The following is a 110012-nucleotide window of genomic DNA, read 5'->3' on the forward strand; positions in this document are numbered from 1 at the left end:
GCAAGCTTATGGCCCGTCAAAACATGCGGCGTTACAAGGACGAAACAATTCTTCAGAGGGATAACCCTCTCAGGAGGTTTCCCAACTGGCGTAACCGTTTTGATGCTAGCAACGTATCGTAAAAGAACCATTACGCATCGATACAACGACACGCCAGGGCCGGTTGATCAACAGGGCTACGCGGGGGCAAACACCGCTTCGGGGAGAGAGGGTCATGGAACAGGCAAACAAGGATCGATCGCTGGTCAGCAAGGTCATGGACGGACTTGTGACCGGTATTGTCGAAGAGAAGTACGGCGCCATCCTGCCACCGCAGGATGTGCTGTCAAAGGAGTTCGACGTCAGCCGCACCGTCATGCGCGAGGCGCTGTCGATGCTGCTCGCGCGCGACATGCTGGACGTGCGGCCCAAGATCGGCACGCGCATCCGGCCGATGAGCGACTGGCGCATGATCGACGAGGACGTCGTGAACTGGCGTTTTCGCGCGAAGCCCGATCCGCTGTTTCTACGCGACGTGATCGAGTTTCGCATCCTGATCGAACCGCGCGCTTCGGCGCAGGCGGCCGCGCGCGGCAGTGCCGCCGACATCGCAGCAATTCGCGAGGCGTTCGAGGCGTTCCGCGCGATCCAGCCAGGCGAGTCCAGCTATCAGGCCGCCGATGAACTGTTCCACGCGCGCATCATGGTAGCGAGCGGCAATCAGTTCTTCAAACAGATGGCGGCGATCATTCGCGGCGCGCTCTCGACCGTCAATCCGATCGTCAGTCAGAAGGACGGTTTGTGGGAGACGGCGGTGAGCACGCATCAACGCGTGCTCGAAGCGATCGAGCGGCGCGATCCGAAGGAAGCGGAAATCGCCTCGCTGGCAATGATCGATTACGCCACGGAAGAACTCGGCAACAAGGTCGCCTCGGAACCGCCGGAGCGTGGCTGAGTGTAGCCAGGCATGGCTGGGCACGGCTGTTGCGGCAGCGGCTTCAGATCGTCGTTCGGGAACGCCGGCTTGATGAGCAGTGCGGCCGCATACCCGCGCATGCACGCGCGGCTTGCGTCACAATAGCGCCTGCTCTGAACCGCGCGGACTCGAAGGAACGATGACACTCGCCATGCAGGAAACCTCCCAGGGCGCCATGATTCGCTGGGGAATCGTTGGGACGGGCCGCATTGCCCGTCGCTTCGCTGTTGGACTCACCCACGTGCCGCAGGCGCAACTGACCGCGCTGTGGTCACGTCGCGCAGAACCCGCGCGGGCCTTCGCCGAAGAATTCGGCGGCGAAGTGTGCGCGAGTTTCGACGCACTGCTCGCAAGCGGTATCGACGCGCTCTATATCGCCACCGTCCAGGACAGTCACGCCGACTACGCGATTGCCGCGCTGCAAGCCGGCCTTCACGTGCTGTGCGAAAAACCCGCCACCATCAACAAGCCGCAACTCGAGCGCGTGCTCGAGGTCGCGCGTGCCGAAAAGCGGCTTTTCATGGAAGCCATGAAGCCGCCGTTTTATCCTCTCTACAGAACGCTGCGCGCGCATCTGGAGGCCGATCCCATCGGCGAGGTCGGCCTCGTGCGCGCCGGTTGTTCGGTATCGGGCGTGCCGGACGATCATCCGTCGATGTCGTTCGAGCATGCCGGCGGCGCGCTGCTCGATATCGGCGTGTACGAGATGTTTCTCGCGGTCGACTGGCTCGGTGCGCCGCGCGAGGTGCAAACGCTCGGGCGGCTCGGCTCGACCGGCGTCGATACGTTCGCGAGCCTGAACAGCCGGCACGAGCGTGGCATTGCCCAATTGTTTTGCGGACTCGATCTGCACGGCAAGGGCGACGCGTTGCTGATGGCCAAAGGCGGCCATGTCACGATTCACGAGCCCTGGTGGAATCCGGTGCGCGCCACGATCCGCTACGCCGATGGCCGCGTGATCGAACTCGATGAACCGTTCGAGGGCGGCGGTCTGAACTACGAGACCGCGCATTTCTGCGAGCTGATTCGAGCGGGACAGTTGGAGAGCCCGTTGATGCCGCACGCAAAGTCGCTGCAGATGATCGAAATGGCTGATGCGGCGCGCGCCGCGCTCGGGCTCAAGTTCGCGGGAGAGTGACGGCTGTCGCCGCGTTGCTTTTGGCGGCGATGGTACGATTTGCACGGACGCGGACTCGAATAAAAAGGGTCCGCACATCTACCGCTTTCGATCACCTTCCACTGGAGCCGCCGGCGATGCGCATGCTTGGAAAACTGTGGCGCGACAATAAAAGCCTTGTCGCCTTTCTGTTCCTGATGGTGCTATTCCGCAGCGCCGTGGCCGACTGGAACGTCGTGCCGAGTGGTTCGATGCTGCCGACCATCCGCGAAGGCGACCGGATCTTTGTCGACAAGATGGCCTACGATCTGCGCGTGCCGCTCACCCACATCACGATCGCGCATCTGCACGATCCGCAGCGCGGCGATATCGTCACGATCGATTCGTCTGCCGCGCATGAGTTGATCGTCAAGCGTCTGATCGGTTTGCCCGGCGACAGCGTCGCGATGCGCGACAACGTGCTGTACGTGAACGGCGTGCGCGCGGATTATCAGCCGTTGAAACTCAAACCCCTGCCGGGCGATGCGGCTTCGCGAGGCGACTATCTGACCGAGCGCTTCGACGGCGTTGTGCATACGGTACGGCTTGCGCCTGACGCGCCGAGTCCGCGTAGTTCGTTCGGGCCGGTGATCGTGCCGCAGGGCGAATATCTGATGCTCGGCGACAATCGCGACGACAGCGCCGACTCGCGCTACTTTGGCTTCTTTCCGCGCAAGGAACTGATGGGCCGCACGCGTCACGTCGCGTTTTCGCTCGACCCGGATCACTACTACAAACCGCGCTTCGAGCGTTTCGGCGCCCCGCTGGACGCGGCATCGCTCACGGCCAGCCGATAGGGTGGCAGGGGGGCGATTCAGTGGCTCAGTGATTCAGCGGCTCAGTGCCGCGACGGCAGCGCCAGGCGCTTTTCGTACCAGTGCTGCACCCATTCGAGCACCTGGCACAGCACCCAGTAGACCGCGGCTGCCGCGAGGTACAGCGGCAGCGGCTGATAGGTCGACGCGATGACCTCCTGCGCGCTGCGCAGCAATTCGGTCACGGTAATCACCGATACCAGCGAGGTGTCCTTGATCAGACTGATCAGGCTGTTCGACAAGCTCGGCACGGCGATGCGCAAGGCCTGCGGGGCGATCACGTAGCGCAGCGTCTGGCGTCGCGAGAGTCCGAGGCTATAGGCGGCTAGCCATTGGCCGCTGGGAATGCCGAGAATCGCACCGCGCATGCTCTCCGACAGATACGCCGCCACGTTCGCCGACAATGCGATCACGCCCGCAGGGGTGGGGTCGAGCGATATGCCGAGACTCGGCAAGCCGTAATAGATCACGAATATCTGCACCAGCAGCGGCGTGCCGCGGAACAGGCTGACATACACGCGCGCGATCCAGTTCAGCACGCGGTTGTGACTGATGCCCATCACCGCGAGCAAGGCGCCGGCCAAGAGGCCGAAGATCATCGACAGAACCGCGAACTTGACCGTCAGGATGGCGCCCTGTGCAAGCACGGGAAGCGATTGGACGAGCAGGGAAGTGGTGGACATGAGCGATTGCCTGGGTTGGCGCGCAAAGAAACAAAGGGCGGCATCGCCGACGATGCCGCCCTTCGCATTATCTGGCGTGCGTTACTTGATCGGCTTGCTGACGTCGACGCCGAACCATTTGTCCGAGATCTTCGAGAACGTGCCGTCTGCTTCGAGCTGGGCCATCGCGTCGTCGATCGCCTTGGCGAACTTCGGATTGCCCTTCCTGAACGGAATGCCCGACGGGTTGCCCGCACCGAGTGTGGCGCCGGTGCGCAGCGGCAACTGCGAGTTCTTCATCAGATACGCGAGCATCAGGCGGTCGTTCAGCGCCGCGTCCAGACGGCCGGCGGCCAGATCGCGCAGATATTCAGGCGCGCCCGGATACGTCTTCACGTCGATACCCGGCACCGATTTCGCCATGTCCATGTAGTTCGTGCCCAGACCGACGCCGAGCTTCTTGCCCTTCAGATCGTCGAGCGATTTGAACTGGCGCGTGTCGTCCTTACGCTGGATCAGTTGCGCGGCCGAGTACGTGTAAGCCGGCGAGAAATCGAGCACCTGCTTGCGGGCGTCGGTGATGCCGACCTGGTTGACGATCACGTCGAACTTGTTGGCCTGCAGACCGGCGATGATGCCGCTCCACTCGGTCGTGACGAATTCAGGCTTCACGCCGAGCCTGGCGGCGACCGCTTTGGCGATGTCGACGTCGTAGCCGACCAGTTCGCCCGACGGCGCTTTCGAATTGAACGGCGGGAAGGTGCCCTCCAGACCGATGCGCAGCGTGCCGCGCTGCTTGACCTGGTCGAGCAGGTCGTCCGCATGGGCGGTCACAGCCGTGAACGACGCGCCGATCAGGCCGGCAACGAGCATCTTCTTCAGCAAGCCAAATTTCATCGTGTTCCTTTCTGTACGTCTGATGTTTTAACAGACAAAAGCATAACAAAACAGACTATCGAAACCTAAATATCGTTTGTTTATGTCTATATGTTTTTAGCGCAGTGCCTGCGCGCACTCGGCTACCAGCGCCGGGCCGCGATAGATGAAGCCGGTATAGAGCTGGACCAGCGAAGCGCCCGCAGCCAGCTTGGCGCGCGCATCGTCGCCCGAGAAAATCCCGCCCACGCCGATGATCGGCACCGTGTCGCCGACTTCGGCGCGCAACTTGCGGATCACTTCGTTGGACGCGTCGAATACCGGCTTGCCCGACAGGCCGCCGGCTTCGTCGCCGTATTGCATGCCGGTGACGGCGGTGCGCGACAACGTGGTGTTGGTGGCGATCACGCCTTCGAACTTGTGGCGCAACAGCGTGTCGCCGATCGATTTGATCTGCTCGTCGTCGAGGTCCGGCGCGATCTTCAGCGCGAGCGGCACCAGCTTGCCGTGCATGTCGGCCAGACGCTGCTGCTTGTCCTTGAGCGCCGCGAGCAGTGCGTCGAGTTCGCCCGCGCCTTGCAACTGGCGCAGATTCTTCGTATTCGGCGACGAAATGTTGACCGTCACGTAGCTCGCGAACGGGTACACGCGTTCGAGGCAGTACAGATAGTCTTCGGCGGCGCGCTCGATCGGCGTGTCCGCGTTCTTGCCGATGTTCAGCCCCAGGATGCCGCGATAGCGCGCGGCCTGCACGTTCTTGACGAACTGGTCGACGCCGGCATTGTTGAAGCCCATCCGGTTGATCACGGCATTCGCCTGCGGCAGGCGGAACATGCGCGGGCGCGGATTGCCCGGCTGTGCGCGCGGCGTGACCGTGCCGACCTCGATGAAGCCGAAGCCGAGCGCCGCCAGACCGTCGATGCACGCGCCGTCCTTGTCGAGTCCCGCGGCGAGTCCGACCGGGTTCCTGAACGTCAGCCCCATCACGGTGCGCGGCGCATCCGGCACGCGTGGCGCGAGCGCCCCGGCAAGACCGGTGCGGCCGGCGGCGCCGAGAATGCGCAAAGTCAGGTGATGAGCGTCTTCCGCGTCCATGCGAAAGAGTTGGGCGCGTACGAGCGGGTAGAGGGAACTGAACACGGGACGAAGCCGGGAGGCCGGAAAATGGGAACCCGCCATTTTACCGGCTTTAAGGCATTAATGAGACCAATGGGTCGAGACGCTCGGGCGCGAACCTTTGGGACCGCTCGGCGGCCGTGACTACGGACGCAGCGGCCCGCGCCGGCCGTGAATCGCCAGATCGACCGGCGGCAGATCGATGCTGGCGGGATCGAGCACTTTCCACGCGCCGTCGATCAGGCCTTCGAGCGGCCGGAAATTCGCCTTGTACGCCATCTTCGGACTCTCGCGAATCCAGTAGCCGAGGTACACGTAGGGCAGCTTGAGGCTCTTCGCCTGTTCGATCTGCCAGTAGATGTTGTAGGTGCCGAAACTGGTGTGGGGCAGACCCGGTTCGAAAAACGTATAGACCGACGAGAGCCCGTCGCCCAGGATGTCGATCATGCTGATCATGCGCAGAATGCCCGGCGCGTCCGGATGATCCGGCAGAGGCTCGCGAAACTCGACCAGCCGCGAGTTGATCCGGCTCTGCAGCAGGAACTGTTCGTACTGGTCGCGACTGTCGCGGTCCATGCCGCCGCCGGCATGCCGTGCCGACTGATAGCGCATGTAAAGCGCATAGTGCTCTTCGTCGTAATGCAGCGGGGCCACCGTCGCGATCAGCTCGCCGTGTTTTTTCCAGACCCGGCGCTGGGTCCGGTTCGCCACATAACTGTCGACCGGCACGCGCACCGGCACGCAGGCGCGGCAGCCGTCGCAATATGGGCGGTAGGTGAACACGCCCGAGCGGCGAAAGCCCGCTTTGACGAGGTCGGTATAGACGTCGGAATTGATCAGATGGCTGGGGGTGGCGACTTGCGAGCGCGCGATGCGTCCATCCAGATAGCTGCAGGGATAGGGCGCCGTTGCATAAAATTGCAGCGCGGAAAGCGGCGAAAGAGGCAGCTCGTTGGGATGAGTCACGTTGGCAGCTCTCGAAGCGTCTCTGGTAGTGCAAACCCGGCGCCTTGCGGATGTCAACCCGCGGCTCGCGACCCGCGGCTCGGTAGGCGACGGATCCGGATTCGGCCTGATTCTTTCTACGCCGGCGGCGCGACGACATCGCGCAAGACGGTCTTGTCGAAGCGCCAGGGAATCGGCGGTGCATCGACAGACGCGCGAACATGCGCGATGAACGCTTTGCGCGCTATCTCGCGACCGCCAAGCGACGCCAGATGCGACGTGTTCTGCTGGCAGTCTATCATTTCTATTTCGTGACGGCGCAAGTGTCCGACGAGCGCGGCGAGCGCCATTTTCGATGCATCGGTAACCTCCGCGAACATCGATTCGCCAAAGAACATCCGGCCGAACGAGACCCCATACAAACCGCCCACGCGCCGGCCTTCGAACCAGGTTTCGATGCTGTGCGCATCGCCCACCCGATGCAGCGACGAATACGCCTCGATCACGTCGGCGGTGATCCAGGTGCCGCGCTGGCCGCGCCGCGGCGCCTGCGCGCAGGCGCGCATCACGGCGGCGAAATCATGGTCGACGCGGATTTCCCAGCTGTCCTCGCGCAGCACGCGTTTGAGCGTCTTGCGCAGCGACGGCGACACCTTGAATTCGGCGGGGCGCAGGATCATGCGCGGATCAGGACTCCACCACAAGACCGGCTGGCCGTCCGAGTACCACGGGAAGATGCCGCGCCGATAGGCGTCGATCAGCCGCGACGGCAGCAGGTCGCCGCTCGCGGCGAGCAGGCCGGGTGCGCCGCTTGCCGCGCCGAGCGCGCGCTCGACGGAAGGAAACGGATCGTCAGGTCCGAGCCAGGGAACCATGCGCGCCGCTCAACCTTCGCGCAGCGAGCGGAAAATGTCGCCCGTATGCAGGCCGAAGCTGCCGGTGGCACGGTCAGCGAAAAAAAAGCGCAAGGTCTGGCCGACGGTCGGGAAGGCGATCTCGTCCCACGGAATCTCGTGTTCCTCGAAGAGTTTCACTTCGAGGCTCTCCTCTCCGGCCTCGATGTCGAGGTCGAGCAGGCGCGCCATATAGAACAGGTGCACCTGATGCACGTGCGGCACGTTCAGCAGCGAAAACAGGTTCTGCACCTCGACGCGCGCGCCAGCTTCTTCCAGCGTTTCGCGCGAAGCGGCTTCGGCGGTGGTTTCGCCCATTTCCATGAAGCCTGCCGGCAGCGTCCAGTAGCCATAGCGCGGTTCGATCGCGCGACGGCACAGCAGCACTTTGTCGTCCCAGACCGGAACGGTGCCGACCACGTTGCGCGGATTCTGATAGTGCACCGTGCCGCAACTGCCGCATACGAAGCGCTCGCGGTTGTCGCCCGGCGGAATGCTCAGGCTGACGCCGTGGCCGCAGACAGAACAGAATTTCATAGGAAGGGGACGAGAAAGGGTGATGGGAGTTTATCACTGGGGCGCGCTTTGCCGGGAGCGGGGTATGGCGCGGCGCGCCGATGGGTTCGGGGCGGCACTATTTCGCCGTTCGGAGGCGTCCCGCCGGCGCGCGGGCCGGGCGCCACCGTTGCAAAAGCAAGTGGATCTGTTTGGAGTCCGGATCAATGAGGCGAAGTGCTCGCCCGGACGCTGGGAAGGAGAGGCTGAAAACAAAAAAGGCCTGCCGGTTGGGCAAGCCTTTGATGTTGTTTCGACGTTTCGAACCAGCTAAATACTGCTTGGTTGCGGGGGTAGGATTTGAACCTACGACCTTCGGGTTATGAGCCCGACGAGCTGCCAGACTGCTCCACCCCGCGTCCGTCGAAGAAAAGATTATAGAACAAAGCAGCAGCCCACGCAATAGCTATTTAAGAATCGGCTTCAATACGCGCCACGTCAGTTGTCAAGTGCGGCGTGGCGCTCGCTGGCGCGGCACGCTCTCACGTCGCCGCACGCATTGCCGGTGTCGCATACCAGAAGGCTCTCGAAAGGTGCTGCGCTAGAATCCAGGTTCTCCGCGCGGCGCCGCGATGTGGAGTGCAGGTGCAACGGCCCGCGTCTCACCTCTTATCTTGCTCTGAATGCCATGGATATCGCTCACGATCTACAGGTGATTGCCGCTCAGGAACACGCGCTGGTGTTCCCGCAATTCGACGCCGACCGCGCATGGCAGATCGGCGCGTTTCTGCACGAGCTTGCCAAGGCCCGCGGCATTGCCGCTGCCATCGACGTGCGCACGTTCGGCCAGCCGCTGTTCTTCAGCTTGCTCGACGGCGCAACGCCGGACAATGTCGACTGGGCGCGCCGCAAGGGCAACACCGTCGCGCATTTTCGGCGCAGTTCATACGCGATTGGTTTGAAGATGCAGCAGTCGGGCAGCACGCTCGCCGACAAGCACGCGTTGCCGGTCACGGACTATGCGTCCCATGGCGGCGCGTTTCCATTGACGGTAACCGGCGCCGGCGTGATCGGCTCGATCACGGTATCCGGTTTGCCGCAGCGTGCGGATCACGAACTGGTGGTGGAAGCGCTGTGCGCCCATCTCGGCCACGACTACAGCAAGCTCGCGCTTGCAAAGGCCTGAGGCGATGCGGATGCCCCCGTATGCATTGCTCGCCATTGCAATCGTCGCCGAAGTGGTTGCGACCTCTGCCATGCGGGCGTCGGAAGGTTTCTCGCGGCTGGTGCCCTCGGCGGTCGTGGTGATCGGTTACGGCATCGCGTTCTATTTCCTGTCGCTCACGCTGAAGAGTATCCCGGTGGGTATCGTCTACGCGGTGTGGGCCGGCGCCGGCATCGTGCTGATTACACTGGTTGCGCTCGTGCTGTACCGGCAAGTGCCGGACGTGCCGGCCATCATCGGACTTGGGCTGATCATCGCCGGGGTCGCCGTGTTGAACATCTTCTCGAAGATGCAGGCGCACTGAGCACCGCGCCGAGCACGCTCTGTGCGTTATTTGCAGCGCACGATCATCGAGCGGTTTTTCACGTTAGCCGAGACGACGTTCGTGATGCTGCCGCCCGCAGCGCCGCCTTCGTCGTTGTCTTTCGACACGATGTCGTAGCCGGTCGCGCCACATGCCTTGCCGGCCTGCACGTAGCAGGAGGCCCAACTGGATGCGGCGTCGGCGCCGCTGCAGTTCACCGCAAAACCGGTCTGACCGTTCGGCAGATTGATCAGCGAGGTGGTGTTTGACGATGCGCAGCCGCTCAGACCCGCGCCGAACAGCACAGCGGCGGGCAGGGCGGCAAACAGGGACGCGCTGCCGATCAGGGCAAGCGCGTTGCGGCCCGATCGGAGGCGGCCGGAGCGGCGCAGTTGCGTCATGAAATGCATCGTGATGTCTTCCTTTCAAATAGGTATCGAGGCTCGCCACACCCTGGACGTGCGCCCTTGTGCAGGGCTAAGGCGTTTCGATTGTGATGCCCGCCGCGCCAACCAGTTGGCGGCTTTCCGTGCCGCTTTCAGTTGCCGCGTCTTCCCAGATGCTAATGGCTTTCGGAATGTCAATGCCGTGGCTTTCGGCGTAAGCAAACCATCGGGTTGCCGCGTCCGGCTCAGGCAATTCGTGGTTCTGCAGAAAATATTTTCCCATATTGCGCTCGTTGACCTCGAAATGGCGTCACTGTGTGAGCACGGATCGTGCCGGTCAGCAAGTTCGACCGAGGCAGGCGGCACAAGTGCAATCAGCATAGCGATTCGCCTGCGGCACCGATCGGTTCCGCAGACGTAGCATCGGACAAAAAGCGGGAAGGGCGCTGGACCGTGGTCCAGCCGCGCGAGTACCATAACGGGCATGTCCGGGGAGGCGGACGGTATTCACTGTCGCAGCTTTTCCGCCGGATATTTCTGATGAGGCGACCATGGAAATTCAGTTTCCCGCGGATGCGCCTGCTTACCGCGACTCCAATCTGACCGTCGTGTTTCCCGCGCTCGTGGACGGCGAACCGGTGCCGTGCGCGATCTCGGTCGAGGCGCTCGAGGATCACTTCGGCGCGTACCCGGAGGATCTCGAAGGCTGGATGCGCGCGTTCGATGCCGGGCGTCCGCGCATCGAGGCAGTTGCGCGCGAGCATTTGCAGATCAGCAACGGCACGCCCGTGCTGCTCAGGAGCGGCCATTTTCCGCCTGGCAACGTGGCGGGCTGATCCGGTTTATTCGCTGCTGCGTGAACAACGGGCATCAATTTCCCGCGCTTGCGAAATCCGTTCACGGTCAGGCCGTTGTTGCGGAGTCGCGCTGCGTTTCCGCGCTCGCCGATGCCGCTATCCGCGCGGCATCGAAACAACGCCGGATACCTTCTTCGTACGAGGTTTTTTTGATCGGGCCGATCAGCTCCACCAAGGCGGTGTCGTCCAGCACAACCGACTCGGTCATCAGGTAATTCATCTCCACCAGTTCGCGCATCAGCGGATTGAAAAGACCGAGCAGGCGCAGCATGGTCTTGCCGGCGACCATCAGCTTCGGCTCGCGGCCGGCCAGCGCATAGGCCTGTCTCGCCACTTCACGCTGCGTGATCGTGCCCGTGCCGGCCAGATGCCACCAGCGGCCGTAGGCGTCGGCCGTGCGCGTGAGTGTTTCGACCACCGGTCCGATATCCGGCAGGTAAATGAATTCGTGCGGCACATCCACTGGTCCGATCATCTGTGCGCGCTTGCCCTGTGCCGCCGCTTCGAATACGCCATTGATCAGACTGCGTTCGATGCCCGGACCGTAGAAATCCGGCAGCCGCAGCACCAGTGTCGACAGGCGGCCCGACCCGCTGGCGCGGCCATGCGCCGCCAGCACCAGCTTCTCCTGCTCGAGCCGCATCTTGCCCTTGAACGTGTGGGGCTCACGCGGATGATCTTCGCTGATCGGATTGCCGCGCGCACGGCCGTACGGGTACACGGTACCGATCAGAATGAGGCGCTCGACACCCGCTGCCGTCACGCCGGCGAGCGTTTTTTCCATGAGCGGCGGATGCTCGGCGAACCGGTCGTAGGGCACGCCCACCAGGTAGATCACAGTCTGCAAACCGGCAGCAGCGGCGCTGATCGAAGCCGGCTCATCCGGATTCCACGTGACGATTTCCGCATGCGGGTCGTGACCGAAGGCCGCTTCGAGCGGGGCGCGCGAGCGGCCGACCACCCGGTAATCCCGGCCCGCCGCGCTAAGCGCGGCAGCGATGATTTGACCTGCCGCGCCGGCGGCACCGAATAAACCGACTTTTCCTATGGCTTGCATGGCGGCTCCTGAAAGTGGCGCCTTATCGCGCCAGGATGGTGCTGACTGATTGATGAGAATTTAATGAACACTGTTCAGTAAACGGTGTTCAGTTTAATTTGACTTTTCAGTTTGTCAACCTGAAAATGTTCGTCATGGGAATCGCCGAACGAAAAAACCGTCAGAAACAGGCGCTGCGCGAGCGCATCCTCGACGCAGCACGGCGCATCGTGATGCGCGAAGGCTTTGCCGCGCTGTCCATGCGCAAGATTGCCGACGCCATCGAGTATTCGCCTGCCACGCTGTACCTTCACTTCGCAAGCCGCGATGAGATCGCACGGGCGTTGTGCGCGGAAGGCTATGCGCAATTGCTGGAGACCTTCGTGCCGCTGGCGCGGATTGCCGATCCGACCGCGCGGTTGAAGGCGATCGGGCGGGCTTATGTGGCCTTCGGTGTTGCGCATCCGGAAACCTATCGTCTGATCTTCATGGAAGACCCAAGCTACACGGGCGCGGCGCTGGGCGGCGCGGCCGCTGTGCTGGCCGGTGCTCCGGTGGCTGGGGCCGCGCAGGCGGGTGTGTCAGGCGAGACCGTGGAGGGCGCGGCGGCAGAAACACCGGCCGTGGCTTCTGCTCTGCCCGGCAACGCGGCCGGGGCGAGTGTCGAGCCTGCAAAAGCAGACGAGCCAGACGACCCGGATGCTGCGGCCTTGTACGTGATGATCTCCGCGATCGAAGAACTGAAAGCGGCGGGGCGCTTGCCCGCATCGATGGAGGTGGGGGTGTGGGCGGAGGCGTTCTGGGCGACCCTGCACGGCATCGTCGCGCTCAACCTGACATGTCCCGTGTTTCCGACTGCGCCGCTGGATACCGTGGTGGGTATCGCGCTCGATGCCTGGCTCGGAACGCAGCAGGCCGGGCAGCCGCAAGGCGCTACGAGCGCTGCCCGCCCGCGTAAAAAGAAGTCTGCTGAAGCGCCGTCTGAATCGGCCGTGGAGGCCGCCGGCAACGCCGGGACCCAGCCCGCCGCCAGGCCTAAAGCCGCGAGGGCGTGATAACGTTCAGTTCCGGTTCATTTCGCGCCATCGCGCCTAGCTCTCCATGTCCATTTCCACCTCGCCCGCCGTCAGCGACGAAGTCGCGACTTACGTAGCCAACCGCATCGGTTTCATCGAACTGGAAAGGCCGAAGGCGCTCAATGCGCTGTCCACCGGCATGATCCGCGCGATGCACGCGGCGCTCGATCAGTGGCGCGAAGATCCCGACGTGCTGGCCGTGGTGGTGCGCAGCGCGCATCCACGCGCGTTCTGCGCGGGCGGCGATATCCGCTTCCTGTACGAGTCGGCGCAGCGCGGCGAGCAGGACGCGCGCGACACCTTTTTCATCGAGGAATACCGGCTCAATCACGCGATCTTCACCTACCCGAAGCCGTACATTGCGTTGATGAACGGCGTCGTGATGGGCGGTGGCATGGGGATTTCGCAGGGTGCGCATCGTACCGGCGGCCTGCGTGTCGTGACGGACTCGACGAAGATGGCGATGCCCGAGACCCGCATCGGACTCTTTCCCGATGTCGGCGCCAGCTGGTTTCTGGCGCGCACGCCGGGTGCGCTTGGCCGTTATCTGGCGGTCACCGGCGAGACGATCGGCGCGGCCGATGCACTCTACGCAGGCCTCGCCGACGCCTATATCAAAGACGCGGCCTTGCCCGCGCTAGTCGATACGCTGCGTACTGAACTGTTCGAACGCGGCGCGGACGTGGTGGCGTGCATCGAACGCGAGACCGCCGCGCATCAGGTCGTGCCAAAGCCCGATGCCGCGCCGCTCGCGAGCACACGCGGCTTGATCGACCGGCATTTCGCGTTGCCCGATGTAGCGCAGATTCTCGCTTCGCTGGAGCGGGCGCGCGAGCAGGGCGGCGAGGCCGCCGATTGGGCCGAGCAGACGATCGCGGTGTTGCGCGAACGTTCGCCGTTGTCGATGGCGGTGTCGCTGGAAGTGGTGACGCGTGCCGAGGGTTCGATGGCGGACGTGTTGCGCGGCGATCTCGATCTGACGCGCACGAGCTTCGCGCAGGGCGACACGATCGAGGGGATTCGCGCGCGCATTATCGACAAGGACAACGCGCCGCGCTGGCGTTTCGCGCGCATTGAAGACGTGAACGCCGCCGAGGTGGCGAAGATGTTCGAAAGCCCGTGGCCGGCCAACGAGCACCCGTTGCGCGATCTACGGTCCTGAGCAGAAACCGGCAGGCTCAGTCCTCGTCTTCGCTCGCCATGAAGGCGCGCATGAACACCAGCGCGCCCCAGCCCCACATCGCGTTTGCCGCGAACCCCACCGCGAGACGCGGGAGCATGTTGCCGCTCGGCCAGATGCCGCGCAGCGGATCGACCACGAACACGCTCGCCGCGGTTAGGGCAATGCCGCCAAATACGAAGGCCGGCACCCATGGCGCGCGCCGCTCAGGCGCCACGCGCAACAGCCAGGCCATCAGCACCGCCCAGAAAGCGCTCCAGATCGCGTTCGCGATGAACTCGGGCAGCCCCAGCGGCAGGAACGGCGCGGTCGAAAAACCGGTCGGATCGATCAGTCCGGCCGCGTGCAACAGCGCCAGGGTCGACTCATGAAAAAACAGGGACGCCAGAAAGCCGGCGACGAACGGCAAGATGAGTTTTTGCATGCATTGCACCGCGAGAGCTCAGGCGGCGTGGTTCGCACGGCCTGCAGCGGATTATTGGAAATGTGGCGCCATTATATAGAGGGGCAAGCCGCTTCCAGCGTGGGTAAGGTGCAACATCCGTATGCTTTAGCGTCGGGCTAATCACGAAAGTGGAAAACCTAAGCTCAAAAAAATCGTTCAAAAGCCGGGTTCCGATCCATAGACTGTTTCTCCATACAGACGGCGTTTGCCGCCGTCGCCTGTTTAATCGAGCGCATCACGCGCACGTTTGGTCGAGGGAAGCCGTCGCGATGTCCTGCCTGATGCCGATCTTCAATTGCCCCATGGCGCACGCGCGTTCGTGGCTGTGCTGTCGGAACTAATCCGCGCCTCACTGCAGTATTTCCGTCCTTTCTAGCGTTCGCCTTTCCGGGTCTCGTGCCGGAGGGATGCGCGCGGCTAGCGGCGCGCGGCCAGCGGCGCGCTTTCGCCCGACGCAGCGTCGCTCGTCGTTGCACACGTCTTCATTCAATCCAGTTTCGAACTAGCAGGAGCAGCAAATGAATGTGTTCTGGTTCATTCCGACTCACGGCGACAGCCGCTATCTCGGTACGTCCCAAGGCGCACGCGCAGCCGATTACGACTACTTCCAGCAGATCGCCGTCGCCGCCGATACGCTCGGCTACGAGGGCGTGCTGCTGCCGACCGGCCGCTCGTGCGAAGACGCGTGGGTCGTCGCGTCGAGCCTGATTGCCGCGACCAAACGGCTGAAGTTTCTGGTGGCAATCCGGCCGGGTATTTCGTCGCCGGGTCTGGCGGCGCGCATGGCCGCGACTTTCGACCGGCTGTCGAACGGGCGTCTGCTGATCAACGTCGTGACCGGTGGAGATTCGGCTGAACTTGAAGGCGACGGCGTATTCGTCGATCACGACACGCGCTATGAAATCACCGACGAATTCCTGCATATCTGGCGCAAGCTGCTGAGCGCCTCGCACACCAACGACGCGATCGACTTCGAGGGCAAGCATCTGACCTCGAAGGGCGGCAAGGCGCTGTATCCGCCGGTGCAGAACCCGCATCCGCCGCTGTGGTTCGGCGGGTCGTCGGCGGCGGCGCACGATATCGCGGGCGATCACATCGACACGTATCTGACGTGGGGCGAGCCCCCTGCGGCTGTTGCGAAGAAGATCGCGGACATTCGCGCCCGTGCCGAAGCACGTGGCCGCACGATCAAGTTCGGCATTCGCCTGCATGTCATCGTGCGCGAGACCGAGGAAGAAGCGTGGGCGGCCGCCGACAAGCTGATCAGCAAGCTCGACGACGAAACCATTTCGCGTGCCCAGGCTTCCTTCTCGAAGATGGATTCCGAAGGACAGCGCCGCATGGCCGCCTTGCACGGCGGCAAGCGCGGCGGCCGCGCCGAACTCGAGGTGTATCCGCATCTGTGGGCGGGCGTCGGGCTGGTGCGCGGCGGCGCGGGAACGGCGCTGGTCGGCAATCCCGAGCAGGTGGCGGCACTCATGAACGAATACGCGGCGCTCGGCATCGACACGTTCATCCTGTCCGGCTATCCGCATCTCGAAGAATCGTACCGCTTTGCCGAACTGGTGTTCCCGTTGCTGCCGGGCCGGCAGATCAAGACCGCGGGCGGTCCGTTGTCCGGGCCGTTCGGCGAGATCGTCGGCAACAACTATCTGCCGAAAGCGGCGAGTTCGAGCTGAGCGCATCGTCCGGTTCGGCACGAACAACCTAATGGTCAGGCAGTGAGGAAATCATCATGGCTCAATCCACTTTGAGCGCGGGACAAGGCGCTGACTCCGGCGCGCGTGCGGGCGCGAGTCTCGCCGTCTTGCGCCGCATCGGTGCGCATCTTGCGCCGTGGCTCGCGCCGCTCGCGATTCTGCTGGCATGGGAATTCGCCGCCCGCAGCGGCATTCTCTCGACCCGCGTGCTGCCCGAACCGCTCGCGGTCGTGAAGGCCGCGTGGTCGCTGATCCAGTCCGGCGAAATGTGGGCGGATGTGAAGGTCAGCACGTGGCGCGCGGTGTCGGGCTTTGCGATCGGCGGCGGCATCGGACTCGTGCTCGGCCTTGCAACGGGTCTGTTCAAACCCGCTGAAATCGCGCTCGATTCGACCGTGCAGATGGTCCGCAACATTCCCGCGCTCGCGATGATCCCGCTCGTGATTTTGTGGTTCGGTATCGAGGAAGAGGCGAAGGTGTTTCTCGTCGCGTTGGGCGTGTTTTTTCCGATCTACGTGAACACCTTCCACGGCATCCGCTCGGTCGATGCCAATCTGATCGAAATGGCACGCAGTTACGGCGTGAAGGGTTTCGCACTTTACCGGCACGTCGTGCTGCCCGGTGCGTTGCCGTCGATTCTGGTCGGCGTGCGGTTCGCGTTCGGGCTGATGTGGGTCACGCTGATCGTTGCCGAAACCATTTCCGCGCAGTCGGGCATCGGCTACATGACGATGAATGCCCGCGAATTCCTGCAAACCGATGTGGTGGTGGTCGGCATCCTGCTGTACGCGGGGCTCGGCAAACTCGCCGACGTGCTGGCCAAGAGTCTCGAGCGCGTGTCGCTGCGTTGGCACCCGGCTTATCAACGAGGAGCGAAATCATGAGCGCAACGACATTGTCGGCGTCGTTCGGCGGCATCGCGGGCAGCGATCTCGAAGCCGAACTGGCGCAACCGCGCACCGCCGATCACGATGCGGATGAGGCCGCGGGTTTCGATCGGGCGGAACCCTCGCACGATCGTCAACGCGACCAGCGCGTGAGTGTTCTGCCTGCAGCGACGGGAGCCACGGTGCGCAATGACGCACGCCGCGCCGCCGACTATTCGGTCGAGTTGCGCGGTGTCGGCAAGCAGTACGGCGAGCGCAAGGTGTTGGCCGATTTTGATCTGTCGATCGAGCGCGGCAGCTTTGTTGCCATCGTCGGCCGTAGCGGCTGCGGGAAGTCGACCTTGCTGCGCCTCGTCGCGGGTCTGGAAAAGGCCACTTCGGGTGTGCTCGAGAAACGCACCGAAGATGGCCGGCCGCTCGACACGCGCATTATGTTTCAGGACGCGCGCCTCCTGCCCTGGAAGAGCGTGCTACAGAACGTGATGCTTGGCCTCGGCCGCAGTGCGCGTGAGGACGCGCGGGCCGTGCTCGCCGAAGTCGGTTTGCTGGAACGCGCCAACGACTGGCCCGCGCAGCTCTCCGGCGGTCAGCGTCAGCGGGTGGCGCTGGCGCGTGCGCTGGTGCATCGGCCGCAATTGCTGCTGCTCGACGAACCGCTCGGCGCGCTCGACGCGTTGACGCGCATCGAAATGCACGCGCTGATCGAACGGCTGTGGCGTGAGCATCGATTTACCGCGCTGCTGGTGACGCACGACGTGCATGAAGCCGTCGCGCTAGGCGACCGGATTCTGCTGATCGAAGAAGGGCGCATCGCGCTCGATCAGCCGGTGCCGCTGGCGCGCCCGCGGGCACGTGCATCGGCCGGGTTCGCCGCGCTGGAAGAACATGTGTTGCAACGCGTACTGAAGACGGCGCCGAATGACGACGCGCTGTCCCAGCGTACTTATGACGCACGTGACGAGGGCCGCCTCACGCGGCCGACAGACGTCCGCTGGGCCGTCTGATATCCCCTGACTGACTGTTTTCAATCGCTTTTCTGGAGTCGCTCGATATGACCATTTCCGCAATCAACGTACGCAATCAGTTCAAAGGCAAGGTCAAGGAAATCATCCGCGGGCCGGTCGTGTCCGAGGTCGATGTGGACACGCCGTTCGGTATCGTCACTTCGGTGATCACCACGCGTTCGGTCGACGAACTCGACCTGAAGGTCGGCTCGGAAGTGGTCGCGCTGGTGAAGTCCACGGAGGTGTCGATCGCGCGTCTTTAAGCACGCCTGGCTTAGTCAGACGGTCCGCACCGTCAGCCGTGCCGGCGCTATTTCGCGTTGGCGGCGCTGGCGGGCGGCTCGTGCATCATCTTGTCGTTGGTCGGTTTGCGCGGACGCTTGATCGGCATATTGTCCGGATTGCTCGCACCGCCTGAGCCTGAGCCCGCTTCCGGCGGCTTGACCATCGATGCCGGGCCGTTTTGCGGCATGGCCTGCGTCTTTTGTGCCGGGCCTGGCGTTTGGGCAAATGCTGCCGGGCCGCCCATGCTGAACGCCGCAAGCGCGACGCACGCCGTGAGCGCTGTCATTCTGCTTCGCTCCATCTCGTCCTCCTTTCCGTTACCGCTTGCCGGGTTTGCTATCGCCACGTTTCGTGGGATAGACCCACTTGCGCGCGCAAAATTCGCGAGCTGCACAAGCTTTGGATGTCGGTGGCCTGAGACGCACCTGCGTCCGGCCGCGAAACTTGCTACGATAAATTCAGCATCACGACGGAGACGGCCATGTCGAAGTCATTAAGTCCGGAAGCGGTCGAAGCTTTGCGGCGCCTGAACGAGGTCGGTGTCGGACAGCCCGTGCCGAAGTTCGCGCAGTCCATCGCGGCGGAATTGCTGTCGAACGGCCTTGCCGCCGAGGCGGGCAGCGGCGACGTCGAGATCACCGTTAGCGGCCGGCAGTATCTTTCTGGCGATTGCGACTAATCGTCAGATGAAGATTTGTCGGTCCCTGGTTCGAGCCGTAGCGACGGCCCGGCGGGCGCGCATGGCCGTGCGCATTTCACCCTGACCCGGAACACCTCAAGGAGGCGATCATGGAGCCGAAAGGCCTCGACATGGGCGACTACCAGGAGCGCTATCAGGACTACGAGATCGAAGTCGCGGTCGAGCAGGTGCTGACCGGCGTCAAGGCGCATTTTCGGGTGTTGCGCAATGACGCGGTGGTGGTCGACTGGCGGCTCGTCCACATCGACACCCTGTGGCCCACGGAGCATGCCGCGGCAGAGGCCGGCTTCAGGGCGGCGCGCGAAACGATCGATGCCGGTCTTAGCGGATAACCGTAGGCGCCGGAACCGGCAAGCCCATTCGATTAAGCTGACGGTTCCGTATCGACCTGTTGGGGACCGCAATGCATTTCGCGCGCGCTATTCCGATCATCCGTATTTTCTCTGAAGAGAAAGCCAGAGAGTTTTACGTAGACTTTCTTGGCTTTACCATCGACTGGGAACACCGCTTCGAGGCGAATACTCCGCTCTATGCGCAAGTGCGCCGTTCCGATCTGATTTTGCACCTGAGCGAGCATTACGGCGATGCGACGCCGGGCTCGACGATTTACGTGCCGATGCAGGGCATCGACGCGTTGCATGCCGAACTTCAGCGCAAAGACTATAAGTACGGAAAACCGGGCGTTGAAGAGGAGCCGTGGGGGAAAGTGCTCGAGACGATCGATCCGTTCGGTAACCGGATCCGGTTTTGCGAATCGCCGGAAGAGGAAAAGCGCGAGGTGTGATGACGGTGGCGCTGGGGCTCGGTGGATGGGCTCGGTGACGTGAGTGCGGCCGCCGTGTAAACGGGACTGGGCGCCGGCATGCATTGCTGCATGCGCGGCGCCCAGTTCGGCTGCCGTCTTGTGAACGGCAACCTTCAACAGCGACAGATTAGTGGCCGAAGAAAACCGATTGCGGGCCCGACGAAGCCGGTGCACGCGTACCCGATTGCGACGACACGGTGTTCACGCCACCGTATGCGCTCGATTCGGCGCTAGCGCGTTCAGCTGCGACGGTTTGCGCGTTCTGGCCTTGTTGCGAAGCCGGTGCGCCGACAGCCGGACGATAGAACGGTGCCGGGCCGTAGCCGCTAGCGAATGCGGGAGCAGCGATCGAGGCAGAAACAGCAACCAGCAGGGCGGCGATGAGCTTGGTCTTCATGGTGTGACTCCGATAAGTTTCGATTTCATTTCAGGAAGGCGTCGCAGGAGCCGGTAGGGGTGTGTCTGCAACGTCGATGGAAGGCAGTGTATACCCCTACTATTGAAAATTTGTACCGATAATCTGAAATTACTATTCTTGGTACTGAAATAATCTGTCAGGCCTATATCTGACGGGCGTCAGCGGTGGTCCGACCCCGGTAGTCAAGCGGTTTTTGCGGTCAAAGACCGGATTGGCTGGGTGGGTTATTGGCCGTTTCTCTGGTGCACGCTGACGATCAGCCTCGCCCCACGCATGTGGGCAGACCGCATTGCGCGGTAAACCGCGACGCAAAAACAAAAACGGCGTTGTGATTTCTCACAACGCCGCTTGATCAAACTTTTTGCTGCTTGAATTCTTTGGGGTGGCTGATGGGGCTCGAACCCACGACAACAGGAATCACAATCCTGGACTCTACCAACTGAGCTACAGCCACCACTGACATCTGCTTGACTTGCTAAGCAACTCACTTAACTGCTGAGAAACTTGGCTCGTCGATGAAGAAACGAGATTATACGAACAAGAATTCCGTTTGCCTAGTCCTTTATTCAAAAATTTCGACCGGCTCACGCAGATGCTGTCTTGCCTCGTCGAAGATGCTCAGATCGCGCTCGGCCAGGCGTTTGCTATCCGACAACACGCGACGCCATCCACGTGCACCGGCTTCCCCGCGGTAGAGACCGAGCGCATGACGCGTGATTGCACCGAGGTACGTGCCGCGCGCCATTTCAGCCGCGCAATATTCGATCAGCTTCGCCTCGACCTGCTCGCGCGTGAGCGGCGCATCCGTTGCGCCATAGAAGCGCGCATCGACGTCGGCCAGCACATAAGGGTTGTGATAGGCCTCGCGCCCAAGCATCACACCGTCGACGTGCTGAAGATGCGTCTCCACTTCATCGAGCGTCTTGATGCCGCCATTGATGATGATCTCCAGATGCGGAAAATCGCGCTTCAACTGATACGCGTAGTCGTATTTGAGCGGCGGAATTTCGCGGTTCTCTTTCGGGCTCAGGCCCTTGAGGATCGCATTACGCGCGTGCACGACGAACACGTTGCAACCGGCGTCCGCGACCGTGCCGACGAAGTCGCGCACAAAGTCATATTCTTCGACCGCATCCACGCCGATCCGGTGCTTGACCGTCACCGGTATTGAGACGGCGTCGCGCATGGCTTTCACGCAATCGGCAACGAGTTGCGGCTCGTTCATCAGGCAAGCGCCGAACGCACCGCGCTGCACGCGCTCGGACGGGCAGCCGCAATTCAGATTGATCTCGTCATAGCCCCATTGCTCGCCCAGCCTCGCTGAACGCGCGAGATCGTCCGGTTCGCTGCCGCCGAGCTGCAACGCAACCGGCGCTTCTTCGGGCGTAAACGCCAGATGGCGCGGCACGTCGCCGTGCAGCAACGCGCCGGTGGTGACCATCTCGGTGTAGAGCCACGTATGGCGCGATATCACGCGATGCAGCGAGCGGCAGTGGCGATCGGTCCAGTCCATCATCGGCGCGACGGAAACCCGTCGGGACGGTGTTTCGGGGCTCCTGCCTTGTGTGGCGCGGGTTAGCGGGCCATCTGAGTTTGTTGGTGAGTGTTGCTGAATGCTCATAAATGCTACTGAATTCGGGGTCAGTGCTACACTGTAGCCCTCATTTTCCACCGTGTAGCACTGAGGAAACCATGGGCACAATAACAGCCAGAAAACGCAAGGATAGCACCGTCGGCTATACCGCTCAGATACGCCTAAAGAAAGACGGCGTCGTGGTCTACACAGAGGCGAAGACATTTGACCGGAGACCCGCCGCAGCCGCCTGGCTGACGAGGCGCGAAAAGGAGTTGGCCGAGCCGGGCACCCTTGAAAGCGCAATGAAAGAAGACCCGGCGCTCAAGGATGCAATCGATCGTTACAAACGCGAGTCCAAGCGCGACATTGGTCGGACGAAAAAGCAGGTGCTGCGCGCAATCGAAGATTCGGCCCTCGGCTCGCTGAAGTGCAGCGAGGTCACAAGTCAGGCAATTGTTAGCTTCGCGCAGGGGCTCGGCGTGCAGCCGCAGACCGTCGGCAACTACGTGAGCCACCTTGCAGCCGTCTTCGCCGTCGCACGGCCAGCGTGGGGCTATCCGTTGGACGATAGGCAGATAGAGGACGCTCGGGCCGTCCTGAAGAAGCTAGGGCAGAGTGGAAGATCGAACAAGCGCAGCCGCCGTCCGACCATAGATGAGGTCGATCGGATTCTCGCCTACTACACGGACATGGAAGCGCGCGAGCGTGCGGCAATACCGATGCGCGAGATTATCGTCTTCGCGCTGTTCTCCACGCGCCGGCAAGAGGAAATCTGCCGTATCACATGGGAAGATTACGAAGGCGACCGCGTTCTGGTGCGGGATATGAAGCACCCCGGGCAGAAGATCGGGAACGATACCTGGGTGGATTTGCCGCCAGAGGCGCGGCGAGTGGTGGACGCGATGAAGCGCGGGTCGGGCGCGATCTTCCCGTACAACCATCGGAGCGTGAGCGGGAGTTTCACGAAGGCGTGCAAGTTCCTCACGATTCCGGACCTTCACTTTCACGATCTTCGCCATGAGGGGACTAGCCGACTATTTGAGCTTGGCTTGAACATCCCGCACGTTGCCGCAGTGACAGGGCATCGCTCCTGGAGCAGTCTTCAGAGGTACGCACATATTCGGCAGTCGGGAGACAAGTGGGCAAATTGGAAGTGGCTTGAAGTACTGGCACCCGTAACGGAGACCAACGATGAAAAGACCGAAGTGGAGCCGTCCGTACTGGCTCATTGATCATTCACCGCTTCGCCGGGGCTGGCGTCTGCGTGCGCTGATTGCTTACATCGACGCGTCGTACGCCAGGGATATCCGGCGCGCTGAGCACGCGAGGGCAAATAAGGATGCGCTGGAGCGGATTCACGACGACTGGTCGGTCGAGAGCGCGATCCTTAATGAGGAGCAGGACGTTCGATACACCCGCGCGTTGGTCAGACAGGCAAACAGGCTTCGCGTCTTGCTGCCGGACTCGCAGGGGGCTTGGGAGGAGACACCCTTCGAGAATCGACGCGTGCTGACAATTCTGGGGTCAAGAGCCTCCGCGAGGCGATTCGCGAGGAGTTGCGCTGGAGGCATGAGCGGCGCGCTCACTGGTTCACGATTGTCACGCCGTTGGCGAGCCTGATAGTTGGCGGCATCGGTGCTGCCACAGGATTAATTGCCGTGCTTCAGAAGGCGCACGGCGGCTGATCACTCGGCGAGCTGCGAGCATTCCTTCACGGCGGCTGTGCGCCGCCTTGGTCTCTCTTAGCTGCAGAGTTGGTCCCGCTCTTTGATCGCAGCAGTCCTGCGTTCATCAATATAAAGCGCCAAGTCTTGAATGTGGACGCCCTGCGCCGCCTTCTTTGAACCGGCTTCCATGCGCACAAGCGGCAAGGGGATGTCGCCCGCCGCGATCTTGCGGCGCAGGTTCGGCAGCGTGAGCGGCGCGAAATAGTCCTCGCAGGCAATCTCAATCGGTACGATGGCGCGACCCCCGTACTGAGTCAAAAGCATGAACGCCGTGTTCAACGTGGCCGCGCCAACAACCACGCCATCCGTTGGCGACGTGCTGATCGTGAAGCGCGGCCCTTCACCTTCCGAGTCGCCGTCGTCGCCGGTCGCGGGCTTGCGAGTAGCCGAGCGCGTGCGAAGTGGTGCGCGGGCGGGTGCTGCCGATCCGCCGCCCGGCTGCACAAAAGAGTCCTGCTTGGCTTCCAACGCGCGGAACAGAGTAAGTGCTGCGCGCTCGCGCTGGCGGGCTGGCTTGAAGCCTTCAAAAAAGGCGGAAAAAAGAGGGTTCTCGTTCATGTGTTCGGTCCAGTTAACGAAAAAAGGGCGACGCCGCCCCTGCGGTTTCGCCCTTCTGGAGCGCGACTTTATTCGACATTCTGCGCGTTGTACAGACCGCACAATTTCGCCCACCGTTTTCGCACACCGGGATCGTCCCTAAGCGCAGAAAAATATCTTGTTGCTCGAAATTTATTTCCCGCTTCTGCCCAAAAAACAGAATGCAGGTTCCATAAGGATTTTCGGCTCTAATTTCTCCTCGGCACGCAGAAAACCCTTGCTGGACGGGGGTTCCAGTGATTCAACCCATCTTGTACTCGTTTTGAATCTTCCGTAGAGTGCCGGTCATGGACGAAGCGCGGCGGGTGCTGCGTGGAGTTCGGACGGGATATCGGATGTGCGTGCAGTTCGACGCGTAGACGTGAAAAAGGCCACCTTCGCGGGGCGGCCTCTCTCGGTGATACCCAATCGTGGCCCGATTGGTGATGCAAGGATTTGATGTCTAGGGAGTCATTCAAATCAGGTTTGAGAGTATCGCAATTCTGCCCCTTGTGCAAGTGGGTTGCGTGTCTTTGCATCGCCATTAGGTCACCTAACGTTACGGTGGTCTCATGTCTCTAAATACCTCGCTGGCAGTGTCCAGCAACAAAGCAAAGGGCGGCCGCCCGTGCAAGTCCGGTTTCCTCGGCGTCTCATTCGACAACAATGCGCGCAAGTGGACCGCAAAGGTGAAGCTCACCAACGGCAAGCGTAAGCACGTCGGCCTGTATCCGACCGCTCAGGAAGCCGCCGCCGCCCGCGCCGCATTCATCGCCACGCACGGCACTGCCAATCCGCGCGCCAAGGCCGCGACCGTGACGAGTAGCGAGGCTGCGTAATGGCCGCCAAAAAGAACGCGTCTGCAAAGATGCCGTCTATGCAGTTCTACCCTGCGGACTGGCGCAAAGACCCGGGCGTCCAGGCGCTGGGCTTCCATGATCGCGGCGTGTGGTTCGAGATTCTCTGTCTGATGCATGAGTCATCCGAGCGCGGCGTGCTGATGCTCAACGGCGTCCCGATGCCGCTGCAGGCGCTTGCGAACATCCTTGGTTTGGATAGCCAAACTCTCAACCAAACGGTAACCAATCTCACAACCTATGGTGTAGCAAAGGTTAGGAATGGGGATGGCGCGCTGTATTCGAAGCGGATGGTCGCCGACGAGAGTCTGTGCAAAGTCCGCCGCGAAGCAGGGAAAAAGGGTGGAAATCCTAATTTGCTTAACCAAAAAGCCAACCAAACGGCAACCCCTTCATCTTCATCTTCATCTTCAACTACGGTTAGTAAACCTCTTTCCTCTGTCGAGCAAGCTGGAGAGAACGATGCAGCGGCTTCGACTGACGATGCAGCGCTGCAAGCAGTGGGTGAGGGCGAGAGTTCGAATGGTGCTCAGGGAAGTCTGCTGCCTGCGGAGCCGACCGCTGCCGGGAAGGTGACTGCGACCAAGCCGAAGCAGACCGATGCTGACTTCGAAACCGCGTGGGGCTTCTACCCGAAGCGCGACGGCGGGAGCAACAAGCAGGCCGCCATGAAGGCGTGGCGCGCTCGCATCGTGCAGGGAAAGGGCGCCGACGCAATGATTGCGGGCGTGGTGCGTTATGCGAAGTACTGCGACGCCAAGGGGAATACCGGGTCGCAATACGTGAAGCGTGCCGAGACATTCTTGGGCCCCGATCTGCATTTTGAGTTGGAGTGGGCGATTACGGCGCAAACGAGCGCACCTGCCCGCGCCGAGAAGTTCGACCCGCTCGCATACGTGAGCCAAACCAACGCCAACAGCCCTACGGAGCGCGGCAATGAAAAACACAGCGATTGCATCGACGTGCAATTCAATGAAGTGGACCGCTAAGCGCCCGGCGAGGCCCGGCGACGCTTCTGACGCTCTGCGTCCGTCATTGATGGATGTGCTGTTTCAGCGTCTGTCTGGCGTGTACCTTGGCTCATGGAAGACATACTTCCCGAGCCAGAGCGCGGTGGACAACTGGGCGACTACGTGGGCCGAGGCGTTTGAGGAGGACCGTATTACGCCCGACGAGATCGCCATCGGGATTCGCAACATGCGCCAAATGTACGTGGACTGGGCTCCGAACCTGCCGCAGTTCCTGAAGGCGTGCCGCCCGAAGCTGGACCCGATGGCCGCGTTGGATGAGGCCATGCGTCAGATGCGCGCGCGCCAGGAGTGTAAAGACATATGGAGTCATCCGGCGATCTTTTGGGCCGCCGTCGAAGTGACTGAGCACGACATGCTGAACCGCACGCCCGCCGACTTGCAACCGCGCTTTACGCGTGCCCTGCAAGCGCTGTTGAATAATCCGGAAACCATCAAGCCGGTGCCCGAGGCCGCGAAGCGCTTGCCGCCGCCGCCAGTGCAGACGAGCCAGGAGGGAACTGCGGCGCTCAACGCACTGAAGGCTGGCTTGGCGAAGTACAGGGCGAAGCAGCCTAACGATGGCGAAGGGGTCGCGGCATGAGCGGGCGCGTGGGGCTTTACTGGGCGTGGCTGATGTTGGATCGCTTCAGGGCGAGGCAGAACATCAACGCGCGCCAAATCGAAATCGCGCTTGCCGCAATCGAGACGGCCCACGGTCGCCGCCCGATCCACGGTTCGCCGACGTACGAGTTTGATGACGAGGAGCGCTTGCGCGTGAAGGTGGGGCCGCGCTAACCGTTCCAACTGCGCGCCCGGGTCGAAATGCGGCCCGTGGCGCGGTTTCTGAGCCATCGCCGGTACGCTGGCGTGAGTGATGGCCTCGCGAACCCTTTAAATTACCTCTTACGAGGTCTGCTTTTTCGGAAGAAAACATGAACACGAACGAACTGGCGGTGTCGCTGACAGAGGTTTTGAACGCGAACTCGATTGCGTTGACCGCCGTCGCGGCGAACAAAGTACTTCACTCGGCCGGTATGACTGAGATTCGGTGGCGTGCCAGTTCGAAGCCCGGCCGCCCGCCTAAGAGCTACCGCGCCGCCACGTCGCTCGGCGAGCAGCACGGGGCCGTCAACGAGGTCAACACGGTCGGTTCCGGTGACCCGATATTGCTCAAGTATCTGCCTAGCATGTTCCCCGCGCTATGGGCACACAAGGCCGTGCAGGACACGCTCGCCGCGATGTTGCGCGAGGGCGAAGTGAAGTATCGCGACGGCGGGACGCAGGACGCGGGGGAAGTGTTTTAACTGATCGACCGTATGCAGACCGACGAAGCTCATTCGTGATTGACGAACACCACCTGGTCGCTCGTTCCGCCCCGTGTGGTGGGCTCCCGAGTGTCTCAGGTGGCTTCTGGGTGATTTAGCCGTGTCGCAGCGGGGCACAATGTCATTACTCACTCAACAGGAGAGAATCGAAGTGCAGCAAGAACGTTTGAATCTGAAAGTGCCAACGCCGCTCTATGACTCGCTGAAGGCATTGAGCCAGCGCGACGGCCGCAGCGTGCCGGAACTGGCAAGGGCCGCGCTTGTCGAGTTCTGTTCGAAAGGAAAAGCCGTATAAATAGGCCCGAGCCGGGTAGATCAGGTGCATTGCAAAAAATTAGTATTACTAAATATTTGGGTGATTTATGGCGGAAAACCATCGCAGCAAAAGCAACGAAGAAAAACCGCAGAAAAGAAGGCTCCCGCGAAGAAGGCCACGCCGAAGGCGTTCGATCCGACGCTGCCGGTATTCGATCCGGCAACCATTCCCGTGATGGCCTACGAGCTTCATTCGTTCAAGATTCACGGCAACACGCTGCAGCGCAAGCGCATCGTTGACCTTGACGGCGTCGGCGCTGCTGCTATGCGCGTAAGCGAGGCGGACGCCACGCGCTTGCTCGCCGAAGGTAAGACGCTCGCTTATGTCGGCGAAGACCTGTGCATGGTGACGGCGGACATGGCATTCATTGAGCGCTCCGCCGAGGAAAACACTTCCGCTGAGTACGTTCCGAAGTTCGTGGCGTTCTACCGTGAGCATATCGGCAAGCCGATTGACGTGGGTGCGCCCGAGTTTAAAAACGTGAGTGGCGATCCGTACGGCATCTATGTTGACTGCGAGGACTCGGCCGATTTCGACGAGGTGGATGCGGCCATGAGCGCGAAGTATGAGCGCATCCTGAAGTCGAATGCAGAGCAGGCGAAGAACCCAATGGGTGAGCCCGCGCAGTTGTTCGTTGAGCATGTTGCCGGCCGCACGCTCAAAGCCGCGATTTTGAACTTCGTAGTTGCCGCTCACGAACACGACAAATGCGCGAAGGATTGGCACGACCTTGCGATTGATTATTCGAATTGCTGGAAGACTAAACACGGGCTCGCCAAGGTGGATCATGCCTGCCCGCGCTATCGTGCATTTACCCGCGCGCCTTGGATGCAGCACAAGTATCATCGCGGCCTGGCTGCACTGGCCCGCTCGTATCTGAGTAGCGTCTCTGAGCGGTATGCGCAGGCATCCGAAGTGACGTTTTGCACGTCCGCACGTGCACTCTCTAAGAAGGTCGCGCCGCATCCCCAGAAGCTCGTTCCCGCCAAGCTTCCGCGCCTCGAAGAAATGGACGATTCGATTCCGTTCTGACCGCTGCGCCGCAGATCGGACTTCCCCGGGCCGCGATCAACTAATGAGAATCGGTGTTATGACAGACCAAAAAATGCCGATGGCAACGACCGACGAGCAGGTGGAGTGCATCCGCCAGCTATCGCAGAAGTGCTTCGCCGATCTTGCCGACGCACTCGCCAATGAGGACCGCTGCCGTGATGCGGGCAATGCCGAGGCGGAACTGATCGCGACTGTGCGCCGCATCGAGTTGGTCGAGTTTCTGTTCGCGTGGGTGGCTATTTTCGATAACCTGTCGAATGAGGTGAGCCCGATCATGACGCTTGAAACCCGACTGGCAATCCTAGGGGCGGACCCGGCCCGCGCGAAAGACTTCATGCCGACGGCCACGCTTGTTCAGTTGGTCGAGGCTGGTGTCGAGTCCGCGCCCGCAGCCGAGAGGGTCGGCCCGCTGCTGCAGTTGCGGGTGTTCTGCGGCAATCCGGACGTCCACTACTCGCTGCAGGTGGCGAGGGCTTCCCGCGACGAACTGCAGGCTCTGCTGGCTGCCGAGTCGCGCGGTAGTGTGTTTGTGGCCGCGCCGAAGACCTTGCAATAGGGGCCGGCTGAGGGGGCATTCAGGCAGAGCGCACGACAAAATTGAAAGCGAGGGAATATTGGGATTTCTGAAAATGCCATGAGACTGTTCTGTCCGAGTCGCATAGGATCATTAAATAAAAAAGCTGTGTTTTCTTCGATGCAAGCGGGGTAGGCCATGCGACCATCCAGCGCAGCAGCCGCTAATCGAATCTGCGCTAGACGAAGACTGTTATTCAGAAATTCTGCGCGTGAGAAAGATTATTAAAATCAATTGGATGGGTTGATAAAGCAGTTGCGCAAGAGGCCCCGCGCACGGTATTGTTCAGTCGTCGCTGAAACAAAGGCGATTCGGGTTTGGCGACCTGACATGCAATAGGCAGACGGCCGCCGCGCGGCAATTTTGATGTCTGTTGCCTTTGCACGCCTATGGGTGGGCAGGGGCGGGGAGACTTTCGAGTCTGCCGGGTCCTATTGCCCTGGTTCGCCAACCCCGCTTACTGCCCGCCCACCCCGTTTGGCGACGGGGTGCGGGTCTAACCCGCAATAGGAGCCGTACCATGAACGTCACATCAGTTCGCAGTCAAACATCAATCGTCGCACTTGTCTTGCTTGGGGTAGGCAGCACGTTGCAATCGGCCATGGTTGGCTTAGACGTGCTATCAATTTTGTTTTCTCGAATCGAGCTAATGGCTACTGCGAACGATGACGTTGCCGACCTTGCGCGGATTGGTGGCCGTGCTGCCCGCGACGGGCTCGCTGATTGCCGTGATCACGCCAGCGCGAACGACGTAATTGGTGCAGCCGATTGCCTTACGCGCGCGGTTTCGGCACACAGGGCCGCAAAAAATTTGCTTCTTGGGATTGCTGCTCTAGGCGATATCAACGTCGCCGAACTTGCTCAACTCGGGGTCAACCTCGCGGTGTCAGTCCTGAATGATATCGGGTGTGATAACGCTGGTTGAGTGCGGGTGCCGAGTGGCGCTCATGAAGCACGGCTCGGCTCGGAAGTGATTCATGGGCCGAAGACGGACGGAAATTTCACCAATGAATACGGTTTTTTCATTGATGGCGCGATCCGGCGCTCAAGTCATTGTCCCGTTTGACATCGTATGCCGTCACTTTTTTGCGACCCTCACGTCGCCGAACTTGCGTCGCAAGGTCGCGTCGGCCGACATTCCGCTTCCGCTCGTACGCATGGAAGTAGACTGCAAAAAGGCGGCGCAGGGCGTCCACCTTCAGGACCTCGCAAACTACATTGACGAGCGGCGCGCGGCAGCCGTCAAAGAGCGGAATCAGCTTTGTTGACTAACCGAAAGCATCTACGAATCGTGTGAAACACTACGAATTAAAGGACCTTTGAAGTGACTCAGTTTTTCTTGGATATCGATGCCGTCGCGGTAGCCGTTTCACTGTCTACCGGGGGCGTGCAGAAACTCGTGCGTGAAGGAAACTTCCCGAAGCCGAGGGCACTTTCCGCTAGGCGCGTTGGCTGGCTGGTAACCGAAGTGGAAGCATGGGCGAACGCGCGCCCGATAGCTGATATGCTGCCGCCGCCAAGCGCGGGCGAGCGGCGAGCGTCTTGATAAGCGAGGCGCGTAGGGGGAAGAATGAGACCGATGTTTCTTGACCTGCAGGATGTTGCTGAGACCGTCGCCCTGTCTACTAGGGGCGTTCAGCGGCTCGTTCAGGAGGGGAACTTCCCAAGCCCCCGCATACTATCCGGCCGTAGGGTTGGCTGGCTCGTGAGCGAGGTCGAGGCGTGGGCGAACGCGCGCCCGATCGCTGATGTGCTGCCGCCGCCCAGCGCGGGGCGGCAAGACTCCTGAGATGACGGGCGGTGAGGCTCGCCCGGCGTGATGAGTTCTCGCAAGCATTCGCCACGCGTGAAGCGGTGAGCGTCGCACCGACGGTCTTCGCTCATTGCCGGTTGGACGGTCGCAGTTCGACCCGTTGCTGCCGTTGGGCCGCCACAACGGCAACGGCGGCTTCTACGGTCCAATGGTCATTCCATCAGGCTGGCTACCGACCGTTTGTCGGAACGAGCGGTTGGCTGACCCACGTGAATCTACGGCAGCAGACCACGCAAGTCTTAAATCAAATACGTATGCTCGTTTCAGAACCGCGGCAGAAACTTGCCAAGTCGGCGCAGATCACAATCATTCAACTCGATGACGCAGTTCGATGATCCGTTTCACTATAGCGTCATGTAACTCATCATAAGTTTTCATGCCGGGGCGAATGAGGGGTGCGAGGGTGTCGCGCATAAATGCGTCCGGCGAGTTGCCCACTCTGATCAGTCGCAATAGTTGCTTTAACTTCGTGTAAATTTCCCCCGATGCGGACTTAAGGTCGTCGCCAGGTTTACCACGTTGCAGGCAGTTATCTAAAGCGATCTGTTTTATTTCGAGTGCTTTTTCCAATAGATCGGCATTCCCTGCCTTACCCACGAGGACTTCAATAACGTCATCGGCAAACAAATACGACTCGATATTTCTTTTCGGAAGAACAATGTTTCCCGACTCTTCAAATTCTGCGACTTCCTGTGCCGACTTGTCATCAAGGTCGCACAGCGCGATTACTGCGGCGGACGGGATGATCTGCCGAAGCGCGTCTTGGACCGATACACCAGTTGCTGCCACCTGCGACGAGGCGCCGCCAGAAACGAAAAGCGTGTCTGGCGAATGACCACCGAGAATCCGATTATAGATTTCAGCGTCAAAGTTCTGTCGGCGCGAGCCAATGGAGGATCCTTCACATACAACGACAAATTTTGGCGCAACTCGAGTCGACAAATCGTCGAGCGCTAAAGAAAGCATCTTCTCCCAACTAATCCGACCCAGATTGCTTGGTAAAATCTGCCGCGGGACGTCGGGGTCAACGCCGTCAAAATCGATAACGCATACAGACCCTGGATCTTGAGCCGCCATCTCCTGCGCTGCACGCAACACGCCAAGCGAATGAGTCGTCGCCCAAAGTTGGGAGTTTACCGGCAAAATGGACGCCATCTCTTTGATTAGCTTGCCTTGCACCTTGGTATGTAGGTGCGTCTCCAGTTCGTCCACGCAATAAATTGCATTACCGAAAAATTTCTTCTTTACATGTAAATCCAATAACAAGTCAAACGCTGCTTTCTCGCCTCCAGAAAGGTTCTTATAGTGGTAAGACTTAGAAGCCCCTTTCTCAAAAAAGAACGCCCCGGTACCAAGAGGGTCCGAAATGTTATTTAATAGTAAATCCCCAAAGACATTTTTCATGGAGTGGCGCACCGCCCCAATTAATTCCTCTCGAAGTGTTGCGACTGACTTATTGTTGTTTGTCTCGTCATAGACGCCGGCCATTGTGTCGTAGATAAGGCGTTGATAGTTTTCCCCAACTGTTTGATCGTTCTCTATCAATCGATTAAAACGAATAGAATCGGCTGGCGAATTGAGTCGATTAATGCCACTGATGTTAAAATCGGCGTCGTTGCGGTATGCGGTGCGAATGTATAGGCATCCTTTTTGTGGCTGTTCTTTGCCGGCTAAAGTTACTTCAACAGTCTCATTCCACCCGAACGCCTCTTCTTTGTTTTTTCTGTAATAAATTTCGTCTCCATTGTAACCAAAGCCGACTCTTGTTCTGTACCAATGCAGGAGTGCATCAAAAAGCGAAGATTTTCCGCACCCATTTGGTCCCACTAATACGACCAGCTTCGCCGTTTCCGGTATTCCAGTAATTTCGAGATCCGAAAAGCGTTTGAAATTTTTCAGTTTTATGCTGGTAATTCGCATCTTTAATCCGGTAGCAAAAATAGGTCGACAGATTCAGCACTGGCAGCGTGAGAAAGGATACCGGAAAGAGTCGTCCGGTGTCAGATCGATGTGAGTTCTGCTTTGGCTGATAAGTGACGCGAAGAGCGCGCATTGGAGGGCCGTTTTCAAGATTGAACCGACATCTAAACGTCCGACGCACGAGGATATAGGCGTCGGCTTGTGGCCGAACTCGGTCCCCTGATGATTGGCTTGCCGCCACGCCGCACCGCTCACTCACTTTCCCGGGGATTCGTCGTAGAACGCTATCGCTCACGCATGACCTCGCAGGCCGTTTCTAGTGTTCCGCGTAAGCGGTCGCTGCCACTCTATAGATTTTTCAAGCCTATCCGATTTTCGGATAGCTTCCCCGGTGGTGTACGGCCTGTGCACGACCCGTGTAGGCCTGTGTACGCCGCTAGGTCGGGATGGTCCAATGGTTCCATTGAACAGCAGACCGGAAAGGATATGTCCGCGCAGAAAATTACCGATGAACAATGGGTGGAGGCCCGAAAGCGCTACGAAACCGAACCCGGTCTAGGTTTCGGGAAAATCGCGCAAGTACTTGATTGCTCTAAGAGTTTGGTCGCACGCAAGGCCCGCGAAGGGAAGTGGCAGAAGGATATCGGCGTGCCGAATCAGGTGCATCTGACTGCTCGCGAGCGTCAGGCTAAAGTTACAGAGAGTGCCGTGCCGAGCCCGACCCTGAGCCCGCATGTGTACGCCCCGGACGCCGGCGTTTCGCCATCGCGCGTGGTGTCTGGCGTCTTCATGTCGCAGACCGCCGCGCAGGGGATGACAACGGATGTCAACCCGGGGGGAGGGACGATCCAAACCGCCTCGCAATCGACCGCCTACGCCGACGAAATGCAGGTGCCTGACGGTCTGGGCGAATGGGAGCGCGAGGAGTTCGTGAAGGCCGCCATCGTGGCGCGGCAACGGTCGATCAACGCCAGGCATTTGAAGGAACTGAACGCGGCTCGCTCGAAGCTGTATGAGAGTCTGAAGAAGGCCGGGACGAAAGAGGGCCCGGGGGCTGCATTGTCCGCACAGCGCAACGTGGCCGCGCTGCTCGCTCTGCACCAAGGGGAAATGGACGCCGAGCTTCAGCGCGTCCGCTTGGAGGTCGCTGAGTTCGTTGGCAAGCCGCTGAAGCCGACGCCGTGCCGGATCATCGTCCATGTGCGCGAGGGTGTGAGCTTGCTTAAAGCTGCCGCCCCGTACGGCCCGAACGCAATAGCAGTAACCGACGTGGAACACAGAAAGGTCCCGCATGCGTAAGTCACACGCCCAAATCAACCATTGGATTCGCGAGCAGGAAAACCGCTTAGGGATAGCTTCGGAAAATCCCGAAGCAAAGCGCTCGACGGTGACCGTCATGCTGCCAAGCATGGCCGCCGTCACGCGCGTGGCGCACACCGCGGCGGATGAGAGGATGGCTGTCGATCCGGCTTATGACGCCATGTGCGCACGCGTCGATGCAGAGCTTGCCGAGATTCTCTCGGGCGGCTCCGCCCGTGCTCCATCGCCCCCGGATATCCTCACCATTGACTGATTTTCCGATTCGTACCGTCGCTCACGACTAACTAAATCAGAGGACCGAGTCTCCGAACGAGTTGTCTTCCTCGCGAAGAATCTTTGCAGCATCCGAGAGGCGCGCGCCCCATTTCCCCCAAGGGGCCCCATATGCAGGACTGCCGGGGCCATCGGCATCTCTGGACTTCGACGCCTCGAAACAAGCGGCTGCAAGCTCGCTGCGTGCACGGATGAGTTGCTCCGCGGCTTTTGCTGTCGGAAGAATGTGTATCGGGAGTCCATTCATAGCCTCAAGCGTTTGATTCAGGTCGCTCTGCATTTTCCTTCTATCTTCGTCGCGCTCTATCCACTCCTCGTCGCTCCGTGCTAGGGAGATGTTGTTCACGACAACAAATGCCCTACTAGTGAACGCGATAGCTATCCGAAGCACTCGTCGAGCGTCTGCGCGCTCAGCCGTGCGGCGTCGGTTATTCTCAAGATGATGTTGAATAAATACGACGCCAAAGGCGCCTGCAATCGCAATTGTCGATGCCGTAGCTTGTGCGAAAGAAAGCCAATCCTCGTGATGCCAGCTCATGTGTGAATTCCCGATATTGTTTTCCGCCTCGATGGTACTGACTAACTGGCACGATCGCGTACCTAAGCCGAGCACCGCACGTCAATTGCAACGATATTGAGCGCCGCTTCGAGCGCTTCGCCTTCGTCCATGCCAGCGGCAAAGAACGGCGTGATATCGAGCCTTGTCGGATGCTCGCCGCCGCCGGTCAACCCCGACGCCAACGCAATGGGGCGGCAACTGAAGGCATTGGCTAGCGCGCCGGATGATTTGCTATCCATAAGTCAGCAGCGGTCAGCATGGCGTCTACATTACCCTTTAGTTCCTCATCGTGTTTCTTGAGATTGTGCGCAAACGTTGCCATTCCCTGTTCCCTTCCGACAACGAGTTTGTCCTTGTCCGGCCCCTGGTAGTGCGCGGCCAATTGCTGTAGCTCACTGATAGCCTGGCTATTGAGCGCAAACCCGTTGAATACCCCCGTGAGGCTTACGTACACCGCGACAATGTGCTTGCGCAATTCCTCGTCATCGACTTTGCCCAGACGTCCAGGATTGGCACGATAGATGACCATCGTATCGTTGAGCGGCGGCGTAAATGCTACGTATGGCCTGCCCTCCTCAGTTTCCAGAAGAGTTTGACGGATGACCGCATCATAGTCATTCCAGACGGTTTCGACCTCATCGCGGACCGCCTGCACGAACGCGCGGGTTTCACTTTCGTCATCCGCTTTCTTGTCGCTGTATTGCTTCGCGTAAATCCAAACCGCCGCACCAATGGCGACTAACGATCCTATCCCCTGAATGATCCCCGCGACATCAGCGATGCTGGCTGTCATGACCGGCCCCTTTGTTGTTGGTGAGCCGATTATCGGCGCCCAACGGGCGCCTCGCAATATCCAAAGCAACGTCGCAGTGGAGGGACCAGCCGCATGGCCCGCACGCGACGTGCAGCCTGCAAGTTCACCCGTGGGGGACATCGGGCGGGCTCGGCCACGAACAGACATCCGTCTATAGATGTTGAACGACCGAAAAGCATTCCACAAACAGCCATTCAGAAAATCCGGTAATAAGGTGAGTTTGCCGCGCAGTTGGCCCGAAACAGTGCTTTTCATGGTATTTCAAAAAGCTTTCACATCCATGTCTCGCTGTCGGGCTTTCAAGTCGCCCGTCGCTAAATTTGTTTTGAATCGTGTATAAATACGGAGACCGCAATACGACATAACAACCGATTCATTTGCGCAGGACGATGGGCAAACCGATAGACGATATTCCTCTCGCAGAACGTAGGGCTCTTGCCGCCAAGCTTCTGTTGAACGGTGATGGTGTTAGCGAAGTTTCCAGGAAGGCTCGACTGAGCCTTCCGACCGTGAGTAAATACAAGCAACTGATAGAAAAGGGTGGACCGCAGGCGCTGGCGAAGCTCCGTTTCAATGGAAACGTTCCACGCCTGGATGATGCTTCGGAAAGCTGGCTTGTCAGTGCAATCAAGCACTCTCCTGGCCTTCACGGCTATCCGGGACCGTGCTGGACCATTGACCAGTTGCGCGAATTGATCTTTCAACGCCTCGGTGTCCAGTTTTCGGCTTCGCATGTCGGCCACCTGGTCAGGGGCTACGGCCTGGCATACCGGCTGACCTATTCAACGCAGGAAAAGGCGTCGCCCACAACTGCCGAACAATCGCAGAGTGACGCCTACGCAGCGCGTCGAAAAATCGCGGCGAAGATGCTGTTAAAAGGGGAGAGCGTCAGACACGTTGCGGAAGCACTCAACATCAGTGTGCGAACCATTGAAAAATACAGGGCAATGGTAAGGGCTGGCGGCGTTGAGGCTGTCGAACAGCTCAAGTCATCCGGACGCAAAGCTACACTTGGCCCCGAAGCCCTTAAATGGTTGCGGGAGGCATTGGAAGGGAGCCCCATGGCCTACGGCTATGAAACTCGACTCTGGCGAAACGGAGATGTTCAGCGGCTGATCAAGGAGCGGTTCGGTATTTACCATTCCAACGGCCACGTGAGGACTCTGGTCAGCAAGCTCGGGCTGGAACACAGGATGTACCCGCCTAAAGCGCGAACGGAGAAAAAGCGCGTGACGATGAACGATCTAACGCTTGCATGGGTCGCCGCTACACTCAAGGAGTCGCCACGAGCACACGGCATCGACGCCGATCACTGGACGAATGCGCGCTTGCGTATCGTGCTTCATCGTCGGCTGGGCGTTGAGTATTCTCGAGGTTATGTTTGGGAAATTGCCACTCGGGCCGGCGTGGCAGACCTGCTCACAAGGTTCCGTAGCTGACCAGCAGTTCTATGCAAAAATATGCCATCGAAACTTCCGCAGACCTCATGAGTTCGAACTCCGGGCTGAAGCCAATCGCCGCAAAGCGCCTTCAGGCAGCAAAACTACTCGAGAGAGGCTGGCCTGTTGAGAGCGTCGCCGAGACCGTGGGGATGAACGTTCGAACGGTCAAGGACTACAAAGCCATGCTGGATGCAGGTGGCATCGAAAGAATCGAACGAATCAGCGTGGGCGGACGAAAATCGGTGCTGGATGACAAAGCCCGAGCCTGGATCGTTAGGACGGTAAAGGGGTCGCCCCGGTTGCACGGTTTTGAAACGGATCGCTGGTCAAATCCGAAATTGCTGACTGTTATCGAGCGCGAGTTCGGCCTGCGGTTTTCCGACGTGTACATCCGGAAACTCACCATTGATCTCGGGTTACTTGACCGGATGCAGCCGCACAAGGCGCCGAGCCGACGAGCACCCGGAACTATCGACGCTGCGGCGCTTGCGTGGATTGCGTCAGCCTTACGGCAGTCTCCCCGGGAACAGGGCATCGATGCTGACCATTGGTCGAATGGGCGCCTTAGAACGGCCATCGAGACGAAGTTCGGTGTGCGCTACTCGCGTTTCTACATCTGGCATCTCGCAACAGGATTGGGCCTGTCGCATGTGCTGATCAATATGCGAAAGTAATCGTCGGTCAACATTCGTATACGCTGGCGCCCAACGATCCGAGCCGGTGCCCCGTATCCGGGAGAAACAGCGGTCCCCACCGCAGACTGCAAAACAAAAAAACGCCGAAGCGGGCTTACATTACATCATGCCGCGCGACCTGGCGTAGTCGCGTGGGGCGTCGTCCAGCCGCGTCCGCCAGCCTTCGCCAGCCGACTGTCCGGCTGATTTTCGCCGCCGGACATGCACCGCTCACCGAGAAAGCAACTGCACATCGGTTCGATCCCGGTCGATTCCGGCGCTTTACTATGGTCGGCTGTTCGATTCAACGCGGGCGACACCTTCTTCCGTGTCGCAATCAAAGAGCTGAAAGTAACCGCGACTCGCAGGTTATGCGTGCCCGTTCAGTTCGGCCACACAGGTTGCGTGGATCGCCCGTACAACAGCCGATCGATAGTCCGGTCTCCAGCCGTCGGTGAACAGCCTGGCGAGGTATTGCGCATCGTTGAAATCCGGCAGACCCGCCAGGCCGAGTGCGATCCGTTCTGAGAGCGCGCCAAGCCGTACCCGCTCCCGCCAGCCCGCGTTCGCGCCGTTTGCCGCAAGCCAGATGCGCGCCGACTCCACGAGGTGATCGGTGCGTAGCCAGTCACCGCTGCGTGCCCTCGCAACAAGCTGGGCTATTGCAAGGTAGCAAAGCAGTTCCGCACGTGCTTCGTCGTCAAGTCCATCAGGTTCGATCATCGGTTCTATCGCATACGGTGAGCATGGTGCCGCAGGTTCGCGCGTTCGTAACCTTGCGAATTGTTGTTCCGGGGGGATGGCAGGTATCGCGTTGCAGTCAATACCGCCGATCCCGGACTGGGACCGGGCGCGGGGGAGTAATCCTGGTCCGCTTTCCCGGCAGGCGCTTTCCCCGAGCTTGACTTCGCAGCAAAAAACACTAGCACTGAAGCTTACCGTCTGTCGAGCGTCCATGCCCTCCGCCCCGACGCGTTCCACCCGCCTGGCTGCGCCGCCCCGGGCCGCGCAGTACATTCGCATGTCCACCGACCACCAGGAATATTCTCCGCTTTTCCAGCGCGAAGCGATTGCCCGCTATGCCGCAACACACAACATACGGATCGTGCGGGACTACGAAGACGCGGGTATCAGCGGTCTCACCTTGCGCGATCGCCCGGCGCTGATCCAGCTGCTGCTCGATGTGGAAAATCCTGCCCGAAGGTTTTCCAGCGTTCTGGTGTATGACGTCAGCCGCTGGGGCCGTTTCCAGGATGTCGATGAGAGTGCATTCTATGAGTACACATGCCGGCGCGCAGGCGTAAGTGTGATCTATATCGCCGAGCCCTTCGAGAACGACGGCAGTCCACTCTCATCGGTCATGAAAGCGATGAAGCGGGCAATGGCCGGTGAATTCAGCCGGGAGATGTCGCGCAAGGTATTTCTTGGTCACTGTCTGAACGTGCAGCGTGGATACCACACCGCGGGGCCTGTGGGATACGGTCTGCGGCGTGTGCTCGTCAATGCCCGCGCGGAAGCCCGGCAGCCGCTTGCCCGTCATGAATACAAGAGTGTGCAAACTGACCGCGTCATCGTGGTCCCGGACACTACGGGCGAAGCAGCGATCGTGCGCAGGATGTTCGAGTGGTATGCGACGCAATCGGTGACGGCGGCCGGGATTGCGCGGCGTCTGAACGAGTTCGGGATCGTCAACGGCGAGGGGCGTCCGTGGCAGGGGCAAAATGTCTTGCAGATTCTGCGCAACGAGAAATATATCGGCACCAATGTCTACAGCCGCACGACGTCCAAACTCGATGCTCCATGGCAGCAACTGCCACCTCATGAATGGATCAGGGTGACCGATGCATTTGCCCCCGTAATCGACAGACAACTCTTTGCGGCGGTCCAGACGAAGCTTGCGGAAAGCAGGCGCCGACCGACGCGCGACGAGATCATTGAGGGCATGCGCAAGGTAATAAGCCGAACAGGCAGGCTCAACCAGAAGTTGCTCAAGCGCTACAGGAGCGCCCCGTCAGCGGAGCAGGTGGCGCACGAGTTTGGCAGTCTCAACGAGGCGTACAAGGTCATCGGCTATGCACCGAACCTCGATCCCGTGCGCTCCGAAAACCGGAGTGTCGAGCGGCGTATGGAACAGCACGTCGCGGATAGCGTCACTGCCATGCTGCGCGAACTCGGACATGACGTCCGGTATGAAAAGCACACCGCCACGCTGTGCGTCGATGGCGCGCTTCGGATGCAACTGGTCGTGCGTCGTCCGTGGATGATCCAGGGGCATCTGCCGTACTGGGTCGCCCGCTGGCCAGACTGCTTCGCGATCGACTTTCTGGTGTACGGACGCATCGAGCGCGACGGCACCGAACTGTCTGATTTCCACATCCTGCCGCGTGGCAGTCTTCGCGCAGGTGAATACACCGTGGTATTCCGTCATGGCCAGTCCCATTTCGAGGCCTACCGGCATCCCGATCTGAAAGCGCTGCTCGCGCTGGCGGAGACGGTTCCGCTCGACGTGCTGCCGGCGGCTCCTAATCCGGGGACGAGGTCGACGCCATGACACGCGCAAATCCCGCTAGCCCCGAGCGGGCGGTGCCTGCGGACGAAGCTCGGGGGTCGTTGTGCGATGATCGGTGCCCCGCGAACCGGAAATCAACGCCCGAAGCGAAGGCGCGAAAGGTTTTAAGGCTCGAACGCGCGCGGCAGCAGACGCTTCTTCGACGGATGGAATCGGTTCGGGCGGAGATGACCATTCTGGAAAACGTACTGCGCGAGCTGTTGTCCGATCCCGCGTTTGTCGCTCTGCTCAGAGGCGAGGGGTCTGTGACGATGCCGCGGCTCCTTCGGGAACGGCTGCGTGGAGGGGATTCATGACAACCGGCCGACCTGCGAGATTCGTTGCCCGGGTCGCGGAGGTCGCGGACGGGCAGGCCGCTCCGGCAGGCATCTGTCCGGAGGCGCTCGCCGTGCTGGCCGGGTACCGGCTACCGGAGCGCGCCACTTCAGCGCTCAGGCGAATGACAGGTCCCCGTCAGCTGGCCGCAGCGCGCGTAATGGTTGGAACGAACAACTGTTCGGGCGATCTTGCGCGTGCGTTGCTCGCGGCCACACCTGCCTCACAACGCGCCGACGATCCGCGCGGTAGGCAGTCCGACCGTCATGGCGCAAGGCTGCTTTCCGGGATGGAAAAAGGTCTTACGCATATGCTGGAGACAGTGCGGTCCCTGACACCCCGTTATCACGATGACCTTTACTGTCTCGCTCTCACCGCGAGTTTCGTCAGGTGCCGGATGCAGGATGACGTCGTCAGGGCGTGGCTTCTGGCACACGCTCCTAGCGCTGCCATGACACTTGGGGAACTTGTATCAGTGTCGGACAAGGCGAAGGCGTCCAGGCGAACGATGAAATTGCCATACACCCGTGCCGTTCAGGCAGCGCAGACGAGGCGGAACTGAACGGATTCCGGTGAGAGACTTCGGGGAATTTGCTTGCTGCTGCGAACCAGCCGGCAGCGTTCCAAAAAAACGGGGGCCGTCTTTGACGGCGCTTCCTTTGCACTTAAGCCGCAAGGGGCAGATCAAGTTAGTCGGGCGAAGATATCTGAACTGCCGCAGTCGGCCAGTAGCGGTCGTTCGCCATTGCGCTATGTTGGACATTCGAACGTCGGCTATATCTGAACTCCCAGTCGTTGAGATACCGGATGAGGCAGGCCTTCCGCTAAACCATAGTTCGGCCGTCGGAGTCAGCTTATCCGATACGGGTGGCCTGACCCATCGGCGGCGCACTCCAGTATCAATTTCACCGGACGCACACTGTCGAAGCGCTGGCGATCGCGGTTTGCGAGATGAAAGGAACCTGTTACCTAGTTTTGCTATGACCGGCTACCAGAACGGGTTGTTTGAGTTGCTCGGTAATCTTGAACTGCTTGAACGCCAACCGCGCTTTGCGGATCTCCACGCCATCGCCTAGTTCTCCAATCCACTCAGCGACTTGGCGTTGTGAGATTTCGCAGCGCACCCCAATGACTACTTCACGCAGCATCAAATGCTCGCCAAAGTCGGCGTAATAGCGCCCATCCTTATCCTTGTCTTGCAGTTCTGCCATGACCCGATATTCGTTCTCGTAACGCCACGCCTCAAACTTCGTGAGCAGCATGGCCTTCACCATCTCTGGAGTGACTCCGGCGTTGGGCGCCGAAAGGTCAATGTTGAAGTCGAGCCGGTTCGGCTCATAGCTAACCCGCATTGCGAGTTCATCAGGAATGTCGAACCCGAGACAGATGCCATAGTGTTTCGCGCCGTAATGCGCCCACATGAGCGGATTTTGCCAGTCGGTCGAAAAACAAATCACTCCGCGCTGCGTGGACAGGTGTTTGCGCAATACCTCAGCAACCTTTCGATGCTCCCGGGTTGGCAAAATATGAGGTACCAGCTCGAATGGATCGTTCAATTCCTCGAAGAGCGAGATTTTCAACCGGCGCTCCTCAATGCTCTTCTTTGCCCACTTTTCGGCCGTTAGGTAGTAAAGCCGCATGCAGGTGCTCCCAGGGGTGGAAAGCTCGTGGATTGTCTCAACTTCAGTAGATACAAATGTCGCTTAGGGCAACACGATGAAATGCTAAAAATCCATATCTGCAGCACGATCCCAAGCCGATTGTTCATGCTCTATGAACGCGTTCATGTCCTCGGCTGAGGTCATCGCGGCCGCGTAGGTCCCATCAGCTGCGTAGGTAAGGATGATCGGCAATTCGGTATCGTGTAGATATGCCCGCGCAGGTTCGCGCCCATCAGACCAAAGATAATCAATGAACAAATCGATGAGGACGAGGGCGTCCTCTTCTCGGAATGCAATTCCCGCCCCTAATCGGTATTTTCGGCTTCCTGCCTTGTGTGGCAAAAATACAGGAACTGCTCCTGCGCCTGAGTGAAATCGATACGCCTCACCCCGCTTGCCAAAAGCACCATGTGCCGTGAAGTTGCGTAGCTCGTATCGGATTTCGCTCAATTTGTCAAAATGCTGCTTCGCTTCCTTCTCGTTCAGATTGAAAACTGCTTTGTACTTCGCCGACCATTCTGCCTGAGCCAAGACGGTTATTTCGTCAGCTGTCGTAACACGGCCTAAGAGGATTGCGATGTGGATGAAGACGTGCTCCGTCCAACTATAGAACGCGTCAATTGCTGCAAGCGCAAGCCATCTGGCCTCTCGCCGCAACTGCGTACTAACATACATCGGCCCAACATAACGCACCGCTCCCGGTTTGGTTGCAATACGTTCATGGGCTCGCGCGTGTGCCTCGGTCGCTTTTGCCTTGAAGCTGTCAACTAAAAAATTGTAGCGCTCAAACAGTTCGCTACTATTATTTGTCACATTCACGGCGGAGCGCGCGAGGGCTTGACTTGCCAGCCATTCGAAATAAGGCTCAGCTTTTTTTATGGCTTTTTGAATCCGAATAACGACCTCGCGAATCACATCTTCTTTGTTCTCTACGTCATCTGCGAAGACGCCCAATCCCATTTTGCGATGCTCGATCAGGAATAGGTGTCCTTTATATTCAACCGGTACTGACCACGCCACCTTGTCACCCTGTCCAAGATTCTGAAAGCCGAGCAATCCGACGAGAAGAAAATAGACCAGATAATATTCGGGTAATGCGCGTCCGGCATTGGATCGGCTACCGCCATAAAGAGCGCGAAAATCGGTGATCTGTCCTGGTCGAACTTCGCCCAAAGCTCGACGAGCTGCGTCGCGTACAAGAATAAGTTCGGCCGAAAGCGTATTGTCGTTGGTCATGGTGATAAGTGTGCTGGACAATCTCTCTGCAACACTATACCGCGTGATTCTCCGCCCGGTGCCGTAGAGAAGTTTTCCTCGGTTCAAGCGCTGTTGTACCTTGCTTCGGTGTGTGAGTCGTCGATAGTTTTTGACGGCCAGAGCGAAAATGTGGCGATCGGCGGGCTCACGGAGATTCTAGGTGTTGCATCGACCGGTTGAATCCGCGGTCGTGTTACGCCATTTTGCATGAAGTGCGCGCCCGAAGGAGTCGTCGCGCTCGGCCATCGGGCGCTAGCAGGCCACAATCTGCCGTCTAGTGTTATCAAGTGTGCGACTCTCCCGCGTCCGCTCTGCGCTTCGAAACTGCCACTCGTGAACTTGCCGATGCGATGGCGCTTGGGCGGCTCAGGTGAACGCGGATCAGTTTTGCTCGCCTTGGGCGGACCGGCGGGAATCGAGCATCTATGAGCCCCCTAGGTTCGCCGAAAAGCGGGGCTTAGAATTCTGGCTCAAGAACCAGCGCGATCTGGCCGATAATATCCAACGAGCGCCCTTTGTAACCGATTAGTAAGCCTCCACGCGCCGACCAATCCACGCGAGGGCGATGATGAAAGAAGTAACGTGCGGCGCTGTTGCATTTGCTGTTTCCCCACCTTCAAGAGCGAGCTGGTTAATGAACGTCTATCACGATTTTTTCCTTGGAATGAACTCGGACGAGTGGGAATTTTTTGCGCTCGACTTCCTAAACTCTTTGGGTTATTCAATTGAGCGGTATCCGTCGCGCGGCCCGGATGGCGGGCGAGACGGCTTGGTGTCTTTCAATGGCAAGGTCTATCTGGTTAGTTGCAAGCACTTCGCTTCATCCAATAAGTCTGTGGGAGTCAACGATGAAGTATCAATCACTGACCGAATGATCCAGCATGGCGCATCGGCCTTCATTGGAGTCTATTCCACTATGACAAGCACGGGCTTGGATGAGAGGTTCAAGCAACTAACCAATGCAGGCCACGAATGCATTGTTTACGACGGAAATCGCATTTCAAATTACCTCCCAAAAATATCATCTTATGTTCTTCAGAAGTATGGTATTCCAAAAGGGATAAGTTACCCGCTGCATACTCATGCGAGTAACTACCGTCCTTTGTGTTGTTTGGGATGCGGAGTGGACATTCTCCGGGAGGACATGATCAGGGTATCAATGGCAATGGTCTGTTCAGATGATCGCGGCGCGCTGGAGTATCTCTATGGCTGCAAACGGTGTCTAGGCAACATTGTCGACTTGGGTTGGGTCGACTTGTACCAAGCATTGCACCAAGAAGAAATTAATGGGTGGATCGGGTATGTGGATGAAATCCTTGAAACACGTCCTCCTTCGGCTACCTTCTACAAGCACAAGAGCGAATTTGAAGGCGGAATCCAGCAGAGAATGTTCCCTTCGAATTGGGGGCGATGGTTCTCGATATGACAGACAGCATCAAAAGGGACGACAGCAGCACTTCAAGAAGAGCCGTTCATTTGTCGTTGAACGGATGACCGAGTCGGGTCGAACAGATCGGTCGAACCACACGCGACCTCGGACTTGACTGCGGGGCAGCGCGAGAATGCCATTGAGACTTCAAGCTCATGAAGGTGCGGGAGATGTGCCGCTCTACCGCTCGATGGCTGCTGGCCGCCGTCTAAAAATTCAACGCGCTGGCGCCTGCATCGTGATTCCAAACCGTGGGCTTTCTTTCTGGGAGCCGGGGCTCGCCAGTTACTTCGGCACATTGGCCACCTCAAGTTGCTGAGCTAGAAGCCGCGCGTGCGGCGCGGCGGTAGTAGTGCGATCTTGACGTGTCGCTCGCGCGGTGCGGCTTCTGGTTCGATGCGCTCGGCATCGTGCTGTGCGGTTGCTTGCGATGCGTCCTGTTTGGTGAATTGAGCGCACTGCTTGTCGGTGCCAGGCAAGAGGGTCCCGATCGGCTCCGGTGCGGCCATGCGGCTGTCCTTCGTGTGCCATGCTGCGGCGCGTCCGAGCCGCTTGGTCACGGTGCGCCGGTTGTTCGCCCGGTCCTGCTCGAATACGCGCAGTTCCTGCTCTGCGCGAGTCTTGTCCAGGTGAGTAGGGAAGGGCACGCCATACTTGCGTACGCGCTTGTCTAGCGTGCTGGATGAGAGGCCGCTACGCTCCGCGTGCTGGGCTAGTGTCAGGCCATCGTAGAGCGCTGACAGCCGGGTGTTGGCAACGAGACCAACTAGGCATCCGCACGATAAGGTGCTGCCGCCTCTCAGGTTATAGCCGACGATCACGGCGGTATTGCCACAGTCACAAATGCACTTCCAGGTGGCCTTGCCGAATCCGTCGCTGCCATCCCGCTCTATAACTTCAAGACGCCCGAACCTGCGCCCTGCGAGGTCTTTGACCGGCATCATAGCGGCGTCGGCTCGTTGTATTCGAAGATCGCGATAGCTGACGCCAATACGATGGCTTTGGGGACTTTGGTGCCACGGTGGTAGCGCGCAGCGCTGTGCGCCAGGTGTTCGCGTACATGCGGATTGAACAGCGGCCCCGTGGCGCGGATGATTGGGCGGCTGCGCTGGTGGATGGGGCTTAGGTGGATGGTTCCGATGATGGTGCTCATGCTGCGCCTGGTTGGTGAGTGGTGCGATCTATCGTTGCGTCACGTTGTTTTTTGTGCGCGCCAGACTGGGCTGACCGGCTTGCCGCGGGTGCCGAGCACGCGCGGGAAACACCAAACGAATGGATTCGGCGCGAGCTTGGGCGCAGTCTCCCAAGCGGTCGCATAGCGCTCCGCGCGCTCCGTTTTGGTCGGCACAGGGGGCATGCGATAGATTCGGGCAGGTGTGTCGGCGAGCTTCACGCGCTGAGCTGGCCGCTCATGAGAACGTGGACGAAGGCCTTGGCTGTCTGCGCGATGCTGGGCGCACTGTGGTCTGCCGGTGCTGCTGGCTGCCGCGGAGCTTGTTGGCGCTCGGCGCGACGCGCTGCCTTTTCGAGCTTGCGCTGCTGCTTACCGGTGAGTTTCTTCGGTGCGGGCTCATTTGTGCGTTTGGCGCAAACTTCTCTTTTGAGGTTTACTACCGAATTAATGGCTTGAGGCTCGTCTGAGTTTTCCGGATCGCACATGCCGAGTTCAATCGCTGCGTCTTCGTCGCTGATGCCGTGCTCGCGCGCGTAGTCGGTGACGCAGATCGTTTCATCGCCGCGCATGAGGCTGCAGCCCTCCCATTCGGATTCGGTGTCTTCGTCGGCGATGGGATCATGATTGCTGACGGCATCGGCATCGGCATCGGCATCGGCATCGGCATCGGCATCGGCATCGGCATCGGCAACCGGGCAAACGCGGTCGCTGACTGGCTCTGCTACTTCAGCCGCTGCGCCGTTATCGGCGACGGGTGCGGATGGCTCTGCGGGCTTGATATCGAACACGGGCCAGGCATCGGTGAGCCATTCGATAAACTCAAGCAGGCCGCCGCCGGTAGGGTCCCAGTACGCCGCGATAGATTCCGGATCGAGCGCGTCGCCTTCCTCGAACGACGCGCAATAGGCCGCGTCGTCCTCTTCGGACATGGGCGGCAACCGTCCATTACGGCGAGCGTTGCCATTGCCATCGGCGTCGCTGTGATCATCCGATAGCGGCTTTGCGTAGAGCGGCGTATCCCAATCATCCCAATCGACAGACGATGCAACGGAACTCGTCTTCTTGCTGGTGCGCCGTGTGCCGAGATGAGTGTATGTGCGTTTCCGCTTACAAGGCTTCTCGCCGCGAACCATGCAGGGTTCCCACGGCGAGAACGGCGGCGTCCACAATGAAAACGGCCCGATGGTTTCGCCGTCGAATTCTGTCTTGAGGAGAGTTGCGCCGGGCATTACCCGCTCGACGTAGCGCGCGCATTCCAGGTATCCCGAGCGCAAGCCGATGTCTTCGACCGTGCGCTTGCCTTCGGCAGTCTCTACGGTGATGGCTGCAGTCTTCAGACCTGAGTGCTTGACCGGCTTCGCCCCTTTGGCGTTGTAGCCCCTGACAACCTCGCGCTCCCTATTAAAGCAGTTCACACATAGGGTGTGTTTGCGCGTCAGGCGGAAGCGGGCGATGTACTTGGTTGCGGTGTGTTCGTTGCGCTCGCAACGGATGCACGACAAGCCACGCGCTGCCTCTGCTTTGGCGTGGCGGTCGCTTTCATCGCGATAGTTAAGTCCATCGGCGTGCGCCGATCCGATTGAACATCCCTTGCAGGATAGTGGCGCATTCGAACGCGTGTAGTTCGCGGCGCAGGCTTCTTTCGTCAGGACAGAATTGAGGCGCTCGCATGTGAAGACTTGGAGCAATGCGAAATCTGCGTGCGGATGGAAGTGGACTTCGGCCAGCGACTGCGAGAAGGTGGGAAGGACGGTGCTGCGACGGATGGACTCTTGAAACGTGGCGCGCGACATGCACCCCTCCCATTTGACTCGATAGAGGTATTGGGCCGTCACTACCGCGTAGCGTGGATATGTCCAGAAATCCTTTTTGAGCCGTGTGTTTTGTACAACGATTCGACATGAAAAGCCCGGCGAACCGGGCTCGAAACTACGCGAAAATTCTGGCAGTTATTCGCCGCGCAGCTTCGCCATCAACGCGCCGGGAACTGCACCAACGCCGCCAAGCGCGAGGCTGTTGGCGATCACTTGGGCGGATTGCGCATCGATGGCCCCATGTGCAAGCGCAGCGCCTGCAGCGGCCTCCACCTGCGGCACGGTGTACTGCGGCACTGCCATACGCAGGCCGTGCACCGGGCCGGCGGGAAGGCTCTTAGCGAGTTTTTCGGAGGTGGCGACAATCTTTCTATTCAATTTCTGCAACGGTGTGACTCCCAAAATTTTGTCCAATCGCTCGCGGACTGTTTCAATTGACTTGCTGAGTGCAGCGATGGTCGGCTTGGCCGCCGCCGGGCGACTAACCACGCGCGCGGTGTGCGTGAAACCCTTCCCGAAGCGCTCCTCGAATGAGAACGCATCCGATACGCTGGGATCGGTGCGGCGCGGGCTGTACATGGTCTGTAGCGACTTCATGAGCGTCTCGACCGTATCGATCGCCCTGGCATTCAGAGCCTTGCGGAGCTTTTCGAACGAGCCCGTTGCGCGCTTGCTGCCGCGCGTTACTGGCACGCCGTCTGCGCCAATCTCCTCGTAGTCTTCGTCATTGACGCCGCCATTAGTGCGCGCTTCAGACATGCGGCGAAGGTGGTCGGCATCTTGACGGCTTTCCTCGCGCTGGGCGCATTGGCGCTGGGCAGGAGTCAAGGTTATATCCGGGCTGGCGCGACGGATGAACCCTTTCGGATCGCGAGGTGTGTTGCTGTGCGCGTGGTCATTGGAGTCCCTGCGGAGGCTTTCGTGAAGCGCCGCAGCGTGGGTCTGTGACTTCAGAAGTGGGACGATCCCGAGATTTTCCAGCAGCGCCTGATGCTTTGGCGCTGCCGCTAGGTCTTGCCCCCGGCTGGCAAGCAATGAATGCATAGTAGTGGTTCCTTTGCGGCGTCCCGCGTTGGTTTGGACGACGTTCGTCAACCGAAATCGTGCGGTCACTACCGAGTCTAGTGGCCGGTGTTGTCTTCGATGTGCGGATGGTATTGAGCTTCGAATGGCAAGGTCAGTTGCAGGCGTCCGATGGCGGAAGTCTCGCCGGCCTCGCCGCGGCGAATCCTGTGACCCAGTGTGGCGAGCCCGCTGGCGTGGTAGCTCGCCTCTGTGCGCATCTTATCCATGCGCTGCACGGTGCCGACATCGCACAGCGCCTGAAGGTCGCCCTTCAGTTCGGCGATGTAGTTCGCCATGGCGTTGAAGCAGTCGATGTACTTTTCCATTGTGAGCGTCGCAGCCTTACCGCTGAACTTGCCGACGAGGAGCATGTAGCCGTCGCGCGTCATACGGATCATGCGGCGCGGCTTGTTCTGCTCGTCAAAGTATTCAGCCGACGCAAAATTGAGTTGGCGAAATTTTTCGCTGCATTCAAGTTTGTCGTACGCGCGCAGAACGTTGGCCGGGCGCATTGCGTAGCGCTTCGCGACATCGTGCGACGTTGTCATGGCGCGGTCGCCGATCACCTTGACGGCGTCCATGAAGTCCGCAGGCGGCTCGAACGACTTCACTAGGTGGCGGACGTTTGAGCGCGCGGCAGCCCATTGGTGAACCTCCTCACGGTCGAAGTGAATGTTGCCGCGCTCGCCGTTGCGTACCGGCTTCGGGAATGAGCCGTCGTCACGCTTCAGTGCGCGACCAATGGTGCTACGTGATAGGCCGGTTGCTCTGATGGCTTGGGCCATAGTCAGTGTTTCTTTTTCGCTCACGGCGATTCTCCTTTGATGGTGAATTGAGAATCGCGTCACGACATGGAAACTTGTGCAACGGTGATCGAAGTGTGACCGACAAACGCTTCGGGCGGCTCTAGCGAATCCACCCGAATTTGACGGCTTTAATTTGCATCGCCCGGAATTCGCTTGCGCTCGTTTGTCGTGACGCCAAAGTAGCGGTGATGGATCGAATCCACTCGATTCCACGCAAATTTATTGGAGCCGTGATGAGCACAAGCGACGACGGCCCGATCTTGCTGAATGCTGACGAGGTCGCCGCGCTACTCACGGTGAGCCGGTCAACATTTAACGGGATGGTGAAGGAGGGTTCATTCATTGAGCCGATCCTTTTGGGCAAACGCAAACGCTGGCTGAAGTCGGCGATCTTGATCTGGTTGAGCGCGGCAAGCGAGCCGCAAACGGAGAAGTGATGGCAACGAAGAAAACGGAGGCGAATGTGTCCGAACTGAAGGCGAAGATTGAAGCAGCCCGCGCGTCAATTCAGCGCGCGATCATCGCCGGGGATAGCACACTGAAGCTGCGCGAATACCTGCTCGAACTCGAAACCGAGCAGCAGAAGCTGAATGAGGCTGCGGCTGGGCAGGAAGCCTCGCAAGCCACTGCCGCGCGTCGCGCACAGGATGAGCTTAATCAAGCCGCAACCGTCCTCGCCGAGAGTCGCCACGCACGCCTGATGCTGCTGTCAGACAAGTATCGCGCGCCGCAACGTCCCAGCATGTCCCACGCGTAACAAACACGAATACCCCTCATTTAAAGGATCAAATAATGTCACAAGTCCAAGTAAGTCCCGCCCTGATGGCGCTCGCCGCCAGCCGCGCTGCGGTAGTTTCAGCTACCACTGCAAGCGAGGAGGCCCAAGCGAGCCATACGAAACTGCTTGCGCGTCGTTCGGAACTGCAGGCCACGTCCGCCGAAGCATTGCGCGCGGCACGCGACAACGGCGATGCCGATGGTAAGCGCGCGTTGGCCATCAAGATCGCGGATTTGGACCTCACAGATTTGGAGGTAACCATCCAGGCATCGGCGGATAGGCTGCGTGATTTGAATGTAGCATTGGCTACGGCGCGCGCCGACTGTGTGCAACGTGAGAAGGATGCGAAACTGGAAGAAAATTCCCTTGCTCTGCAGGCTATGCAAAAGATCGTGGCGGTCAACGAGGAAGCCTATCTCGCGAGCGTGGCCGAGCTTCATCGCGTGTGGGTTCTCCTCAACCCGAAGGATATGGCGACCGGGTCAATCTGGAAGTCGCACAGGCCTAGCAATGAACTGCGCGCAATGGTCGTCAACAACACGATTCCAAACCTGCGTGGTTAACCGTCGGCAACCATCCCGGGCCGCCTAGTGCGGCTCAATCGCAGCGCGAAAGGCCCTCATTGCAGGGCCTTTTTCGTTGGTCCGCGCCCTATGTAGTGACGCCACTATAAAGCTATCTAACACGCATTCGGAGTGCCAAAAATGGCAGAGGTAAAGATCGGAGTAGGCGCGAACGTCGGTGGCGTTGACGCCGCCATTCAAAAGATCACGGCCAGCATGAACAAGCTGGGTGCGGCCGTCGCGCAGAATCAGAAGCAGAAGTTCGAGCCTGTCGATATGAAGCTGATGGCGCGCGATCTCGCGCTCATCAACAAGCAATTCCAGCAGACTCTCGCGCTCTCGTCTCAACTTCGCAATGCACTGAAGGCGACCGGCCAGTCAGGCGCGCACCTGTCGCAGATCGACTTTTCCAAGCTGTCCACGGACCCGCGTATTGCGCAGCGCATGAGGGACCGCGCTTTCCTGCACTCCGTACGCGGCACGGCGCTCGACCCGACCGTCTACAACGAGACCGACGCCAACGGCAACATCATTCCCCCGGCCCCCCCTGGCGGCGGTGCTGGCGGCGACTCGGGCGGCGGCGGTGGGTCCGGTAGTGGGCGTCGCCCTGGCCGGGGCGGTAGCGGCGGTTCTGGTGGCTCCGGTGGTGGAGGCGAAGAGGGCGGCTCGTGGTGGAAGCGCCGCCCGCAGAGTCTCGGCACGGCGACCGCGCTGGCGGCCGGCAACGGCATCGGCGGCCCGCTTGGCAACATCGTCACCGCAGGCATCGCGGGCGGCCCTATCGGTGCGCTCCTCGCTGGCGTTACCTCGACCATCGGCAAGGGCATGGAGTGGGCCGGGCAGGGCATGTATAAGGCCAAGGCCCGCAACGTTGACCTCGACACCCTGAAGCGCTCGATGGGCGATCTCGGCGTATCGTTTGGCGACCTGAGTGAGCAATCGTACAAGGCTGCGCGGGGCCTGGGCATTGCGAACGGCGAATTCGTCAAGCTCGAAGGGCAGGCGAACGCGGCAAGCGGTGGCGCGTATCACACTCCTGCCGAACTCTCGACTGCCACGCGCTCGGGCGCGGACCTCGGGCGCGCGTATGGTCTCGAACCGTCGCAGGGCGTCAACTTCGTGTCTGGTATGCAGCGCATCAACTCGCGCCAGAACAACAAGGAACTGGCTACCCAGCTTGCGGAAGCCATCGTCAATGCGCAGGGTAAGGCGACTCCTGGCGAGGTCATGCAGGAAATGCAAAACTTTTCTGCCTCGCAGAATCGGTTCAACGCTGTCAACCCGAATCTGAACGTGTTCGGCAACGCATACGGCTCAATGCTGACTGGCGATATGACGGCGGACCACGCCTCCTCGGTCCTCGGCACGGCCAACTCTTCCATGCAGCGGATGGGCGGCACAGAGGCGTCGAAAAACTTCCTGATGCAGCAGTTCGGCATGGACCCGATCCGCGCACAGCTTCGCGCAGAGGGCGGCCTGTTCTCAAACGGCCTGGACAACCGCGACGTTTCCGGCTTCATGTCACGCCGCGGCGTCAGTGACTGGGACAGCCAAAACAAGGGGCCCGCCGGGTCGAACCTCGCCGTCACCATGGAAGGCCTCGACAAGGCTTACTCCGGTCGCGGCCAGAACGGCGTGGAATTGGAGCTTGACGCTGTCAAGAATATGTTTGGCCTGAAGTCGCTCGGCGACGCAGCGAGCCTTGCGAACGCGAGCACGTCGGACCACAACGGCATTGACACGGTTCTGAAGAACGCCGGGGTCGGCGTTGGCGACGTGCGCGAGGGCGGGATGCAGGCAATCGCCGGTATCTCTAAGGCCGGTTCGTTTGACGACCTCGAAAAGCTCTACCGCACGGGACCGGACGCGATCCGCAGCCGCAAGGATATGCAGCCTGGCGACATCGCTGCGATGGACAAGGCCGAGCAAGGCGGCAAATTTCAGCAGATGCAAAATGAAATGGTGCGCGTGCTATCTGGCAAGGGTCAGGAGGATACGCAGGCCACGATTCAGCGCTCTATCGACTCGAACATCGAAAATATCAAGACGCAGATCGGCGAGCGCCTAGTGCCGTATTCGCAGAAGGCGATGGACGGCATTCTGTGGATGGCAAACAAACTCGGCGCGGGCATTGCGACCCCTGTCGATCCGAAATTTGTTGGACCTCAGAAGCCGACTGATAAGGGCTTGATTCAAGCGGTCGAAGACTCGTACGTGTCCCGCGTCAAAATGGACGGCATGCACACTGCGACGGGCAGCACGGCATGGGACAAGATCATTGATGCGGGCACGGGCATGTTTAACGCTGGGCGTCGCGCGATTGGCGACGCGCGCCTTGGTGGACTTGAGCAGCAATACGGCCTGCCCAAGGGGCTCCTCGATGGCGTGTGGGGCGCAGAAACGTCGTGGGGCGCGAATAACCGCACGTCTGGCGCGGGCGCCAAGGGCAACTTCCAAATGCTCGACGGCACGGCGAAGCAGTACGGAGTGGCGATTGGCAGCTTCGCCTCGGAGTCGGACGGCGCGGCGCGCATGTACCGCGACCTTCTGAAATTCAATCACGGCGACGTAGGCAAGGCGCTCGCCGGGTACAACTGGGGTCAAGGGAACCTCGACAAAGACATCAAGGCGCACGGTGACAAGTGGCTGAATTTCGCCCCGAAGGAAACGCGCGACTACATTGCGAAGATCGACCCGAAGTATCTCAAATCGGCGGGCGGTGGCAATGGTGGCGGTGGGTCCGACGTCGGTGGCGTGACCATCATCATTGAGCAGAACAACAGCACCAACATCGGCACCGTGCAAAAGTCGAAGAAGCTGTCCACCACGATTAATCTGCCGACCTCTTCTGGAGCGACGCAACGTGTTTCGTTGCCGGGCAACGACGTGAGTAACTGATCGATGCCCCGGTTGGCTACGGTTTGTTGGTATATGTCGGCCTCGTTTGCGAATCGTGTCGTGATGGATAGAATGAGGCTCATTGTTTGAGGTCATCCGCCTCGCGCTGTAGCAGCGCTTCAGCCCGCTCCAATCGCGGGCTTTTTTTCTTCCGTGCAGGGTGCTCGCAAACGGGCTCGTGACGAGAGTATAGGATAACCAAACATAGGAGTTATCATGTCGCAACCTACCGCATCTTCGCTGCTCGCCTCTACCGCCGATCTTGTTTCGCAGCATCTTGAAGAGATTGCCATTGGCCGCGGCACGACGACTGTTTCGGCGAGCGAGTTCTGTGAGCTAGTCGGCTACCGTCAATCGCTGCGCAACATTGGCGATAACGTAGAGGCGACGTTGCCGACGCCCCCGGCGTTCCTGGGTGCATAAGCCATGTCCGCAAACGTCCGCGTTGTAGTCAAAGACGCCAACGGAATTACGTTCGATCCGACTTCTTTGCCGCACTCGTTCACGTACGACGCGAATAACAACATGCTCACGGATACGTGCTTTGAGCAGGGTGCCGTGGTGCGGCAGAAAATATACACGTGGGAGGAGGGCGCCAATGGCGTCTGGCTGAAGGGGACCGAATCCGCGTGGATTAACGTGAACGAAGGATGGCGGGGCTAAGACGGGATCGCGCCTCGTTGGTTTGCGCCGCTATCCGCGCCTCAAACCATTCTCTTCGCTATGTCCCGCACGCAGTCGTCTAGCCTGCGCTTCACGTCCGCCTCATCCTCGCCGCTATTGAGTGCATCCCCTGCGGTGGTGCATTGAATTGCCAAGTACAGAAGCGCGGCCACCACCGGGTCGCCATCGCACTCGGCGGTGAGTTTCTTCAGGACATGCCATAAGCCGTACCACGACCGTTTGCTGATGGTTGGCGTGATGATGGCCGAGACCCGGCGCGCCTCTGCCTCAATGAGCGGTAGTGGGTCGCGCGGCCCGATGCCAGCGTGAAAGTCGGCCCGAGTGTCGAGGGCGAACTTGCAGAAATTCCTGACGAGTTCATTGATGATTGCCGGATCGCCGAGCGACGGCTTGTGGGCGACTTCGGCTTCTATCGTGTTCATCGCGGTTCCAGTCTCAAAATGAGGCAGCAAGAACAGAGGGTCACGCCTGCTTGTGCTCAGGTCCAGAAGTGCAAAAGCAGAGCAGGGCCGGGCACGATAGCCACGGCAGCTGCGGGCTGCAGGCGAGTCATCCGGTGCTCAAACGCGTCGAGCGGGCTCTGGTTCGCCTTCGTCGTCTTGCGGGCGGCTAGGGGCGGTTACGAGGTGATCTTAGCCGGCAACCGACCGTCGCGATCAATGATGGCGTATTCAAGAACCATGATGGACTGCGCGAGTATACGATCGATTTCGATGTCCTCGCCAAGTAGCGCGGCATGTGCTCGGCGCATATCGCTTAGCCAATCGTTAAGCGTGAGATCCGGCCGCGGAAAATACCAATCCCGGTAAATGCCGCGCAAGAATTTCCAAGTGGACGGATGAATTGTGGGCTGCATGGCAATCTCCCTTGATTGGCTGGTTGCTGCAGGCTGTTTCGGTCTCTCATCCCACGATAGCGCATGTCGGCGCCGCTCGTCCACGATTGCCCGGGTGTACGAGCTTCGCGAACCCGCGTGGGCGCTCAACATTGCTTAAGGCAGCCTAGCTGGTCGGGGCGACGCTCGACCGATGTTAGGCGTTCTGGCGGCAGCAGTTGGGTGTTTTTGGTTGTCCGCGGGAGAGTTGTAGGCATACTTCCGGGGAGCGGGGGCACGCCCAGGCGCCCGGCGATAGTGTTCGGATAGTCAGATCGGATAGGGGGAGCACATGGCTGGCGAGGGTTTCTCTCTCAAGTCGCGCGAGGAAGTGGTGCGCTTTGAAGAACTGCTGGATAAATATATGGTGGCAAGATCTATTTTTGCGCCGAGTCATATTTCGTTGGCAAGTGCGTTCGACCAGCTTCAAACGCGCCCGGATGGAATGCGTGTTTTTACAGCGCTATTTGATATACAAATTAACTTTTTCCTTCTCTTCTTGGACTCTCACTCTGTCGGCGTGACGTGGACCGAGGTTTTCGCTAAGGGAAAGCTCGAAGGGGGTTCTATTCTCGACTCCGAGGCGAAGTTTTTTGGAAAAATGGATGTCCATCGCTTTAATTCGGCGTATGTACTTCGTTATCGCGCCTTGTGGGACAAGCTGATGGGACTTATAGTATTGACGGAAGCTCCAGCAGAGTACGAGTCTTTCATGGGGGCGAGGAGCAGAAAAAAGGACTTTAGAAGAATCGCAGAAAAGCATCAAATCGCTAATGCGGAGTTCTTGGACTCGTTGGAAGGGTTGATTACGCGTTTCGACAATACATTTCGAACGTCGGAGGCTCACGGCACAGGCCGCCTGCGTAAGTATTCGCTAAGCATGGAGTCGATGGTTGATAATCCTCAGATAGAACTGATCGGATTTTGGAATGCGATGAACGGTTTTATTGCAGAGATTGGCAAGAAGTTCGGCAATGTGTCGAAGTCGTGAGCGACTGCACGATATTCTGGCGTTGTTGTTAGGCGGATACCTTGTTTCCACTTGAGGGTTGGGGGCGCTTATGAATATGAACGATATCCGCGAGGGGTACGGCGCGGAATTTATAGACTATCTCACTAACGAATTCGCCAAGCCGCTTGATGATCGGTCGGATTTGTTCACAAAAAATGACTTTCTCAATGAACTAAGGAAGGTGAGGGAGCATAATTACGAACCTTTGTATCTGGAAATGATTTTTGCATTGCACAATGTATTTCTATCTGGATTTAGAAAGGGACTTGGTCTTTATCAGTCGGCTATTGAAATTACCGAAGTGGAATTGGAGATTTACGAGAAGCACGTCGATATCCAAGATGGAATGATTAAATATCTTGAACGGCAACCCACCGAAAACGCGAAGAAAGCGAAAGAGGCGCAGGACTCCAAACTTGATCCGGTCCGTGAGTACGCTTGGAAGCTAGCGAATGAAAAACCTTATCCCAGCCGTCGGCAAGCAGTGTTGTCGATCAAAGAGGCTGTCCTCGCTTACGCAAAGTCTATTGAGGGCGTACGTTTAAGCCCTACCCAAGCGCAAACCACTATCGATGGCTGGCTCGCAAAGCGGGGTTTTGCACCTACCCCGCCTGCTGGCAAACGGGGTACGGCAGCGCGCAAAGATTCCCCGTCGTCAGCCTGACGCAGTATCTCTAGTTTTTCCCGCTCCCTATGATCTAGCCATTGCACAACGTTTCCCAAAAGGGCGACCAGCATGGCTACCAGGCGCGCACGTTTCCTCGCGCTGGTGCCGTGCACCGGCCAGCACAAGGTCTAACCCGGACGACGCGATAAGGAGCATTCGAATGAAAATCATTCTTATGAACAAGGCAGTCAATCTGGGCAACATGGGCGATATCGTGAAGGTCAGGGACGGCTACGCAAGTAACTTCCTGATCGCGAACAAGCAAGCTCGCCGCGCAACGAAGGAAGCCCTGGCTGAATTCGAAGTTCGCCGCGCTGAACTCGAAAAGATCGCCGCTGAAAAGCGGGCTGCTGCCCAAGCTCAAGGCGAAAAGCCGGCGGGCTCGACGGTTCAGATAGGGCTGCTGAAGCTGCTCGGCGACCACGCTGTTCGTATCTCGCTGCACACCGACATGCTCGTCGATGTGACGCTCGCAGTGGATACGTTTGCCGGATCTGGCGGGTTTCCGGACGGGCATGTCGCGGTGAGGCCTCGCGTCAAGGTGACTATCATGAAAGTCAGTGCAATTGGTCTTATCCTGATCGGACAGTTGTTGTTGGGCGTCGCTCCGCTTACGATTCCGAGTGTGGCGGCGCTTCTCTCGGTCTACTTTCCCGCCTTCAATATTCTTGAAGCGTCGCAGCCTTCGTTGGTGTCGAAACTGACGCCGCGCACCCGCAAGGGCGCGGTGGCCGGCGTGTACAACGCCACGCAGTCGATCAATCTTGCGCCGGGTGGGGCGACCGGCGGCTGGTTGCTGAAAGTGGACGGTCGTAGCACGGTTATTTTCACCTGCTCGGGGCTGGTGTTTTGCTGGCTTATAATCGCTGCAAGCATGAGCCGGTCACACCGCAAAGCGCAAAGGGACTGAGCCGGAAGATAGATTTTGAGCAGGCTTATCGCTCAAAAAGAAACGGCGCGAGTGATCGCGCCGTCTCAAATGGGGAAGGGACTTCGCCCACGTCCGTGGAAAGATTCGGGCGGGTCCCTTCGAATCACGTACCTCTTTGGAAAGGCACATGACTACAGCAAACTTGTGTTACCTGCTTCTAGCAGCGCATTATTTCAGCATCGGAGCGGTGTATGTGTTCGCCGCGCTGAATAGTCATACATGACTCAGACGAGCCATATATGGCTAGATTAGCACAGTGATGCGCGCGACGTGAACGGCGGTCGAAAAGGCTTGCTCCGCAATTCGATGCCGAACACCAGGCGGAAATTCAAGGCCCACGTGTTTTGTGGGCTTTTTTTTCGAATTGGCGGCTTGCTGCCAAGCGCGGACCTAGGTGCGGATGCTGCGGCAGGACGGCGGACAGTCAAGGCAGGAATCGCTGGTTATAAAAGGGGATTCGCGGGTTCGCCGGTCGCGTACCTATGTGGGAGAAGCGGCGCCAGTATGGGTTTTTGCAGTATGGGCTGGCGTATGGGTATCGTCTAAAGGCCTTGTCCAGTAGCTCGGTAACGCCCTTGCATCATCAGCGTGCAGTCGGATGACAAAGGGTTCCATTCCGCGGCGGAAGTGCTACACCGGTGCTACGAGCTTTGCAGGTCCAGCCGATAACCCTACTGGCAATGCTCTTCAGCTTGATTGTTCCCATCCATCATGGGTGCGACGGACACGCGGCGCGGACTGGGAGTTTGAGCTGAAGACATGGGACGGCCAGACGGCTTGAATCAAAATCCGATTTTACCGCAACGCGTAAGACTTCCCGGCGCCGGGTTGCACGGTCTGCACCCCATTCGCGCTTCAGCCGTCCCCGCAGTGCCCAGAAAAGCGACGTCGCGCCTTGCAACGCGCCAGTCGCTTTTTGTTCAGACCGGCCTGGTCGGTTGGTTGGCCGGATCGGTGTATCGGCAGCCGTCGAATACTGCCAGGTGGCGGGCGGGGTGATGCCGCTGTCGACGGGCGCATGAGCACCGCACCCGTACAGTCTTTCGGTCCGCGCTTTCGCGGAGCCGGCACGTCCTGAACACCTCAAAATCCCGGACATGGTGATCGCTTTCCCGCGCGTCGGCGATGTGCCGTGCGGTCTGGATCCACTAGATCGAGCCGGCCGACCAGAACAGAAATTCAGGAGCGGTTCGTAGTGCCGAGTATCCGCCGGCTTCAGGTCGAAAGCGGTAGGAGGACCGCAGGGAGGGATGAGGCGACGGCGTTGCGGGTGAGCGAGCAGGGGCTGCCTGTTCCCTGAAAAGCGCGAGCTGGCCAGCTCGCGCATCGACATCGATTCACACAGGGCAAGCAAGGCAATCAGAGCATTATGGTCGCCCCGGGCACCCCGGCCGACGCACTCCGCTGCGTGACAAAGGCACGGCCGGTGGTGTCAATGCCCGTGACCGCCCTGAGCGCCACCGCTGCTCCACGCACTGCCGCCACCGCCGTGGCCGCCGCCCCCGCCGTGCCAGCCACCGCCGCCGCCCCCGTGCCAGCCACCGCCATGCCAGCCACCGCCATGCCATCCGCCGTCATGCCAGTAGCCCCCGTGTCCATGGTAGTAACAGCACGAGCCGCCCCAGCCACCCCAGATGTCGACCGAGCCGTAAGCCGGTCCGTATGGACCGTAGGCATAACCGTAGCCGGGGTAGTAGTAAGGGTAGGCGTAGTCGTATCCCGGGGCGACCGCGCACCCGGTGAGACTTGCCGCCACAGCCAGCAGCGCGACTGATGCAATAAGCCTGCTCACGATTTTCTCCCGCCTCCTCGTATAAGAATCAGAAAGACGGCGTGCCCCGGAGTTCAGCGGGATTTGTGTCCGCGCATTACGGCTGGCGCGCGCCACGCCGCCGCCACAAGGCCGCCGTGGCGATCTGATGCCATAGCGGCCGCGCGTTGCAGCAAGCTTCAGAAGATGACCGAATCACCGCCCTGTAACACTTCGTTAAATATTCGAAAAGAAACTGTAGGGCGCGCCTGATACTTTCGCGTCAGACAATTCCCTCTTTGAATCCAGAGCAGGTTTGTGCCGACACTGGACGAAGAAGAACGTACCCCACACTGCCGGGCTGTCTGATGCGAAGCCTGCAAGAAACTGGCCGTTAATGAAGCACGACCCACAGCCTGCGACCGCCCCGGAATGGTGCGCCGAAGGCGACGCCTGCGTCGCTCGCGGCGAACTCCAGGCGGCACTCCACTGTTTTGAAGCGGCGCGCGCGCTCGATCCCGCCAACGGCGCCGTCAATGAGCGCCTCGCGGGAACGCTCGCCGTGCTGAACCGTTTTTCCGAAGCCGTGGTGCGCTATCACGAGGGCATTGCGCTCGATCCGCTGAACACCAATTTGCGTCATGGGCTCGGCTGGTCGCTCGAGCAGATGCATCGGCTTGAGCAGGCCGTCGACGCCTACCGCGAAGCCGTGCGGCTGAATCCGCAAGCCGATGGCTCGTACAACAACATGGGCAACTGCCTGCAGGCGCTCGGCCGTTTTGACGAATCGCACGAAGCCTATCGCCGCGCGATCGAAGCCGCTCCGCAGGTGCCGCTGTACTACCGCAACTTCGTGCAATCCAAGCGTCTGAGTGCCGACGATCCGGTGTTCGCCGCGCTCGAGCGATTCGCGCACAATGTCGCTTCGCTCACGCCGGCGGATCAGGCCGAACTGCACTTCGCGTATGGTCAGGCGCTGTCCGATGTGGGCCGCAACGATGCATCGTTCGATCATTTCCTGAAAGGCAACGCGTTGCACCGCGCCGGCGTGCGTTATGACGAAGCCGCGGCGCTCGGTCTGTTCGCGCATTTGCCCGAGCTCCTGACTGCGGAGGTGCTGGCGGCCAAACACGGGCTGGGCGATCCGTCGGCCGCGCCGATTTTTATTGTCGGTATGCCGCGCTCCGGCTCCACCCTGATCGAACAGATTCTCGCGAGCCATCCGCAGGTTCTCGGCATGGGCGAGCGTACGGACTTCGGCGAGGCGCTGGTGAATTGCATCGGCCGCGATTCAGACGACCCGTTGCGTATCGATATCGAAGCGTTGCAGGGCGTCGGGGCCGCACAATTGCGCGCGCTCGGCGCCGACTATCTGCGCCGCATGCACGCGCCGCAACTGGAAATGCAAGGCTCGGCATCGGGAGGCTACACGCGCTTCACCGACAAGTATCCGTTCAATTTCATCAACGTCGGCCTGATCCATCTGGCACTGCCGAACGCGCGCTTCATTCACAGCAGCCGGTCACCGTTGCAAAGTTGTCTGTCGATTTTTTCACGAATTTTCCACGACGTACCATTCAGCTACGATCTCGGTGAACTGGGCCGCTACTACCGCGCCTACGACGCGCTGATGGCGCATTGGCAACGCGTGTTGCCCGAAGGCACGATGATCGAAGTCAAATACGAAGAGCTGGTCGAGGACCTCGAAGGCAATGTCCGGCGTTTGCTTGCGCATTGCGGACTCGACTGGGACGAGCGCTGCCTGTCGTTTCACCAGACCGAGCGGCAGGTGAATACGGCAAGCGCGGCGCAGGTGCGCCGCCCGATCTACAAGACCTCGGTGCGGCGCTGGCAGCCGCGCGAGGCGCTGCTGCAACCCTTGCTTGACGGTTTGGGACCGGACCTGGCGCCGGCCGGCAGCTTCGGCGCGCCGGCGGCGAATGCCGCGGCACCGGCAACGGATAGGGAGCGTAAGTCATGAGCACGACCCGCGGCGCCGTCATATGGATGACCGGTCTGTCCGGCGCCGGTAAATCGACCTTGGCCGACGCGTTGCACCGGCGTCTGAAAGCGGCGGGACATGCTTCGATCGTGCTCGACGGCGACGTGCTGCGGCGCGGCCTGACCGCTGACCTCGGCTTCACTCCCGAAGACCGCGCCGAAAATCTGCGGCGCGTCGCGCACGTCGCGGCGCTGTTCATGCAACAAGGCTTCGTCGCGATGGCCGCGGTGATTTCGCCCGAGCATGAGCATCGGCGCATGGCTCGCGAGATCGTGGGCGACGGGTTCGTCGAAGTGTTCGTGAATGCGCCGCTGACGGTGTGCGAGGCACGCGATGTCAAAGGCCTCTACGCGCGTGCGCGGCGCGGCGAGATCCCCAATTTCACCGGCATTTCCGGGCCGTACGATGTGCCGCTCGAACCCGATCTGATGATCGAATCCGATCGGGTGTCGATCGACGAGGCGGTAGACCGCCTGCTCGTGCATCTGGTCGCCATGGGTTGCCTGACGAGAGAGAGCGGGCTTGGCAGGCCGCGCCTCGCGAAATAACGGGCGCGCCGTCCGTATCGCGTGCCGGCTGCGCAAATTTTTCACCCGGCGGCGGGCATTTCGCTATACCTTTTCGGCTACTCGTGGACTGAAAGGGTGATGCGTCGATGCCGACATTGTCGATAAGAAAAATAACGCCGAACGTCGAAGCGCTGGTTCTGGCCGCCGATCTGGCCGGCACGGTTGTCTTCGCGATCGAGGGCGCGCTCAGCGCGATGCGCGGCGGTCTCGATCTGCTGGGTGTGATGGTGATCTCGTTTGTCGCGGCGCTTGGCGGCGGTGTGATCCGCGATCTGCTGATCGGCGATTCACCGCCCAACGCGATACGCGACTGGCGTTACCCGGCGTTGACGTCCGCCACCGGCCTGCTCACCTTCGTTTTCCATTCCACTGTCCAGCAATTTCCTGCCGCGCTGATCGCCGTGCTCGATGCAGCCGGCCTCGCGCTGTTTGCCGTGGCGGGCGTCGAGAAAGCGCTGCTGTTCCGCATCCGCCCGTTTATCGCGATGCTGATGGGCACCGTCACGGGCGTGGGCGGCGGTGTGATCCGCGATGTGCTGATGGCGCGCGTGCCGCTCGTGCTGCACGCCGACATCTATGCGACCGCGGCCTTCGCGGGGGCTTTCGTCGTGGTGGTGGCGCGGCGCGCCGGCTTGCCGCCTGGCGTCGCGGCGTGCTTCATCTTGCGCGTGCTTGCCGTCACCTACGGCTGGCATCTGCCGAAGGCGTCGCTCTCAGCGCTTGCGTAAAGGCTCGATCAGCGACGACAGACCGTTGTGATCGATCTCGTGCATCAGGGCCAGCAGACGGCCGATTTCTCCCGGTGGAAAGCCCTGACTCGCGAACCAGTTCAGATAGTGGCCCGGCAGATCCGCGATCAGCCGGCCTTTGTATTTTCCGTAGGGCATCACGCGCGTGACCAGCAGTTCGAGGTGTTCGGGATTCATCGCAGATGGGTTGACGCAGCGTTCGTTGAGCGCGCCGGTGTGAGCGGCTGCTGAAGCAGTATTTTAGCCGCGCTGCAGGCATTGCGCGGGCATGGTAACGTCGGCGCTTTCCGTTTTCACACACAACAGGACAGGTTCGATGGAATACCGCAGACTCGGCGATTCGGATGTGAAGGTTAGCCTGATTGGTCTCGGCACCATGACGTGGGGCGAGCAGAACACCGAGCAGGAAGCGCACGCACAGATCGATTACGCGCTCGACCATGGCGTCAATCTGATCGACGCCGCGGAAATGTACCCGGTGCCGCCGCGTCCCGAGACGCAAGGTTCGACCGAGCGCTATATCGGCACATGGATCGCGCAGCATCGCGGCGCGCGCGAGAAGATCGTGCTGGCCACCAAGATCGCCGGCCCGGCGCGTCAACCGCACAACCCGCGCCATATTCGCGGCGAGGGCAACCAGTTCGACCGCAAGAATCTGACCGAAGCGCTGAACGGCAGTCTCGCGCGTCTGCAAACGGACTACGTCGATCTGTACCAGTTGCACTGGCCGGATCGCAGCACGATGACATTCGGCCGTCCCGCCTATCCGTGGGTCGACGACGCGTATACGGTGCCGATCGAAGAAACGCTGTCGGTGCTCGCCGAGTTCGTCAAGGCTGGCAAGATTCGCCATATCGGCGTGTCGAACGAAACGCCCTGGGGTGTCGCGCAGTTTCTGCGCGCGGCCGAAAAGCTCGGCTTGCCGCGCATTGTCAGTATCCAGAATCCGTATAGCCTGTTGAACCGCACGTACGAAGCGGGTCTGTCCGAGTATGCGCATCGCGACAACATCGGCCTGCTGGCGTATTCGCCGCTGGCCTTTGGCTGGCTGTCGGGCAAGTATGAAGGCGGCGCGCGTCCGGCAGGCGCCCGCATTTCGCTGTTCGAGCGCTTTCAGCGTTACAGCAAGCCGCAAGCGGTCCAGGCCACCACGCGCTACGTGGAACTGGCGAAGCGTCATGGCCTGTCGCCCGCGCAGTTCGCGCTGGCCTTCGTCAATAGCCGGCCGTTCCTGACGAGCAATCTGATTGGCGCGACCTCGCTCGATCAACTGAAGGAAAATATCGCCAGCGCCGACCTGAAGCTTTCGCCGGAAGTGCTCGCGGAGATCGACAAGCTGCATGAACTGCAGCCCAATCCTGCACCTTGAGGTAGTTGGCGAGGCGGGCAAGGCGGATTGATCTGTCTTGCCCGCCTCGGCGTGTCTGAACTTATCTCTGCTTGTTTCACGTCGCCTCGCCTCGCCTCAAGCCCTCCGCGAACTCCCTCCAGCTCACTGCAAGCCGCTCAGCGGATCTTCAGCTTCGCGCGCACCGCATAGAGCGCCGACAAACTCACCACCGCGCAGAACATCAGATAGAAACCGGGCGCGAGCTTGTTGCCGCTCGCGTCGATCAGCCAGGTAATCACGAAGGGCGCAAAGCCGCCGAACACCGTTACGCCGATGTTGTAGCTGGTCGCGAGACCGGTTGCGCGCGTTTGCGTCGGGAAAATCTCCGACATCAGCGCGGGCAGCGCGCCAAAGTACGCCGCCTTCAATGCGCCGATCCAGAGCAAGGCCAGCAGCATCGTGGCGAACGACGGATGCGCGTTCATATAGATGAAGGTCGGATAGACCGTCAGCAGCATCAGCGTCGCGGCAACCGCCATGATGCGGATCCGTCCCGCGCTATCGGACAGGTGGCCGGCGAACGGCGTCAGCACGGTGAGCACGATGCCCGTCGCGAGCGTGGCCGCGAAACCGGTCGAGGCAGGCAGGTGCAACTGCTTGATCGCGTAAGTCGGCATGTACAGGATCATGTAGTTGGCCGCGGTCGAGATCACCAGCGAGCCGATCGCGAGCAGCATTCGGACCTTCTGCGTGCCGAACAGATCGCGCAGCGGCGTGCGCGTTTTGGGCTCCGTGCTGAACTCGGCGCCTTCGTCCACGTAGCGGCGAATATAGAAGCCGACCGGGCCGATCACGAGGCCGAATAGAAACGGAATGCGCCAGCCCCAGGATTCGAGTTGCGCTGCCGTGAGCTGACTCGTCAGCAAGGCGCCGAAGCCGGAGGCGAGCAGTGTCGCGAGCCCCTGGCTGGCGAACTGCCAGCTGCCCATGAAACCGCGCCGCTGCGGGGCGTGTTCGACCAGAAACGCGGTGGACGCACCGAACTCGCCACCCGCCGAGAATCCCTGCACCAGCCGCGACAGCATGATGCCGGCCGGCGCCCACAAACCGATGGCGGCATACGGCGGCATCACGGCGATCGTCAACGTGCCGATCATCATCAAGCCGATCGACAGCAGCAGCGATGCCTTGCGGCCCGCGCGATCCGCGAGCGAGCCGAGCACGAGTCCGCCAAGCGGGCGGATCAGATACGAGATGCCGAAGGTGCCGAGCGTGAGCATCAGCGAGATCGCTTCGGTACGCGCCGGGAAGAACAGCTTCGCGATCGTGACCGCGAAAAAGCCGTAGACGACGAGGTCGAACCATTCAAGCGCATTGCCGATCGACGCCGCGAGAATGATGCGATGGACCTTCGCGGCGGATGGACGCGCGGCGCTGGCTTGCAAGGTGGACGTGATCATCGTGAGCGTGCCTCGTAGCGGATGCGGCTGGCAATGAACCGCGGGTGAAGTGCGAGTGATCAGGGGATGAGCGGCGAAGGTGCTGCGTTGCTCGCTCAAGCCGAGGCTTCTGGACGCATTGAGTTCGAGCGCGGCGCGTTCTCGCCCAGATCCCAGAACAGTCCCGCCATGATCTGCAGACCCTCGCGCACCACCGGCCCGAGCAGATGCTCGTTCGGCGCGTGCTGCGAGCAAGCGGGGTACGAATGCGGCACCCAGATGGTCGGCAGGCCGAGCGTGTCGGCGAAGACTTCGTTGGGCAGCGTGCCGCCGAGATTCGGAAGGACGGCCGTTTTCTTGCCGGTGGTCTGTTCGAGCGAGGCGATGGCCCAGGTCACCCATGGGTCGTCGGGATTCAGACGGGTGGCCGGCGCACCGCGCTCGACGCCGATCTCGACCAGCGAAAAGCCATGCGCGTCCAGATGGGCGCGCAGATGCTGCGCCAGGTTTTCCCAGTCGGTGCCGACCACGAAGCGCAACTGGCAGTGGGCGAACGCCGATGACGGAATGGCATTGACCGGATTCTCGGGATTGCCCGCCTTGAAGGCCAGCACTTCGAAGCTGTTCCAGCCGAACACGCGTTCTGGCGGCGTGAGACCGGGCTCGCCCCAGTTGTCGTCGACGGCCGGATCGCCCGGGCCGCCGCCTACCGTGATATCGGCCAGGGCGCGGCGCACCGCCTCCGGAATCGGCGGCGGACGCAAGCCGTCGACTGCGATCACGCCGCGCGCATCGACCAGACTGGCGAGTGCGTTCGCCAGCACGGTGGCCGGGTTGCGCAACAGGCCGCCCCAATTGCCCGAGTGATGCGCGCCGTCGCGCAGATTCAGCGAGAGTTTGAAGTTCACCGAGCCGCGCGAGCCGAGGAAGACGGTGGGGCGGCGTGCCGCGAGGCGCGGGCCGTCGGACGCGATCAGCACGTCGGCGGCCAGTTCCTGCTTGTGCTGGTGGCAGATCGCGTCGAGTCCTGGCGAGCCGGTTTCCTCGCCCATCTCGATCAGCAATTTCGCGTTGAAGCCGAGCTTGCCGCCGCGCGCGGCCAGCACGCTCGCGAGCGCGGCGAGATTGATGGAGTGCTGGCCTTTGTTGTCGGCGGTGCCGCGGCCGTACCAGCGTTCGCCTTCGACGGTCACGGCCCAAGGCGTCAGCGGCGCGCGCCACTGGCTGTCGTAGCCGCGCACGACGTCGCCGTGGCCATAGATCAGTACGGTAGGCAGGCGCTCGTCTTCGTGACGATGGGCGACCAGGAACGGCCCGAACCCCGGTGCCGGGTTATCGACGATGCGGGTGCTAAAGCCGAGTCCTTCGACTTCCGGCGCGATTTCGTCGCTCAAGTACGAAAGCAGCGTGGCGGCACGGTCGCTTTCCTGGCTCTCGGTGCGAAAGCCGACGCGACGGTTGAGGTTCTCAAGAAAGGCGCCGGATTCGAAATGATGCGTGGCGTGTTCGATGGCCTGATTGCGGCTCATGTTTGTCTCTCTCCGATGCGGGGTGCGGGGGATGGCGGCGACGCGGCGCCTGGTGCGGCACGGTTCTCGATTCGCGGCCATCAGCTTCGAAACGATTCTAGGAGGCCGTTATTTTTGTCACAATGATCGTGTTTCGAAACTTGCATTGCCGAAAAGGCAAAGCTGAATCTCTTCACACACGGCTGCACACGTTCGTGCGTACCTTTGCTCAAGGCAACCTTCATGGCACTTTCATTGCACGGCATCGCATTGCGCTATTTTGTGGAAGTGGCGCGTACGGGCTCGATTAGCGACGCGTCCGCGCGGCTGCATGTGGCTGTTTCGGCGATCAGCCGGCAGATCGCGCGGCTTGAAAGCGATCTCGGCGTCGCGCTGTTCGAGCGGCGGCCGCGTGGCATGTCGCTCTCCGAGGCGGGTGAGCGGCTGCTTGCCTATGCGCAGCGCAGCCTGCTGGAGGCGGAGCATGTGATGAAGGAGATCGGCGGCCTCGAGGCATTGCACGGCAGCATGATCAAGGTCGCGAGTTCAGAGGGGTTTGCGGCGGATTTTTTGCCCAGTGCAATGGCGGCGTTCCGCGGCCAGTACCCGGGGATCGACTTCACGCTCTCCGTGATGCCGCCGGGCGAGGCGACCCGACGGGTGCGCGATGGCGACGCCGATCTCGCGCTGACCTTCAGTCTCGCGCCGGAGAAGGGCGTCAAGGTCGAGCACACCGAGCGCGCGCCGGTGCTGGCGCTGCTGCACGCCGACCATCCCCTGGCGGCGCGCGCGCGGGTGTCGCTGGCCGACCTGCGGCGCTATCCGCTGGTGCTGCCGGAGCCTGGTACGACGATCCGGCAACTGATCGACATTACCTGTGCGCTTGAAGGCGTGCTGCTCGAACCGGATCTCATCAGCAACAATAGCGGGGCGATGTACCGTTACGCGCAGAAGTCCGGGGCGATCATGTTCACGGGGCTGCTATCGGTGCGCGACCGTTACGCCGGCGACGGCTTCGTCGCGATACCGCTGACGCACCCGCAGATGCGTCAGCGCAGCATCCAGGTGCAAACCATGGCCGGCCGGGAGTTGCCGCCGTCGGTCAAGGCGTTCCGCGACCATCTGATTGCTGAGATCGGCGGCGCGAAGCCGACGGATGCTGCGACGCCGAAGCCTGCCCGAAAGCGTGGCAAGGCGCATTGAAAGGCAAATCTCCCTGCCGGACGGCGATTGGCGACCTAAACTGTGGTGACGGGGCGGCCCGGTGGGCTTTCAAGGCATGGCTGGCAATGCTGCGGCTCGCACCAGTGGTAGGATTCAGCCCGAAAAACGGAGAGCGGTACGTGACGAATCGGCGTGCCGTGAATAACAGAGCGATAGGAATCAGGACATCGAATGGCGCAACAAAAAACCAACCCAAAACTTGAGCAGGCGCTGACGCGCGGGGATCTCGCAATTCGCCAGGCCAACTCGGCGCGGGCCACAGCGTTGCTACGCGCGCTGGGCAAGATGATCATTGAGGCGTCCGCGACGATCGGGGTGGAGGCATTCACGCTGATTCCGGACGGCGACAAGATTTACGATCCTACCGATGGGCTTTGGCCGCAGGAGTTGCTGGTTTCGCTCGACGGTCCTGTCGAGGAAGCGGATCCGGATGAAGTTCGCACGGTGCGGTTGATTGCCGATGATCCGGGCACGGTGTTCAGGGTTGAATGGCAGCGTGCCGATGGGAAGATCGGGCGTCAGGATGGGGGGCCGTTTGCAACGGTGGCTTTTATTTCTGATGTGGATATTCCCTGGACGGATGATGAGGATTGAGGGGTGGGGTTTTGCCTGCTCGGCGGTTGTGGGTTTTTTGGCGTTGCCGTGGTGGGGGTTTGGTTCTGTTGTTGGTCTTTTGGCCTTTCCTTGATTTGTTAGTGGTCTATTAGCGTTGCCCCTGTGCGGGGCGGCACCTACTTTTCTTTGCCGGCCGCAAAGAAAAGTAGGCAAAAGAAAGCGGCTCAAACCGCTAATTTTTAAGCGGGTCCCCCGCGCAGCCACGGTAGTGGTGCATCTGGAATCCGTGCCCCCGCACACTCCGCGCCGTTGACACAGGGCTCATCAGCTCCCACTCCGCACTGCGTGCGTCGCGGACGGGTCTGCCAGGGAAACCAGCGGCTTCGCTTCGCGCAGCGGGAGCCGTCGGCTTCGCCTTGGCGAGATGCTCCCACTCCGGTTGGCGAACTGCTTCAAAGGAAATGTCGTGCGTTACATTCGCGGTGCGATCGCGATCGCGCTCGCGGCCGCGTTTGTGCTTGCAGCAGCGATGCAACCACGAGTCGGGGAACGGACCAAACCGCGGAAGCGCAAGTCCGGCGGGCGGTGTTTTGAACAGGGTATCGGCGCGCGCAGCGCCGCCGGAGGTATGACTCCTTTGTCACTGACGCTGAATGTGCGAGGCGACAGATTCCAGATGCACCACTGTCGCTACTGCGCGGGGGACCCGCTTAAGAATTAGCGGTGTGAGCCGCTTTCTTTGCTTATCTTTCTTTGCGGCGGCAAAGAAAGTAAGTGCCGCCCCGCACAGGGGCAACGCTAATAGACCACTACCAAATCAAGGAAAGGCCAAAAAGACCAGCAACAGACTAGAGACAACCACCACAGCAAGGAAAGGCCAAAATTCCAGCCCAAGGAAACCCAACCCGCCAAAGGCAAACCAGATAAACCAAGCGCCGCGCAGGCAAAAAAAACCTCAAACAGCAACCTCCCGCCCACCCCCCATCACCGACATAACAAAATCAAAAAAAGCCCTAACCTTAGCCGGCGGCCGATGCCGCGAAGGATAAAGCGCATACACCGGATGAACCTCATCCTTCCAGTCAGGAAACAGCTCAACCAGCTTGCCATTGGCAAGCAACGACTCAACACCAAGCGCAAGCACCTGCGCGATCCCCTGGCCCGCAGCACACACACTGTGCAACGTGCCAACGTCATTCACCATCAAACGCCCCTGCGGGGTAATCGCAATCTTCTTGCGCCCGCGATGAAACTCCCAACTGAACGGGTAACCCGTCAACGGATTGCGAAACTTGATGCACACATGCTTGCCGTTTTCGAGCTCGGCCGGACTAGCCGGATGACCATGCTTCTTAAGATACGACGGCGCGGCCACCGTCATAATCCGCGTGTCGATCAGCTTGCGTGAAATCAGCGTTGAAACCGGCGGTTCGCCGAAACGAATCGCAAGGTCGAACCCATCAGCAACCATATCGCCTAACTGGTCGCGCGTGATCAACTCGAGTTGCAGATCGGGATGCCTGTCGATAAAGCCGCCGAGCCTCGGCCCCAGCACGAGACGCGAAAACAATGGATCCATGCTCACCCGCAAACGTCCGCGAACCGCAGTCGCACCTTGCGCCGCCGTAGCAGCCGCTTCCTCGAGCCCACCGAGTAGCGGAACGATCTGTTCGTAAAATCGCCGGCCTTCGTCAGTCAGCACGACCGAGCGCGTGGTGCGGTCGAACAACCGGATGCCAAGGCGTGTTTCAAGCCGTGCAACCGAACGGCTGACCCCGGATTGCGACATATCGAGTGCTTCGCCAGCCGCCGCAAAACTGCCGCAGTCGACGATCGCCGTCAGCACGCCCATGCCGTTCAGCATGCGCTCGTCAAATGGCATGTGATATTCCCTTGTTATGCATTAATGCCCGACATGCTAACGCGAAATATCGTTTGAATTCAGACGCCGGTATCGGGAGACCCAGGCTTTCCCAACGCATCGATGACGCTGCATCATGAGTGGAATAACCGTCACGCTATCGCGTCACGCAAGCGTCCAGCGCCGATCCGAATGCGTCGGGCCGATGCACGGTGGAATGCGGATTTCGTCATGCGTTATGAATATTCACGCCGATCAACGGAGAACGCGATCAGGCCGTAAGTTTTTATTATCGATTTTGCCGATCTATCGAATATTGCCGCCACCGCAATGCTGGCGGCGCCCGTTTGAATGAAACCGCGACGGTTTTTCCGGCATCCGCGTGCGGGATCGGGCCACGTTGCTCAGCGTCCCGCGCCCTGAGTCGCTCGCCCACGCACCTCGCGCGTGACGGGCGCTTCGTCGAGATGGCGGAATATCCATGCTGACACCAGCGTGATGACGCCCACGCACACGAAGCTCAGGCGAAACCCGAGCGCGGCCGATCCCCATTGCGCCGAGAACAGATTCACGAGGCCGCCGCCGATCGAGACGCCCAGCCCGATCGCCAGCATCTGCACCATCGAAAAAAGGCTGTTGCCGCTGCCGGCGTCTTCATGCGAGAGACCCTTGAGCGTGACGCTGTTCATCGCCGCGAATTGCATGGAGTTGGCGCCGCCGAACACCGCCAGAATCACAATCCCGACGATCAGCGGCGTACCGCGCGTGATCAATGCGAGCGCAACGATCGACGAGCCCACGATCACCGTGTTGACGAGCAGAAAGGTGTCATAGCCATAGCGGCGCACGAGCGGTGCAATCCAGCGCTTGGTGAGGGTGCCGGCCAGCGCGGCGGGCAGCATCATCAGGCCGGAATGCAGCGGCGTATAACCGAGCTGCAATTGCAGCAGCAAGGGCACGAGGAACGGCACGGCGCTTGAGCCGATGCGGCATACCAGGTTGCCGATCAGACCGACGCTGAAATTCGGTTCGCGAAAGAGCGCAAGTTTGAAGAGCGGATTGCTGCGTCGCCTCGCATGCGGAATGTAGGCGAGCGCGCTCACCACAGCGAGCGCGAAGAGGCCGGCCGACCATGCCAGGCGATGCGACGGCACCGGCGCGTCGACGGCCAGCGAAAACGCGATCATGCACAGCGACAGCAGCCCACAACCGACAAAGTCGAACGGCGGCGCCTGCGTCTCCCCATGCGCCGGTAAAAATCGCTGCACCGCATAAAGGCCCAATGCGCCGATCGGCACGTTGATCAGGAAAATCCAGTGCCAGGTAATGGCCTGAACGAACCAGCCGCCGAGCGTTGGGCCCGCGATCGGCCCCAACTGGCCGGCAATCGAAATGAACGCGAGCGCCGATACGTATTGCTCGCTCGAGACGCTGCGCAGCACGGCGAGCCGCCCGATCGGCAACAGCATCGAACCGCCCAGTCCTTGCAGGACCCGCGCGAGCACCAGCTGGCCGAGCGTATGCGCGCTCGCGCAACAGAGCGATCCGAGCACGAAGATGAGAATCGCCGCGAAGTACACGCGCCGCGTGCCGAAGCGATCGGCGAGCCAGCCCGACGCGGGCGTGAGCATCGCCATTGTCAGCGTGTAGGCGACCACGATCGGTTGCATCGCGAGCGGCGCGACGTGCAGACTCCTGGCAATCGACGGTAGCGCGGTGTTGACGATCGTCGTGTCGAGCGACTGCATGAAAAAGCCGGCGGCGACGATCCAGAGTAGCGCGGTCTGAGCGGAATCCTTGTTCATATCCAAATGAGCGTTAGGGCGCTGCCGGGGACAGATCGGCGCCCGTGCTCGAAACAATCGTTGGCGGGATAGCGTCATGGTATTGACATCCCTGTCAATCGGGAACCCCACTGGGGACGTTGACTGTTATCGACATTGCCGATAACCAGGCTCACAATGATTTATGCTCAATCCCATCTGGCTCAAGACCTTCACCACCGTCGCCGCCTGTCATAGCTTCACCGAGGCGGGGCGGCAACTGGATCTCACGCAATCGAGCGTCAGCGAACATATCCGCCGGCTCGAAGAGAGCGTGGGGCGGCGCCTGTTCGTGCGCGACACCCATTCGCTCGCCATGACCCCGGACGGCGAGGCCATGCTCGCGCACGCCAGCGTGATCCTGCAGGCGCTCGCGCGGGCCGAGTCGCAGTTTCGTGCGCCGCGTTTAAAAGGGCGGGTGCGGCTCGGCTCTTCGGACGACGTCGCGCTCGGGCCGCTGCCCACGGTGCTGGCGGCATTTCGCGACGCGCATCCCGACGTCGAACTGGAAATCACCATCGGCATGACCGGCAAGCTGTATGAGTTGCTGGACGCCGGTTCGATCGATCTGCTGGTCGGTAAGCGGCGGCTGGGCGATCGCCGTGGCGTGCCGCTTTTCACGGGGCGGCTGGAGTGGCTGGCGCGCACCGGTACGCTGGTTGATCTGAGTCAGCCGTTGCCGCTGATTCTGGTCGCGGAGCCGAGCGTGACGCGCGCCGTGGTGCTCGATGCGCTCGCCGAAGCCGGTTTTAGCTGGCAGGTGGTGTGCACAAGCAGCAGTCATTCGGGCTGTATTGCGGCCGCGCGCGGCGGTCTCGGGATAACCGTGCGTCCGCAGTACCTGGCCGCCCGGGGCCTGACGCCGCCGCTCAACGCGGCCAGTCTGCCGACGCTGCCCTCGGTGGAATTTATCGCGCTGGCCGCCAGACGGCTGAGCCGTCCGGCAGGCACGTTGCTGCAATTGCTGTACGACAGCGACTTACGTGGGTCGTGGATTGGTGAATGAAGCCGGGCGGGCAGCGCCTGAGTGAATGACCTGACCCGCGGCGCCGTTCCGGCGGCGTTCCGGTCTAAGCGGGCAAGGTCGCGGCCAACGCGTCGAACTCCGCGCCCCAGGCCGCGCGCCAGGCGTGGCGTGTTGCTTCGTCGATCCACGCGCCGTCAATGCCGTTCAGCATGAACTGCCGCAGCTCGGCGACGCTGAAGCCGAAGTGGCTATGCATCAATTGCCATGCTTCACCGGGGGTGACCTTGTGCAGTGTCGGGTCGTCGGTATTCGGGTGAATTTTCAGGCCCAGACCCGGCATGCGGCGTATCGGATGCTGCTCCGCCCAGACCTCCGGCGCGAGGGTGCGCAAGTAGTAGGAGTTTGTCGGCACCACGGTAAACACAATGCCGCGCTCCGCGTAGCGCGCTGCCAACTGCGGGTTGTCGACGATCGTGTAGCCGTGATCGATCCGATCGCATTGCAACAGATCGACGGCCGTCTCGACATTGCGCCACGGCATGCCGAATTCGCCCGCATGCGCGGTGGTCCTGAAACCTGCGTTACGCGCATTGCGGTATGCCTTCCAGAACAATTCCGGAGGCCGGTCGTTCTCGCGGTAGTCGATGCCGAGACCCGCCACTTCGTCCGCGCGATGCGCGCACATCCAGTCGACCAGCGCGACCGCTTCGTCGGGATCGGCTTCGCGGTCGATGCTCGGGATCAGCCGCGCACTGATGCCGAAGTCGCAAGCGGCGTCGCGAATCGCGGTGACAATGGCCGCTTGCGCATCCACATAGGGAATCTTCGAAACGCGTACCGTGCCAGTAGGATTCCAGAAGAATTCGCTATGACGCACCTGGTGCGAGGCGGCGTCGGCGAGATATTCATAGGCGATGCGATGCAGGTCGTCCGCCTGCGTGAGCAGATGTTCGTCGAGCGCGCGCAGCACGCGCAGCACGCCGACCGGTTTTTCGCCGCGCGTATAGAACGCGTCGATCTCCTCGCGAGCGATCGGTGCGTGGCTCTTTTCGGCGAGCGCGATGAACGTTTCGTGGCGAACCGCGCCCAGCAGATGGCAATGCAGTTCGACCTTCGGCAGGGCGGTGAAGAAGGCGCGATGGGCGTCGGTAAGCGTAATGCCAAGGCGCGATGCGGGCACGTTGCCCAATGTCTCTTTCATGTCGGTATGGTTTTCGGTAGTTTCAGTGCGGCTTGACCACGGTATAGAAGTAATAGCCGAGCGGCACGGCCAGCACATAGAGACCCCACGGCACTTCACGGAAGCGTCCCGCGAGCAGCTTGACGAGCACGTAGCAGAGCAGGCCGCCCGCGATGCCGGTGCCGAAACTGTTCGACATCAGCGTGAGCAGCACCATGGAAAGAACGGGTAGCGAATCGCTGAAGTCGTCGAAATGCGTGTGGCGGATCGTGCTGAACATCGACAAGCCGATCAGGATCAGCGCCGGCGCGGTCGCTTCCTTCGGAATGGCCAGTGCGACCGGCACGAACAGCAGCATCAGCGCGAACATCGCGGCTGCGGCAAGCGAGGAGAGGCCGGTACGCCCACCTGCTTCAACGCCTGCGGCGGATTCCACCAGCGCGGTCAGCGCCGGAATGCCGAACACGGGACCGAGCGTCGCGGCAATCGAATCGACGAGAAACGGCCGGTTGATGTTCGGCAAGTTCGCGTTTTCGTCGAGCAGATCCGCTTTGGCGCCGACTGCGAGCGTGGTGCCGAGCGTCGAAAAAAACTCCGCCGCGAAGAACACGAACAGATACGGAATCGCGGCCACGCTCAACGCGCTCGCTATGTCAAGTTTGAAGGCGATCGGCGCGATGCTATGCGGCCATGACAGGAACGACGCAGGCATATGCGTGACGCCGAGCGGCACACCGGCGGCAGCCGCAATCAGAATCGCCCACAGGATCGCGCCAGGCACGCGGCGGCCTTGCAGCACGACAGCCGCGCCGAGGCCGATCAACGCCACCAGCGTGCCGGGCCGCGAGAAATCGCCGAGCGCGAGCGCGTTGGTCTTCGCGTTGGCGATCACCATCCCGGCGTTGCGAAAGCCGAGCACGGCGATGAACAAACCGATCGATGCGCCGAGTCCGAGCTTGATCTGCGCCGGAATCAGGCGCACCACGAGGCTGCGCGCACCCACCAGGGTCAGGATCAGGAACAGCACGCCGGACACGAATGCAATGCCGAGGCCCGTTTGCCACGCGACGTGTTCGCCCGCGAGCGTAATGCCGAGAATCACCGAGCCGCCGATGCCGGGTCCCACCAGGAACGGCAGATTCGCATACAGCGCCATCAACACCGTACTCAGCACGAACACGAGAATCGTCGCGGTGGTTGCTGCGCCGCGATCCATCCCACCGGCCGACAGCAGCGACGGAATCACCACCAGCAAATAAGCGGCCGCGAGAAACGACGTGATGCCGGCGATCGTTTCAGTACGCACGCTGGTTTTGCGCGCGGCGAGCGCGAAACGCCGTTCGAGCCAGCCGCCGTGCGCGGCCTGTGCCGGATTGTTGCTGTTCGGCATTGAAGATTCGTTATTGATCAATTGATTCATCCTGTAACCACGCATTTATACTGCTGCGCATTGCGTCGATGCATTGCTCTCCATGACCGACCGTTCGTCCCTGCTGCCCGCGCTCACGCTGCGGCAAATCCAGTACTTCGTCACTCTGGCGCACGCCCGCAGCTTCACGCAGGCCGCGCAGTCGCTCGCCCTGACGCAGCCGGCCCTGACGGCGGCGATCCGGCAGATCGAGTTCCTGCTCGGCGGTCCACTGTTCGCACGCTCCGCGCACCGGCTGACGCTCACGCATGCGGGCGCCAGCGTGCTGCCGCTCGCCGAGCGGTTGCTCAATCAGGCGCGCGGCACCTTCGACGATATGGCGAGCACCTTCGCCGAACGCGTGCAGACCGTGCGCATCGGGCTGATTCCGTCGGCTGCGGCGCGCCTGTTGCCTGCGCTCGCCTCGTTGCGCGCCCGGCAACCGTCGCTGCGCTTCACGCTGAACGACATGCCGAACACCGCCCTGATCGATGCGGTGCGCGAGGGCGCGGCCGACTTCGGCGTGGGCGTGCACGAACCCGATGCAGCCGTGCCGGACAAGGACGGCGAAGCCGCGTTGCGCTACCAGGATCTGTTCGAGGATCAGATCGTGGTCGTGGTGCGGCGTGACGATCCGCTCGCGCAGAAGAAAAGCCTTGCGTGGGCGAGACTCGTGGGCCGCGATCTGGCCGTGTTCGTGCGCGGCAGCGTCAGCGACGCGCTGCGGCGCACTGGCGGGGCCGAAGGCTTGCAACTGACAGTCGCGTATCGCGTCGAGTACACCGAGCCGTTGTACGAACTCGTTCGCAACCGTCTGGCGATTGCCGTGCTGCCCAGTCTCTACACCATGCATTTGCACGACGCGGAACTGGTCGCGTTGCGTCTCGACAAGCCGCGCGTCGCCCGTTCGATCGCGCTGATTTCGCTTGCCGGCGAGGATCGCGGCCCGCACGTGCGAGCTTGCCGCGAATGGATCGCCGCGCATATCTGACGCAACTGGCGCGCGCTGCATGACCGACTGCATGACCGATTGCCTCACCGATGTCGAGCTTTTCACCGCTTCACGGCTTGAACCGCTCACGGCAGCGTGGCAAGCCGTGCGCGCAAGGCGGCATAGAAACCGTCCGCGTCCACTTCGGTGATCCATGTCGCGTTCGGCTTGCGGCCGCTGTGTCCGCTCCAGTCCACCACCGTTTCACCGAGCGTCCATTCGCCGACGGTCTCGATCATCACGTTGACCTCGCGTCCCTTGAAGAGGGACGGCTCGATCAGGTAGCCGGTCGCGCAGGGGTCGTACATCGGCGCTTCTTCAATGCCCTTGCGGCCCTTCTGATACGCGACTTCCGCGGCCATGATGTCGGCGGCCATGGTGCCGCAGCGATTGCCGAGCGCGCGGATCGGTGCGATCCGTGCCGGCGTGATCGGCGCTTTTACCGCGACGTCGCGCGGCAGCACGACGATTGGCACGCCGCTCGCGAACACGACCTGCGCGGCCTGCGGGTCGACGTAGATATTGAATTCGGCCGCGGGCGTGATGTTGCCGCGTTCAAAAAAAGCGCCCCCCATCAGCACGATTTCGCGGATGCCGGCACCGATTTCCGGTGCTTCGATAAGCGCGGTGGCCAGATTGGTCAATGGCCCGATCGCGCACAGCGTCACGCTATGGGGCGGCGCCGCGCGCAAGGTGTCGATCAGAAACGCGACTGCATGCTGCGGCGCGAGGGGCGCGAGCGGTTCGTGCAGCGGCACGCCGTCGAGACCGGTCTTGCCGTGCACATTGGCCGCCGTGATCAGTTCGCGTGTGAGCGGCCGCGGGCAGCCCGCATAGACCGGCAGCGATTGCGTGCAGCCGGCCCAGTCGCGCACGATACGGGCGTTGCGTTCGGTGAGATCGAGCGGCACGTTGCCCGCAACCGTCGTGATGGCGCGCACGTCGAGCCGGTCGCTCGCCCCGAGGGCGAACATGATCGCGATCGCGTCGTCCTGACCGGGATCGCAATCGATGATCACGCTGCGGCGCACGCCGCCTGGCGCAGCAGCGCCCGAAGAGGACGTGCCGCTCGCGGTGTTGGGAGCGCCCGCAGTAGCTGGAGAGGCCGCGCCGGCAAACATCGGCCACGCCGATGCACCAGCGGCCAGCCCCACGGCTGTGCGCAAGAACGCACGCCGCTCCTGAGTCGAGTCTAAGGATTTCATCATGGTCAGAACACGTGGCGCATGCCGACCGTCGCGATCATCTGACGGATGCCGGTGGATTGAGCGTAAGCAAAAATCTGCGCATGCTGCGCGTCGCCCGCGGCCTGCTGCGCGATCACCGTCAACGCGACGTCGGTGCGTTTCGACAGGAAATAATCGGCCTGCAGATTGACCTGATGCCATTTGGGGCTCGTGTTGATCACGTCGTATTTGCCGTCGGTGAACGCATACGCAGCGCCGAGAATGAACGCGGGGCTCACGTGGTAGTTCACGTTCAGGTTGTAGTTCTGCAGATGCAGGTGCGAACCGTCGAGATAATCGTAGCGGACATCGGTGAAAAGCGCTGCAAATTGCGCGGGGCCGACCGTATAGAAACCGCCCGTGCCGAAGATGCGTTGCTTGCTCGCGTACGCGGCCGGATGCAGCGCGCTCTTCGCGAAGATCAGCAGCGACGACGCGTAGTCGTTCGAAATCGCGCCGTCCGGATTGGTCGCGCTAAACGGGTTGTTGTATTGCGCGTAGACCACGCTCCACTTCAGCGGTCCGTGTTCGTAACCGGCGCCGAAGCTATATGCGTTGTTGTTGGCGAAGCCGGTGGCATTGCTGAAGCCGTATTCGGCCGTGGCCTTCAACCCGCGATAGTCGGGTGTCACGTACTTCACCGCGTTCTGTACGCGAATGTCGTTATAGCCGTTGTCGTTGTCGCCGATGTTCACGCCGTTGCTCGCGATGATCACCGGGCCCACGTAATCGTGCACTGTGTCGTACTGACGGCCGAAGGTCAGCGTACCGTAGGTTTTGCTGGAGAGTCCGACGAACGCCTGGCGGCCAAATTCGCGGCCGTTTTGCGACGCGGTGCCGGACATCACGTTGAAGCCGTTCTCCAACTGGAAGATCGCGCTCGTGCCGCCGCCCAGGTCCTCGATGCCCTTTAGACCCCAGCGTGGGTTCTGGTTGGTGCCCGAGAGCGCCTGCCACGCGTTCTTGCCGCCCTGATTGGTCGCATAACCGACGCCCGCCGAAATCAGGCCATACAACGTCACGCTGCTTTGCGCATGGGCAACGCTGGAGAGCGCGCCGGCGATCGCGAGAGGGGCGAACTTGAGTAGTTTCATCGTGGTCCAGTAGCGAGAAAGGAGGGCGCCGAAGAAGGGGCGCATTCGAACTGGGCTCGACTATACGAACTCGTCGGTTATAAAAATAATGTTGTTTTTTTATGGTTCCATAAATTTAATCTATTCAATGAGGCCTGTGCCGCTCACCGGAACAACCGGCACGAGCGTCCTTATCGCCTGTAATGGCATCGTTGCCGGGCCTCGGGCGATTCTGTATGGTGGCTCATCGACCTACATCATCGACCTACCCACCGAGCACCTCATGACGACCGCCGCAGACCCCCTTCCGCAACCGATTCGCTCCGATGTTCTGATCGTAGGCGCAGGCCCTGTGGGCCTTTTTGCCGCTTTCGAAGCGGGCGTGATCGGCCTGTCATGCCAGATTGTCGATGCGGTCGACAAGGTCGGCGGACAATGCACGGAGCTCTATCCGGACAAGCCGATCTACGATATTCCCGCGATTCCGTCGTGTACGGCGCGCGAACTGGTCGAGCGTTTGCTGGTGCAATGCAAGCCCTTCGAGGTGCCGATTCATCTGGAACAACGGGTCGAGTCGGTCGAGCAGCGCGACGATGGGCGCTGGACCGTGCATACCGACCGCGGCCTCGTATTCGACGTGGCGGCCATTCTGCTTGCCGCCGGCAATGGCGCGTTCGTCCCGCAAAAACTGGCGCTTGCCGAAGCCGTGCCGCTGGAGTCGCGTCACGTCCACTACAGCGTGCAACGCCTTGCCGATTTTGCCGGCAAGACCGTGGTGGTGGCGGGCGGCGGCGATTCCGCGCTGGACTGGGCGCTGGCATTGCGCGAGGTCGCGCGGCGTGTGACGCTGGTGCATCGCCGCAACGGGTTCAGTGCGGCCAATTCGAGCGTCGATGCGATGCGGCGGGCGGTCGAGGCCGGGGAGATGGATTTTGTGGTCGGCGCGATTGCGGGGCTCAACGTCGAGAACGATGCGTTGAAATCGATCGCGCTGCGCCATATCGAAGGCGAGACGCAGCTCGACGCCGAGCAACTCGTCGTGCTGTACGGTCTGGTCGCCGATCTTGGACCGATCGCAAAGTGGAATCTGTCGATTCACGGCGGCCGCGTCGATGTCGATACATCCAATTATGAAAGCTCGCGGCCCGGCATTTTCGCGGTCGGCGACATCGCCAACTATCCGAACAAGCAGAAGCTGATCCTGTCGGGTTTCCATGAGGCGTCGCTAGCGCTGCGCAAGGCGTATGCATACGCCTATCCGGAGAAGAAGAGGGTGCATGTCCATTCCAGCTATGACGCGAAGCTGGCGGAGAAGGTGGGGGCGGCGGCCTGAACCGTTCTGTGGGTGGCGTCGCAGGCTTGGTGTCGCGTTTGGTCCGACTGAGCCTGCAAGCGAGTTTCAGCATCACGCAAAGCGTGGGGGTTTGTCGCTTACAGCGATCATTCTTTCCGGCCTCTCCGCCGACGGGATTCCGGCCGCCCCGGGCTTGTCCAATTTCGTGCGGATATTTGCGGGGTAGCGGGAACGCCGCTTGCTACAGCACTTGAGATGATCCCTCGATCCTGCATTGTGCGCGGCTTGCTGAGTAAATCTGTGTGAACAGATCGAGCGTCGCAGCGGTGGCGGGCGCCGGGGGCATTGACGTCCTGCGGCCACGCCCGGCGTCAAATATGGCTGTTTTCAGTGATCGAGGCGATAACGTGCCGGGTAATAGGCGAAACATGAAAGTGAGCCGGTGTATGCTGTTTCAACATACCAAAAGACTCTTTTCATCATGAACGAAACTGAAGCCCGCTCCGCAGGGAACAACAACGAGGCTGCCCATGTTTCGTCTGCGCCCCTAGCGAAGCCGCCCGTCGCGGTCGACTATTGGTCGCTCGTGCAGTCGATCGAGGACTACGCGATCTTCCTGCTGGACACGACTGGGCATATCGTCAGCTGGAACGCCGGCGCGCAGAAGCTGACGGGTTACGCGGCTCACGAGATCATTGGCCAGCACTTCTCGCGCTTTTACACCGCTGAAGCCGTCGCGCGCGGCTGGCCGGATTACGAGTTGCAGCAGGCAACGCTAACCGGCCGCTTCGAGGACGAGGGCTGGCGGGTTCGTAAAGACAGCACGACTTTCTGGTCGAACGTGGTCATCACGGCGGTACGCAACGAGGCGGGTGTGCTGACGGGTTTCGCCAAGATCACCCGCGATCTGACTGCGCAGCGCGAGTACCTCGATGCGTTGCGGCAAAGCGAGGAGCGCTTTCGTCTGCTGGTCGACCGCGTAAGAGACTACGCGATTTTCATGCTCGATCCGGATGGCTATGTGGTGAGCTGGAACGTAGGCGCCGCGCGTATCAAAGGCTATACACGCGAGGAAATCATCGGCCGGCATTTTTCCACGTTCTACCTGCGCGAAGAAGTCGCGGCCGGCAAGCCCGCGCGGGAACTGGCGATTGCGCGGCAGGTCGGCCGTGTCGAGGACGAAGGCTGGCGTGTGCGCAAGGACGGCACGACCTTCTGGGCCAACGTCAACATCACCGCGGTGTATGACGAATCGAACCGGTTGCGCGGTTTCGCCAAGGTGACACGCGATCTGACCGAGCGCCGCGAGCGTGAGGAACTGGAACGTTCGGGCGAGCGTATGCGCAAGTTTCTCGCCACGCTTGCGCACGAGTTGCGCAACCCGCTGGCGCCGGTGCGTAACGCGATCGGCGTGATGCGACTCGAGGCGGGTATGAGCCCCACGCTCGCGCGCTCACGCGATCTCATCGATCGTCAGGTCACGCACCTTACGCGCCTCGTCGACGATCTTCTCGACATCGGCCGCATCATGTCGGACAAAGTCGAATTGCGGCTTGCACGCGTCGATCTGGTCGAGGTGGTGGCGCGCGCGATCGAAGCCGCGCGCCCGTTCACCGATTCGCGCTCGCAGAGTGTGGCGACGCAGATGCCGGCCGAGCCGCTGGTCGTGAGTGGCGACACGACGCGGCTCGTGCAGGTGCTGCAAAATCTGCTGCATAACGCGTCGAAATTTTCACCGTCCGGCAGCCAGATCGAGATATTGGGGCGTGTCGAGCATCACATGGCGGTGCTGGAAGTGCGCGACCACGGCTGTGGCATTCCTGTGGGTTCGCTCGACACGGTTTTCGAGTTGTTCGTGCAGGAAAAGAGCGGGCAAAGTCTCGGCGAAGGCGGCCTTGGCATCGGCCTCACGTTATGCAAATCGCTGATCGAAATGCACGGCGGCAGCATCATTGCGAGCAGCGCGGGCGAGGGATGCGGCAGTTCGTTCACGCTCAGTTTGCCGCTTGCCGCGGCACCCGCCGAAACCCAGGTGGATCACGCCGGCGTGGTGAACGCGGTGGTGCCGCCGTTACGAATTCTGCTGGTGGACGACAATCGCGACTCCGCCGACAGCCTTGCCATGCTGTTCGAACTCAAAGGCCACGAAGTTCGCATTGCCTACGATGGCGCGCAGGCACTCGAAGTCGCGCCGCGCCTCGTGCCGCACCTTGCACTGATTGACCTTGCGATGCCAAAAATGGATGGTTTCGCGACGCTGGCGGCCTTGCGCGAGATGCCCGCGCTGGCCGGCACGCTGTTCGCCGCGATGACCGGCTTCGGTCATGCGAGTGATCGCGAGCGCACCCGGGCGGCCGGTTTTGACGCCCATCTCGTCAAGCCTGTAGACCTCACGTTGTTCGAGGCGTTGCTGGAACAGGCGGAAGCGCGGCGCGAACAGGGTGGCGCGGGTAAAAGTCAGTAGGCGCGCTTCCTTCAAAGCAGCGTGCTGCGCGCTTAATCTTGAGCGTTATCACTCCTGAAGCAGCACGGCGCATCCCAACTGTTCGAGGTTCGATGCCTGCGGCACGCCGCTTGCTGTTTGTCTGCACGCGCGGCTGCTATCCAAAGTCCGCGCGTATAGATCGAACTGCTTCAGGGAGGCACGATGCTCGCCACGCGCGATCGTGCGGCCAGCGTGGGTGCGCGGTCGCCGGAACGAATTAGCAGAACCCACACTCGCGACCCTCATTCGGGATTCACGTCGCAATCGACGGTGCGCTCCGCCGGGTCGCTGGAAGATTTTCTGCATCACACGTGTTTCGATACGGCAGACCCCGCCGCGCTGGGCGATGTTTTTCAGGCGCTGATCGAACGGGGCTATGACCGCTTGCCCTGCATGCCGTTGCCGGGGCACGGACACACGCTCGCACGCTGGCGCGCCCTGGCCGCGGTTGCCGCGTGCGATCTCAGTCTCGTCAAACTGTTCGAAGGTCATACCGACGCGCTGGCGATTCTCGCCGAGTTGCATGGCCCCACGCCGTCCGTTGGCAGCCGCTGGGGCGTATGGGCGGCGGAGCCGCCTGACGCGCGTGTGCAGGCCACCAGGCCTGCGAGTGGCTCCGGCGATGCCGAGCAACTGACGCTGAACGGCACGAAAGCCTGGTGTTCGGGCGCGCGCGTGGTCAGTCACACGCTCGTCACCGCATGGCTCGATGACGAACCTGTGCTTGCCGCCGTCGCGATGGATCAGGCGTCGATTTCAATCGACACCTCAAAGTGGCAGGCCGTCGGTATGCAAGCCACCGCCAGTGCCGACGTTACCTTCAATCGGGCCGCGGCCACGCTCGTGGGCGGCGCGCATGCTTACGTGCGCCGGCCGGGCTTCTGGCATGGCGGCGCCGGTATCGCCGCGTGCTGGTACGGCGCGGCAGCGCAGATCGCGCGGACGTTGCGCGACGCATCCATGCAGCGCGCCGACCCGCATCGGCTTGCCCACCTCGGCGCGGTCGACGTGGCGCTGGCGGGTGCTGCCGCCGTGCTGCGGGAAACCGCTGCTCATATCGACGCGAACCCCCAAGCCGACGCTCAACCGGAAGCCATGCGCGCCCGCCTCATCGTCGAGGAAGCGGCCACCGAGGTGATGGCCCACGCGACGCGTACGCTCGGCGCCGCTCCGTTATGCCGCGATGCCCGCTTTGCCCGGGCGCTGGCGGACCTGCCGGTGTTCCTTCGGCAAAGCCATGCTGAACGGGATCTTGCCGCGCTCGGCGAACTGATCGTCAAAGCCGGGCCCAACGCTGTTACCGGAGGTGCGCCGTGGACGCTCTGACGCGATACGTGGAGGGCCGCTGATATGTCCTCTACGGCGACGTATTTCGATGAACTCTACAAAAGCAGCGACGACCCCTGGCACCTGCGCGAAGGCTGGTACGAGCACCGCAAGCGCTCGCTCACGCTTGCCTTGTTGCCGCGTCCGCGTTACCGCAACGCGTTCGAGCCGGGCTGCGCGAACGGCGAATTGACGGCCGCGCTGGCAAGCCGATGCGACGCGCTGCTCGCCGCCGATCTGCACGAAACGGCCGTACGTCTTGCACGCGAACGGGTGGCCGGCTTGCCGCAGGTCTCTGTGGAACAGCGCAGGGTGCCGCAGCAATGGCCGACCGAGGCGGGGCCGTTCGAGCTGATCGTGATCAGCGAACTTGCTTATTACCTCGATGCAGCCGATCTCGAAACATTGGCCGCGCGAATTGCCGCGTCGCTCACACCGGACGGCACGTTGCTCGCATGCCATTGGCGCCGGCCGTTTGCCGAGGCGCTCGCCTCCGCCGATGCCGCGCACGCGTTGTTCGATGCGCGCTGCGGCCTGTCGCGTCTCGCGCATCACGACGAAGCCGATCTGCTGATCGACGTCTGGTCGTACGACGCGCGTTCAGTCGCGCAACGCGAGGGGCTCCTATGATCGGCGTGATCGTTCCGGCACATAACGAAGAGGCTCTGCTGGCCCCATGCCTTGCCGCGTTGATCGAAGCATCGCGCCATGCCGGTCTGGCCGGCGAGCCGGTGCGGATCGTGACCGTACTCGATGCCTGCAACGATTTTTCCGACGTGATCGCGCGTGCTTACGGTGTCGAGACCTTGACGTTGAAGGTGCGCAATGTCGGCATTGCGCGCGCGACGGGTGCCGATTTTCTGCTGGCGGACGGCGCCCGCTGGCTCGCTTTCACCGATGCCGATAGCCGCGTGTCGCCGGGCTGGCTGGTCGCGCAGTTGTCGCTGGACACGGACGCGGTGTGCGGCTCGATTGCCGTCGACGACTGGGCAGCTCACCCCCACAGCGTGCGCGAATATTTCCGCAAGACCTATGTGGATGCCGACGGCCATCGCCACGTGCACGGTGCGAATCTCGGCGTCTCGGCCGAAGCGTATCGACGGGCCGGCGGCTTTCCGCCGCTCACGTGCAGCGAAGACGTCGCGCTGGTCGATCGTTTGATCGCGACTGGCGCCCGCATCGCGTGGAGTGCCGCACCGCGCGTGATCACGAGCGCGCGCACGGCGACGCGCGCTCGCGGCGGCTTCGGTGATACGCTCGCTGCCTTGGCGAGCGGCTAGTGCGCTGGGCGGTCCGGTTCAGGCTCGCTTGACGAAGTGGGCGCCGCTCTCTCTCCTTGTGTCGCAACGGCCAGCGCATCGGCCGGATGAGCGTGAGCCGCAAGACCGACTTAGGCAGAGACACTTTACCCCCGGCCGCCCCGCGAGATTTCTTCACCGGCGCCATGCGGCATGCGCAGCGTCACCGGAATCGACGCGAACGAGCACAGGCCCACCACCAGGAACGCGGGCCAGAAATCCGACCACGTGATGCTCGGATGGCCATGCAGTGCGCGCGAAATCTGCAGCACGATACCGCCTATCGTCACGCCCAGACCGAGCGACATCTGCTGCACTACGCTGCCGAGACTCGTGGCGCGTCCTACATCGCGGCTGGCGATTTCCGCGTACGTCAGCGAGTTGAGACTCGTGAACTGCAGCGCCGGGAAGAAGCCGCCGAGCAGGACGACGAACCAGATGATCCAGGTCGGCGTGCCGGGAAAAAACAGTCCGCACGCGGCGATCGATATGCCTGAGAGCGCCGCGTTCACCACCAGCACCGAACGGAAGCCGAACCGATGAAGCACGCTTGACGCGACCGCACGCATGAACATGCCGCCGAATGCGGACGCGCAGGTGATCAGGCCGGACTCGAACGCGCTCATGCCGTGTCCTTCCTGCAGCATGAGCGGCAGCAGAAACGGCAACGCGCCGAGGCCGATACGAAACAGCGATCCGCCGAGCACGCTCGCCTGGAAAGTCGGCACCTTGAAAAACCGCAGATCCAGCAGCGGAAATTCAACGCGCTGCGCGTACACAACGTAGCCGAGAAGCAGAACGGCGCCGCTCGCGCACATGCCGAACGCGTTCTGATTCGAAATGAGTTCGCCGCCCACCAGCGACAGTCCGAGCAGAAGCAGCACCGCGCCGGCCGCCGACAGAAAGAAGCCAATCCAGTCGAGCGGCCCGGGATCCGGTTCGCGTGTGTTGGCGATATAGCGGTTGGTCAGATAGATGCCGAGAATGCCGATCGGCACGTTGATGAAGAAGATCAGACGCCAGTGCAGATAGGTGGTGATGAAGCCGCCGAGCAGCGGCCCGGCGGCCGGTCCGAGCAACGCGGGGACGCTCAGATAGTTCATCGCGCGGATGAAGTCGGACTTGTGCACCACGCGGAAGATGATGATCCGCCCGACCGGCACCATCATCGCGCCGCCGACGCCTTGCACGAAGCGGGCGAGGGTGAAGGTGGGCAGGGAGTTCGACGCGGCGCACAGCAGCGAGCCGCCCACGAAAATGCCGATCGCGGTCCGGAAGACCGTGCGCGCGCCGAAGCGGTCGGCGAGCCAGCCGCATACCGGGATGAACACGCCGAGACCCAGCACGTAGCTCGTTACCGCGATTTTCAGCGTGACCGGATCGCGCCCGAAATCGCGCGCCATGGCGGGCAGGGCGGTGACGATCACATTCGCATCGACGCTTTCCATGAACATCGCACATGCGACGATAAGGGGCGCAATCAGAGCTTTCTCGACGACGGTCATGGAGGAGAGGCGATCTGCGGCGGGTGGTCGCAGGCAAAGGCGTCATTATTGCACCTGTACGGTGCGGATGGTTAATTGCGCGCCGCCGATGCGCCAACTGATGCCGCCCTTTTTGTGGACTGTGCGGGTATGGGCGTCGGCGCCGCGCAACATGCCGGCAATATTATTGATATTTGTTGCGGCGCGGCATGAGAGGGCTATAATCGGGTTATTCCCTAGGTATAAACCCTATACAGGAGTCCGTCATGAACACTGCATCCAACGCCGCTACCGTCCGCACCGCAACTCCCGCCAACACCACGTGGCTGGGCAAGCTCCGCGCACTGGCTCTGCACGCGCTCAACCTGCATCTGCAAACCTGCGCTGTGCTGGCCGAAGCGCATCGCCGCCCGCAGTAAGCGTCTCACTAACGGCTGATAGTACGGCTGGTAGTTATCGTTACGGCCTGGAATCCGGAACACCAGGCAGGTCGTTGTCTCGCGCGTAGGGCGTGCCGTCAGGATCGATCAGGCGAGCCCCCGCTGTCGTCAGTTGCCGGGCGCAATGAATCACTTCGCCCTAGGCCGCGCAAATTGCACGCGCGACGTCACGGCCTTCATCCAGGCAGCTTCCCGCTGCCGGCTCCGGGCTTGCGGCGTCGGAAGCCCGGTCCTGCGGGCATTAATCGCTGATGCGCGATGAAACCGGACGTTCTTTGGTCGCTCGCGCGGACAGTGCGCTAATGAGAAGCGCCATCGATACCAGTCCGACCAGATAGATCCCCGCAATCACCCAATCCTGTTCCGCCATCATCATTCCCCTTCAATTGCCGCCGTTCAGGCTACGAAATCCCGGCATTGCGCCGTGCTATTGATCTCGATTACGGCACGCGAGGCGAAAATCTTGATGGATAAAATCAGCCTTTAAATCAGTGCGCGATCGGCTGATTACGACGGGGCGCCAAATCTTCGTCTCGGTATCTTCAATAAACGTTTAAAATTCTCCCCCCTGTCGAGGCTCGCGGTCCGTATCGGCACGGCAAACCAATCGGCAACTTCGACCGTTTGATGGGCGCAAGTTGCGCCGTCATGCCACGAAGCGTGTTCGGCTTCCTTCACCGATCCAGGTTAAAACCCGACGAACTGAATGACATTGGCTGACAGTGTCAACCTTTTTAACGCTTTGCCGTTATCCATTTGTAATCGCCAGAGTGAGGCGACGCCGTGGCAGACGATCCGTCGCCACGACAGCTCCAGGCAAGGCTCGCATTGACCATGTTCCACCGATATAACAACAGGTTCGACCGGCTAGGCGCGATGTTCGACCGAGTGTCCCGCGTGCTTGGCAAGCGCAGCATTCTCTCGCCCGTGCTCGCACTCGTCATTTGCGGGTTGCTGCTAGTCGTACTCCAACATCTCTCGCAAGCAGTCGACTATCGCTCGGTCGTGCGCCAGCTCCGTCACCTGACGGCAGGCGAGTGGGCCGCGGCGCTCGGCGCGACCGCGCTCAGCTATGTCGCGCTGGTCGGACGCGACGCGGTCGGCTTGCGCTACCTCGGCGCCGTGGTGCCGCGCGCCGCGCTGTGGATTGGCGCGACCGCGGGTTCCGCGCTCGGCAATGTCACCGGCTTTGGCGCATTGACGGGCGGCGCCGTGCGTGCGCGCGTCTACGGGGTGTCGAATGTCACGCCCGCGCAGATCGGCCGCATGACCGTGTTCACGAGCGTCTCGCTGGCGCTCGCGCTGGTGCTGATGACGGCGCTCGGCATGGTGTGCCTCGCCGACCCGCTCGCGGCGATGCTGCATCTTGCGCCGCTTACGCTGCGTTGGAGCGGCGCCGCGGTGCTGGCCGTGCTCGGACTCGCGGCGGCCGCCTGCCGTCGCGAAACGCGCCCGGTCCGCACGCGCTGGCAGTGGCTGTCGTTCGATATCCCGGCGCGCCGCGATCTGCTCGCCCAGGTGGCCCTCGCCGTACTCGACGTGGTGGCCGCGGGCCTCGCGCTGTGGGCGCTGCTGCCGCATGCGGATGTCGGCTTCGTGACCTTCATCACCGTCTATGCCGCCGCGATGCTGCTCGGCCTGATCGGCCACACGCCCGGCGGCGTCGGCGTATTCGAAGCCGCCATGGTGTTCACGCTGAACGGCAGCGTGCAAACGCATCAGATGGTCGCGGCGCTGCTCGCCTATCGCGCGATTTACTTCGGTGTCCCGCTGATCGTCTCGGCGGCGCTGCTTGCCGGTTTCGAAGGCCGCGCGTTGAAAAGCCGTTTTTCGCTGCAGCATGCGGCGGCCGCGTCGAAACTCGCACCGCTGTTTCTGAGCCTGGTGACGTTCGTGGTCGGCGGCATGCTGGTGATTTCCAGCGCCACGCCCGCGTTCTGGCACCGCATCCGGATTCTGCGCGACGTGCTGCCGCTATGGGTGCTCGAAAGCTCGCAGATGCTGTGCAGCGTGCTCGGCGTGCTGCTGCTGTTCGTCGCGCGCGGCTTGCTGCGGCGTCTGGATGCCGCGTGGTGGATGACGCTGCTGCTGGCGGTATTGAGCCTCGCGCTGTCGTTGACCAAAGGACTTGCGTTTGTGGAAGCGGGCGTGCTCGGTATGCTGATCGCGCTGCTGCTGTCTACGCGTCGCCGCTTCAATCGTCATTCGTCGCTGTTCGCCGAGCGCTTTACGATGAGCTGGCTGGTGTCGGTGGCGATGGTGCTCGCGCTCGCGGTGTGGGTGATGCTGTTTGCGTTCCGCGACGTGCCTTATACGCGCGACCTATGGTGGCAATTCGCTTTCGACGAACGCGCCCCGCGTGCGCTGCGTGCGACGCTGGCCGCCAGCCTGTTTGCCGCGACGTTCGCGTTCTGGCAGTTGCTGCGTCCCGCGGCCGGCCGTTTCGTCATGCCCCCGGCGCAAGATCTGCAGGATGCGGCGCGTATCGTGCGGGCGCAGGAGCGCAGCGACGCCGGGCTCGCGCTGATGGGCGACAAGAGCTTTCTCTTTTCCGAATCGCGCGAGGCGTTCCTGATGTACGCGAAAAATGGCCGCACGTGGGCCGCGCTTCATGATCCGGTTGGCCCGCGCGAGGAGTGGGCCGGCTTGATCAGCAAGTTTGTCGCGCTTGCGCACACGCACGGCGGCCGCGCCGCGTTCTATCAAGTGCGTGCCAACGCGCTGCCGCTTTACCTCGACGCCGGCCTCACGCTGATGAAACTGGGCGAAGAGGCTCACGTGGTGCTCGACGATTTCGATCTGAAGGGCTCGCATCGCGCGCATTTGCGCTATGCGCTCAAGCGTGGCGAGCGTGATGGTTTTGCCGTCGAAGTGATCGATCAGGCCGACGTGCCGGCGTCGCTCGAAACGCTGCGCGAGATTTCCGATGGCTGGCTCGACAGCCGCGACGCGCGCGAAAAGAGCTTCTCCGTAGCCGCGTTCACCGACGAGTACCTCGCCGCGCAATCCGTGATGCTGGTGCGCCAGAACGGCGAACCGGTGGCTTTCGTGACCTACATGACGACCGATCTGAACACCGAGGCGACGGTCGGCGTGATGCGCCACGTGGAAAGCGCATCGCCGTATGCGATGGAGTATCTGTTCACCCAACTGGCGCTGCATCTGAAGCAGGCGGGTTTCCGTTCGCTCAGTCTCGGCATCGCGCCGCTCTCCGGCATGCAGCCGACGCCGCTCGCGTCGCGCTGGCATCGGCTGGCGGGCATCGTGTGGCGCTTCGGCGGCCGCTTCTATAACTTCCGCGGACTGCGAGCTTTCAAGAGCAAGTTCCAGCCGCATTGGGAGCCGCGCTATCTCGCGGCGTCGGGTTCGATGAGCGTGTTCTTCACGCTCGCGGACCTGTCATTGCTGGCAGGAGGCCGGCGTTCATGACATTGCAACCGTTTTTCAGGCTCGCCATGGCGGCGAGCCTCGTTGCTGGCAGCACCGCTGCTTGCGCCGCAACCACCACCACTACCACCGCTACCACCACCGTACCCGGCGGCCGTTATGGCGACGTAACGGTGACGCAGCCGGCCGGCCCCTTGCGCGGCCTGGTGGTGCTGTACTCACCGGCGAGCGGCTGGAGTGCCGCCGACCAGCAAACCGCCGATGCGCTCGCGAAGGCGGGCGCAATGACCGTCGGCGTGGATACGGCGCGCTATGCGGCCAATCTGAGCGCGAAAAAAGAAACCTGTCATCAACTGGTGGGCGATGCTGAAGCGCTGAGCCATCAACTCGAACGGCAATCGCAATCGAGCCGCTATTTCGCGCCGATCGTCGCCGGTACGGGGCAGGGCGCGACGCTGGCGATGCACGTGCTGGAGCAGGCGCCGTCGAATACGGTAGCCGGCGCGGTTTCGGTGGACGCCGAGCGCAATCTGGATCCGCGCTTTCAACCGTGCCCGCCGGACCCGACGATCATCCGCGACAAAGTGCCGGGCTTCGTCGAAAAGGCGACGCCTGGCAACGGCGATCGCACGCAACTCGTGGCGTTGGTGACGCGGCATTTGCAGACGACCCCGGCGAGCGAAGACGACGTCTCCGATCTGCCGCTGATCGAATTGCCGGCGGCGCATCCGAACGGCCTGATGGCGATTGTGATTTCCGGCGACGGCGGTTGGCGCGATCTCGACAAGACCATCTCGCTCGCGTTGCAGAAAGACGGCGTTTCGGTGGTCGGCATCGACAGTCTGCGCTATTTCTGGAGCGAGAAAACCCCGGCGCAGACGAGCCGCGATCTCGCGCGCGTGATGCAAACCTACGGGACGCGCTGGCATGCGGAGCATATTGCGCTCGTCGGCTATTCGTTTGGCGCCGACGTGATGCCGTTCGCCTATAACCGTTTGCCCGAGGCGCTGCGCGCGAAGGTGTCGCTGATTGCGTTGCTGGGCTTCGCGCCCGACGCCGATTTCCAGATTCGTGTGGGCGGCTGGCTTGGTATGCCGGCAAGCGATAAGGCCTTGAAGGTGCAGCCCGAACTGACGCGTGTACCGCCTGCGATCGTGCAGTGCTTCTACGGTGAAGAAGAGAAGGACACCTTGTGTCCGACGCTGGCCCAAACTGGCGTCACGGTGATTCGCACGTCGGGCGATCATCACTTTGGGCGCGACTACAACGCGCTGGAACGGCGCATTCTGGACGCCTTCAAGAAACAAAGCGGCGTGCGGTAATGCGTCCGTCCGTATGACGCGTGTCGCTGGCGGTGCGCGTCATACAGGCTCAGGCGGCGCTGCCCGATCTGGCTAGCAGGGATTGACAAAGGCCGCCAAGTCAACGAAGATCGTCCGCATGAACTGCCTCGACATCCGTATTGCGCTGATTATTAGCACCATTCATCGAATGGTGGGTTAGCGCGCGTCTGATCGCAGTGACAATAACCCGCCCCACGAGGCGGGTTTTTTTATGTCCGCTTGCTGCCTGCCTCCTGGTGATCTCTCTGTTGATTTGCCCTTGCCGCCCAGGAGCTTGCCTTGCCGTTACACGAACTCAATCAGGTTGCCGAAGCCGCTGACAGCGTGAGCTTGCGCCACGACTACCTGAAGAAAATCCTGACCGCGCGCGTCTACGACGTGGCCCGCGAGACCGAACTCGAACGCGCGCCGAATCTGTCGGCGCGCCTGTCCAATCCGGTTTATCTGAAGCGCGAGGACAACCAGCCGGTGTTCTCCTTCAAGGTGCGCGGCGCCTACAACAAGATGGCGCACATCCCGGCGGACGCGCTCGAGCGCGGCGTGATTACCGCATCGGCGGGCAATCATGCGCAGGGCGTCGCGCTGTCGGCGGCGCGCATGGGCGTGAAGGCGATCATCGTGGTGCCGGTGACCACCCCGCAGGTGAAGGTCGACGCCGTGCGTGCGCATGGCGGGGCAACGGTCGAAGTCGTGCAGTTCGGCGAGTCCTATAGCGATGCGTACGGACATGCGGTGAAGCTGCAGGAGGAGCGCGGCCTGACCTTCGTTCACCCGTTCGACGATCCGTATGTGATCGCCGGTCAGGGCACGGTCGCGATGGAGATTCTCAGCCAGCATCAGGGCCCGATCCACGCGATCTTCGTGCCGATCGGCGGCGGCGGACTCGCGGCAGGCGTCGCGGCATACGTGAAATCGGTGCGCCCGGAGATCAGGGTGATCGGCGTGCAGACCGACGACTCGTGCGCGATGGCCGCCTCGCTGAAAGCGGGCGAACGGGTCACGTTGAACGAAGTCGGGCTGTTTTCGGACGGCACGGCCGTCAAGCTGGTGGGCGACGAGACCTTCCGCCTGTGCCGCGATTATCTCGACGACGTGCTGCTCGTGAATACCGATGCGCTGTGCGCCGCGATCAAGGATGTGTTCCAGGACACCCGCAGCGTGCTGGAGCCGGCCGGCGCACTGGCCGTGGCGGGCGCCAAACAGTATGCCGAGCGCGAGGGCCTTGAAAACCAGACGCTGATCGCGATCACGTCAGGCGCGAACATGAACTTCGACCGCATGCGTTTCGTGGCCGAGCGCGCCGAAGTCGGCGAGGCGCGCGAAGCGGTGTTCGCGGTGACGATTCCCGAAGAGCGCGGCAGCTTCCGCCGCTTCTGCGAGCTGGTAGGCACCCGCAGCGTCACCGAGTTCAATTACCGGATTGCGGATGCCAACTCCGCCCATATCTTTGTCGGCGTACAGATCCGCAACCGCAGCGAGTCGGCGCAGATCGCCGGCGCGTTCGAAGCACACGGCTTCGCCACCGTCGATCTGACTTTCGACGAACTGTCGAAGCAGCACATCCGCTACATGGTCGGCGGCCGCTCGCCGCTGGCGCACGACGAACGCCTGTTCCGCTTCGAGTTTCCGGAGCGTCCGGGTGCGCTGATGAAGTTCCTGTCGTCGATGGCGCCGAACTGGAATATCAGCCTGTTCCACTACCGCAATCAGGGCGCGGACTACAGTTCGATCCTGGTCGGCATCCAGGTGCCGGAGAGCGAGAACCGCGAGTTCGACCGCTTTCTCGCGACGCTGGGTTATCCGAACTGGGAAGAGACGCAGAATCCGGCGTACCGATTTTTCCTCGCGTAAGCCGACGTTGCAAGGGGCGCAGGAACGGATCGGGGTTTACCTCAATGCCTCGCAAAACCATATGCCTGGTCGTCGCTCAGCCGACCAGGCGCGATCGCCGTCTGGACAACGCCCGAGCGCATTAGCGCGCCATAGGACGGCCCAAACCGATGCATTCAATATCTCAAAACTAGATAACGCATATCCGCCATATCGCGTTGCGCGATACAGCGCATGATTGTCAAACTGCGTGCAAATCAATCGCCGCATTCAGGAGACAACTCATGCGCACCCAAGTTGGCATCATCGGCGCCGGGCCTGCGGGCCTGCTTCTTTCCCATCTTCTTCATTTGCGCGGCATCGACTCCGTCGTGCTCGAATCGCGTACCCGCGAACAGATCGAATCCACCATCCGCGCCGGTGTGCTCGAACAGGGCACGATGGACCTGCTCACCGCAGCCGGCGTCGGCGCGCGCATGAAGGCCGAGGGCGCGTTGCATCACGGCTTCGAACTGGCTTTCGAAGGCAAGCGCCGCCGCATCGATCTGACCGGACTCACCGGCCATTCGATTACGGTCTACGCGCAGCACGAGGTCATCAAGGACCTGGTCGCCGCGCGCATGGCTGCCGGCGGCGCTTTGCGCTTCGGGGTGACGGATACCTCGCTGCACGGCATCGATACCGATGCGCCGTCGATTCGCTATCACCACGAAGGCGAGGCATGCGAACTGCAATGCGACTTTGTGATCGGTTGCGACGGCTCGCAAGGGATATCGCGTACATCGATTCCGCAGGCCTTGCGCAAAGATTTCGAACGCGTGTACCCGTTTGGCTGGTTCGGCATTCTGTGCGAAGGGCCGCCGTCGTCAGATGAGCTGATCTATGCGCGCCACGAGCGCGGTTTTGCGCTGATCAGCACACGCTCGCAGAACGTGCAGCGCATGTATTTCCAGTGTGATCCTAAGGACTCTGTCGACAACTGGTCCGACGACCGCATCTGGGCCGAACTGCACGCACGCGTCGATTCACACGATGGCCAGAAAATCGTGGATGGCAAGATTTTTCAGAAGAACATTGTCGGCATGCGCAGTTTCGTCTCGGCCACGATGCAGCATGGCCGGCTCTTTCTCGCCGGCGACGCCGCGCATATCGTGCCGCCTACCGGCGCGAAGGGCATGAACCTCGCTGTCGCCGACGTGCGTGTATTGACCGAGGCGCTGAACGCGTTCTACGTTGAAAATCGCACCGATCTGCTGGATGGTTACAGCGCAACCGCGCTCAAGCGGATCTGGCGCGCCGAGCATTTCTCGTACTGGATGACGAGCATGATGCACCGCATTGAAGGCGCGTCGCCGTTCGAACAGCAGTTGCAGGTGGCCGAACTCGAATACGTGACCACGTCGCGCGCGGCGGCGACCGCGATGGCGGAGAATTACGTGGGCGTCGCGGTGGTGTAGCACGAATTGATAGCCAGCGTTTATAGAACAGGGGCCGGTTTTTTTTCGGTCAGAGGCGTTTCGCCGCGCGGAAAAAGCCCGGCAAACCCTTGATGGGCGGGCTTCTGCCATTGTAGTGTCAAAAGCAACAGTGAATTCAGGATTGGGGGATTTATCCGCGCCTGATCCCCTCCTAGACTTGCTTCATCCGCTGCACCACACATCATGTCTGCAGCGCGTGCAAGTCAATCTATGGAGGTGGTTTCATGAAATCGCTCATCAAGGCTGTTGCTTTCGCTGTTGTTCTCGGTGCCCCGATCGCTTCGTTCGCGCAATCGAATCAGCCGGTCCCGCAAAACGAGCAGGGCGCGCAAGCGCAGGTTTCCGCACAGCAAGGCGCTCGTCAGGCCGATACCAGTGGTTACGGTTCGGGCAGCCACGGCACATGGCAAGCCGGTCGCGGCAACGATACGACGGTCAGTTCCTATTCGCCGCCGGTTTATAACGCGCGCTAAGGGAATAACGAAGGAATAACGCAGGGAACGACGAAACACCGGATTTATCGCTGCGTTGCTGGACGCATTCAACATCCGCGATGTCGACCAGAAAAACGGTCATCGAAACACATTCGATGACCGTTTTTTTTACGCCTGAGCATCGCGTGCTCATTGCGCTCATTGGGGCCTATTGCGCGCGCAGCAAGGTCATTTCATTGCGTAGTAACGCCAGAAGGTCGTCGTCAGTGGGCCGCGTGCCCCAGTGGCGCGCGCCGGCCACTGATGCAATCGCGATCCACGAGTGAGGTGGAAACCATTCGCGAAGCACGACGCCGTCCTGACGCAAACACAATTGACCGGTCTGTTCGCTGTATTCGGCGGAAATGACGGCGCCGTCGATGTGTGCGGTTACACGCCTTGGATCGTTGCGTTGCAAGTCTTCGCTCCTGCAAAAGATGGGGCGCGAATGCCGGCGTGGGCCAACCGCGTCAGCGACGCCGCTACGGCCCATTCCTTAGTGATCGCCCGGCCCGTGACCGTTGCCATGGCCGTGCCAATCGCCGTGGTCGCCGCCATGACCGTGCCAATCATCGTGTGGGCCTTCACGATAGCCGCGCGCGTCGTGCCATTCGCGCTCGTGATGGCGCTCTTCCCACTCGCGCCGTTCCCAGTAGCGATGGCCGTCGTAATAACGTTCGCCGTACCAGCCGGGGCTCACCACGACCACCGGCGGCGCGGGTGCGTAGACGGGCGGCGGGGCGTAGACCGGCTCGGGTGCATAGGCCACACCCGGAATACCGATGTTCACGCCCACGTCGACGTGCGCCAGCGCGACAGAAGATGCGCCGATCCCCAGACCTGCAACGACAGCCATCGACAGCCAGCGGCTTCGTGAATTGCTCATGTTTTATTCTCGGTTTTTACGATTGAGTGTGGAGTGCGCCATGCCAGCGGCGCCTGGAGTGCTTAGGACGTTTAGTAATGGTCGTGATAGTGGTCATGATCGTGATAACCGCCTCCGGGGACGACGATGCAGCCGCCCAATGCACTCCCCAGCGTGACAGCCAGCAGGACCAGCGCGAAAATTCGTTTCATGACGATGCTCTCCCTTTACGTGTGATCGAACTCTACTGAGCGGCGGGATTACCGGTGTGTTCGTGTGTAACAGGACGTGTCGATTTTTGCGCATGTCGACGGCGTTCAGCACAAGGACGGGAGATCGGGCGTGACGCGGCGATTGGCCGTTCAGATGGCGAGACATTCGCGGCCAACCCGTTGAGCGCGCTATGGAAAATGTCGAAGCCGCGCGCATCCTGCGGGCTCGAGCGGGTCGCCTCATACGGGTACGAACAATCGGGACAGGCGGGACGCGGCTAATCCTTGCGCGTATGCTGAACGGATACATTCAGTTGCAGACTCGCGATGGATCGCGACATCAGTTTCTCTTAAGGTTTCATCCGTAGCATCCCGCGTGAGTACGCTCGGAATACAATGCGGGACAAGTGCGGAATAAGCACGCACCCGGCACAAATGCGCTCCCCATTCAATCGCTTCACTGCGGCTAAATCATTTTCATGACCATGCGATCGGACCCGGCCAGTTTCTCGCGTTACGCATCAGGCTATGACGGCGTGGCCAGGTTTCTTCACTGGCTGGTGGTCTTACTGATTGCAGCGCAGTTCGTGATCGGATGGACCATGCCGGATATCCATAAAGGCACGCGGCCCGACGGCCTGATCGCGTGGCACCTCGGTGTGGGTGCAACGCTGATTGCAGCGGTGCTGGTGAGAATCGTCTGGCGTCTTACGCACACGCCAGCACCCGCATCGCTTTCGCCTTTTTTCCGTGTCGTTTCAAACATCACGCACGGTCTTCTTTATCTCGCGCTCGTGGTTGTGCCCGTGCTGGGATGGGCCAATGCGTCTTCGCGCGGATGGTCCGTCAAGCTGCTCGGTGTGTTGCCGTACCCGGACATCGCGCCGGTCGGCTCGTCAGTGGGACATGAAATGGGCGATATCCATGGCTATCTGGCCTGGGTGTTGTTCGCGCTGATCGCGCTGCATATCGCGGCAGCGCTGTTTCATCGCCTGGTGCTCAAGGATCAGACGTTGCAGCGCATGCTGCCGTGATTGTGCCGCGATTGTGGCGATTCTGACGTCATCGCATCGCGTGCGATCGTCATGCCCGAATGCGTGATAAGCACAGAAAAAACAAGTGTTTTACGTGCGCCGTCAACACTGGTTAGATCGAGGCATCGTCCTTGAACCCAGGAGTTGCCTCGCATGTCGAATCTCAGTCTCGCGACGTCCAACGCATTGGACATTCAACCTGTCACCGGCCGCATTGGCGCGGAAATTCGCGGCGTGTGCCTGTCGGGCCAACTCGAACCGGCAACCGTCGAAGCGATTCGCGCCGCACTGCTGCGCCACAAGGTGATCTTTTTTCGCGGCCAGGCGCACTTGCAGGACAGCGATCAGGAAGCCTTCGCGAGGCTGCTCGGCGAGCCGGTTTCGCATCCCACGGTGCCGGTAGTGGAGGGCACCGACTACCTGCTCGAACTCGATTCACATCGCGGCGGCCGCGCGAATTCATGGCACACGGACGTGACGTTCGTCGATGCCTATCCGCAGGCGTCGATCCTGCGCGGCGTGACGATTCCGGAGGTGGGTGGCGACACCGTCTGGGCCAACACCGCCACCGCTTACGACGATCTGCCGCCGCCGCTCAAGGCGCTCGCCGAGCAACTGTGGGCGGTGCACAGCAATGAATACGACTACGCGAGCTATGGCAACGTCGGAGAGCGCGGCCGGGATGCCGAAGCGCTCAAACGCTATCGCGAAGTATTCGTGTCGACGCGCTACGAAACCGAGCATCCGGTCGTGCGTGTCCATCCGGAAACCGGCGAAAAGACGCTGATACTCGGCCATTTCGTGAAGAATTTCGTCGGCCTCACGCCCAGTGCGTCGGCGCATGTGCTGGAACTGCTGCAAGCCTACGTGACGCGACTCGAGAACATTGTGCGCTGGCGCTGGCAGGCGGGCGACGTCGCGATCTGGGATAACCGCGCAACCCAGCACTACGCGGTCAACGACTACGGCGATGCTCACCGCGTGGTGCGTCGCGTGACGCTGAAGGGGGACGTGCCGGTCAGTGTCGACGGGCGCCGCAGTTTTACGCGCAGCGTCGAGCCGAATCCGGCGGCGAAGGCCGCTTGAACTCGCGAGGCGTTTCGCGGCTTTAGCTCAAGCCTTCGATAGCGGCTTGCTCGTCTGTCGCCGCCTCGCGATAGCCAAGCCGCGCCGAGATCGCGAGCCCCGATTGCTTAAGCAGGGCGACGTAGTGCGATTTCGTGTCGGCGCCGCAGCGCATGGTCGGAAATGAAATCGACAGGCCGGCGATCACACGGCCAAAGCGGTCGAACACCGGTACCGCGAGACATTGCAGGCCTTCTTCCTGCTCCTCGTTGTCCTCGCCATAGCCTTGCTCACGCACCCGCGGCAGGATGCTGAGCACGGCGTCGGCGCAGGCGAGCGTCTTTTGCGTCGACTTGCGGAATTCCACGTGCGAGAGGACTTCGCGTGCTTCGGCCGGCGGCATCCACGCAAGCAGCACCTTGCCGATTGCCGTACTGTGCAGCGGATTGCGGCGGCCGATTCGCGACTGCATGCGCAGCCCGTAGTCGGCGTCGATCTTGTGGATGTAAATGATGGCGTCTTCATCGAACGCGCCGAGGTGGACGGCCTCGCGCGTGACCTGGCCGATACGGCGCATCTCGATATCGGCCTCGCGCACCAGGTCGACGCTCTCCAGCGCTTTCGCACCGAGTTCGAACAGGCGGATGGTTAGCCGGTAACGCTCGGTTTCGACTTCCTGGGTCACGTAGCCCAGCGCCTTCAGCGTCTGAATTACGCGGTGCACGGTGGTCTTCGACAGATCGAGCCGCTGCGACAATTCGCTGATGCCGATCTGCCCGCTGTCGCCGATCGCGCCGAGAATCGCAAAGACCCTGCCGATCGACGAGGCCGACTCGCCCTTGTCGTTGATCGTGCCGCCCGCGCCACTCGCGCTGTCCGCATCTTGCGCGTAGGTGCTGTCGTCGCCTCTGCGCTGTTTGCCCATTGCTGCCATTTCCATCCTTCCCCTGTTGATGCCAACCCGATCAAGAATCGCTCATGGCCCTGACCGAGCGTTCGTCGGCGTCGAGAGGATACCGTGTCCCGCGATCCGTGCAACCCGTCATCGACCCGTGCTGCTGTCACGCTAGCGCGCAAGCCAGCCGCCGTCTACGGCAAGCGTATGCCCATGCACATAGTCCGATGCCGACGAAGCGAGGAATACAACCGGTCCCGCGAGATCTTCCGGCGTACCCCAGCGGCCTGCCGGCACGCGGCTGAGAATTTCTTCGTTACGCTGCGTGTCGCCGCGCAGCGCTGCTGTGTTCGCGGTCGCCATATAGCCTGGAGCGATCGCGTTCACGTTGATGCCGTGCGCGGCCCATTCATTCGCGAGCAACCGCGTGAGACCGAGCACGCCGCTTTTCGACGCCGTGTAGGACGCCACGCGTATGCCGCCCTGGAACGACAGCATCGACGCGACGTTGATGATCTTGCCGCCGCTTTGCTGTTGCACGAACTGCCGCGCCACGGTCTGCGAAAGAAAGAACACGCTTTTCAGGTTGACGTCCATGACGGCGTCCCAGTCGGCCTCGCTGAAGTCGAGTGCGTCTTCGCGGCGGATGATGCCCGCGTTGTTCACGAGCACGTCGACGCGGCCAAATGCTTCGACGGCGGCGCGCACGATGTCCTCAACCGGGGCGATCGACGCGAGGTCGGCGCGCACATCCGCGAAGCGGCGGCCGGCCGCCTTCACATGGGTGGGCGTAGCGCCGGCGTCCGCGCGGCTCACGCCGACGATATCGCAGCCGGCCGTGGCAAGCGCGACGGCCATGCCGGCGCCGAGGCCCGCATTGCTGCCGGTGACGATAGCGACCTTGCCGGTCAGATCGAAGGTGTTCACTGTGCGTGGGCTCCTATGGTGCTGGGGGTGCCGAGGGTGCCTTTCCTGCCGGTCGTATCCGCAGTGGCCAGCATGCCGCGCATCAACGCAGATCGCGCACGGCGAGGTGATCCATATCGCTGAACACCTGATTTTCGCCGACCATGCCCCAGATGAAGGTGTACGCGCGCGTGCCGACGCCCGAGTGAATCGACCAGCTCGGCGAGATCACGGCCTGCTCGTTGTGCACGAGAATGTGCCGTGTCTCGCTCGGCTCGCCCATCATGTGGAAAACGGCTGCGTCGTCGGCGATGTTGAAATAGAAATACACCTCCATGCGGCGCTCGTGCGTGTGGCACGGCATCGTGTTCCAGAGGTTGCCCGGTTCGAGTTTGGTCATGCCCATCGAGAGCTGGCAGGTCGGCAATACCTCGGGGACGATGAACTTGTAGATGGTGCGGCGGTTGCTTGTTTCGGGCGCACCGAGCGTTTCGGGCGAGGCCTGCGCGAGTGAGATCGTGCGGGTGGGATACGACTCGTGCGCGGGCGCGCAGTTCAGGTAGAACTTCGCGGGACGCGCCGCATCGTCGCTGCCGAATGCAACGGCCTGCGCGCCCTTGCCGATGTAGATGGCTTCTTCATTGCGCACCGTGTGGCGCGTGCCGTTCACGTCGACCCAGCCATCACCGCCGATGTTGATCGCGCCGAGTTCGCGGCGCTCCAGCAGATAGTTGACGCCGATTGCCTTGCCAAGCGAGGCGGGCAGTTCGACCGCGCGCGAGGCCGGCCATACGCCGCCGACGATGATGCGGTCGATGTGACTGTAGGTGAGTTGCAGCGCGTCGCGTTCGAACACCTGCTCGACGAGAAACTGCTTGCGCAATCCCGCGGTATCCAGCGTCTTCGCGTACTCGCTATTGATGCTCTGTCTCACTTCCATTGTTGTGTTCTCCGATCGGATTGGGCGCCCTGGCAGGCCGTATTGCGGCGCCGGTCTGTGCTCGACTGTAGCGCAGATTTTAAATTATGGAACACTGGTCCGAAAATATTGCAACGCCGCATCAAGAGTAGCAAGGCTTTCAGGCTAACAGCGGGTAAACGATGAGCGCGAAGCCCATCAAAATCGGAACGTTGTTCCTATTGCGGTGCTATATTGCGCCGAAAGGGAGTCGCCCGGCGCAAGAACGGGACATCACCCCGGGTGATCCACCCGATAACTGGACGCAAAGTCCATGGAGGAGGCATGAAGCTCAAGAAGGCCATCGACCGCATTCCAGGCGGCCTGATGCTGGTGCCATTGCTGCTCGGCGCCTGTGTTCATACGTTTGCACCGGGCGCGGGGAAATACCTCGGGTCGTTCACGAATGGCTTGATTAGCGGCACCGTGCCGATTCTGGCGGTGTGGTTCTTCTGCATGGGCGCGACGATCGACCTGCGGGCGACGGGCGTCGTGTTGCGCAAGTCGGGCACGCTGCTCGTGACCAAAATGGTGGTGGCGTGGATTGCCACGATCGTTGCTTCGCACTTCATTCCGATTGACGGCGTCAAGGCCGGCCTGTTCGCCGGCCTCTCGGTGCTCGCGATCACGACGTCGATGGACATGACCAACGGCGGCCTCTACGCGGCGGTGATGCAGCAATACGGCAGCAAGGAGGAGGCAGGGGCGTTCGTCCTGATGTCGATCGAGTCGGGGCCGCTCGTCAGCATGGTCATTCTCGGCGCGACCGGTGTCGCGTTCTTCGAGCCGCGGCTGTTCGTCGGCGCGGTGCTGCCGTTCCTGATCGGCTTCACCCTCGGCAATATAGACAGCGACCTGCGCGAGTTCTTTGGCCGCTGCGTGCATCCGCTGATTCCGTTTTTCGGTTTCGCGCTCGGCAACGGCATCGACCTGAACGTGATCGTCACGAGCGGCTTGCCCGGTATCGTGCTGGGCCTCGGGGTGATCGTCGTGACGGGGATTCCGCTGATCCTCGCGGATCGCTGGATCGCGGGTGGAAACGGAGCAGCGGGGTTGGCGGCTTCGTCGACGGCGGGCGCTGCGGTGGCGAACCCCGCGATCATCGGCGAGATGATTCCGCGCTTCAAGCCGTTGGTGCCGGCAGCGACGGCGATGGTCGCGACGGCTTGTCTCGTGACGGCGATTCTCGTGCCGATTCTGACGGCGCTATGGGTGCGCCGGCATCATGCGCGGGATGCGTTGCGCGAGGAGTTCGCGGCGGCGACGACGCCACCGCAGCCGCTGGGTGAGCGGGACGTGCACGTTTGAAGGCGCGGGGCGGCGGGTTCTCACTCACCGCCCCAGCTTTTTCTCCAGCATGGCCTTCACCTCCGCCCATTCCTCATCGATGATGCTAAAGCGCACCGAGTTGCGCTTGCGGCCATCCGGCATGATCCGTTCGTGCCGGACAACGCCTTCCTGTTTCGCGCCGATCCGCAGAATCGCCGCCCGTGATTTCTCGTTGAGTTCGTCCGTAGTGAACTGCACGCGCACGCATTGCATCGCTTCGAACGCGTGACTCAGCAGCAGGTACTTCGCCTCGGTATTCACCACCGAGCGCTGCATCGAGGCGCTCAACCACGTGTGCCCGATTTCCAGCTTCCGGTTCACGCGGTCGATCTTCCAGAAGCGGGTGCTGCCGACAATCGCGCCGGTATCGCGCTTCACGATCACAAACGGCATCACCGTGCCAGCCGCGCGCCCATCGAGTGCGGTGGCAATGTAGCTGTCGACGGTTTCCGGCCCCGGCACGACCGTCAGCTTCATGTTCCACAACTGGCCGTCCGCGGCGGCGTCGAGCAGACCCTGCGTGTGTTCCTGCTGAAGCGGCAGGAGTTCGACGCTTGGTCCGGTCAGCGTGGGTTGCATGAGTTGCGAGGCGGAGTCGGTCATGAGCAGGCAGAATTTCGTTGCAAGAAAAAAGTCCGCGAACGAACGCTCGCGGACCTGGCACTACGATCAGACTGGCGGACGAGGTCGGCAACCTCGCCCTGAGGCCTCGCGGCCTTCGCTGTTTTAAGCCGCCGTCACCGAAACGGACTTGGTGACGAGATAGCCTTCCATCGCTTCCGGACCGCCTTCCGACCCGTAGCCCGAATCCTTCACGCCGCCAAACGGCATTTCCGGCCAGGGCGTAGCAGGCTGGTTGATCCACAACATGCCGACTTCCATCCGTTGCGACAGCAGGTGCACGTTGCTGAACGACTTCGTGAACGCATAGCCGGCCAGGCCGTACGGCAGGCGATTCGACTCGGCAATCGCTTCTTCGAGTGTGTCGAAACCGCGGATCGCGGCGATTGGGCCAAACGGCTCGTTGTTGAACACGTCCGATTCGAGCGATACGTTGGTCAGCACCGTCGGCGCGAAGAAGTTGCCCTCCGAGCCGACGCGTTCGCCGCCCGTCTCGACCTTGGCGCCGGTCTTGCGCGCGTCGTCGAGCACCTTGCTCATGGCGGTGAGACGGCGCGCATTGGCGAGCGGCCCGAGGGTCGTGCCTTCGGCCAGACCGTCGCCAAGCTTGAGGCTTTCAGCGTGTTTGACGAGCGCCGCGGCGAATTCTTCGCGGATGCTGTTGTGCACCAGAAAGCGGGTCGGCGAAATGCAGACCTGGCCGGCGTTGCGGAACTTCGCACCCCCTGCGGCCCTGACGGCCAGCGCTACGTCGGCATCTTCGGCCACGATGACGGGCGCGTGACCGCCCAGTTCCATCGTCGCGCGCTTCATGTGCGCGCCCGCCAGTGCGGCCAGTTGCTTGCCGACCGGGGTCGAACCCGTGAACGTGACCTTGCGGATCACCGGGTGCGGAATCAGGTAGCTGGAAATCTCGGCCGGATCGCCGAACACGAGGCCGACCGTGCCGGCCGGCACGCCGGCTTCAACGAACGCCTGCAGCAGCGCCGCCGGCGACGCCGGGGTTTCTTCCGGCGCCTTGACGAGGAACGAGCAGCCGCACGCGAGCGCCGCGCTCAGCTTGCGCACGACCTGATTGACCGGGAAATTCCACGGCGTGAACGCGGCTACCGGACCGATCGGCTCCTTGAGCACCGTTTGCTGCACTGCCAGATTGCGCGAGGGCACGACCCGGCCGTAGACGCGGCGGCCTTCGTCGGCGAACCATTCGATGATGTCCGCGGCGGACAGCACTTCGATGCGAGCCTCGGCGAACGGCTTGCCCTGTTCCTGGGTCATCAGACGGGCGATGTCGGAGGCGCGTTCGCGCACCAGCGCAGCCGCTTTGCGCATGGTAGTGGCGCGTTCGTTGGCCGGGATCTTGCGCCAGGCTTCGAAGCCGCGTTGCGCGGCGGCCAACGCCCGGTCGAGATCGGCGATGCCGGCGTGGGCCACCTTGCCGATGGCCTTGCCGGTGGCAGGGTTGATGACGTCGAGGGTTTTGCCGCTGGCGGCGTCGCACCACTCGCCGTTAATCAGAAGACGGGTATCGGTATAGCTCGAGGTGGCCATGCTGGGTTCCTGTAAGTGGGAAAACGACAGGCCGCGCGGTCGGGGTACTGGGCTGAACCTGCGCGGCCAAGGCTGGACTGCCGATAGCAAACATCTTATCTGATTGCGCGCGATTGCATCGGCAGTACGCCCACCAGGCGTGTGCGGCACAGGCCTTGCTGCTCCCGTTGCCGCAGCAGACAAACACCTGCCTGAGCGTTGCCGCGCAAACAGGCGTAAAGTCAAGCAGCAGTCGCAGGAACCGGCGGGAGCCAGCAGCGTGGAATGGTGCGGCGAGTGAGCAGAAAGCGGCACTCGATGCAGCGATCGAAAGCAGCAGGTAAAAGACGGCGAATGCAACCCGTTCAACCAAGGTGCAAACGAGGAATCGACATGCCAACCGGTACAGTGAAGTGGTTCAATGACGCGAAGGGCTTTGGCTTTATCACACCGGACGACGGTGGCGAGGATCTGTTTGCCCATTTCTCGGAAATTCGCAGCGAAGGTTTCAAGTCGCTGCAGGAAAACCAGAAGGTCAGCTTCGAAATCAAGCAGGGGCCGAAGGGCAAGCAGGCGGCGGACATCAAGCCGGTATGAAGCAGTAGCGCAGTAGACGGTCCGCACGCGCCAAGGTGTGCGGACCGGCGGGTTTTGACGGGGCGCGGGCGATCCGCTCGCGCTCGTCATGCGGATTCGCCTGAATTCGCTTACGTTCGCTTAAATTCGCGCAACGCGGGAATGTCCGTTTATGCGTAGGCGTTTCGCGCCGCGCCGATCCCCTCGAGCAATTCGTTTCGCACGCCGGCGAGCGCGTTATCACGCCGGTCTCGCGGATGCGCCGCGGCAATGCCGAGGTCGCGCACCAGCCGCCCGGCGCCATGCGGGCCCGCCGTGTTGAGCAGCAGCACGCGATCGGACAGATAAAGCGCCTCATCCAGATCGTGCGTGACGATCAGCGCCGCGGTGCCGTGGGCGCGCGTCAGCGATAACAGCAGGTCCTGCAGACGCATGCGGGTCATGGCGTCCACCGCGCTGAACGGTTCGTCGAGCAGAAGCAGGTCGGGCTGCGGGAACAGGCCGCGCGCGAGCGCCACCCGTTGCGCCATGCCGCCCGAAAGCTGCTTGGGCAGCGCCGCGCCGGTATCGGCCAGACCGACCTCGCCGAGCAGTCGAGCCACGCGCGGGTTCCCGCCTTGCCGTGGACCGGCGGAAAACGCGACGTTGTCGGCCACGCTCAGCCATGGCAGCAGGCGAGGTTCCTGAAAGATCACGCCGAGGCGCGGCGACGGGCCGTGCTGCGCCACGCCGTCGAGCACAATCTCACCCTCGAAATCGCGATCGAGACCGGCCAGCACGCGCAGCAGCGTGCTCTTGCCGCATCCGCTCGGGCCCACCAGACTCACGATCTCCCCACGTGCAATCTCGAAGCTCACGCGTTCGAGCACCGATCGCGCTTCGTAGCGCTTGCTGACGGCGCGAACCTGGAGCAGGGGTGCCTGATTCAAAAGCGCTGAGGCGTTCAACGCACACCTCGCGAAGAAGAGCGGTCGTCCGCGGTATCGCGCCATGACAGGACGTGCGCTTCGACCGCTTTCAAGATGCTGTCGCTGAGCTTGCCGAGCAGCGCGAGCAGCAGAATCGCGCCGAACACGAGGTCGGGGCGGCCGGTTTCCCGGCCGTCGCTCAGCAGATATCCGAGGCCGCGGGTGGCGGCAATCAGTTCGGCGGCGACCATGAACATCTAGGCGAGGCTCAGGCCGGTGCGCAGCCCGGTGAAGATGTGCGGCAAGGACGCGGGCAAGAGGATGCGTGTGAATAGCGCCCGCTGGCTCAAACGGTTGACTTCGCCGAGTTCGATCAGTTTTCGGTCGACGCCGCGAATGCCGGCCACAACGCTCAATTGCACCGGAAAAAACGCACCGATGGCGATGAGTGTGATCTTCGGCGCTTCGTCAATGCCCATCCACAGCAGCAGTATCGGCACCCAGGCGAGCGAGGGGATTGCCCGCAGCGCCTGAAACGCCGGGTCGAGCAGGGCGTCGAGCCGGCGGCTCAAGCCCATTGCCGCACCGAGCAGAAGGGCGAGTGCAGAGCCGATGCCGAAGCCCGCGAGGACCCGCATCGCGCTTGCACCGATGTGGCGGCCGAGGCGCTCGCCGCCCAGTTGCCACAGCGTCCCGGCAATCGTGCTCGGCGCCGGCACCAGGTGTTCCGGCAATACCGACGCACGCACCAGCGCTTCGATCGCCGCAAGAAAGGCAAGCGGCAGGATCAAGCCGGCAATGCGCCAGCGTTTGAGCGGGTCGCGCGGGCGTGGCGCGCGTTGCTCCGTTGCCTGCGATTGGTGATGAAGCGCGAGCGATTCGTCGTTAGCCATGGGAGTCGGTCGAATAGTTCGCAGGCACTGGGCGCGGCGGCTTATTTATCACGGGTTGATCGCGCAGGCGGGTCGCACGGATTGATCGTTTACTGGCCGCTGTTCGCGGCGATAACCGGCTGCGCTGTCTTTACGTCGATCAAGGCGTCGATTACCTGATTCAGATCCGTACCCGGCTTCACCAGTTGCTCCTGCAGGAGAATCGGTGCGGCGGCCTTGAGCGCGGCGAGTTGCTGCGCGCCCGGCTGCGGACGGCTGAAGTCGTTGCGGCTCAGTTGCAGCTTCGCGACCGGCAGCGACAGCTTCGATTCTTCCGCGACGATCCTGGCGGTTTCGTCCGGATGCGCGGCGATCCACAAGCGTGCCTTTTCGTAGACCTTGAGCACCTGCGCGAGCGTCTCCGGATGGTCGCGAATGAAATCCTCGCGAGCGTCGAGCAGGCCCCACGTATTGAAGTCGACGTTGCGATACAGCAGCTTCGCGCCGTCGTCGATCTGGGCGGCGGCCATGTGCGGATCGAGGCCGGCCCAGGCGTCCACCTGGCCGTTGGCGAGCGCGGTGCGCCCATCCGGATGCTGGAGATTGACGATCTCCACATCGTCGCGCGAAAGGCCCGCGCTGTGCAGCGCGCGCAAGGTGAAGAGGAACGGATCCGTGCCCTTGGTCGCGGCGATCTTCTTGCCCTTCAGGTCCGCGAGGGTTTTGATCGGCGAGTCTTTACGCACGACGAGCGCGGTCCATTCAGGGCGCGAGAAAACGTACACCGCGCGAATCGGATTGCCGTTGGCTTTGGCGAGCACGGCGGCCAGACCCGCTGTCGAACCGATATCGATCGCGCCGCTGTTCAGATATTCGAGCGCGCGATTGCTGCCGAGGCTCAGCACCCATTTGACCTGGGTGTGCTGCGGCGCGAGTTCCTGCTCGAGCCAGCCGTTGCGCTTGATGACGAGGCTTTCCGGCGAGTAATAGGCGTAGTCGAGTTTCAGTTCGGCAGGCGGCGCGGCGTGCGCGATACCCGCTGCAAGAAGGCTGAAGGTGAGCGCGAGCGCGGTCGCCGCCGCCGTCAGCAGCGCGCCGCGGCCGGCTTGCGGGCGTTTCGTATGTCCTTCGTGTGACGAAATCGAAACAAGGGAAGAGAGAAAGAAGCGCGCCGTGCCCCGCGGGATGTTCATTGACTGAT

The 110012-nt window shown here is 61.4% G+C and carries 115 protein-coding genes, 2 tRNA genes and 3 pseudogenes; 68 read left to right on the forward strand and 52 right to left on the reverse strand.

Translation table 11 applies throughout. From position 1 onward, the window contains the following. The first annotated feature begins 214 nt into the window (after nt 1-214). From HWX91_RS19965 to lepB, 3 genes are all read left to right on the forward strand, one after another. Nucleotides 215-934, forward strand: a complete 720-nt coding sequence (locus HWX91_RS19965; protein ID WP_028198158.1) for a FadR/GntR family transcriptional regulator — start codon at nt 215-217, stop codon at nt 932-934. A 160-nt stretch (nt 935-1094) separates the two neighbouring features. Beyond that, nucleotides 1095-2093: a Gfo/Idh/MocA family protein gene (locus HWX91_RS19970; protein WP_042275788.1), complete on the forward strand. Its 999-nt coding sequence runs from the start codon at nt 1095-1097 to the stop codon at nt 2091-2093. A gap of 116 nt (nt 2094-2209) precedes the next feature. After that, on the forward strand, nt 2210-2908 hold the full coding sequence (gene lepB, locus HWX91_RS19975) for a signal peptidase I (protein ID WP_028198160.1): 699 nt from the start codon (nt 2210-2212) through the stop codon (nt 2906-2908). A 41-nt stretch (nt 2909-2949) separates the two neighbouring features. Here the strand turns inward: lepB and HWX91_RS19980 are convergent, their stop codons facing one another. The 7 genes from HWX91_RS19980 to HWX91_RS20010 form a co-directional block, all read right to left on the reverse strand. Next, entirely contained in the window at nt 2950-3609 is a 660-nt protein-coding gene (locus HWX91_RS19980) for an amino acid ABC transporter permease (RefSeq protein WP_028198161.1), read from the reverse strand. A gap of 81 nt (nt 3610-3690) precedes the next feature. Continuing rightward, a complete protein-coding gene (locus HWX91_RS19985; RefSeq protein WP_028198162.1) occupies nt 3691-4485 on the reverse strand; it encodes a cystine ABC transporter substrate-binding protein in 795 nt (264 codons plus the stop codon). 96 nt (nt 4486-4581) lie between these two features. Then, on the reverse strand, nt 4582-5643 hold the full coding sequence (locus HWX91_RS19990; protein WP_081833168.1) for a quinone-dependent dihydroorotate dehydrogenase: 1062 nt from the start codon (nt 5641-5643) through the stop codon (nt 4582-4584). Nucleotides 5644-5724: 81 nt separating this feature from the next. Then, nucleotides 5725-6546 (reverse strand): arginyltransferase, encoded by an 822-nt coding sequence (locus HWX91_RS19995; RefSeq protein ID WP_028198164.1) that lies wholly within the window; start codon nt 6544-6546, stop codon nt 5725-5727. A gap of 116 nt (nt 6547-6662) precedes the next feature. Beyond that, on the reverse strand, nt 6663-7400 hold the full coding sequence (gene aat, locus HWX91_RS20000) for a leucyl/phenylalanyl-tRNA--protein transferase (RefSeq protein ID WP_028198165.1): 738 nt from the start codon (nt 7398-7400) through the stop codon (nt 6663-6665). A gap of 9 nt (nt 7401-7409) precedes the next feature. Then, entirely contained in the window at nt 7410-7955 is a 546-nt protein-coding gene (locus tag HWX91_RS20005) for an NUDIX hydrolase (protein ID WP_028198166.1), read from the reverse strand. Between the two features lie 300 nt (nt 7956-8255). Further along, a tRNA-Met gene (locus HWX91_RS20010) sits at nt 8256-8332 on the reverse strand. Between the two features lie 269 nt (nt 8333-8601). On the opposite strand from HWX91_RS20010, the gene HWX91_RS20015 reads away from it, so the two are divergent. Then, nucleotides 8602-9099, forward strand: coding sequence for a heme-degrading domain-containing protein (locus HWX91_RS20015; RefSeq protein WP_028198167.1), 498 nt, complete (start codon nt 8602-8604; stop codon nt 9097-9099). A gap of 10 nt (nt 9100-9109) precedes the next feature. After that, nucleotides 9110-9442 (forward strand): DMT family transporter, encoded by a 333-nt coding sequence (locus tag HWX91_RS20020; RefSeq protein ID WP_063607691.1) that lies wholly within the window; start codon nt 9110-9112, stop codon nt 9440-9442. Nucleotides 9443-9468: 26 nt separating this feature from the next. Here the strand turns inward: HWX91_RS20020 and HWX91_RS20025 are convergent, their stop codons facing one another. After that, a complete protein-coding gene (locus HWX91_RS20025; protein ID WP_028198169.1) occupies nt 9469-9852 on the reverse strand; it encodes a hypothetical protein in 384 nt (127 codons plus the stop codon). Nucleotides 9853-9919: 67 nt separating this feature from the next. Further along, on the reverse strand, nt 9920-10111 hold the full coding sequence (locus HWX91_RS20030) for a hypothetical protein (RefSeq protein ID WP_028198170.1): 192 nt from the start codon (nt 10109-10111) through the stop codon (nt 9920-9922). Nucleotides 10112-10379: 268 nt separating this feature from the next. Between HWX91_RS20030 and HWX91_RS20035 the strand changes: the two genes are divergently transcribed. Then, nucleotides 10380-10664: a DUF1488 family protein gene (locus tag HWX91_RS20035; RefSeq protein WP_028198171.1), complete on the forward strand. Its 285-nt coding sequence runs from the start codon at nt 10380-10382 to the stop codon at nt 10662-10664. Nucleotides 10665-10731: 67 nt separating this feature from the next. On the opposite strand, the gene HWX91_RS20040 is transcribed toward HWX91_RS20035, so the two are convergent. Next, nucleotides 10732-11742 (reverse strand): NAD-dependent epimerase/dehydratase family protein, encoded by a 1011-nt coding sequence (locus tag HWX91_RS20040; RefSeq protein WP_028198172.1) that lies wholly within the window; start codon nt 11740-11742, stop codon nt 10732-10734. Nucleotides 11743-11876: 134 nt separating this feature from the next. Here HWX91_RS20040 and HWX91_RS20045 point away from each other — a divergent pair, with 134 nt between their 5' ends. Then, the gene (locus HWX91_RS20045) at nt 11877-12776 is read left to right on the forward strand and encodes a TetR/AcrR family transcriptional regulator (RefSeq protein WP_028198173.1); all 900 of its coding nucleotides are present in this window, start codon (nt 11877-11879) and stop codon (nt 12774-12776) included. A 46-nt stretch (nt 12777-12822) separates the two neighbouring features. Continuing rightward, complete coding sequence (locus HWX91_RS20050; protein ID WP_028198174.1) at nt 12823-13959, forward strand: enoyl-CoA hydratase/isomerase family protein; 1137 nt, start codon at nt 12823-12825, stop codon at nt 13957-13959. Nucleotides 13960-13975: 16 nt separating this feature from the next. Here the strand turns inward: HWX91_RS20050 and HWX91_RS20055 are convergent, their stop codons facing one another. After that, nucleotides 13976-14401, reverse strand: a complete 426-nt coding sequence (locus HWX91_RS20055) for a hypothetical protein (RefSeq protein ID WP_028198175.1) — start codon at nt 14399-14401, stop codon at nt 13976-13978. A 539-nt stretch (nt 14402-14940) separates the two neighbouring features. Between HWX91_RS20055 and ssuD the strand changes: the two genes are divergently transcribed. The 4 genes from ssuD to HWX91_RS20075 are packed head-to-tail and all read left to right on the forward strand — an operon-like array spanning nt 14941 to nt 18276. Beyond that, on the forward strand, nt 14941-16101 hold the full coding sequence (gene ssuD, locus HWX91_RS20060; protein WP_028198176.1) for an FMNH2-dependent alkanesulfonate monooxygenase: 1161 nt from the start codon (nt 14941-14943) through the stop codon (nt 16099-16101). A 56-nt stretch (nt 16102-16157) separates the two neighbouring features. Beyond that, entirely contained in the window at nt 16158-17006 is an 849-nt protein-coding gene (gene ssuC / locus HWX91_RS20065) for an aliphatic sulfonate ABC transporter permease SsuC (RefSeq protein WP_028198177.1), read from the forward strand. After that, the gene (locus HWX91_RS20070) at nt 17003-18013 is read left to right on the forward strand and encodes an ATP-binding cassette domain-containing protein (RefSeq protein WP_028198178.1); all 1011 of its coding nucleotides are present in this window, start codon (nt 17003-17005) and stop codon (nt 18011-18013) included. The genes ssuC and HWX91_RS20070 overlap by 4 nt, the downstream gene beginning before the upstream one ends. Before the next feature lie 47 nt (nt 18014-18060). Further along, nucleotides 18061-18276: a TOBE domain-containing protein gene (locus HWX91_RS20075; protein WP_028198179.1), complete on the forward strand. Its 216-nt coding sequence runs from the start codon at nt 18061-18063 to the stop codon at nt 18274-18276. A gap of 47 nt (nt 18277-18323) precedes the next feature. Here HWX91_RS20075 and HWX91_RS20080 read toward each other — a convergent pair whose 3' ends face one another. After that, complete coding sequence (locus tag HWX91_RS20080) at nt 18324-18599, reverse strand: hypothetical protein (RefSeq protein ID WP_028198180.1); 276 nt, start codon at nt 18597-18599, stop codon at nt 18324-18326. A 180-nt stretch (nt 18600-18779) separates the two neighbouring features. On the opposite strand from HWX91_RS20080, the gene HWX91_RS20085 reads away from it, so the two are divergent. The 3 genes from HWX91_RS20085 (at nt 18780) to HWX91_RS20095 (ending at nt 19782) form a co-directional block, all read left to right on the forward strand. Next, nucleotides 18780-18977 carry a hypothetical protein gene (locus tag HWX91_RS20085; protein WP_028198181.1) on the forward strand — a complete coding sequence of 66 codons (198 nt, stop codon included), beginning with the start codon at nt 18780-18782 and terminating at the stop codon, nt 18975-18977. Nucleotides 18978-19087: 110 nt separating this feature from the next. Continuing rightward, on the forward strand, nt 19088-19330 hold the full coding sequence (locus HWX91_RS20090) for a DUF6566 family protein (RefSeq protein ID WP_028198182.1): 243 nt from the start codon (nt 19088-19090) through the stop codon (nt 19328-19330). A gap of 71 nt (nt 19331-19401) precedes the next feature. Beyond that, nucleotides 19402-19782 carry a glyoxalase superfamily protein gene (locus HWX91_RS20095; RefSeq protein ID WP_028198183.1) on the forward strand — a complete coding sequence of 127 codons (381 nt, stop codon included), beginning with the start codon at nt 19402-19404 and terminating at the stop codon, nt 19780-19782. A gap of 148 nt (nt 19783-19930) precedes the next feature. Here HWX91_RS20095 and HWX91_RS20100 read toward each other — a convergent pair whose 3' ends face one another. From HWX91_RS20100 to dusA, 3 genes are all read right to left on the reverse strand, one after another. Next, nucleotides 19931-20200, reverse strand: a complete 270-nt coding sequence (locus tag HWX91_RS20100; protein WP_028198184.1) for a hypothetical protein — start codon at nt 20198-20200, stop codon at nt 19931-19933. Nucleotides 20201-20599: 399 nt separating this feature from the next. Continuing rightward, a tRNA-His gene (locus HWX91_RS20105) sits at nt 20600-20675 on the reverse strand. A gap of 108 nt (nt 20676-20783) precedes the next feature. Continuing rightward, nucleotides 20784-21842, reverse strand: coding sequence for a tRNA dihydrouridine(20/20a) synthase DusA (dusA, locus tag HWX91_RS20110; protein ID WP_081833169.1), 1059 nt, complete (start codon nt 21840-21842; stop codon nt 20784-20786). Between the two features lie 71 nt (nt 21843-21913). Between dusA and HWX91_RS20115 the strand changes: the two genes are divergently transcribed. Continuing rightward, nucleotides 21914-23029 carry a site-specific integrase gene (locus HWX91_RS20115; RefSeq protein ID WP_042275791.1) on the forward strand — a complete coding sequence of 372 codons (1116 nt, stop codon included), beginning with the start codon at nt 21914-21916 and terminating at the stop codon, nt 23027-23029. A 510-nt stretch (nt 23030-23539) separates the two neighbouring features. Here the strand turns inward: HWX91_RS20115 and HWX91_RS41220 are convergent. After that, on the reverse strand, nt 23540-24082 hold the full coding sequence (locus HWX91_RS41220) for a pyocin activator PrtN family protein (RefSeq protein ID WP_311734540.1): 543 nt from the start codon (nt 24080-24082) through the stop codon (nt 23540-23542). 590 nt (nt 24083-24672) lie between these two features. Here HWX91_RS41220 and HWX91_RS20125 point away from each other — a divergent pair. The 12 genes from HWX91_RS20125 (at nt 24673) to HWX91_RS20180 (ending at nt 31024) form a co-directional block, all read left to right on the forward strand. After that, nucleotides 24673-24939 carry a hypothetical protein gene (locus tag HWX91_RS20125; protein WP_028198188.1) on the forward strand — a complete coding sequence of 89 codons (267 nt, stop codon included), beginning with the start codon at nt 24673-24675 and terminating at the stop codon, nt 24937-24939. Continuing rightward, nucleotides 24939-25946, forward strand: coding sequence for a hypothetical protein (locus HWX91_RS20130; protein WP_028198189.1), 1008 nt, complete (start codon nt 24939-24941; stop codon nt 25944-25946). Before HWX91_RS20125 ends, HWX91_RS20130 begins: the two co-directional genes overlap by 1 nt. Nucleotides 25947-25995: 49 nt before the next feature. Then, the gene (locus HWX91_RS20135; RefSeq protein ID WP_028198190.1) at nt 25996-26568 is read left to right on the forward strand and encodes a replication protein P; all 573 of its coding nucleotides are present in this window, start codon (nt 25996-25998) and stop codon (nt 26566-26568) included. Continuing rightward, the gene (locus tag HWX91_RS20140; RefSeq protein WP_028198191.1) at nt 26565-26762 is read left to right on the forward strand and encodes a hypothetical protein; all 198 of its coding nucleotides are present in this window, start codon (nt 26565-26567) and stop codon (nt 26760-26762) included. Before HWX91_RS20135 ends, HWX91_RS20140 begins: the two co-directional genes overlap by 4 nt. Nucleotides 26763-26899: 137 nt before the next feature. Beyond that, nucleotides 26900-27271, forward strand: a complete 372-nt coding sequence (locus HWX91_RS20145) for a hypothetical protein (protein WP_028198192.1) — start codon at nt 26900-26902, stop codon at nt 27269-27271. A 172-nt stretch (nt 27272-27443) separates the two neighbouring features. Further along, on the forward strand, nt 27444-27587 hold the full coding sequence (locus HWX91_RS20150) for a hypothetical protein (protein ID WP_156034539.1): 144 nt from the start codon (nt 27444-27446) through the stop codon (nt 27585-27587). Nucleotides 27588-27611: 24 nt separating this feature from the next. Further along, a complete protein-coding gene (locus HWX91_RS20155; protein ID WP_127837926.1) occupies nt 27612-28640 on the forward strand; it encodes a hypothetical protein in 1029 nt (342 codons plus the stop codon). A gap of 58 nt (nt 28641-28698) precedes the next feature. Next, nucleotides 28699-29217 (forward strand): hypothetical protein, encoded by a 519-nt coding sequence (locus HWX91_RS20160; protein ID WP_028198194.1) that lies wholly within the window; start codon nt 28699-28701, stop codon nt 29215-29217. A 538-nt stretch (nt 29218-29755) separates the two neighbouring features. Continuing rightward, the gene (locus HWX91_RS20165) at nt 29756-30160 is read left to right on the forward strand and encodes a hypothetical protein (RefSeq protein ID WP_028198195.1); all 405 of its coding nucleotides are present in this window, start codon (nt 29756-29758) and stop codon (nt 30158-30160) included. An 82-nt stretch (nt 30161-30242) separates the two neighbouring features. Further along, nucleotides 30243-30503 (forward strand): pyocin activator PrtN family protein, encoded by a 261-nt coding sequence (locus HWX91_RS20170; protein ID WP_028198196.1) that lies wholly within the window; start codon nt 30243-30245, stop codon nt 30501-30503. A 56-nt stretch (nt 30504-30559) separates the two neighbouring features. Then, entirely contained in the window at nt 30560-30781 is a 222-nt protein-coding gene (locus HWX91_RS20175) for a helix-turn-helix transcriptional regulator (protein ID WP_028198197.1), read from the forward strand. Between the two features lie 33 nt (nt 30782-30814). Then, the gene (locus HWX91_RS20180; protein ID WP_244144109.1) at nt 30815-31024 is read left to right on the forward strand and encodes a helix-turn-helix transcriptional regulator; all 210 of its coding nucleotides are present in this window, start codon (nt 30815-30817) and stop codon (nt 31022-31024) included. A gap of 330 nt (nt 31025-31354) precedes the next feature. Here the strand turns inward: HWX91_RS20180 and HWX91_RS20185 are convergent, their stop codons facing one another. Then, nucleotides 31355-32968, reverse strand: coding sequence for an AAA family ATPase (locus tag HWX91_RS20185; RefSeq protein ID WP_042275795.1), 1614 nt, complete (start codon nt 32966-32968; stop codon nt 31355-31357). A 486-nt stretch (nt 32969-33454) separates the two neighbouring features. Here HWX91_RS20185 and HWX91_RS20190 point away from each other — a divergent pair, with 486 nt between their 5' ends. Both HWX91_RS20190 and HWX91_RS20195 read left to right on the forward strand, forming a co-directional pair. Continuing rightward, entirely contained in the window at nt 33455-34267 is an 813-nt protein-coding gene (locus HWX91_RS20190; RefSeq protein WP_028198198.1) for a hypothetical protein, read from the forward strand. After that, complete coding sequence (locus tag HWX91_RS20195) at nt 34260-34541, forward strand: hypothetical protein (protein ID WP_028198199.1); 282 nt, start codon at nt 34260-34262, stop codon at nt 34539-34541. Before HWX91_RS20190 ends, HWX91_RS20195 begins: the two co-directional genes overlap by 8 nt. Before the next feature lie 36 nt (nt 34542-34577). On the opposite strand, the gene HWX91_RS20200 is transcribed toward HWX91_RS20195, so the two are convergent. The 3 genes from HWX91_RS20200 to HWX91_RS20210 form a co-directional block, all read right to left on the reverse strand. Next, nucleotides 34578-35099 (reverse strand): hypothetical protein, encoded by a 522-nt coding sequence (locus tag HWX91_RS20200; protein WP_028198200.1) that lies wholly within the window; start codon nt 35097-35099, stop codon nt 34578-34580. Between the two features lie 62 nt (nt 35100-35161). Further along, on the reverse strand, nt 35162-35359 hold the full coding sequence (locus HWX91_RS20205; protein ID WP_127837925.1) for a hypothetical protein: 198 nt from the start codon (nt 35357-35359) through the stop codon (nt 35162-35164). Continuing rightward, on the reverse strand, nt 35332-36189 hold the full coding sequence (locus HWX91_RS20210; protein WP_127837924.1) for a hypothetical protein: 858 nt from the start codon (nt 36187-36189) through the stop codon (nt 35332-35334). Before HWX91_RS20210 ends, HWX91_RS20205 begins: the two co-directional genes overlap by 28 nt. A 134-nt stretch (nt 36190-36323) precedes the next feature. On the opposite strand from HWX91_RS20210, the gene HWX91_RS20215 reads away from it, so the two are divergent. Together HWX91_RS20215 and HWX91_RS20220 are read left to right on the forward strand one after the other, a co-directional pair. Beyond that, the gene (locus HWX91_RS20215; protein WP_028198202.1) at nt 36324-37373 is read left to right on the forward strand and encodes a winged helix-turn-helix domain-containing protein; all 1050 of its coding nucleotides are present in this window, start codon (nt 36324-36326) and stop codon (nt 37371-37373) included. Between the two features lie 11 nt (nt 37374-37384). Then, nucleotides 37385-38050, forward strand: a complete 666-nt coding sequence (locus tag HWX91_RS20220) for a helix-turn-helix domain-containing protein (protein ID WP_052660782.1) — start codon at nt 37385-37387, stop codon at nt 38048-38050. 369 nt (nt 38051-38419) lie between these two features. Here the strand turns inward: HWX91_RS20220 and HWX91_RS20225 are convergent, their stop codons facing one another. Next, entirely contained in the window at nt 38420-38773 is a 354-nt protein-coding gene (locus HWX91_RS20225) for a hypothetical protein (RefSeq protein WP_028198203.1), read from the reverse strand. A gap of 76 nt (nt 38774-38849) precedes the next feature. Between HWX91_RS20225 and HWX91_RS20230 the strand changes: the two genes are divergently transcribed. Both HWX91_RS20230 and HWX91_RS41370 read left to right on the forward strand, forming a co-directional pair. After that, nucleotides 38850-40601 carry a recombinase family protein gene (locus HWX91_RS20230; protein ID WP_244144110.1) on the forward strand — a complete coding sequence of 584 codons (1752 nt, stop codon included), beginning with the start codon at nt 38850-38852 and terminating at the stop codon, nt 40599-40601. A 310-nt stretch (nt 40602-40911) separates the two neighbouring features. Beyond that, entirely contained in the window at nt 40912-41496 is a 585-nt protein-coding gene (locus tag HWX91_RS41370; RefSeq protein ID WP_028198204.1) for a plasmid partitioning protein RepB C-terminal domain-containing protein, read from the forward strand. Nucleotides 41497-41899: 403 nt separating this feature from the next. Here HWX91_RS41370 and HWX91_RS20235 read toward each other — a convergent pair whose 3' ends face one another. Then, the gene (locus HWX91_RS20235; RefSeq protein WP_042275799.1) at nt 41900-42574 is read right to left on the reverse strand and encodes a DUF2971 domain-containing protein; all 675 of its coding nucleotides are present in this window, start codon (nt 42572-42574) and stop codon (nt 41900-41902) included. Nucleotides 42575-42658: 84 nt separating this feature from the next. After that, on the reverse strand, nt 42659-43831 hold the full coding sequence (locus HWX91_RS40830; protein WP_028198206.1) for a hypothetical protein: 1173 nt from the start codon (nt 43829-43831) through the stop codon (nt 42659-42661). Between the two features lie 586 nt (nt 43832-44417). Here HWX91_RS40830 and HWX91_RS20245 point away from each other — a divergent pair. Then, a complete protein-coding gene (locus HWX91_RS20245; protein WP_081833170.1) occupies nt 44418-45278 on the forward strand; it encodes a restriction endonuclease in 861 nt (286 codons plus the stop codon). A 323-nt stretch (nt 45279-45601) separates the two neighbouring features. Here HWX91_RS20245 and HWX91_RS20250 read toward each other — a convergent pair whose 3' ends face one another. The 5 genes from HWX91_RS20250 to HWX91_RS20270 form a co-directional block, all read right to left on the reverse strand. Next, complete coding sequence (locus HWX91_RS20250; RefSeq protein ID WP_052660786.1) at nt 45602-46225, reverse strand: hypothetical protein; 624 nt, start codon at nt 46223-46225, stop codon at nt 45602-45604. Beyond that, complete coding sequence (locus HWX91_RS20255) at nt 46222-46434, reverse strand: hypothetical protein (RefSeq protein WP_028198207.1); 213 nt, start codon at nt 46432-46434, stop codon at nt 46222-46224. The genes HWX91_RS20250 and HWX91_RS20255 overlap by 4 nt, the downstream gene beginning before the upstream one ends. Nucleotides 46435-46670: 236 nt before the next feature. Further along, nucleotides 46671-48248: a hypothetical protein gene (locus tag HWX91_RS20260; RefSeq protein ID WP_028198208.1), complete on the reverse strand. Its 1578-nt coding sequence runs from the start codon at nt 48246-48248 to the stop codon at nt 46671-46673. 156 nt (nt 48249-48404) lie between these two features. Beyond that, a complete protein-coding gene (locus tag HWX91_RS20265; RefSeq protein WP_127837923.1) occupies nt 48405-49313 on the reverse strand; it encodes a hypothetical protein in 909 nt (302 codons plus the stop codon). A gap of 77 nt (nt 49314-49390) precedes the next feature. After that, on the reverse strand, nt 49391-50143 hold the full coding sequence (locus HWX91_RS20270) for a Rha family transcriptional regulator (protein ID WP_127837922.1): 753 nt from the start codon (nt 50141-50143) through the stop codon (nt 49391-49393). Between the two features lie 230 nt (nt 50144-50373). Between HWX91_RS20270 and HWX91_RS20275 the strand changes: the two genes are divergently transcribed. The 6 genes from HWX91_RS20275 to HWX91_RS20300 all read left to right on the forward strand — a co-directional run bounded on the left by HWX91_RS20275 (nt 50374) and on the right by HWX91_RS20300 (nt 55042). Further along, the gene (locus tag HWX91_RS20275) at nt 50374-50577 is read left to right on the forward strand and encodes a helix-turn-helix transcriptional regulator (RefSeq protein ID WP_042275804.1); all 204 of its coding nucleotides are present in this window, start codon (nt 50374-50376) and stop codon (nt 50575-50577) included. Beyond that, nucleotides 50577-50897 carry a hypothetical protein gene (locus HWX91_RS20280; RefSeq protein WP_028198210.1) on the forward strand — a complete coding sequence of 107 codons (321 nt, stop codon included), beginning with the start codon at nt 50577-50579 and terminating at the stop codon, nt 50895-50897. Before HWX91_RS20275 ends, HWX91_RS20280 begins: the two co-directional genes overlap by 1 nt. Before the next feature lie 35 nt (nt 50898-50932). Further along, a complete protein-coding gene (locus HWX91_RS20285) occupies nt 50933-51481 on the forward strand; it encodes a hypothetical protein (protein ID WP_102857433.1) in 549 nt (182 codons plus the stop codon). A 141-nt stretch (nt 51482-51622) separates the two neighbouring features. After that, entirely contained in the window at nt 51623-54379 is a 2757-nt protein-coding gene (locus HWX91_RS20290; protein WP_028198212.1) for a lytic transglycosylase domain-containing protein, read from the forward strand. 216 nt (nt 54380-54595) lie between these two features. Continuing rightward, nucleotides 54596-54802 carry a hypothetical protein gene (locus HWX91_RS20295; RefSeq protein WP_028198213.1) on the forward strand — a complete coding sequence of 69 codons (207 nt, stop codon included), beginning with the start codon at nt 54596-54598 and terminating at the stop codon, nt 54800-54802. Between the two features lie 3 nt (nt 54803-54805). Beyond that, a complete protein-coding gene (locus HWX91_RS20300) occupies nt 54806-55042 on the forward strand; it encodes a hypothetical protein (protein WP_028198214.1) in 237 nt (78 codons plus the stop codon). Between the two features lie 41 nt (nt 55043-55083). Here the strand turns inward: HWX91_RS20300 and HWX91_RS20305 are convergent, their stop codons facing one another. Beyond that, complete coding sequence (locus tag HWX91_RS20305; protein WP_028198215.1) at nt 55084-55485, reverse strand: hypothetical protein; 402 nt, start codon at nt 55483-55485, stop codon at nt 55084-55086. 197 nt (nt 55486-55682) lie between these two features. Further along, nucleotides 55683-55919, reverse strand: coding sequence for a hypothetical protein (locus HWX91_RS20310; protein WP_028198216.1), 237 nt, complete (start codon nt 55917-55919; stop codon nt 55683-55685). 310 nt (nt 55920-56229) lie between these two features. Here HWX91_RS20310 and HWX91_RS20315 point away from each other — a divergent pair, with 310 nt between their 5' ends. The 4 genes and pseudogenes from HWX91_RS20315 to HWX91_RS20330 form a co-directional block, all read left to right on the forward strand. Beyond that, nucleotides 56230-56928, forward strand: coding sequence for a hypothetical protein (locus HWX91_RS20315; RefSeq protein WP_028198217.1), 699 nt, complete (start codon nt 56230-56232; stop codon nt 56926-56928). A 70-nt stretch (nt 56929-56998) separates the two neighbouring features. After that, complete coding sequence (locus HWX91_RS20320; protein WP_052660788.1) at nt 56999-57613, forward strand: hypothetical protein; 615 nt, start codon at nt 56999-57001, stop codon at nt 57611-57613. Nucleotides 57614-57776: 163 nt separating this feature from the next. Next, nucleotides 57777-58094: pseudogene (rplI, locus tag HWX91_RS20325) on the forward strand (50S ribosomal protein L9); the annotation flags it as partial. A gap of 87 nt (nt 58095-58181) precedes the next feature. Next, nucleotides 58182-58526, forward strand: a pseudogene (locus HWX91_RS20330) (MFS transporter); the annotation flags it as partial. Between the two features lie 1453 nt (nt 58527-59979). On the opposite strand, the gene HWX91_RS20335 reads toward HWX91_RS20330, so the two are convergent. Then, on the reverse strand, nt 59980-60339 hold the full coding sequence (locus tag HWX91_RS20335; RefSeq protein ID WP_081833175.1) for a hypothetical protein: 360 nt from the start codon (nt 60337-60339) through the stop codon (nt 59980-59982). Between the two features lie 355 nt (nt 60340-60694). On the opposite strand from HWX91_RS20335, the gene HWX91_RS20340 reads away from it, so the two are divergent. The 3 genes from HWX91_RS20340 (at nt 60695) to HWX91_RS20350 (ending at nt 63596) form a co-directional block, all read left to right on the forward strand. Further along, complete coding sequence (locus tag HWX91_RS20340) at nt 60695-62278, forward strand: tetratricopeptide repeat-containing sulfotransferase family protein (RefSeq protein ID WP_028198219.1); 1584 nt, start codon at nt 60695-60697, stop codon at nt 62276-62278. Then, entirely contained in the window at nt 62275-62847 is a 573-nt protein-coding gene (gene cysC / locus HWX91_RS20345) for an adenylyl-sulfate kinase (RefSeq protein WP_028198220.1), read from the forward strand. The genes HWX91_RS20340 and cysC overlap by 4 nt, the downstream gene beginning before the upstream one ends. Before the next feature lie 107 nt (nt 62848-62954). Further along, nucleotides 62955-63596 (forward strand): trimeric intracellular cation channel family protein, encoded by a 642-nt coding sequence (locus HWX91_RS20350; RefSeq protein WP_174459553.1) that lies wholly within the window; start codon nt 62955-62957, stop codon nt 63594-63596. Here HWX91_RS20350 and HWX91_RS20355 read toward each other — a convergent pair. Next, the gene (locus HWX91_RS20355) at nt 63582-63794 is read right to left on the reverse strand and encodes a DUF3820 family protein (RefSeq protein WP_006048800.1); all 213 of its coding nucleotides are present in this window, start codon (nt 63792-63794) and stop codon (nt 63582-63584) included. The genes HWX91_RS20350 and HWX91_RS20355 overlap by 15 nt on opposite strands. 139 nt (nt 63795-63933) lie before the next feature. Between HWX91_RS20355 and HWX91_RS20360 the strand changes: the two genes are divergently transcribed. Next, nucleotides 63934-64986, forward strand: a complete 1053-nt coding sequence (locus HWX91_RS20360; RefSeq protein ID WP_028198222.1) for an NADP(H)-dependent aldo-keto reductase — start codon at nt 63934-63936, stop codon at nt 64984-64986. A 137-nt stretch (nt 64987-65123) separates the two neighbouring features. Here the strand turns inward: HWX91_RS20360 and HWX91_RS20365 are convergent, their stop codons facing one another. Both HWX91_RS20365 and HWX91_RS20370 read right to left on the reverse strand, forming a co-directional pair. After that, nucleotides 65124-66407, reverse strand: a complete 1284-nt coding sequence (locus HWX91_RS20365) for an MFS transporter (protein WP_028198223.1) — start codon at nt 66405-66407, stop codon at nt 65124-65126. A gap of 95 nt (nt 66408-66502) precedes the next feature. Continuing rightward, a complete protein-coding gene (locus HWX91_RS20370) occupies nt 66503-67915 on the reverse strand; it encodes a M20 family metallopeptidase (protein WP_028198224.1) in 1413 nt (470 codons plus the stop codon). Nucleotides 67916-68137: 222 nt separating this feature from the next. Here HWX91_RS20370 and HWX91_RS20375 point away from each other — a divergent pair, with 222 nt between their 5' ends. Both HWX91_RS20375 and HWX91_RS20380 read left to right on the forward strand, forming a co-directional pair. Further along, nucleotides 68138-69097: a LysR family transcriptional regulator gene (locus HWX91_RS20375; RefSeq protein ID WP_028198225.1), complete on the forward strand. Its 960-nt coding sequence runs from the start codon at nt 68138-68140 to the stop codon at nt 69095-69097. Nucleotides 69098-69289: 192 nt separating this feature from the next. After that, nucleotides 69290-69712: a hypothetical protein gene (locus HWX91_RS20380; protein WP_028198226.1), complete on the forward strand. Its 423-nt coding sequence runs from the start codon at nt 69290-69292 to the stop codon at nt 69710-69712. Between the two features lie 916 nt (nt 69713-70628). On the opposite strand, the gene HWX91_RS20385 is transcribed toward HWX91_RS20380, so the two are convergent. Together HWX91_RS20385 and HWX91_RS20390 are read right to left on the reverse strand one after the other, a co-directional pair. After that, the gene (locus tag HWX91_RS20385) at nt 70629-71555 is read right to left on the reverse strand and encodes a LysR family transcriptional regulator (RefSeq protein ID WP_028198610.1); all 927 of its coding nucleotides are present in this window, start codon (nt 71553-71555) and stop codon (nt 70629-70631) included. 383 nt (nt 71556-71938) lie between these two features. Then, on the reverse strand, nt 71939-73339 hold the full coding sequence (locus tag HWX91_RS20390; RefSeq protein WP_028198611.1) for a DHA2 family efflux MFS transporter permease subunit: 1401 nt from the start codon (nt 73337-73339) through the stop codon (nt 71939-71941). 163 nt (nt 73340-73502) lie between these two features. Between HWX91_RS20390 and HWX91_RS20395 the strand changes: the two genes are divergently transcribed. After that, the gene (locus tag HWX91_RS20395) at nt 73503-74363 is read left to right on the forward strand and encodes a LysR family transcriptional regulator (RefSeq protein ID WP_028198612.1); all 861 of its coding nucleotides are present in this window, start codon (nt 73503-73505) and stop codon (nt 74361-74363) included. A 64-nt stretch (nt 74364-74427) separates the two neighbouring features. Here HWX91_RS20395 and add read toward each other — a convergent pair whose 3' ends face one another. Next, on the reverse strand, nt 74428-75525 hold the full coding sequence (gene add / locus HWX91_RS20400; protein WP_028198613.1) for an adenosine deaminase: 1098 nt from the start codon (nt 75523-75525) through the stop codon (nt 74428-74430). A gap of 22 nt (nt 75526-75547) precedes the next feature. Further along, on the reverse strand, nt 75548-76894 hold the full coding sequence (locus HWX91_RS20405; protein WP_028198614.1) for an NCS2 family permease: 1347 nt from the start codon (nt 76892-76894) through the stop codon (nt 75548-75550). 82 nt (nt 76895-76976) lie between these two features. Here HWX91_RS20405 and HWX91_RS20410 point away from each other — a divergent pair, with 82 nt between their 5' ends. Beyond that, nucleotides 76977-77903 carry a LysR family transcriptional regulator gene (locus tag HWX91_RS20410; RefSeq protein WP_028198615.1) on the forward strand — a complete coding sequence of 309 codons (927 nt, stop codon included), beginning with the start codon at nt 76977-76979 and terminating at the stop codon, nt 77901-77903. 86 nt (nt 77904-77989) lie between these two features. Here the strand turns inward: HWX91_RS20410 and HWX91_RS20415 are convergent, their stop codons facing one another. Both HWX91_RS20415 and HWX91_RS20420 read right to left on the reverse strand, forming a co-directional pair. Beyond that, nucleotides 77990-79024, reverse strand: coding sequence for a nucleoside hydrolase (locus tag HWX91_RS20415; protein ID WP_063627887.1), 1035 nt, complete (start codon nt 79022-79024; stop codon nt 77990-77992). An 89-nt stretch (nt 79025-79113) separates the two neighbouring features. Then, nucleotides 79114-80223 carry a porin gene (locus HWX91_RS20420; protein ID WP_028198617.1) on the reverse strand — a complete coding sequence of 370 codons (1110 nt, stop codon included), beginning with the start codon at nt 80221-80223 and terminating at the stop codon, nt 79114-79116. A 262-nt stretch (nt 80224-80485) separates the two neighbouring features. On the opposite strand from HWX91_RS20420, the gene HWX91_RS20425 reads away from it, so the two are divergent. The 5 genes from HWX91_RS20425 to HWX91_RS20445 all read left to right on the forward strand — a co-directional run bounded on the left by HWX91_RS20425 (nt 80486) and on the right by HWX91_RS20445 (nt 86587). Continuing rightward, the gene (locus tag HWX91_RS20425) at nt 80486-81535 is read left to right on the forward strand and encodes an NAD(P)/FAD-dependent oxidoreductase (RefSeq protein WP_028198618.1); all 1050 of its coding nucleotides are present in this window, start codon (nt 80486-80488) and stop codon (nt 81533-81535) included. Between the two features lie 442 nt (nt 81536-81977). Beyond that, nucleotides 81978-83960 (forward strand): PAS domain-containing hybrid sensor histidine kinase/response regulator, encoded by a 1983-nt coding sequence (locus tag HWX91_RS20430; RefSeq protein WP_028198619.1) that lies wholly within the window; start codon nt 81978-81980, stop codon nt 83958-83960. 183 nt (nt 83961-84143) lie between these two features. Further along, nucleotides 84144-85307, forward strand: a complete 1164-nt coding sequence (locus tag HWX91_RS20435) for an acyl-CoA dehydrogenase family protein (protein WP_042276074.1) — start codon at nt 84144-84146, stop codon at nt 85305-85307. A gap of 24 nt (nt 85308-85331) precedes the next feature. Beyond that, nucleotides 85332-85937: a class I SAM-dependent methyltransferase gene (locus HWX91_RS20440; RefSeq protein ID WP_028198620.1), complete on the forward strand. Its 606-nt coding sequence runs from the start codon at nt 85332-85334 to the stop codon at nt 85935-85937. After that, the gene (locus HWX91_RS20445) at nt 85934-86587 is read left to right on the forward strand and encodes a glycosyltransferase family 2 protein (protein WP_028198621.1); all 654 of its coding nucleotides are present in this window, start codon (nt 85934-85936) and stop codon (nt 86585-86587) included. The genes HWX91_RS20440 and HWX91_RS20445 overlap by 4 nt, the downstream gene beginning before the upstream one ends. Before the next feature lie 125 nt (nt 86588-86712). Here the strand turns inward: HWX91_RS20445 and HWX91_RS20450 are convergent, their stop codons facing one another. Beyond that, nucleotides 86713-88110 (reverse strand): MFS transporter, encoded by a 1398-nt coding sequence (locus HWX91_RS20450; protein WP_028198622.1) that lies wholly within the window; start codon nt 88108-88110, stop codon nt 86713-86715. 245 nt (nt 88111-88355) lie between these two features. Between HWX91_RS20450 and HWX91_RS20455 the strand changes: the two genes are divergently transcribed. Beyond that, nucleotides 88356-88508: a hypothetical protein gene (locus tag HWX91_RS20455; protein WP_167346792.1), complete on the forward strand. Its 153-nt coding sequence runs from the start codon at nt 88356-88358 to the stop codon at nt 88506-88508. Between the two features lie 262 nt (nt 88509-88770). Here the strand turns inward: HWX91_RS20455 and HWX91_RS41110 are convergent, their stop codons facing one another. Beyond that, nucleotides 88771-88905, reverse strand: a complete 135-nt coding sequence (locus HWX91_RS41110; RefSeq protein ID WP_255246804.1) for a hypothetical protein — start codon at nt 88903-88905, stop codon at nt 88771-88773. A 500-nt stretch (nt 88906-89405) separates the two neighbouring features. Here HWX91_RS41110 and mprF point away from each other — a divergent pair, with 500 nt between their 5' ends. The 5 genes from mprF to HWX91_RS20480 all read left to right on the forward strand — a co-directional run bounded on the left by mprF (nt 89406) and on the right by HWX91_RS20480 (nt 97040). Next, nucleotides 89406-91958, forward strand: a complete 2553-nt coding sequence (mprF, locus tag HWX91_RS20460; protein ID WP_244144115.1) for a bifunctional lysylphosphatidylglycerol flippase/synthetase MprF — start codon at nt 89406-89408, stop codon at nt 91956-91958. Continuing rightward, on the forward strand, nt 91955-93238 hold the full coding sequence (locus HWX91_RS20465; RefSeq protein WP_028198624.1) for a virulence factor family protein: 1284 nt from the start codon (nt 91955-91957) through the stop codon (nt 93236-93238). Before mprF ends, HWX91_RS20465 begins: the two co-directional genes overlap by 4 nt. 300 nt (nt 93239-93538) lie before the next feature. Further along, on the forward strand, nt 93539-95110 hold the full coding sequence (ilvA, locus tag HWX91_RS20470) for a threonine ammonia-lyase, biosynthetic (protein ID WP_028198625.1): 1572 nt from the start codon (nt 93539-93541) through the stop codon (nt 95108-95110). Nucleotides 95111-95373: 263 nt separating this feature from the next. After that, nucleotides 95374-96546 (forward strand): 4-hydroxybenzoate 3-monooxygenase, encoded by a 1173-nt coding sequence (locus HWX91_RS20475; protein WP_028198626.1) that lies wholly within the window; start codon nt 95374-95376, stop codon nt 96544-96546. A gap of 245 nt (nt 96547-96791) precedes the next feature. Beyond that, nucleotides 96792-97040, forward strand: a complete 249-nt coding sequence (locus tag HWX91_RS20480) for a hypothetical protein (protein WP_028198627.1) — start codon at nt 96792-96794, stop codon at nt 97038-97040. Between the two features lie 169 nt (nt 97041-97209). Here HWX91_RS20480 and HWX91_RS20485 read toward each other — a convergent pair whose 3' ends face one another. Both HWX91_RS20485 and HWX91_RS20490 read right to left on the reverse strand, forming a co-directional pair. Continuing rightward, complete coding sequence (locus tag HWX91_RS20485) at nt 97210-97458, reverse strand: hypothetical protein (protein WP_028198628.1); 249 nt, start codon at nt 97456-97458, stop codon at nt 97210-97212. Between the two features lie 78 nt (nt 97459-97536). Then, nucleotides 97537-97926: a hypothetical protein gene (locus HWX91_RS20490; protein ID WP_028198629.1), complete on the reverse strand. Its 390-nt coding sequence runs from the start codon at nt 97924-97926 to the stop codon at nt 97537-97539. Between the two features lie 670 nt (nt 97927-98596). Here HWX91_RS20490 and HWX91_RS20495 point away from each other — a divergent pair. Together HWX91_RS20495 and HWX91_RS20500 are read left to right on the forward strand one after the other, a co-directional pair. Further along, nucleotides 98597-99151, forward strand: coding sequence for a cytochrome b (locus HWX91_RS20495; RefSeq protein ID WP_028198630.1), 555 nt, complete (start codon nt 98597-98599; stop codon nt 99149-99151). 153 nt (nt 99152-99304) lie between these two features. Further along, nucleotides 99305-100237: a TauD/TfdA dioxygenase family protein gene (locus HWX91_RS20500; RefSeq protein ID WP_028198631.1), complete on the forward strand. Its 933-nt coding sequence runs from the start codon at nt 99305-99307 to the stop codon at nt 100235-100237. Nucleotides 100238-100259: 22 nt separating this feature from the next. Here HWX91_RS20500 and kdgR read toward each other — a convergent pair whose 3' ends face one another. From kdgR to kduI, 3 genes are all read right to left on the reverse strand, one after another. Further along, entirely contained in the window at nt 100260-101150 is an 891-nt protein-coding gene (kdgR, locus tag HWX91_RS20505) for a DNA-binding transcriptional regulator KdgR (protein ID WP_028198632.1), read from the reverse strand. 132 nt (nt 101151-101282) lie between these two features. Continuing rightward, nucleotides 101283-102038, reverse strand: a complete 756-nt coding sequence (kduD, locus tag HWX91_RS20510; protein WP_028198633.1) for a 2-dehydro-3-deoxy-D-gluconate 5-dehydrogenase KduD — start codon at nt 102036-102038, stop codon at nt 101283-101285. Nucleotides 102039-102120: 82 nt separating this feature from the next. Next, nucleotides 102121-102957, reverse strand: coding sequence for a 5-dehydro-4-deoxy-D-glucuronate isomerase (kduI, locus tag HWX91_RS20515; protein ID WP_028198634.1), 837 nt, complete (start codon nt 102955-102957; stop codon nt 102121-102123). 303 nt (nt 102958-103260) lie between these two features. Here kduI and kdgT point away from each other — a divergent pair, with 303 nt between their 5' ends. After that, nucleotides 103261-104283 carry a 2-keto-3-deoxygluconate transporter gene (gene kdgT, locus HWX91_RS20520; protein ID WP_028198635.1) on the forward strand — a complete coding sequence of 341 codons (1023 nt, stop codon included), beginning with the start codon at nt 103261-103263 and terminating at the stop codon, nt 104281-104283. A gap of 24 nt (nt 104284-104307) precedes the next feature. Here the strand turns inward: kdgT and HWX91_RS20525 are convergent, their stop codons facing one another. Together HWX91_RS20525 and HWX91_RS20530 are read right to left on the reverse strand one after the other, a co-directional pair. Beyond that, on the reverse strand, nt 104308-104907 hold the full coding sequence (locus tag HWX91_RS20525; protein WP_028198636.1) for a GNAT family N-acetyltransferase: 600 nt from the start codon (nt 104905-104907) through the stop codon (nt 104308-104310). A gap of 123 nt (nt 104908-105030) precedes the next feature. Next, complete coding sequence (locus HWX91_RS20530; RefSeq protein ID WP_028198637.1) at nt 105031-106476, reverse strand: NAD-dependent succinate-semialdehyde dehydrogenase; 1446 nt, start codon at nt 106474-106476, stop codon at nt 105031-105033. A gap of 372 nt (nt 106477-106848) precedes the next feature. On the opposite strand from HWX91_RS20530, the gene HWX91_RS20535 reads away from it, so the two are divergent. Continuing rightward, the gene (locus HWX91_RS20535; protein WP_007181784.1) at nt 106849-107052 is read left to right on the forward strand and encodes a cold-shock protein; all 204 of its coding nucleotides are present in this window, start codon (nt 106849-106851) and stop codon (nt 107050-107052) included. A 149-nt stretch (nt 107053-107201) separates the two neighbouring features. On the opposite strand, the gene HWX91_RS20540 is transcribed toward HWX91_RS20535, so the two are convergent. The 3 genes and pseudogenes from HWX91_RS20540 to HWX91_RS20550 all read right to left on the reverse strand — a co-directional run bounded on the left by HWX91_RS20540 (nt 107202) and on the right by HWX91_RS20550 (nt 110004). Then, nucleotides 107202-108023 (reverse strand): ABC transporter ATP-binding protein, encoded by an 822-nt coding sequence (locus HWX91_RS20540; protein ID WP_081833188.1) that lies wholly within the window; start codon nt 108021-108023, stop codon nt 107202-107204. Continuing rightward, nucleotides 107975-108832, reverse strand: a pseudogene (locus HWX91_RS20545) (ABC transporter permease). Before HWX91_RS20545 ends, HWX91_RS20540 begins: the two are co-directional and overlap by 49 nt. A gap of 89 nt (nt 108833-108921) precedes the next feature. Beyond that, a complete protein-coding gene (locus tag HWX91_RS20550) occupies nt 108922-110004 on the reverse strand; it encodes an aliphatic sulfonate ABC transporter substrate-binding protein (protein ID WP_028198639.1) in 1083 nt (360 codons plus the stop codon). Between the last annotated feature and the right edge of the window lie 8 nt (nt 110005-110012).

Source organism: Paraburkholderia fungorum, from assembly GCF_902833645.1.
Taxonomy (GTDB): domain Bacteria; phylum Pseudomonadota; class Gammaproteobacteria; order Burkholderiales; family Burkholderiaceae; genus Paraburkholderia; species Paraburkholderia fungorum.

Bases quoted from the DNA above. Each gene is read 5' to 3' on its own strand.
- HWX91_RS19965 (WP_028198158.1), top strand. From the start codon at position 215: ATGGAACAGGCAAACAAGGATCGATCGCTGGTCAGCAAGGTCATGGAC.
- HWX91_RS19970 (WP_042275788.1), top strand. From the start codon at position 1,095: ATGACACTCGCCATGCAGGAAACCTCCCAGGGCGCCATGATTCGCTGG.
- lepB (WP_028198160.1), top strand. From the start codon at position 2,210: ATGCGCATGCTTGGAAAACTGTGGCGCGACAATAAAAGCCTTGTCGCC.
- HWX91_RS19980 (WP_028198161.1), bottom strand. From the start codon at position 3,609: ATGTCCACCACTTCCCTGCTCGTCCAATCGCTTCCCGTGCTTGCACAG.
- HWX91_RS19985 (WP_028198162.1), bottom strand. From the start codon at position 4,485: ATGAAATTTGGCTTGCTGAAGAAGATGCTCGTTGCCGGCCTGATCGGC.
- HWX91_RS19990 (WP_081833168.1), bottom strand. From the start codon at position 5,643: ATGGCGGGTTCCCATTTTCCGGCCTCCCGGCTTCGTCCCGTGTTCAGT.
- aat (WP_028198165.1), bottom strand. From the start codon at position 7,400: ATGGTTCCCTGGCTCGGACCTGACGATCCGTTTCCTTCCGTCGAGCGC.
- HWX91_RS20005 (WP_028198166.1), bottom strand. From the start codon at position 7,955: ATGAAATTCTGTTCTGTCTGCGGCCACGGCGTCAGCCTGAGCATTCCG.
- HWX91_RS20015 (WP_028198167.1), top strand. From the start codon at position 8,602: ATGGATATCGCTCACGATCTACAGGTGATTGCCGCTCAGGAACACGCG.
- HWX91_RS20020 (WP_063607691.1), top strand. From the start codon at position 9,110: ATGCCCCCGTATGCATTGCTCGCCATTGCAATCGTCGCCGAAGTGGTT.
- HWX91_RS20025 (WP_028198169.1), bottom strand. From the start codon at position 9,852: ATGCATTTCATGACGCAACTGCGCCGCTCCGGCCGCCTCCGATCGGGC.
- HWX91_RS20030 (WP_028198170.1), bottom strand. From the start codon at position 10,111: ATGGGAAAATATTTTCTGCAGAACCACGAATTGCCTGAGCCGGACGCG.
- HWX91_RS20035 (WP_028198171.1), top strand. From the start codon at position 10,380: ATGGAAATTCAGTTTCCCGCGGATGCGCCTGCTTACCGCGACTCCAAT.
- HWX91_RS20040 (WP_028198172.1), bottom strand. From the start codon at position 11,742: ATGCAAGCCATAGGAAAAGTCGGTTTATTCGGTGCCGCCGGCGCGGCA.
- HWX91_RS20045 (WP_028198173.1), top strand. From the start codon at position 11,877: ATGGGAATCGCCGAACGAAAAAACCGTCAGAAACAGGCGCTGCGCGAG.
- HWX91_RS20050 (WP_028198174.1), top strand. From the start codon at position 12,823: ATGTCCATTTCCACCTCGCCCGCCGTCAGCGACGAAGTCGCGACTTAC.
- HWX91_RS20055 (WP_028198175.1), bottom strand. From the start codon at position 14,401: ATGCAAAAACTCATCTTGCCGTTCGTCGCCGGCTTTCTGGCGTCCCTG.
- ssuD (WP_028198176.1), top strand. From the start codon at position 14,941: ATGAATGTGTTCTGGTTCATTCCGACTCACGGCGACAGCCGCTATCTC.
- ssuC (WP_028198177.1), top strand. From the start codon at position 16,158: ATGGCTCAATCCACTTTGAGCGCGGGACAAGGCGCTGACTCCGGCGCG.
- HWX91_RS20070 (WP_028198178.1), top strand. From the start codon at position 17,003: ATGAGCGCAACGACATTGTCGGCGTCGTTCGGCGGCATCGCGGGCAGC.
- HWX91_RS20075 (WP_028198179.1), top strand. From the start codon at position 18,061: ATGACCATTTCCGCAATCAACGTACGCAATCAGTTCAAAGGCAAGGTC.
- HWX91_RS20080 (WP_028198180.1), bottom strand. From the start codon at position 18,599: ATGGAGCGAAGCAGAATGACAGCGCTCACGGCGTGCGTCGCGCTTGCG.
- HWX91_RS20085 (WP_028198181.1), top strand. From the start codon at position 18,780: ATGTCGAAGTCATTAAGTCCGGAAGCGGTCGAAGCTTTGCGGCGCCTG.
- HWX91_RS20090 (WP_028198182.1), top strand. From the start codon at position 19,088: ATGGAGCCGAAAGGCCTCGACATGGGCGACTACCAGGAGCGCTATCAG.
- HWX91_RS20095 (WP_028198183.1), top strand. From the start codon at position 19,402: ATGCATTTCGCGCGCGCTATTCCGATCATCCGTATTTTCTCTGAAGAG.
- HWX91_RS20100 (WP_028198184.1), bottom strand. From the start codon at position 20,200: ATGAAGACCAAGCTCATCGCCGCCCTGCTGGTTGCTGTTTCTGCCTCG.
- dusA (WP_081833169.1), bottom strand. From the start codon at position 21,842: ATGAGCATTCAGCAACACTCACCAACAAACTCAGATGGCCCGCTAACC.
- HWX91_RS20115 (WP_042275791.1), top strand. From the start codon at position 21,914: ATGGGCACAATAACAGCCAGAAAACGCAAGGATAGCACCGTCGGCTAT.
- HWX91_RS41220 (WP_311734540.1), bottom strand. From the start codon at position 24,082: ATGAACGAGAACCCTCTTTTTTCCGCCTTTTTTGAAGGCTTCAAGCCA.
- HWX91_RS20125 (WP_028198188.1), top strand. From the start codon at position 24,673: ATGTCTCTAAATACCTCGCTGGCAGTGTCCAGCAACAAAGCAAAGGGC.
- HWX91_RS20130 (WP_028198189.1), top strand. From the start codon at position 24,939: ATGGCCGCCAAAAAGAACGCGTCTGCAAAGATGCCGTCTATGCAGTTC.
- HWX91_RS20135 (WP_028198190.1), top strand. From the start codon at position 25,996: ATGGATGTGCTGTTTCAGCGTCTGTCTGGCGTGTACCTTGGCTCATGG.
- HWX91_RS20140 (WP_028198191.1), top strand. From the start codon at position 26,565: ATGAGCGGGCGCGTGGGGCTTTACTGGGCGTGGCTGATGTTGGATCGC.
- HWX91_RS20145 (WP_028198192.1), top strand. From the start codon at position 26,900: ATGAACACGAACGAACTGGCGGTGTCGCTGACAGAGGTTTTGAACGCG.
- HWX91_RS20160 (WP_028198194.1), top strand. From the start codon at position 28,699: ATGACAGACCAAAAAATGCCGATGGCAACGACCGACGAGCAGGTGGAG.
- HWX91_RS20165 (WP_028198195.1), top strand. From the start codon at position 29,756: ATGAACGTCACATCAGTTCGCAGTCAAACATCAATCGTCGCACTTGTC.
- HWX91_RS20170 (WP_028198196.1), top strand. From the start codon at position 30,243: ATGAATACGGTTTTTTCATTGATGGCGCGATCCGGCGCTCAAGTCATT.
- HWX91_RS20180 (WP_244144109.1), top strand. From the start codon at position 30,815: ATGTTTCTTGACCTGCAGGATGTTGCTGAGACCGTCGCCCTGTCTACT.
- HWX91_RS20185 (WP_042275795.1), bottom strand. From the start codon at position 32,968: ATGCGAATTACCAGCATAAAACTGAAAAATTTCAAACGCTTTTCGGAT.
- HWX91_RS20190 (WP_028198198.1), top strand. From the start codon at position 33,455: ATGTCCGCGCAGAAAATTACCGATGAACAATGGGTGGAGGCCCGAAAG.
- HWX91_RS20195 (WP_028198199.1), top strand. From the start codon at position 34,260: ATGCGTAAGTCACACGCCCAAATCAACCATTGGATTCGCGAGCAGGAA.
- HWX91_RS20200 (WP_028198200.1), bottom strand. From the start codon at position 35,099: ATGAGCTGGCATCACGAGGATTGGCTTTCTTTCGCACAAGCTACGGCA.
- HWX91_RS20205 (WP_127837925.1), bottom strand. From the start codon at position 35,359: ATGGATAGCAAATCATCCGGCGCGCTAGCCAATGCCTTCAGTTGCCGC.
- HWX91_RS20210 (WP_127837924.1), bottom strand. From the start codon at position 36,189: ATGAAAAGCACTGTTTCGGGCCAACTGCGCGGCAAACTCACCTTATTA.
- HWX91_RS20215 (WP_028198202.1), top strand. From the start codon at position 36,324: ATGGGCAAACCGATAGACGATATTCCTCTCGCAGAACGTAGGGCTCTT.
- HWX91_RS20220 (WP_052660782.1), top strand. From the start codon at position 37,385: ATGCAAAAATATGCCATCGAAACTTCCGCAGACCTCATGAGTTCGAAC.
- HWX91_RS20225 (WP_028198203.1), bottom strand. From the start codon at position 38,773: ATGATCGAACCTGATGGACTTGACGACGAAGCACGTGCGGAACTGCTT.
- HWX91_RS20230 (WP_244144110.1), top strand. From the start codon at position 38,850: ATGGCAGGTATCGCGTTGCAGTCAATACCGCCGATCCCGGACTGGGAC.
- HWX91_RS41370 (WP_028198204.1), top strand. From the start codon at position 40,912: ATGACAACCGGCCGACCTGCGAGATTCGTTGCCCGGGTCGCGGAGGTC.
- HWX91_RS20235 (WP_042275799.1), bottom strand. From the start codon at position 42,574: ATGCGGCTTTACTACCTAACGGCCGAAAAGTGGGCAAAGAAGAGCATT.
- HWX91_RS40830 (WP_028198206.1), bottom strand. From the start codon at position 43,831: ATGACCAACGACAATACGCTTTCGGCCGAACTTATTCTTGTACGCGAC.
- HWX91_RS20245 (WP_081833170.1), top strand. From the start codon at position 44,418: ATGATGAAAGAAGTAACGTGCGGCGCTGTTGCATTTGCTGTTTCCCCA.
- HWX91_RS20250 (WP_052660786.1), bottom strand. From the start codon at position 46,225: ATGATGCCGGTCAAAGACCTCGCAGGGCGCAGGTTCGGGCGTCTTGAA.
- HWX91_RS20255 (WP_028198207.1), bottom strand. From the start codon at position 46,434: ATGAGCACCATCATCGGAACCATCCACCTAAGCCCCATCCACCAGCGC.
- HWX91_RS20260 (WP_028198208.1), bottom strand. From the start codon at position 48,248: ATGTCGCGCGCCACGTTTCAAGAGTCCATCCGTCGCAGCACCGTCCTT.
- HWX91_RS20265 (WP_127837923.1), bottom strand. From the start codon at position 49,313: ATGCATTCATTGCTTGCCAGCCGGGGGCAAGACCTAGCGGCAGCGCCA.
- HWX91_RS20275 (WP_042275804.1), top strand. From the start codon at position 50,374: ATGAGCACAAGCGACGACGGCCCGATCTTGCTGAATGCTGACGAGGTC.
- HWX91_RS20280 (WP_028198210.1), top strand. From the start codon at position 50,577: ATGGCAACGAAGAAAACGGAGGCGAATGTGTCCGAACTGAAGGCGAAG.
- HWX91_RS20285 (WP_102857433.1), top strand. From the start codon at position 50,933: ATGTCACAAGTCCAAGTAAGTCCCGCCCTGATGGCGCTCGCCGCCAGC.
- HWX91_RS20290 (WP_028198212.1), top strand. From the start codon at position 51,623: ATGGCAGAGGTAAAGATCGGAGTAGGCGCGAACGTCGGTGGCGTTGAC.
- HWX91_RS20295 (WP_028198213.1), top strand. From the start codon at position 54,596: ATGTCGCAACCTACCGCATCTTCGCTGCTCGCCTCTACCGCCGATCTT.
- HWX91_RS20300 (WP_028198214.1), top strand. From the start codon at position 54,806: ATGTCCGCAAACGTCCGCGTTGTAGTCAAAGACGCCAACGGAATTACG.
- HWX91_RS20305 (WP_028198215.1), bottom strand. From the start codon at position 55,485: ATGAACACGATAGAAGCCGAAGTCGCCCACAAGCCGTCGCTCGGCGAT.
- HWX91_RS20310 (WP_028198216.1), bottom strand. From the start codon at position 55,919: ATGCAGCCCACAATTCATCCGTCCACTTGGAAATTCTTGCGCGGCATT.
- HWX91_RS20315 (WP_028198217.1), top strand. From the start codon at position 56,230: ATGGCTGGCGAGGGTTTCTCTCTCAAGTCGCGCGAGGAAGTGGTGCGC.
- HWX91_RS20320 (WP_052660788.1), top strand. From the start codon at position 56,999: ATGAATATGAACGATATCCGCGAGGGGTACGGCGCGGAATTTATAGAC.
- HWX91_RS20340 (WP_028198219.1), top strand. From the start codon at position 60,695: ATGAAGCACGACCCACAGCCTGCGACCGCCCCGGAATGGTGCGCCGAA.
- cysC (WP_028198220.1), top strand. From the start codon at position 62,275: ATGAGCACGACCCGCGGCGCCGTCATATGGATGACCGGTCTGTCCGGC.
- HWX91_RS20350 (WP_174459553.1), top strand. From the start codon at position 62,955: ATGCCGACATTGTCGATAAGAAAAATAACGCCGAACGTCGAAGCGCTG.
- HWX91_RS20355 (WP_006048800.1), bottom strand. From the start codon at position 63,794: ATGAATCCCGAACACCTCGAACTGCTGGTCACGCGCGTGATGCCCTAC.
- HWX91_RS20360 (WP_028198222.1), top strand. From the start codon at position 63,934: ATGGAATACCGCAGACTCGGCGATTCGGATGTGAAGGTTAGCCTGATT.
- HWX91_RS20365 (WP_028198223.1), bottom strand. From the start codon at position 66,407: ATGATCACGTCCACCTTGCAAGCCAGCGCCGCGCGTCCATCCGCCGCG.
- HWX91_RS20370 (WP_028198224.1), bottom strand. From the start codon at position 67,915: ATGAGCCGCAATCAGGCCATCGAACACGCCACGCATCATTTCGAATCC.
- HWX91_RS20375 (WP_028198225.1), top strand. From the start codon at position 68,138: ATGGCACTTTCATTGCACGGCATCGCATTGCGCTATTTTGTGGAAGTG.
- HWX91_RS20380 (WP_028198226.1), top strand. From the start codon at position 69,290: ATGGCGCAACAAAAAACCAACCCAAAACTTGAGCAGGCGCTGACGCGC.
- HWX91_RS20385 (WP_028198610.1), bottom strand. From the start codon at position 71,555: ATGCCATTTGACGAGCGCATGCTGAACGGCATGGGCGTGCTGACGGCG.
- HWX91_RS20390 (WP_028198611.1), bottom strand. From the start codon at position 73,339: ATGAACAAGGATTCCGCTCAGACCGCGCTACTCTGGATCGTCGCCGCC.
- HWX91_RS20395 (WP_028198612.1), top strand. From the start codon at position 73,503: ATGCTCAATCCCATCTGGCTCAAGACCTTCACCACCGTCGCCGCCTGT.
- add (WP_028198613.1), bottom strand. From the start codon at position 75,525: ATGAAAGAGACATTGGGCAACGTGCCCGCATCGCGCCTTGGCATTACG.
- HWX91_RS20405 (WP_028198614.1), bottom strand. From the start codon at position 76,894: ATGCCGAACAGCAACAATCCGGCACAGGCCGCGCACGGCGGCTGGCTC.
- HWX91_RS20410 (WP_028198615.1), top strand. From the start codon at position 76,977: ATGACCGACCGTTCGTCCCTGCTGCCCGCGCTCACGCTGCGGCAAATC.
- HWX91_RS20415 (WP_063627887.1), bottom strand. From the start codon at position 79,024: ATGTTTGCCGGCGCGGCCTCTCCAGCTACTGCGGGCGCTCCCAACACC.
- HWX91_RS20420 (WP_028198617.1), bottom strand. From the start codon at position 80,223: ATGAAACTACTCAAGTTCGCCCCTCTCGCGATCGCCGGCGCGCTCTCC.
- HWX91_RS20425 (WP_028198618.1), top strand. From the start codon at position 80,486: ATGACGACCGCCGCAGACCCCCTTCCGCAACCGATTCGCTCCGATGTT.
- HWX91_RS20430 (WP_028198619.1), top strand. From the start codon at position 81,978: ATGAACGAAACTGAAGCCCGCTCCGCAGGGAACAACAACGAGGCTGCC.
- HWX91_RS20435 (WP_042276074.1), top strand. From the start codon at position 84,144: ATGCTCGCCACGCGCGATCGTGCGGCCAGCGTGGGTGCGCGGTCGCCG.
- HWX91_RS20440 (WP_028198620.1), top strand. From the start codon at position 85,332: ATGTCCTCTACGGCGACGTATTTCGATGAACTCTACAAAAGCAGCGAC.
- HWX91_RS20445 (WP_028198621.1), top strand. From the start codon at position 85,934: ATGATCGGCGTGATCGTTCCGGCACATAACGAAGAGGCTCTGCTGGCC.
- HWX91_RS20450 (WP_028198622.1), bottom strand. From the start codon at position 88,110: ATGACCGTCGTCGAGAAAGCTCTGATTGCGCCCCTTATCGTCGCATGT.
- HWX91_RS20455 (WP_167346792.1), top strand. From the start codon at position 88,356: ATGAACACTGCATCCAACGCCGCTACCGTCCGCACCGCAACTCCCGCC.
- HWX91_RS41110 (WP_255246804.1), bottom strand. From the start codon at position 88,905: ATGATGATGGCGGAACAGGATTGGGTGATTGCGGGGATCTATCTGGTC.
- mprF (WP_244144115.1), top strand. From the start codon at position 89,406: ATGTTCGACCGAGTGTCCCGCGTGCTTGGCAAGCGCAGCATTCTCTCG.
- HWX91_RS20465 (WP_028198624.1), top strand. From the start codon at position 91,955: ATGACATTGCAACCGTTTTTCAGGCTCGCCATGGCGGCGAGCCTCGTT.
- HWX91_RS20475 (WP_028198626.1), top strand. From the start codon at position 95,374: ATGCGCACCCAAGTTGGCATCATCGGCGCCGGGCCTGCGGGCCTGCTT.
- HWX91_RS20480 (WP_028198627.1), top strand. From the start codon at position 96,792: ATGAAATCGCTCATCAAGGCTGTTGCTTTCGCTGTTGTTCTCGGTGCC.
- HWX91_RS20490 (WP_028198629.1), bottom strand. From the start codon at position 97,926: ATGAGCAATTCACGAAGCCGCTGGCTGTCGATGGCTGTCGTTGCAGGT.
- HWX91_RS20495 (WP_028198630.1), top strand. From the start codon at position 98,597: ATGACCATGCGATCGGACCCGGCCAGTTTCTCGCGTTACGCATCAGGC.
- HWX91_RS20500 (WP_028198631.1), top strand. From the start codon at position 99,305: ATGTCGAATCTCAGTCTCGCGACGTCCAACGCATTGGACATTCAACCT.
- kdgR (WP_028198632.1), bottom strand. From the start codon at position 101,150: ATGGCAGCAATGGGCAAACAGCGCAGAGGCGACGACAGCACCTACGCG.
- kduI (WP_028198634.1), bottom strand. From the start codon at position 102,957: ATGGAAGTGAGACAGAGCATCAATAGCGAGTACGCGAAGACGCTGGAT.
- kdgT (WP_028198635.1), top strand. From the start codon at position 103,261: ATGAAGCTCAAGAAGGCCATCGACCGCATTCCAGGCGGCCTGATGCTG.
- HWX91_RS20525 (WP_028198636.1), bottom strand. From the start codon at position 104,907: ATGACCGACTCCGCCTCGCAACTCATGCAACCCACGCTGACCGGACCA.
- HWX91_RS20530 (WP_028198637.1), bottom strand. From the start codon at position 106,476: ATGGCCACCTCGAGCTATACCGATACCCGTCTTCTGATTAACGGCGAG.
- HWX91_RS20535 (WP_007181784.1), top strand. From the start codon at position 106,849: ATGCCAACCGGTACAGTGAAGTGGTTCAATGACGCGAAGGGCTTTGGC.
- HWX91_RS20540 (WP_081833188.1), bottom strand. From the start codon at position 108,023: ATGGCGCGATACCGCGGACGACCGCTCTTCTTCGCGAGGTGTGCGTTG.
- HWX91_RS20550 (WP_028198639.1), bottom strand. From the start codon at position 110,004: ATGAACATCCCGCGGGGCACGGCGCGCTTCTTTCTCTCTTCCCTTGTT.